The organism is Streptomyces sp. LX-29 (assembly GCF_029541745.1).
Taxonomy (GTDB): Bacteria; Actinomycetota; Actinomycetes; order Streptomycetales; family Streptomycetaceae; genus Streptomyces.
Map to the genome: position 1 here is coordinate 3,448,418 of NZ_CP089746.1, position 115,343 is coordinate 3,563,760.

At 71.4% G+C, this 115,343-nt stretch carries 88 protein-coding genes, 2 tRNA genes and 1 pseudogene (2 of these 91 running past the window's edge); 35 read left to right on the top strand and 56 right to left on the bottom strand.

The genetic code is table 11. The features are described 5' to 3' along the window. The 3 genes in view from LRS74_RS14760 to rpmG are tightly spaced (at most 8 nt apart) and all read right to left on the bottom strand, a layout consistent with a single transcriptional unit that may run on beyond the window. Positions 1-165: the beginning of a GTP-binding protein gene (locus LRS74_RS14760; protein WP_277741431.1), read on the bottom strand. 1,005 nt of this gene lie to the left of the window's left edge; only the first 165 of its 1,170 coding nucleotides appear in the window; the start codon lies at positions 163-165; the stop codon falls past the left edge of the window. Continuing rightward, complete coding sequence (locus LRS74_RS14765; protein ID WP_277741432.1) at positions 162-428, bottom strand: type B 50S ribosomal protein L31; 267 nt, start codon at positions 426-428, stop codon at positions 162-164. Before LRS74_RS14765 ends, LRS74_RS14760 begins: the two co-directional genes overlap by 4 nt. 8 nt (positions 429-436) lie before the next feature. Then, positions 437-601, bottom strand: coding sequence for a 50S ribosomal protein L33 (gene rpmG / locus LRS74_RS14770; RefSeq protein WP_087926956.1), 165 nt, complete (start codon positions 599-601; stop codon positions 437-439). Positions 602-667: 66 nt separating this feature from the next. On the opposite strand from rpmG, the gene rpmB reads away from it, so the two are divergent. From rpmB to LRS74_RS14785, 3 genes are all read left to right on the top strand, one after another. After that, entirely contained in the window at positions 668-904 is a 237-nt protein-coding gene (gene rpmB, locus LRS74_RS14775) for a 50S ribosomal protein L28 (RefSeq protein WP_144382935.1), read from the top strand. After that, a complete protein-coding gene (rpsN, locus tag LRS74_RS14780; protein WP_277741434.1) occupies positions 904-1,209 on the top strand; it encodes a 30S ribosomal protein S14 in 306 nt (101 codons plus the stop codon). The genes rpmB and rpsN overlap by 1 nt, the downstream gene beginning before the upstream one ends. 582 nt (positions 1,210-1,791) lie before the next feature. Next, positions 1,792-2,211: a hypothetical protein gene (locus tag LRS74_RS14785; protein ID WP_277741435.1), complete on the top strand. Its 420-nt coding sequence runs from the start codon at positions 1,792-1,794 to the stop codon at positions 2,209-2,211. 8 nt (positions 2,212-2,219) lie between these two features. Here the strand turns inward: LRS74_RS14785 and LRS74_RS14790 are convergent, their stop codons facing one another. Next, entirely contained in the window at positions 2,220-3,506 is a 1,287-nt protein-coding gene (locus LRS74_RS14790) for a GTP-binding protein (RefSeq protein ID WP_277741436.1), read from the bottom strand. Positions 3,507-3,514: 8 nt separating this feature from the next. Beyond that, the gene (gene rpmF, locus LRS74_RS14795) at positions 3,515-3,685 is read right to left on the bottom strand and encodes a 50S ribosomal protein L32 (RefSeq protein WP_144382939.1); all 171 of its coding nucleotides are present in this window, start codon (positions 3,683-3,685) and stop codon (positions 3,515-3,517) included. Between the two features lie 178 nt (positions 3,686-3,863). On the opposite strand from rpmF, the gene LRS74_RS14800 reads away from it, so the two are divergent. The 5 genes from LRS74_RS14800 (at position 3,864) to LRS74_RS14820 (ending at position 9,071) form a co-directional block, all read left to right on the top strand. Next, positions 3,864-5,588, top strand: coding sequence for a bifunctional 3'-5' exonuclease/DNA polymerase (locus tag LRS74_RS14800; RefSeq protein ID WP_277741437.1), 1,725 nt, complete (start codon positions 3,864-3,866; stop codon positions 5,586-5,588). Between the two features lie 173 nt (positions 5,589-5,761). Next, positions 5,762-6,535, top strand: a complete 774-nt coding sequence (locus LRS74_RS14805; protein ID WP_277741438.1) for a YafY family protein — start codon at positions 5,762-5,764, stop codon at positions 6,533-6,535. 344 nt (positions 6,536-6,879) lie between these two features. After that, positions 6,880-7,311, top strand: coding sequence for a hypothetical protein (locus LRS74_RS14810; RefSeq protein WP_277741439.1), 432 nt, complete (start codon positions 6,880-6,882; stop codon positions 7,309-7,311). A 157-nt stretch (positions 7,312-7,468) separates the two neighbouring features. After that, on the top strand, positions 7,469-8,497 hold the full coding sequence (locus tag LRS74_RS14815) for a rod shape-determining protein (RefSeq protein ID WP_277741440.1): 1,029 nt from the start codon (positions 7,469-7,471) through the stop codon (positions 8,495-8,497). Between the two features lie 118 nt (positions 8,498-8,615). Continuing rightward, positions 8,616-9,071 carry a TerB family tellurite resistance protein gene (locus LRS74_RS14820; RefSeq protein WP_277741441.1) on the top strand — a complete coding sequence of 152 codons (456 nt, stop codon included), beginning with the start codon at positions 8,616-8,618 and terminating at the stop codon, positions 9,069-9,071. A gap of 383 nt (positions 9,072-9,454) precedes the next feature. Here the strand turns inward: LRS74_RS14820 and LRS74_RS14825 are convergent, their stop codons facing one another. The 8 genes from LRS74_RS14825 to LRS74_RS14860 all read right to left on the bottom strand — a co-directional run bounded on the left by LRS74_RS14825 (position 9,455) and on the right by LRS74_RS14860 (position 20,061). Beyond that, positions 9,455-12,310 carry a hypothetical protein gene (locus tag LRS74_RS14825; protein WP_277741442.1) on the bottom strand — a complete coding sequence of 952 codons (2,856 nt, stop codon included), beginning with the start codon at positions 12,308-12,310 and terminating at the stop codon, positions 9,455-9,457. Positions 12,311-12,382: 72 nt separating this feature from the next. Continuing rightward, positions 12,383-14,005: a hypothetical protein gene (locus LRS74_RS14830; RefSeq protein WP_277741443.1), complete on the bottom strand. Its 1,623-nt coding sequence runs from the start codon at positions 14,003-14,005 to the stop codon at positions 12,383-12,385. A gap of 6 nt (positions 14,006-14,011) precedes the next feature. Next, positions 14,012-15,496 (bottom strand): 5'-methylthioadenosine/S-adenosylhomocysteine nucleosidase, encoded by a 1,485-nt coding sequence (locus LRS74_RS14835; RefSeq protein ID WP_277741444.1) that lies wholly within the window; start codon positions 15,494-15,496, stop codon positions 14,012-14,014. Positions 15,497-15,577: 81 nt separating this feature from the next. Continuing rightward, positions 15,578-16,255 carry an alpha-ketoglutarate-dependent dioxygenase AlkB gene (locus LRS74_RS14840; protein ID WP_277741445.1) on the bottom strand — a complete coding sequence of 226 codons (678 nt, stop codon included), beginning with the start codon at positions 16,253-16,255 and terminating at the stop codon, positions 15,578-15,580. Beyond that, positions 16,252-16,779: a methylated-DNA--[protein]-cysteine S-methyltransferase gene (locus tag LRS74_RS14845; protein ID WP_277741446.1), complete on the bottom strand. Its 528-nt coding sequence runs from the start codon at positions 16,777-16,779 to the stop codon at positions 16,252-16,254. The genes LRS74_RS14840 and LRS74_RS14845 overlap by 4 nt, the downstream gene beginning before the upstream one ends. After that, the gene (locus LRS74_RS14850) at positions 16,742-17,944 is read right to left on the bottom strand and encodes a lysophospholipid acyltransferase family protein (RefSeq protein ID WP_277741447.1); all 1,203 of its coding nucleotides are present in this window, start codon (positions 17,942-17,944) and stop codon (positions 16,742-16,744) included. Before LRS74_RS14850 ends, LRS74_RS14845 begins: the two co-directional genes overlap by 38 nt. A gap of 68 nt (positions 17,945-18,012) precedes the next feature. Next, positions 18,013-18,837 (bottom strand): GNAT family N-acyltransferase, encoded by an 825-nt coding sequence (locus LRS74_RS14855; protein ID WP_277741448.1) that lies wholly within the window; start codon positions 18,835-18,837, stop codon positions 18,013-18,015. Positions 18,838-19,308: 471 nt separating this feature from the next. After that, complete coding sequence (locus LRS74_RS14860) at positions 19,309-20,061, bottom strand: hypothetical protein (protein ID WP_277741449.1); 753 nt, start codon at positions 20,059-20,061, stop codon at positions 19,309-19,311. 592 nt (positions 20,062-20,653) lie between these two features. On the opposite strand from LRS74_RS14860, the gene LRS74_RS14865 reads away from it, so the two are divergent. The 3 genes from LRS74_RS14865 to LRS74_RS14875 all read left to right on the top strand — a co-directional run bounded on the left by LRS74_RS14865 (position 20,654) and on the right by LRS74_RS14875 (position 24,694). Then, positions 20,654-22,684 (top strand): hypothetical protein, encoded by a 2,031-nt coding sequence (locus LRS74_RS14865; protein ID WP_277741450.1) that lies wholly within the window; start codon positions 20,654-20,656, stop codon positions 22,682-22,684. Positions 22,685-22,890: 206 nt separating this feature from the next. Beyond that, complete coding sequence (locus LRS74_RS14870; RefSeq protein ID WP_277741451.1) at positions 22,891-23,043, top strand: hypothetical protein; 153 nt, start codon at positions 22,891-22,893, stop codon at positions 23,041-23,043. Positions 23,044-23,275: 232 nt separating this feature from the next. Beyond that, positions 23,276-24,694 (top strand): hypothetical protein, encoded by a 1,419-nt coding sequence (locus LRS74_RS14875; protein ID WP_277741452.1) that lies wholly within the window; start codon positions 23,276-23,278, stop codon positions 24,692-24,694. Between the two features lie 95 nt (positions 24,695-24,789). Here LRS74_RS14875 and LRS74_RS14880 read toward each other — a convergent pair whose 3' ends face one another. Genes LRS74_RS14880 through LRS74_RS14890 form a run of 3 tightly spaced genes read right to left on the bottom strand, consistent with a single transcriptional unit; the run spans position 24,790 to position 31,354 of the window. After that, positions 24,790-26,367, bottom strand: a complete 1,578-nt coding sequence (locus LRS74_RS14880) for a class I SAM-dependent DNA methyltransferase (protein ID WP_277741453.1) — start codon at positions 26,365-26,367, stop codon at positions 24,790-24,792. Next, complete coding sequence (locus tag LRS74_RS14885) at positions 26,367-27,788, bottom strand: restriction endonuclease subunit S (RefSeq protein WP_277741454.1); 1,422 nt, start codon at positions 27,786-27,788, stop codon at positions 26,367-26,369. Before LRS74_RS14885 ends, LRS74_RS14880 begins: the two co-directional genes overlap by 1 nt. 5 nt (positions 27,789-27,793) lie before the next feature. After that, entirely contained in the window at positions 27,794-31,354 is a 3,561-nt protein-coding gene (locus LRS74_RS14890; protein ID WP_277741455.1) for a DEAD/DEAH box helicase family protein, read from the bottom strand. Positions 31,355-31,846: 492 nt separating this feature from the next. Between LRS74_RS14890 and aspS the strand changes: the two genes are divergently transcribed. Then, positions 31,847-33,169: an aspartate--tRNA(Asn) ligase gene (aspS, locus tag LRS74_RS14895; protein ID WP_277741456.1), complete on the top strand. Its 1,323-nt coding sequence runs from the start codon at positions 31,847-31,849 to the stop codon at positions 33,167-33,169. Between the two features lie 76 nt (positions 33,170-33,245). On the opposite strand, the gene LRS74_RS14900 is transcribed toward aspS, so the two are convergent. From LRS74_RS14900 to LRS74_RS14915, 4 genes are read right to left on the bottom strand one after another with little or no spacing between them, the layout of a single operon-like run. After that, positions 33,246-34,037, bottom strand: a complete 792-nt coding sequence (locus LRS74_RS14900; protein ID WP_277741457.1) for a hypothetical protein — start codon at positions 34,035-34,037, stop codon at positions 33,246-33,248. Positions 34,038-34,054: 17 nt separating this feature from the next. After that, a complete protein-coding gene (locus LRS74_RS14905) occupies positions 34,055-34,951 on the bottom strand; it encodes a radical SAM protein (protein ID WP_277741458.1) in 897 nt (298 codons plus the stop codon). Continuing rightward, the gene (locus LRS74_RS14910; protein WP_277741459.1) at positions 34,948-36,249 is read right to left on the bottom strand and encodes a radical SAM protein; all 1,302 of its coding nucleotides are present in this window, start codon (positions 36,247-36,249) and stop codon (positions 34,948-34,950) included. Before LRS74_RS14910 ends, LRS74_RS14905 begins: the two co-directional genes overlap by 4 nt. Positions 36,250-36,254: 5 nt before the next feature. After that, positions 36,255-36,611 carry a hypothetical protein gene (locus tag LRS74_RS14915; protein WP_277741460.1) on the bottom strand — a complete coding sequence of 119 codons (357 nt, stop codon included), beginning with the start codon at positions 36,609-36,611 and terminating at the stop codon, positions 36,255-36,257. A 264-nt stretch (positions 36,612-36,875) separates the two neighbouring features. Between LRS74_RS14915 and LRS74_RS14920 the strand changes: the two genes are divergently transcribed. The 3 genes from LRS74_RS14920 (at position 36,876) to LRS74_RS14930 (ending at position 43,806) form a co-directional block, all read left to right on the top strand. After that, positions 36,876-40,403: an NB-ARC domain-containing protein gene (locus tag LRS74_RS14920; RefSeq protein WP_277741461.1), complete on the top strand. Its 3,528-nt coding sequence runs from the start codon at positions 36,876-36,878 to the stop codon at positions 40,401-40,403. 25 nt (positions 40,404-40,428) lie between these two features. Next, positions 40,429-41,655 (top strand): damage-control phosphatase ARMT1 family protein, encoded by a 1,227-nt coding sequence (locus LRS74_RS14925; protein ID WP_277741462.1) that lies wholly within the window; start codon positions 40,429-40,431, stop codon positions 41,653-41,655. Between the two features lie 81 nt (positions 41,656-41,736). Next, positions 41,737-43,806 (top strand): PrsW family glutamic-type intramembrane protease, encoded by a 2,070-nt coding sequence (locus tag LRS74_RS14930; RefSeq protein WP_277741463.1) that lies wholly within the window; start codon positions 41,737-41,739, stop codon positions 43,804-43,806. Between the two features lie 756 nt (positions 43,807-44,562). Here the strand turns inward: LRS74_RS14930 and LRS74_RS14935 are convergent. The 3 genes from LRS74_RS14935 to LRS74_RS14945 form a co-directional block, all read right to left on the bottom strand. Continuing rightward, positions 44,563-46,299 carry a mobilization protein gene (locus tag LRS74_RS14935; RefSeq protein ID WP_277741464.1) on the bottom strand — a complete coding sequence of 579 codons (1,737 nt, stop codon included), beginning with the start codon at positions 46,297-46,299 and terminating at the stop codon, positions 44,563-44,565. Further along, complete coding sequence (locus tag LRS74_RS14940) at positions 46,296-46,856, bottom strand: MobC family plasmid mobilization relaxosome protein (RefSeq protein ID WP_277741465.1); 561 nt, start codon at positions 46,854-46,856, stop codon at positions 46,296-46,298. The genes LRS74_RS14935 and LRS74_RS14940 overlap by 4 nt, the downstream gene beginning before the upstream one ends. A gap of 337 nt (positions 46,857-47,193) precedes the next feature. Next, positions 47,194-48,003 carry a DUF2637 domain-containing protein gene (locus tag LRS74_RS14945; RefSeq protein ID WP_277744764.1) on the bottom strand — a complete coding sequence of 270 codons (810 nt, stop codon included), beginning with the start codon at positions 48,001-48,003 and terminating at the stop codon, positions 47,194-47,196. A gap of 503 nt (positions 48,004-48,506) precedes the next feature. Here LRS74_RS14945 and istA point away from each other — a divergent pair. Both istA and istB read left to right on the top strand, forming a co-directional pair. Continuing rightward, positions 48,507-49,757, top strand: coding sequence for an IS21 family transposase (gene istA / locus LRS74_RS14950; RefSeq protein ID WP_277738977.1), 1,251 nt, complete (start codon positions 48,507-48,509; stop codon positions 49,755-49,757). Next, positions 49,757-50,563: an IS21-like element helper ATPase IstB gene (istB, locus tag LRS74_RS14955; protein ID WP_277738976.1), complete on the top strand. Its 807-nt coding sequence runs from the start codon at positions 49,757-49,759 to the stop codon at positions 50,561-50,563. Before istA ends, istB begins: the two co-directional genes overlap by 1 nt. A 153-nt stretch (positions 50,564-50,716) precedes the next feature. On the opposite strand, the gene LRS74_RS14960 is transcribed toward istB, so the two are convergent. Further along, positions 50,717-52,063: a DUF3631 domain-containing protein gene (locus tag LRS74_RS14960; RefSeq protein WP_277741466.1), complete on the bottom strand. Its 1,347-nt coding sequence runs from the start codon at positions 52,061-52,063 to the stop codon at positions 50,717-50,719. 232 nt (positions 52,064-52,295) lie between these two features. Further along, positions 52,296-52,526, bottom strand: a complete 231-nt coding sequence (locus tag LRS74_RS14965) for a hypothetical protein (protein ID WP_277741467.1) — start codon at positions 52,524-52,526, stop codon at positions 52,296-52,298. 95 nt (positions 52,527-52,621) lie between these two features. Between LRS74_RS14965 and LRS74_RS14970 the strand changes: the two genes are divergently transcribed. After that, positions 52,622-53,311 carry a helix-turn-helix transcriptional regulator gene (locus tag LRS74_RS14970; protein WP_277741468.1) on the top strand — a complete coding sequence of 230 codons (690 nt, stop codon included), beginning with the start codon at positions 52,622-52,624 and terminating at the stop codon, positions 53,309-53,311. Further along, positions 53,308-54,909, top strand: coding sequence for a site-specific integrase (locus tag LRS74_RS14975; protein ID WP_277741469.1), 1,602 nt, complete (start codon positions 53,308-53,310; stop codon positions 54,907-54,909). Before LRS74_RS14970 ends, LRS74_RS14975 begins: the two co-directional genes overlap by 4 nt. Positions 54,910-55,037: 128 nt before the next feature. Here the strand turns inward: LRS74_RS14975 and LRS74_RS14980 are convergent. The 11 genes from LRS74_RS14980 to bldG form a co-directional block, all read right to left on the bottom strand. Continuing rightward, a tRNA-Thr gene (locus LRS74_RS14980) sits at positions 55,038-55,111 on the bottom strand. Between the two features lie 117 nt (positions 55,112-55,228). Continuing rightward, positions 55,229-56,791 (bottom strand): alpha/beta hydrolase, encoded by a 1,563-nt coding sequence (locus tag LRS74_RS14985; RefSeq protein ID WP_277741470.1) that lies wholly within the window; start codon positions 56,789-56,791, stop codon positions 55,229-55,231. A 407-nt stretch (positions 56,792-57,198) separates the two neighbouring features. After that, on the bottom strand, positions 57,199-58,479 hold the full coding sequence (locus tag LRS74_RS14990) for a DNA polymerase III subunit delta' (RefSeq protein WP_277744765.1): 1,281 nt from the start codon (positions 58,477-58,479) through the stop codon (positions 57,199-57,201). A 104-nt stretch (positions 58,480-58,583) separates the two neighbouring features. Continuing rightward, the gene (tmk, locus tag LRS74_RS14995; protein WP_277741471.1) at positions 58,584-62,471 is read right to left on the bottom strand and encodes a dTMP kinase; all 3,888 of its coding nucleotides are present in this window, start codon (positions 62,469-62,471) and stop codon (positions 58,584-58,586) included. 706 nt (positions 62,472-63,177) lie between these two features. After that, on the bottom strand, positions 63,178-66,054 hold the full coding sequence (topA, locus tag LRS74_RS15000; RefSeq protein WP_277741472.1) for a type I DNA topoisomerase: 2,877 nt from the start codon (positions 66,052-66,054) through the stop codon (positions 63,178-63,180). A 197-nt stretch (positions 66,055-66,251) separates the two neighbouring features. After that, positions 66,252-66,449 (bottom strand): hypothetical protein, encoded by a 198-nt coding sequence (locus tag LRS74_RS15005; RefSeq protein ID WP_277741473.1) that lies wholly within the window; start codon positions 66,447-66,449, stop codon positions 66,252-66,254. Between the two features lie 715 nt (positions 66,450-67,164). Continuing rightward, positions 67,165-68,709: a class I SAM-dependent methyltransferase gene (locus tag LRS74_RS15010; RefSeq protein ID WP_277741474.1), complete on the bottom strand. Its 1,545-nt coding sequence runs from the start codon at positions 68,707-68,709 to the stop codon at positions 67,165-67,167. A gap of 674 nt (positions 68,710-69,383) precedes the next feature. Further along, positions 69,384-69,956: a small secreted protein gene (locus LRS74_RS15015; RefSeq protein WP_277741475.1), complete on the bottom strand. Its 573-nt coding sequence runs from the start codon at positions 69,954-69,956 to the stop codon at positions 69,384-69,386. 199 nt (positions 69,957-70,155) lie between these two features. Beyond that, on the bottom strand, positions 70,156-72,552 hold the full coding sequence (locus LRS74_RS15020) for a sodium-translocating pyrophosphatase (protein WP_277741476.1): 2,397 nt from the start codon (positions 72,550-72,552) through the stop codon (positions 70,156-70,158). 905 nt (positions 72,553-73,457) lie between these two features. Continuing rightward, the gene (locus LRS74_RS15025) at positions 73,458-73,910 is read right to left on the bottom strand and encodes an ATP-binding protein (protein ID WP_277741477.1); all 453 of its coding nucleotides are present in this window, start codon (positions 73,908-73,910) and stop codon (positions 73,458-73,460) included. 118 nt (positions 73,911-74,028) lie between these two features. Continuing rightward, positions 74,029-74,370: an anti-sigma factor antagonist BldG gene (gene bldG / locus LRS74_RS15030; RefSeq protein WP_014178436.1), complete on the bottom strand. Its 342-nt coding sequence runs from the start codon at positions 74,368-74,370 to the stop codon at positions 74,029-74,031. 134 nt (positions 74,371-74,504) lie between these two features. Between bldG and LRS74_RS15035 the strand changes: the two genes are divergently transcribed. Next, entirely contained in the window at positions 74,505-76,970 is a 2,466-nt protein-coding gene (locus LRS74_RS15035) for a DEAD/DEAH box helicase (protein ID WP_277741478.1), read from the top strand. A 110-nt stretch (positions 76,971-77,080) separates the two neighbouring features. On the opposite strand, the gene LRS74_RS15040 is transcribed toward LRS74_RS15035, so the two are convergent. From LRS74_RS15040 to ssd, 7 genes are all read right to left on the bottom strand, one after another. After that, complete coding sequence (locus LRS74_RS15040; RefSeq protein ID WP_277741480.1) at positions 77,081-77,434, bottom strand: Rv3654c family TadE-like protein; 354 nt, start codon at positions 77,432-77,434, stop codon at positions 77,081-77,083. Beyond that, on the bottom strand, positions 77,431-77,862 hold the full coding sequence (locus tag LRS74_RS15045) for a TadE family type IV pilus minor pilin (protein ID WP_277741481.1): 432 nt from the start codon (positions 77,860-77,862) through the stop codon (positions 77,431-77,433). The genes LRS74_RS15040 and LRS74_RS15045 overlap by 4 nt, the downstream gene beginning before the upstream one ends. Next, complete coding sequence (locus LRS74_RS15050; RefSeq protein ID WP_277741482.1) at positions 77,849-78,058, bottom strand: DUF4244 domain-containing protein; 210 nt, start codon at positions 78,056-78,058, stop codon at positions 77,849-77,851. The genes LRS74_RS15045 and LRS74_RS15050 overlap by 14 nt, the downstream gene beginning before the upstream one ends. Before the next feature lie 221 nt (positions 78,059-78,279). Further along, positions 78,280-79,092, bottom strand: coding sequence for a type II secretion system F family protein (locus LRS74_RS15055; RefSeq protein WP_277741483.1), 813 nt, complete (start codon positions 79,090-79,092; stop codon positions 78,280-78,282). After that, positions 79,089-80,027: a hypothetical protein gene (locus LRS74_RS15060; RefSeq protein ID WP_277741484.1), complete on the bottom strand. Its 939-nt coding sequence runs from the start codon at positions 80,025-80,027 to the stop codon at positions 79,089-79,091. The genes LRS74_RS15055 and LRS74_RS15060 overlap by 4 nt, the downstream gene beginning before the upstream one ends. Next, complete coding sequence (locus LRS74_RS15065; protein ID WP_277741485.1) at positions 80,024-81,208, bottom strand: TadA family conjugal transfer-associated ATPase; 1,185 nt, start codon at positions 81,206-81,208, stop codon at positions 80,024-80,026. The genes LRS74_RS15060 and LRS74_RS15065 overlap by 4 nt, the downstream gene beginning before the upstream one ends. Beyond that, the gene (gene ssd / locus LRS74_RS15070) at positions 81,205-82,314 is read right to left on the bottom strand and encodes a septum site-determining protein Ssd (RefSeq protein ID WP_277741486.1); all 1,110 of its coding nucleotides are present in this window, start codon (positions 82,312-82,314) and stop codon (positions 81,205-81,207) included. Before ssd ends, LRS74_RS15065 begins: the two co-directional genes overlap by 4 nt. A gap of 455 nt (positions 82,315-82,769) precedes the next feature. Here ssd and LRS74_RS15075 point away from each other — a divergent pair, with 455 nt between their 5' ends. Further along, positions 82,770-83,603, top strand: coding sequence for an HAD family hydrolase (locus LRS74_RS15075; protein WP_277741487.1), 834 nt, complete (start codon positions 82,770-82,772; stop codon positions 83,601-83,603). Positions 83,604-84,397: 794 nt separating this feature from the next. Here the strand turns inward: LRS74_RS15075 and LRS74_RS15080 are convergent. Beyond that, positions 84,398-85,222, bottom strand: coding sequence for a Fic family protein (locus tag LRS74_RS15080; protein WP_277741488.1), 825 nt, complete (start codon positions 85,220-85,222; stop codon positions 84,398-84,400). A gap of 101 nt (positions 85,223-85,323) precedes the next feature. Between LRS74_RS15080 and LRS74_RS15085 the strand changes: the two genes are divergently transcribed. Further along, a complete protein-coding gene (locus LRS74_RS15085; RefSeq protein ID WP_277741489.1) occupies positions 85,324-86,313 on the top strand; it encodes an ATP-binding protein in 990 nt (329 codons plus the stop codon). Positions 86,314-87,027: 714 nt separating this feature from the next. On the opposite strand, the pseudogene LRS74_RS15090 reads toward LRS74_RS15085, so the two are convergent. Beyond that, positions 87,028-88,326: pseudogene (locus LRS74_RS15090) on the bottom strand (hypothetical protein); the annotation flags it as partial. 318 nt (positions 88,327-88,644) lie between these two features. Here LRS74_RS15090 and LRS74_RS15095 point away from each other — a divergent pair. Then, on the top strand, positions 88,645-90,897 hold the full coding sequence (locus LRS74_RS15095) for a SulP family inorganic anion transporter (protein WP_277741490.1): 2,253 nt from the start codon (positions 88,645-88,647) through the stop codon (positions 90,895-90,897). A 440-nt stretch (positions 90,898-91,337) separates the two neighbouring features. Here LRS74_RS15095 and LRS74_RS15100 read toward each other — a convergent pair whose 3' ends face one another. Together LRS74_RS15100 and LRS74_RS15105 are read right to left on the bottom strand one after the other, a co-directional pair. Further along, entirely contained in the window at positions 91,338-91,982 is a 645-nt protein-coding gene (locus LRS74_RS15100; RefSeq protein ID WP_277741491.1) for a hypothetical protein, read from the bottom strand. Continuing rightward, positions 91,979-92,605: an RNA polymerase sigma factor gene (locus LRS74_RS15105; protein ID WP_277741492.1), complete on the bottom strand. Its 627-nt coding sequence runs from the start codon at positions 92,603-92,605 to the stop codon at positions 91,979-91,981. The genes LRS74_RS15100 and LRS74_RS15105 overlap by 4 nt, the downstream gene beginning before the upstream one ends. Before the next feature lie 309 nt (positions 92,606-92,914). Here LRS74_RS15105 and acs point away from each other — a divergent pair, with 309 nt between their 5' ends. From acs to LRS74_RS15130, 5 genes are all read left to right on the top strand, one after another. Further along, positions 92,915-94,912, top strand: a complete 1,998-nt coding sequence (acs, locus tag LRS74_RS15110) for an acetate--CoA ligase (RefSeq protein ID WP_277741493.1) — start codon at positions 92,915-92,917, stop codon at positions 94,910-94,912. A 492-nt stretch (positions 94,913-95,404) separates the two neighbouring features. Beyond that, positions 95,405-96,796: a Na+/H+ antiporter NhaA gene (gene nhaA / locus LRS74_RS15115; protein WP_277741494.1), complete on the top strand. Its 1,392-nt coding sequence runs from the start codon at positions 95,405-95,407 to the stop codon at positions 96,794-96,796. Positions 96,797-96,863: 67 nt separating this feature from the next. Then, positions 96,864-97,325, top strand: coding sequence for a phage holin family protein (locus LRS74_RS15120; protein WP_277741495.1), 462 nt, complete (start codon positions 96,864-96,866; stop codon positions 97,323-97,325). Then, on the top strand, positions 97,322-98,248 hold the full coding sequence (locus LRS74_RS15125; protein WP_277741496.1) for an alpha/beta hydrolase: 927 nt from the start codon (positions 97,322-97,324) through the stop codon (positions 98,246-98,248). The genes LRS74_RS15120 and LRS74_RS15125 overlap by 4 nt, the downstream gene beginning before the upstream one ends. A gap of 123 nt (positions 98,249-98,371) precedes the next feature. After that, the gene (locus LRS74_RS15130) at positions 98,372-98,605 is read left to right on the top strand and encodes a hypothetical protein (RefSeq protein ID WP_277741497.1); all 234 of its coding nucleotides are present in this window, start codon (positions 98,372-98,374) and stop codon (positions 98,603-98,605) included. 251 nt (positions 98,606-98,856) lie between these two features. Here the strand turns inward: LRS74_RS15130 and LRS74_RS15135 are convergent, their stop codons facing one another. The 3 genes from LRS74_RS15135 to nth all read right to left on the bottom strand — a co-directional run bounded on the left by LRS74_RS15135 (position 98,857) and on the right by nth (position 101,954). Next, positions 98,857-100,056, bottom strand: coding sequence for a MarP family serine protease (locus tag LRS74_RS15135; RefSeq protein ID WP_277741498.1), 1,200 nt, complete (start codon positions 100,054-100,056; stop codon positions 98,857-98,859). A 171-nt stretch (positions 100,057-100,227) separates the two neighbouring features. Continuing rightward, positions 100,228-100,911 (bottom strand): CoA pyrophosphatase, encoded by a 684-nt coding sequence (locus tag LRS74_RS15140; RefSeq protein WP_277741499.1) that lies wholly within the window; start codon positions 100,909-100,911, stop codon positions 100,228-100,230. Further along, positions 100,908-101,954 carry an endonuclease III gene (gene nth / locus LRS74_RS15145; RefSeq protein WP_277741500.1) on the bottom strand — a complete coding sequence of 349 codons (1,047 nt, stop codon included), beginning with the start codon at positions 101,952-101,954 and terminating at the stop codon, positions 100,908-100,910. Before nth ends, LRS74_RS15140 begins: the two co-directional genes overlap by 4 nt. Before the next feature lie 286 nt (positions 101,955-102,240). Between nth and LRS74_RS15150 the strand changes: the two genes are divergently transcribed. After that, positions 102,241-102,915 (top strand): Crp/Fnr family transcriptional regulator, encoded by a 675-nt coding sequence (locus tag LRS74_RS15150; RefSeq protein ID WP_014061749.1) that lies wholly within the window; start codon positions 102,241-102,243, stop codon positions 102,913-102,915. Positions 102,916-103,194: 279 nt separating this feature from the next. Here the strand turns inward: LRS74_RS15150 and LRS74_RS15155 are convergent, their stop codons facing one another. From LRS74_RS15155 to LRS74_RS15170, 4 genes are all read right to left on the bottom strand, one after another. Further along, positions 103,195-104,025: an MBL fold metallo-hydrolase gene (locus LRS74_RS15155; protein ID WP_277741502.1), complete on the bottom strand. Its 831-nt coding sequence runs from the start codon at positions 104,023-104,025 to the stop codon at positions 103,195-103,197. After that, a complete protein-coding gene (locus tag LRS74_RS15160) occupies positions 104,022-104,978 on the bottom strand; it encodes an NUDIX hydrolase (protein ID WP_277741503.1) in 957 nt (318 codons plus the stop codon). Before LRS74_RS15160 ends, LRS74_RS15155 begins: the two co-directional genes overlap by 4 nt. Before the next feature lie 638 nt (positions 104,979-105,616). Next, complete coding sequence (locus LRS74_RS15165) at positions 105,617-106,081, bottom strand: RidA family protein (protein WP_277741504.1); 465 nt, start codon at positions 106,079-106,081, stop codon at positions 105,617-105,619. Beyond that, a complete protein-coding gene (locus tag LRS74_RS15170; RefSeq protein ID WP_003975360.1) occupies positions 106,078-106,239 on the bottom strand; it encodes a DUF4177 domain-containing protein in 162 nt (53 codons plus the stop codon). The genes LRS74_RS15165 and LRS74_RS15170 overlap by 4 nt, the downstream gene beginning before the upstream one ends. Positions 106,240-106,311: 72 nt before the next feature. Between LRS74_RS15170 and LRS74_RS15175 the strand changes: the two genes are divergently transcribed. Next, the gene (locus LRS74_RS15175; protein ID WP_144382978.1) at positions 106,312-107,289 is read left to right on the top strand and encodes an ArsA-related P-loop ATPase; all 978 of its coding nucleotides are present in this window, start codon (positions 106,312-106,314) and stop codon (positions 107,287-107,289) included. Positions 107,290-107,329: 40 nt separating this feature from the next. Then, the gene (locus LRS74_RS15180; RefSeq protein ID WP_277741505.1) at positions 107,330-108,661 is read left to right on the top strand and encodes an ArsA family ATPase; all 1,332 of its coding nucleotides are present in this window, start codon (positions 107,330-107,332) and stop codon (positions 108,659-108,661) included. A gap of 377 nt (positions 108,662-109,038) precedes the next feature. Here LRS74_RS15180 and LRS74_RS15185 read toward each other — a convergent pair whose 3' ends face one another. After that, positions 109,039-109,377, bottom strand: a complete 339-nt coding sequence (locus LRS74_RS15185; RefSeq protein WP_277741506.1) for a WhiB family transcriptional regulator — start codon at positions 109,375-109,377, stop codon at positions 109,039-109,041. A 386-nt stretch (positions 109,378-109,763) separates the two neighbouring features. Between LRS74_RS15185 and LRS74_RS15190 the strand changes: the two genes are divergently transcribed. Then, complete coding sequence (locus LRS74_RS15190; protein ID WP_277741507.1) at positions 109,764-112,022, top strand: transglycosylase domain-containing protein; 2,259 nt, start codon at positions 109,764-109,766, stop codon at positions 112,020-112,022. 418 nt (positions 112,023-112,440) lie between these two features. On the opposite strand, the gene LRS74_RS15195 is transcribed toward LRS74_RS15190, so the two are convergent. Continuing rightward, positions 112,441-112,908: a GatB/YqeY domain-containing protein gene (locus LRS74_RS15195; protein WP_277741508.1), complete on the bottom strand. Its 468-nt coding sequence runs from the start codon at positions 112,906-112,908 to the stop codon at positions 112,441-112,443. A 76-nt stretch (positions 112,909-112,984) separates the two neighbouring features. Between LRS74_RS15195 and LRS74_RS15200 the strand changes: the two genes are divergently transcribed. The 3 genes from LRS74_RS15200 to LRS74_RS15210 form a co-directional block, all read left to right on the top strand. Beyond that, the gene (locus tag LRS74_RS15200; protein WP_277741509.1) at positions 112,985-113,914 is read left to right on the top strand and encodes a metallophosphoesterase; all 930 of its coding nucleotides are present in this window, start codon (positions 112,985-112,987) and stop codon (positions 113,912-113,914) included. A 173-nt stretch (positions 113,915-114,087) separates the two neighbouring features. Beyond that, a tRNA-Pro gene (locus LRS74_RS15205) sits at positions 114,088-114,161 on the top strand. Positions 114,162-114,409: 248 nt separating this feature from the next. Beyond that, positions 114,410-115,343, top strand: partial view of a cytochrome P450 gene (locus LRS74_RS15210; protein ID WP_277741510.1) — the 5' portion only. Its footprint extends 347 nt past the window's final position; only the first 934 of its 1,281 coding nucleotides appear in the window; it begins with the start codon at positions 114,410-114,412; the stop codon falls past the right edge of the window.

Consider the following 115,343-nt stretch of genomic DNA (forward strand, 5'->3'; position numbering starts at 1 on the left):
CCGGCGCACCGTGCCGTCCGCCGCCGAGGCCAGGTCGTGGTGGAGCGCGACGGCGCCGGGCACGGCGCCCAGCAGTCGGTCGACGACCGCCTGTCGCGCGTCGGCGTGCAGTCCGGCCACCAACACCACGGGCAGGGCGTCGGGCAGCCGTCCCGGGCCGCTCATCGGGCGGCTCCGCGGCTCCCGCGGCTCCCGTACCGGCGCTCGAACCGCTCGACGCGGCCGGCGGTGTCCAGCACCCGGGCGGTGCCGGTGTAGAAGGGGTGGCTCGCCGAGGAGATCTCGACGTCGATGACCGGGTAGGTGTTGCCGTCCTCCCACTCGATCGTCTTGTCGCTGGTGGCGGTCGAGCGGGTGAGGAAGGCGAAGTCGGCGGCCCGGTCACGGAAGACGACGGGCCCGTACGGGGGGTGGATGCCGGGCTTCATCGGGCTGCTCAGCGCTCCTCTCGGAAGGTCACGTGGCGGCCGGCCACCGGGTCGTACTTGCGCAGCTCCATCCGGTCCGGGTCGTTCCGGCGGTTCTTGCGGGTGACGTACGTGTAGCCGGTGCCGGCGGTGGATCGGAGCTTGATCACGGGGCGTAGTTCGTTGCGGGCCATACGAGCTACTATACAGAAATGGTTTCCATTTTCATTAAGCCCTCGAGCCCCGGGAGGCACTGACCCATGTCCGCCCACTGCCAGCTCACCGGGCGCAAGCCCGGCTTCGGCAACTCCATCTCGCACTCCCACCGGCGCACCTCGCGCCGCTTCGACCCCAACATCCAGCGCAAGCGCTACTGGCTGCCGAGCGAGGGTCGACATGTGCGGCTCACCCTCAGCGCCAAGGGCATCAAGACCGTCGACACCATCGGCATCGAGGCCGCCGTGGCCCGGATCCGGGCCCGTGGGGAGCGCGTCTGATGGCGAAGAAGAGCAAGATCGCGAAGAACGAGCAGCGGCGGCTCGTCGTCGCCCGCTACGCCGCGCGCCGCGCGGCCCTCAAGGTCGTCATCCGCGACCCGCGCACCCCGGACGCCGAACGCGACGCCGCGCGACGTGAGTTGAGCCGCCAGCCGCGCGACGCCAGCGCCACCCGCGTCCGCAACCGCGACAGCGTCGACGGCCGCCCGCGCGGCTACCTCCGCGCCTTCGGCCTCTCCCGTGTCAACCTCCGCGCACAGGCGCATGCCGGGTACCTGCCGGGAGTGCGCAAGTCCAGCTGGTGAGCGCGCGGTGATCCGGTGACCGGGTGAGCCGCGCGGGCCGGTACCGAACGCCGGACGCCGCGCCCCGGCCTCGCGGCGGCGAGGCCGGGGCGCGGCGACCGCACCGCGCTCCACCGCGCGGTGTGGACCCGGGGGTTCACACCGCGCGGTGTGGACCGGGCCCGGGGGCGGTCACGCGCCGCCCCCGCCCGCGCGGACGCGTCACGTCACCGTCAGGGCCGCCGTCGGGTGGAGCCGGAAGGCCCGGATCGCCGGGTAGAGGCCGGCTCCGGGCGGCACCATCGAGGTCGCCGACCGGCCGGGCGGCGGCGCGCTGTTCACGCTGCGGCTGCCGCGCCGGCGCTCGGCGGACGTACGGGACCCGGAGGAGGACGCATGGGGCGTGGCGGACGTACGGAGTCCGAAGGACGTACGGGGCGCGGAGAGCGTGCGGGCACGGGGAGCGCACGGGACGCGGGGAGCGTACGGGGCGTGGGGGAGGGCTCATGAGGCGCCGCCGGGGCCTGCGGGCCGGGGTGCTGGCTGACGGGGTGGTTGCTGACCGGGTGCGCCCTCGCCGGGTGCGGGGTCCAGCCGACAGGCGTGGTGGACGCCGGTGAGCCGGCGGGCGGCCTCGGCCGGGGCCTGCGGCTGTACTTCGCCTCGGATGACGGGCTGCGGAGCGTCTCCCGCCCGGAGCGGCGCGTCGACTCGCTGAACGGCGCGCTCAAGCTGCTGGCCGCCGGGCCCACCGCGGACGAGCGCGCCGCCGGGCTGACCATGCTCGTCGAGCCCCTGGGGACGTTCGACGCGACCGGCGACGCCGGGAACCGGCTGACCATGCGGCTGTCCGAAGAGGTGGTGCCCCAGCCCGACCTGGCCACCGGGCAGCTGGTCTGCACGCCGGCCCGCGCCCAGTCGCCGCTGCACGGCAGCCGGCCCGACCGGGTGCAGGTCACGCTGGTCAACGGCGCGGGCCGGCGGGCGGGGCCGTACCGCTGCTCGCAGTTCCTGACGCGCTGAGCGGCACGTCACGCGCCGAGCATCACGTTCACGTCCTCATGGCCGTGCTGGTTGCCGCCCTCGCGGCCGTGTTCGTGGCCGTGCTCGTGGTCGCAGGCGTCGTCCACCCCGTAGGTGTCCCAGGCGGGGAAGGGGTCGGGCCCCGGGGCGTCGCCGCCATGGGTCAGCAGGCAGGCGTCGAGCGCCGCGTGCAGGGCGTCGGGGCGCAGGTCGGTGCCGATGAAGACCAGTTCCTGGCCACGGGCGTCCCCGGAGGCGCGGACCCCGGAGGGCTCGAAGCGGGCGACGGCCCCCGCCTGCGACCACAGGCCCGTCACGCGCGGGCGCGAGGCGAGCCAGAAGAAGCCCTTGGAGCGCAGGACGCGGCCGTACCGGCCGCTGTCCAGGCCGTTGGTGACGAAGTCCCACAGGCGTACCGGGTGGAACGGGCGCTCCGCGCGGTAGACGGTGGAGGAGACTCCGTACTCCTCGGTCTCCGGGACATGGTCGCCGTTGAGCTCCCGCACCCAGCCCGGTGCCTCCTGGGCGCGTTCCAGGTCGAACAGGCCGGTGCCGAGGATGTCGGACGGGGCGATCCGGCCGTGCCGCGCGGGCACGATCCGGGCCGCCGGGTTGAGCCGGCTCAGCACGGCCTGGAGTCGCTCGCCCTCGGCCGCGTCGACCAGGTCGAGCTTGTTGAGGACGATGACGTCGGCGAACTCGACCTGGTCCATGAGCAGGTCGCTGACGGTGCGCTGGTCGTCCTCGTACTGGTCCAGGCCGCGCTCGACCAGCTCGTCGCCACCGGCCAGCTCGCGCCCGAAGCCGGCCGCGTCCACGACGGTGACCATGGTGTCCAGCCGGGCCACGTCGCCCAGGGTCGCTCCGTCGTCGCGCGGGAAGGCGAAGGTCGCGGCGACGGGCATCGGCTCGGAGATGCCGCTGGACTCGATGAGGAGGTAGTCGAAGCGGCCCGCGCGGGCCAGCCGGTCGACCTCCTCCAGCAGGTCGTCGCGGAGGGTGCAGCAGATGCACCCGTTGGTCAGCTCCACCAGCCGCTCCTCGGTGCGGGACAGGGCCGCGGAGCCGCCGCGGACGAGCGCGGCGTCGATGTTGACCTCGCTCATGTCGTTGACGATCACCGCCACCCGCAGTCCTTCGCGGTTGCCGAGGACGTGGTTGAGGAGCGTGGTCTTACCGGCGCCGAGGAACCCGGAGAGCACGGTGACCGGGAGGCGGCGCGGGGCACCGTCACGGGGCTGGCCCGGAAGTTGGTCCGGGTGCTGCGCCGGGTGCCGGTCCAGGAGCTCGTCCATGGGGTGCGTCAGTCCTCGGGGCGGAGCAGGCCGCGCTCGTAGGCGCGCACCAGGTGCTGCGGGACCCGGACCGCGCGGCCGTCGACGGTGATGGTCACCAGGGCGGGCGGGGCGGCCTTCCACTGGGCGCGGCGGTGGCGGGTGTTGCTGCGCGACATCTTGCGCTTGGGGACTGCCATGGGCTGGCCTCTCCGGTCGGGGCGGGCGCTGGGTCGTCCCGGAGGACGGGTGTCCTGGGGGACGTGCCGCCGTGAGGACGAGGTGTCTTGGGGGACGGGTGGCACGCTATATGAAAATGGTTCCCATTTCTACTCGGCTGGTGAGCCGTTGTCAGACCCCCCTGCCAGACTGTGATCCGTGAGGTGGGCGGTGGTGGAGACGGACGACGGGGGTGTTCGTCTCTGCCCGCTCGACGGGGCCGGGCGGCCCGCGGGGCCGGTGGTCGCGACGACCGACGGCATCGTGCGGGCCGTCCGCTCCCGGCCTGAGGTCGACCGGTGGGTGTGGCGGTCGACGGCCGCCGTGTATCCCCGGCTGCTGGCCGCGGGGATCCGGGTGGATCGCTGCTACGACGTCGAGATGGCCGAAACCTTGCTGCTGGGCCACGAGGGACGGTCGGGGCGCCCGCGCTCGCTGGCCGCCGCCTGGGCCCGGCTGCGCGGGCTGCCGGTCCCCGAGGACCCGCCGGTGCGCGCGGCGGACACCCAGCCCTCGCTCTTCGAGCCGGGCCCGGCGCCGCTGCCGCCGGGCGCCGACCCGTTGGAGACGCTGCTGGAGGTGTACGCGGACCAGCTGACCCGCGCGGAGGCGGCGGCCCACCCCGAGCGGATGCGGCTGCTGATCGCCGCCGAGTCGGCCGGCACTCTGATCGCGGCCGAGCTGGGCCGGGCGGGGGTGCCCTGGCGGGCCGATGTGCACCGGGCGCTGCTGGACGAGCTGCTCGGCGAGCGCTATCCGGGTGGCCTGGAGCCGCAGCGGCTGGCCGAGCTGGCGGAGGAGGTGTCGCGCGCCTTCGGCGACGGGGTGCGGGTCCGCCCCGATCTGCCGGCCGAGGTGATCAGGGCGTTCGCGCGGGACGGCATCGCGCTGTCCTCCACCCGCGCCTGGGAGCTCCAGGAGATCGACCACCCGGCGGTCGAGCCGCTCCTTGCGTACAAGAAGCTGTACCGGCTGCACACGGCGCACGGCTGGTCCTGGCTCCAGTCCTGGGTGCGCGAGGGCCGCTTCCGGCCCACCTATCTGCCGGGCGGCACCGTCTCCGGCCGCTGGACCACCCACGGCGGCGGGGCGTTGCAGATCCCCCGGGTGGTGCGGCGGGCGGTGGTCGCGGACCCCGGCTGGCGGCTGGTGGTCGCCGACGCCGACCAGTTGGAGCCCCGGGTGCTGGCCGCGATCTCGCGCGACCCGGGCCTGATGAACGTCGCGGGCAGCGAGCGCGATCTGTACGCGCGGCTGTCCGAGTCCGCCTTCTCCGGCGACCGCGACCAGGCGAAGCTGGCGCTGCTGGGCGCCATCTACGGGCAGACCTCGGGCGACGGGCTCAAGCACCTGGCCGCGCTGCGGCGCCGCTTCCCGGCCGCGGTCGCCTATGTGGACGACGCGGCGCGGGCGGGCGAGGAGGGCCGGCTGGTGCGCACCTGGCTGGGCCGCACCTGCCCGCCCGCCGCCGCGGCCTCCGACGACCCGCCCGAGGAGGCCGGGCTGCCGCCGAGCGAGGACGCGTCGGAGTCGCCGGAGGACGGGGGCTCCGGCGGGTACGGCTGGCCACGCCGCGGCGCGGGGGCACGGGCCCGTGGACGGTTCACCCGGAACTTCGTCGTCCAGGGCAGCGCCGCGGACTGGGCGCTGCTGATGCTGGCCGCCCTCCGCCAGTCGCTCACCGCCGCCGGTCTCCGCGCGGAGCTCGTCTTCTTCCAGCACGACGAGGTGATCGTGCACTGCCCGGCGGAGGAGGTACCGCGGGTCGAGGAGGCGATCCGGGCGGCCGGCGACCGCGCGGGGAGCATCGCCTTCGGCGCGACACCGGTGCGATTCCCGTTCACGATCGCGGCGGTGGAGAGCTACGCGGACGCGAAGGGCTGACGGCGAGATCGGGTAAGGCGGGGTCCGGCGAGACGGAGGTCGAGCGGACGAGATCGGCCGAGGCGAGGCCCGGCGGGGCAAGGTCGGGCGGGGCCCGGCGGGGCAAAGGTCAGGCGAGGTCCGGCGGGGCAAGGTCAGGCGAGGTCAGGGAAGGCGAGGGCCGGAAGAGCACGGTGAACCGCACGGAACGGCTGTACGCGATCGTCGAGGAGCTGCGCGCCGCCTCGCCCCGCCCGCTGAGCGCCCGCCGGCTCGCGGACCGCTTCGAGGTGAGCGTCCGCACCGTCGAGCGGGATCTGGCCGCGCTGCGGCAGGCCGGAGTGCCGCTGTACGCCGAGCCCGGCCGGACCGGCGGCCACGCCCTGGACCGGACGCACACCCTGCCCCCGCTCACCATCACCCCGGTCGAGGCGACCGCGCTGGCGGCGGGGCTCCACGCGCTGGAGGGCACGCCCTTCGCGGAGGCCGCGCGCACGGCCCTGCGCAAGGTGGTGGCCGTGCTGCCCGCCCGCGAGCGCGAGGCCGTCGCCGCCTGCGCCGCCCGGGTCCAGCTCGTCGCGCCCGCGACCGGGCTCGCCCCCGTCGCCGTACCCCGGCTGCTCCAGGAGGCGCTGACGCACCGCCGGGTGCTGCACCTGACCTACGCCGACCGGCACGGCCGGCCCACCGACCGCGACGTGGAGCCGCTCGGCTATCTGCGCGGGGCTCCCGACGGCCGCGAAGCGGAGCCGGGGCGGGCCGCGCACTGGTATCTGATCGCCTGGTGCCGGTTGCGCGGCGCGGTGCGGGGCTTCCGGCTCGACCGGATACGCGAGGTGACGGCGGTGGACGAGGTGGCGCCCGAGCGCGGGATCGATCTGGCCGGCATCGACGCGCTGGGTCACCGGCTGACCGGGCTGCCCGAGCTCACGCCTTCGGCCCACCCCGTGGGGCCCACCGCCTCGTAGGCCCCCCGCCGCGCCGGGCCGCCGCCCACCGCGGCCGCCTACCGCGCCGCCCACCGCCGCCCCGGGCCGCCACCACGCCGCCCAATACCGCGCTCCGCGCCGCCCACCGCCTCGTAGGACCACCGCCGCGCCGGGCCGCCGCCCACACCGCCCTCCGCGTGGCCGACGCCTCCGTGACACCCGGGGGGAGCTGCCGCCTCCGTGACCCGCGCGGAGCCCACCGGCCGACCCTGACGCGCCGCGTACGCGCCGGGAACACCGACAGGAAACACCGACAGGACGGTGTCGCCGACGCCCACAACACTGGCGCTCGCACGCGTCACCAGCGAGAAAGGCACGAGTACATGAACGTGGGACACCGGCTGTTCGAGGACTGGACCGCGATGTGGAACGGCGAACTGTCCCTCGCCGACCGCATCCTCGCCCCCGGCTTCCGCGTCTGGTTCGGCAACACCCTCGGTGGCGCCGACACCGACGCCTGCCGGGGCCCGGGGTTCGTCCGGTTCGTCGCCGCGCACCGCGAGGCGCGCCCGGGCATCCGGTACGTGCTGGAGGGGGACCCGATCGGCGGCGTGGAGGCGGGCCCGGCGGGCGGGACGGACAGCGGCGGCACCGGTCGGGTCGCCTGCCGCTGGTACGCGACGCGTCCCGGCGCCACGACGGTCAGCGGGATCGACATCCTCGCCTTCTCCGACGGCCGGATCGAGCAGGCGTGGTCGCTCTCCGGAGACCGCGCGTTCGCGACCGTGGAGCTCCGGGAGTCCGTGACACCCTGACCGCGCCCGGACCGCGCCCACCTCCCCCTCTGATGGCGCATCGACTGACGAACCCTCACCCGGGCAGCGCACCAGCACGCGCCGCCGGCCGACGGGGCCCGCACGATGGCCACTAGGGAGCAAGAACCGCAGGAGGAGACAAAGGGGAGCACGGACCATGACCCTCAGCCTTGAGCAGCTACGCCGATGCGCCGTCGCCGTGGACCTCGGCGCGGCACGCACCCGCATCTACCTCAAGCGCGTGGGGCTCATCGTCGACGAACCGACGGTCGCCGCCGTGAACACCCGCACCGGCGGGCTGATCGCGGTCGGCTCGTTCGCGGAGCGGATGACCGGCCGTACGCCCGGCCACATCATGGTCGTACGACCGGTCTCCGGCGGCGCCGTGGTCGACATCGCCATGGCGCAGCGGATGCTGCGGCAGTTCGTGGGCGACAAGGTACGCCGGGCCTGGCGGCGCAAACCGCTGCTCCGCGCGGCCGTGTGCACCCCGCACGACGCCAACCCGCTGGCCCAGCGCGCCGCCGTCGAGACACTCACCGGGCTGGGCGCCAAGCGGGTGGAGCTGGTGGACACGCTGGTGGCCGCCGCGGTCGGCTGCGGGCTGCCGGTGGAGCGCCCCGAGGCGACGATGATCATGGTGTGCGGGGCCACCACCACCCAGGTCGCGGTGTTGTCGCTGGGCGCGATCGTGGCCGCGGAGAAGGTGCCGGTGGGCGGCGACACCGTCGACCACGCCGTCGTCCAGCACCTGCGCAACGAGCACGAGCTGATGCTCGCCAGCCAGGCGGTGCGCCCGTTGCACCTGGTCATGAGCGGCGGCGCGGGGACGGTCGAAGCGCCCGAGGTGCACGGCCGGGACGTGGCCACCGGCCTCGCCCGCTCGGTGCGCGTCAACCCCGACGGCGTGCGCGCCGCCATGCACACCCCGCTGACCGCGATCACCGACTCCATCGGAGCCGTGCTGCGCCGCTGCCCGCCCGACCTGGTGGCCGACCTCGCCGACCGCGGCATCATGCTGGCGGGCGGCAGCGCCCTGCTGCCGGGGCTCGACTCGATACTGCGACGAGCGACGGGGATGCCGGTGCAGGTCGCCGAGCAGCCCGACGTCTGTGCCGTGATGGGTTTGGGCGCGATGCTGGACGGAAACGTGCAGCCGTTCGACCTGGGACCTTTGGCCACCTGACCGGTATTCACCCACCGCTCGTCGAAGCTCCACCGCGCATCCCAGCGGACGCTTGGGGAACTTCCCCCACCGCGGTAACAGTTGTCTGTGTGCACCCTGACTCAAGAGGAGGCAGCACATGGCGCTGTGGGACCGGCTGAGGGATTCGGCCCAGACGATGCAGACCCAGCTGCAGGCGAAGAAGAACGAGCTGAAGAGCGGTGCCTTCCGGGACGCCAGCATGGCGATGTGCGCCCTGGTCGCGGCCGCCGACGGCCAGGTCGACCCGTCCGAGCGGCAGCGGGTGGCCTCACTGATCGCCACCAACGACGTGCTGCGGAACTTCGACTCCGATGACCTCCAGCGGCGCTTCAACGACTACCTGTCGAAGCTGACCACCGATTTCTCCTTCGGCAAGGTCAGTCTCATGCAGACGGTCGGCAAGGTGCACAAGAAGCCCACCGAGGCCCGGGCCGTGATCCAGATCGGCATCGTCATCGGCGGTGCCGACGGCGACTTCGACAAGACCGAACAGGCCCTTGTCCGCGAGGTGTGCTTCGCCGTCGGCATCGACCCCGCGGAGTTCGACCTCTGACGACCTCTGACGGCGTGCGTGGCCGGCGCACGACACGGCCGCGCGGGTCCGTGCTCACGACGTGCTGAGCCGTGGTCGGCGTGGTCCGGCTCAGGCACGGCCCGCGCGGGTCCGCGCCCATGCCGCACCCCTCCCCAACCGGCGAAGCCCGACTCGGGACCGGCCCGCGCGCGGCCGGCCCATGCCGCACCCCTCCACAACCGACGAAGCCCGACTCGGGCACCCCGCCCGCGCGGGGCCGCGCCCACCACACGCGCACCCCTTGACCCGCGAGCCCGGCCCGGACACCCGCTCACACCGGGCCGCGCCCACGGCGCCCCCCTCCACAACCGACGAAGCCCGCCCCGGGCGCCCGCCCGCGCGGGGCCGCGCCCACCGCACGCTCACCCTCCTGGTCGGTCCGGCACGAGCTCGCGCAGGGCCGCCAGCGCGGCGTCGTCCGGGCGCGCGTCGGCCAGCGCCGCGTGGAGCGCGCGGAGGGCGGCGACCGGGTCGCGGTCGGCGTGGATCCGTCGCGCGACCTCCCTCAGATGGTCACCCGCGACATCCCGCTCCCCCACCGGATACGAGCGCCCGGGCCCCAGACCCAGTGCCTGCCCCAGGTCCGCGAGGACGCCCTGCCGGAACTCCAGCCGCGCCATGTCGGGGAACGCCTCCAGCGCCGCCGCGAGCACCTCGGTGGCGGGCATGCCCGGCAGCGGCGGGATGTCCGCCCCCGCCTCGGCGCCGGCCAGCAGGGCGACGACCTCGGGAAGCTCGACCGGCGTCCAGGTCGCCTCCGCGCACTGCGCCCGGGCGGCGACGAGCGCGGCCTGCACCTGAAGCCGGCGCGGGTGGCGGGCGACGAGCTCCTTGAGGCGCCGTACCGCCTCGGGGGTGCCGCGCTGGCCGAGCACCCTGGGCAGGGACTCGCGCCACTCGCCCACCCGCTTCGCGGGGTCCACGACATGGGCGCCGATCGGGCGGACGATGTCGTCCTCGGGCCGGAGGGCGTTCAGCCAGTGGTAGAGCCGGACGAGGCCCGCCTCGTCCATGAGCCCCTCGATGCCCGACCGGGTGCCCTCGGCGCGGGCACACCACTCGGCGAGTTCGCGGCTGAACGCCGGGGCGAGCGCGACGAGCGGCGCCAGCCGCACCCAGGCCGTCGGCGCGTCCGCCACCAACAGCGCCTCGGCCGCCCGTACGGCCAGCACCCGCGCCTCCGGGTCAGCGGACGCCGCGTGGCGCTCCACCCTGCGCCACGCCAGCGACCGCGCCGCCTCGCTGTCCGCCGCCAGCAGCCGTGTCAGGAGCTCGCCCCAGAGACGGAGCGCCTCATGGCGCGCGTCGGGGACGGCGGCGGGCTCCGGGATCACCAACGGATCGCAGCAGAGCCCCACGGCGTCGTCAGCCTCGGGGGTCTCGCGGGGCTCGGCGGTCCCGCGGACGCCGGCAGTCTCGCAAGCTCCACGAGTCTCCCCGGCCCCGGCAGTCTCGCAAGCTCCACGAGTCTCCCCGGCCCCGGCAGACTCGCAACCTCCGTGAGGCTCGCCGGCCCCGGCAGACTCGCAACCTCCATGAGTCTCGCCAGCCCCGCCAGTCGCGCGCGCTGCGCGCGTCTCGCGTGCCGTTGCAGTCTCGCCGGCCCCGGCGGTCTCGCGAGCCTCAACAGGCCCGCCGGCCTCGGGGAGCTCGTCGGCCCCAGGAGGCTCGTCGGCCGCGGGAGCGAGTGCCATGGCCAGCCCGCGGGCCAGCCGTTCCAACGCCTCCCTGAGGGCCTCCGACCAGCCCGCGTCGACCTGCCGCAGGCCCCAGGGGAACGACCCGGCGGCGAGGTCCGCGCGCACCATGCGGTCCACCGTGCGGGCGAAATCCTCGGGCGCGCGCCGGGCGGCGGCCGCCAGCAGGGCCGACCGCACGCCGCTCCCCGGGCCGCCCTCGAAGGAGGCGCCCACCTCCAGGATCGCCGCGTCCCACGCGGCCCACACTGCGGCGGGCAGCTCCTCGATCCGGCCTTGCCGGTGCAGCAGGGCGAGCGCGAGATAACCGGCCAGGGCGCGCCGGTTCTCCAGTGACCTCCCCAGCCACTCCTCACGGTGGTCGTGGTGCCCGGTGACGTACGCGAGGGCGGCCGCGCCCAACTCCGCGGCGGCGCCCGGGCCGAGCACCGACGTACCGGGCCAGCGGGCGATGTCGTCCGAGCAGCGCGACAGCCCCTCTCCCGTCGTCGGGTCCACCTGTAGCCACCAGACCAGCTGCCAGAAGTCGTCCGCGCTTCCCGCCCGTGCTCGGCGCAGCCGGTCCCGCTGCTCGGCCGCGAACGCCTCCGCCTCGACCCACGGCTCCATCTCGTCCCGCTCGGCCTCGTGGGGCTCGCCCCGGCCGTACCCGTACCCGTCCCCGCCCGCGCTCCGGCCCGCGTCGGCGTCGTCGGTGGAGAGGGCGTCCGCGAGCCACCCGTACGCGGCGGCGACGTCGGACTCGCCCTCCCGCGCGGCCCGCTCACCCCGCTCCTCGGCCCAGGCGTGGTCGGCGTGGTCCAGCAGGCTGTAGCGGCCCGCGCGGGAGTCGGTGTCCTCGGCCATCCCCGCCATCGCGGGCAGATCGCGCCGCCATCCCTGGAGGCACATCATCAGCGGGTAGCGGAAGTCCGCCGTGGCGCGGACCGCCTCGCGCACCAGCGCGTCGGCGAAGGCGAGCCGCAGCGTCCGGGACCGTTCCAGCTCCCTCCCCGTCGGGTCGAGCCGGTCCAGCGCGGCGGGAAACCGCACCTTCTTGTACGCGCTGAAGCGACCGACCACGACGGCGGCGAGCGCCGGCAGACGGGCGGCGGCGTCCCGACCGTCCAGCGCCCGATCGACAACGGCGTCGACCAGGGATGTGAGCTGCGCGGTCGTGAACGAGCGCCCGGCCTCCGCGCGCAGCCACTCCAGCACCCGGCCGAGCCACGCGTCGGGGCAGTCGCGCACCATGGTCGACAGAAACCGCTCGCACCAACCGAACCGCATCTGGACCGGGGAAGGCCGCAGCGCGCCCAGCATCGCCTCCACGTCGAGATGGTGCGGCCACAGCATGCTCAGGGCCACGCCCCGCAGTTCGTCGTCCGGGTCGAGCCGCGCGGCGGCGGCCGGTTCGGCGAGGCCGTCCAGCATGCGGCGCAGCACGGGGGCGGCGGCGCCCGGGTCGCAGCCGAAGGCCGCGCGGACGGCGAGACGACGTTCCGCGGCGGGCCAGCGGTCGTCGGCCACCACCGCGAGCACCGGCGCCGCGAGCTCCGCCGAGGGGAAGTCCCGGGCCAGGCGCAGCGCCAGGCGGGCACGCGCCCGCGCGGGCTAGTCGTCCGCCAGGAGCGTCGGGTCGGAGAGGAGTGCCTCCGCCACCTGCCGGGCCAGCCCCGGGTGGTCGAGCGCCCAGCGCGTCCTGAAGAAGCGGCGGTCGCTCAGCTCCAGCTCCGCCGCGCGCTCCAGCATCTTCCGCACCACCAGCTCTTTGATGGCGTCGGAGCGGACGAGGGCGCTGTGCGCGATCAGGCTCTCGGGGTCGGCGGCGGCCAGCCAGTCGGTGTGCTCGGGGTCGAGGGCGACCAGCCAGGCCGCCGTCTCGCGCAGCGGGGCGGGGATGGAGGCGGTGTCCCGGTCGGGAGCGGGCACGAGGAAGAGGCGGGTGAGGGCCGCCGCGCCCACGCGGTGGTGGAGGAGGTGGCGGGCGGCGAGGTAGGCCGCGAAGGAGGAGTGGCGGAAGGAGAGCCGGTCACCGTCGTGGGCGGTGAAGACGGCGGTGGCCAGCACCTCGTCGACGACCCGCGGGGTGATCTCGAAGGACTGCGTGGGCACGGTCTCCTCCGCGCCGCCCACCACGTCGTCGGTGTCGAGGTCGAAGCGGTGCGGGGCGCCGGTGCGGTGATTGCCGCGCCACAGGGTGCGGCGGCCGGAGAGGACCATACGGGCGGCGATACGCCCGGCCGCCACCAGCCGCTGCTGCCAACCGGTGACCCGCGCGGTCACGTCCATGCGGTTCGGGTCGTGCTCGTTGAGCGACAGCCGGATGCCGTCCGCGAAGAGCCGCTCGGCGCCGCCCGTCAGGTCGCCGCTGTCGCGGTAGCTGCGGACGAGGAGTTCCAGGGTGAGCGGCACGCTCGCCAGTGCCCCCGCCCGCACCTCCACCGCCTTGACGATCAGCTCCTCGCCGGGTACGCCGGCGCTCTCCGCCAGCGCGACGGCGTCCGCGCGGGAGAGCGGTGCCAGGTCGACCAGTGCGCACCCGCCCCCGAAGCGGTCGCGGAGCACCTCCGTCAGCGCCTGTGGGTAGTCGCCCGTGCGACAGGCCAGCAGCAGCCGCGGCCGACCTGGGCCCCCGCGCCCGAGCGAGCGCTTCAGCCGCCCCGGCAGCAGCCGCAGCATCTCGCTCTCGTCAGCCTGGTCGATCACCACGGTGAGCCCGGCGGGGCGCGCCGCGAGGTGGCGGCCCAGGAGTTCCTCGTACGTCGCCTCGGTGAGCTCGGGCCCGTCGACCCAGACGTACGCCCCGGCCCCGGCCGCCGGGCCCACACCGGCGGCCTGGACCACCCCGGCCGCCATGCCCACGCCGCCCTCCGGGCCCACACCGGCGGCCTGGACCGCCCTGGTGAACTCGCCGTCGGCCCCGAACTCCTCGCCGTCCTCCACCGGGCGCAGTCCCGCCACCAGGCCGCGCAGGACGGTCGTCTTCCCCGCGCCCGGCTCTCCCAGCAGCACCATCGCGCCCCGCGCGGCGGCGACCCTCGGGGCGATCAGGGCGCCGCGCGTCAGCTCGGGGCCGTCGCCGGCCCGGTCGTCCTGCTCGGTCCACCGCAGACGGCGCCAGTCGCTGCCGAGGAATCCGTCGCCGTCCAGCGGGAACAGGTCCTCGGCGGGGTCACAGTCCTCCCGTACCCGGCACCAGCGCTCGGCCCGCCGGGTGAACACCTCGCCCGCCACGGCCGCTCATCCCAGCAGGCGGCGGAGCCGGTCCAGGGCCGCGTCGTCCGGGCGGGCGTCGGCCAGTGCCGCGTAGAGCGCCTGGAGGGCCGCGTCCGGGTCGCGGTAGGCGCGGACGCGGCGGGCGATCTCCCGCTGGTGGTCGTGGGCCACGGCCCGCTCGGCGGCCAGGAAAGGCCGGCCCAGCCCCAGGATCTCCCCCATGTCGGCGAGGATGCCCTGCCGGAACTCCAGGCTCGCCATGTCGGGGAACGCGCCCAGGGTCGTGGCCAGTTCGCCTGCGGTGCCGTCGGCCGGGCCTGCCTGGGGCACGCGGACGACGGGTGGAGGCGGGGGCGGCACGGCAGCGGGCTCGGCCGCGGGGACGGCGGCCGCGAACGGGGCCTGGGCGGCCGCGGACGGGGCGCCGGAGACCGCGGGTGGCCCGGCCGCGGCTGGGTGCGGAGCAGGCGCGGCACGACGCGGAGCCGGCGCGTGAACGCGCGGAGCAGGCGCGGCATCGCGCAGAGCAGGCCCGTCAACGCGCGGAGCCGACACGTCAACGCGCGAAGCAGGCCCGTCAACGCGCGGAGCAGGGCCGCCAACGCGCGGAGCAGAGCCGTCAACGCGCGGAGCAGGCGCGGGAATGCGGGGAGCGGCAGCGGCTTCACGCGGAGCGGCCGCGCCGGCTGGAGGCGCGGCGTCCGCCGCCGGGGGCGGGTACGCGGCGGGATCGGAAGGGCGGGCCGTCGGGACGAGGACGGCCAGGATCTCGGCCAGCGCGGCGGCGGCATGGGCGGCGGCGCGCGGCTGTGAACCCGTGGCGTCCGCCGCAGCCTTGGCGCCGTCGGCGTGGTCACTGATGCCGCGGACGGTCAGGATGTGCAGGCCGTCGGTGAGACCGGCCGCCTTGGCGATCCCGGCGCTCTCCATCTCGACGGCCGCCGCGTCCTCGTAGTGCTCGGCGATGATCTGCGTGTACAGCGGCGTGGTACGGGAGTTGAGGACCACCTCGCCGGCGGCGACGGGCTTGTGGTGCACCTCGGGCGCGAGGGAGGTGCGCAGCGCGGGCGGGATGCGGAGCCGCCAACGGTCGTCGACCAGGGCGGCGTACGCGGCCTGTCCGAGGCGGTGCGAGACGGCGCCGGGGACGGGACGGAGCCGGTGGCCGGCGGAGGTCTCCTTGCCGCCGTGCAGGTGGTAGACGCGGGTGGCGACGACGACGTCACCGAGCCGGATGTCGTCCTTGAGGCCGCCCGCGACGCCGACGAAGAACAGCGCCTCGGGCCGCAGCCATGCGCGGGCCCGCTCGGCGATCACGGCGGAGCCCAGGTTCCCCGCGTCGATGCAGGCGACGGCGACCTGCCAGGGGGTGCCCGGCAGCGTGCCCTGCTCGAAGACGGTGCCCGACGGGTGCGTCCGTAACGACCTCTCGGTCAGCAGTGCGCGCACCGCGCGGTGTTCCAGTGGCAGCGCCGTCAACACCACCGCCAGGCCGGTCGCTTCCGCCATGCCCCCGTGCACCCCCGTCGGCGCCGAATCCGCTCTCTCTACGGCTGCCGCAGCTTAGAGCATTCGACCGGGCACCGTCGGTCACAGTCCGGTTTCCCGCAAGGTGATGTTGAGACGGCCGGCGGTCAGGCCGGTGGCGGGGTCGCCGGTGCCGGGGTGGACCTTGGGTACGCCGTGGTAGGCGAAGCGGGAGGGCCCGCCGAAGACGAAGAGGTCGCCGGAGGCCAGGGCGATGTCGGTGTACGGCCTGGCGCGGGTCTCGGGGTTGCCGAAGCGGAAGACGCAGCTGTCGCCGATGCTCAACGAGACCACGGGGGCGCCGGACCGCTCGTCCTTGTCCTGGTGCATGCCCATCCTGGCCTGGCCGTCGTAGAAGTTGACCAGGGCGGTGTCGGGCGCGTAGGCGGCCGCGACCGCCGGGTCCCCGTACGCGTCCGCGACCGCGCGGCGGCCCAACTCGACGAGCCACTCGGGGAAGTCCGCGACCCGCGCGCCGTTCACGTCGTCGGCGGTGCGCGTGTAGCGGTACGGCTGCCAGTGCCAGCCGACGCACACGGTGCGCACGGACATCACGCCCCCGCGCGGGAGTCGGGTGTGTCGGATCGGCACGGGCCCGGTGGCCCAGTCGCGGCAGGCGACGACCAGGCGTCGCTGCTGGTCGAGGTCGAGCCAGCCGGGCAGGTGGACGGCGCCGGGCGCCGGACTGCTGGGCGTCCGGCCCGCCCCGCCCACCACGCCGAACAGGGCCGGGTCGCTCACCTCGGGCCCCGTCCGCCCCCGGTCGGCGCCCCGGCGCCCTCGAGGTCCAGCAGTCGCCGCTTGGCCTCCAGCCCACCCGCGTAGCCCGTCAGCGAGCCGTTCGCGCCGATCACGCGGTGGCAGGGGCGGATGAGGAGCAGCGGGTTGGCGCCGATCGCGGTGCCCAGGGCGCGCACCGCCGCGCGGGGCACGCCGAGTTGCTCGGCCAGGCGCCCGTAGCTGGTGGTGACGCCGTACGGGATGGTCTCCAGGCCCTCCCAGACCTTGCGCTGGAAGTCGGTGCCGCGGGCGGTGTGTGCCACGTCGAAGCGGGTCAGCGTGCCGTCGAAGTACGCACGGAGCTGCCGCACGATCTCGACGAACGCCTCCGGGTCGTGCCGCCAGTCCTCTTTGGCCGTGGCGCCGCCCCGCTGGCCCGGCAGCGACAGGGAGTCCAGCGCGGTGCCACCCCGCGCGGTCGCCGACTCCTCGCCGACCAGCAGCAACTCACCCAGCGGGCTGTCCATCGTCGCGTAGACCGTCATGGTGCGCGTTCCTTTCTGCGCTCGTTCCGGGTACGAGTCTGCGGTCCGGCGCGCGGTCGTGCTGGCGGAAATCGGACGTCGCTCTAGGAGCCAGGCGCTCTTGGCCAGGGGGCCGGGCGGCGGTCCTGTGGCGCGTCTCCCCTCCACCGTACGCGGAGTCCTCCGCGCCGTACGGGCGCCCACGGCCGGCCCCCGCCCCGCGCGGCCCCTCGGGCTCCCCGCCGTACCCGGCCTCCGGCACCGTCCCACGGATCACCGCCTGCGCCCGCGCGGCGAGCGCCCGGCGGTCGTCGACGCCCCGCGCGGGCCGCAGCGGCCGGTGGACGCGCACCCGCACCGCGAGCCCGCCGCCGGCGGCGATCCGGCGCAGCGAGGAGGCGAAGTCGTCCTCGCCCACGAAGGCGGCGACGGTCGTGGGCGCCCCGTGCTGGACGTAGGAGAGCGTGACGGGCCGTATGGGCGCGCCCACGTCGAGCGCCGCCTGGAAGGTCGCGCGACGGAACCGGCCACCGGCCCCCGAGCACCAGGTGGCGCCCTGCGGGAAGACCATCACCGAGCGCCCTGACCGCAGCCGCTCGGCCAGCCCGGCGACGGCGTCCGGCAGCCCGCGCAGGCTGTCACGGTCGATGAACAGCGTCCCCGCGCGACGCACCAGCCCGCCCACCACGGGCCACCCCGCGACCTCCCGCTTGGCCAGCATCGTCACGGGCTCGACGGCCAGCAGGGCGAGGACGTCGAGCCAGGAGATGTGGTTGGCGACGACAAGGGTGCCGGGCGCGAGGACGCGGGGCGCAGGGACGCCAGGCCCAAGGCCGCCGGACACAGGGCCGCCAGGCGCGGGGACGCCGGGCGCAAGGTGGGCGGCCTCAAACGCGCCAGGCATTCGGGCGCCTGGCACCCGGGCGCCAGGCGCAAGCGTGCCGGGCGCGGGGGCGCCGGGGTCCGACACGCTGAGCACCCCACCCCCCACGCCCCCGTACGCGGCCCCCTCGGCCCCTTCACGGTCGTCCTCGTGGACCTCCAGCCGTACGCCCAGGGCGTCCAGCACGGCCCGGGCGCGGGAGCGCAGCACGGCGGGCTCGGCGATCCGCTCGCCGCTCAGCAGCGCCCCGGCCAGCACGCGGGCGAGGGCGACACCGCGCCCCGCGGCGACCGGGGCGGGCACGCGCGGGGCCGCGTGCGCGACGCAGCGCGTGGTGCAGGGAGACCACGGGGCCCAGGGGCCGGTCCGGGTCACTTCCCGTCGCCGAGGAAGTAGCGCCGGTAGCGGTCGTTCATCCGCTCGGTGTCCAGCATGACGAAGAAGTCGGCGTCGCCGAAGTCCCGTTCGTGCTGCGGCGGTCCGCACATCCAGGCGCCCACCCGGAGGTAGCCGCGCAGCAGCGGCGGCAGCGTGCCGTAGCCCGCCTCGGCCTCCAGCGGCCGCCCGGGTATCCAGGGATCAAGCGGCTGCACCCGCAGCTCGGGCGGGGCGGCGTGCTTGGTGGTGCCGAGCAGCCAAGCGTTGGCAGCGGCCTGTCCGCCGTCGGCCAGCGGCACCGAGGCGCAGCCCGCCAGGTAGCGGTGGCCGGAGAGCAGGACGTAGCGGGCGAGTCCGGCCCACATCAGGTTGATCACGGCCCCCGACCGGTGGTCGGGGTGCACACAGGCGCGCCCCGCCTCGACCATGGACGAGCGGACGTCCGTCGGGAGCCCGCGCAGGTCGAACTCCGTCTCCGAGTAAAGCCTCGCGCTGCGCCCCGGCGGCAGCAGCCGGTAGGTGCCGACCACCTCGCCGGTCGTCGTCTCCGTGACGATGAGGTGGTCCATGTCGGCGTCGAAGGCGTCCACGTCCCGCCCGTCGGCGGTCGGCTCCAGCCGCGCCCCCTTCTCCAGCCCGAAGACCTGGTAGCGCAGCCGCTGGGCGGCGTGGATCTGTGCGTCGGTGTGGGCGATGGACGTGACGTACGAACTCCCGCCGCGCGGCGCGGAGTCGGTGGCGTTCGCCGCGCGGGAGGCGGGCACGGAGGCCGCACGAGGATCGGTGGAGACTGCCGGAACTGTGGACGTCGAGAACATGGGCATTCCTGTTCGCCGTCGGGCAAGCACTGCGGTGCCGTGACGCCGTCGGCGTGAGGACGCCACGGTCTTCGGAGGATGACCAGCGAGGCGAACATCGCGGTGTCCGCGCGGTGGTGCCCTCAATGCCAGACGATGACGGAAGCGTGCCCACCCTCGTGGCCCGGGCCGACGCCCCGCAGCCCCCGGCACCCTCGGCGATCCCCTCCGGCAGCCCTGGGCCATGAAAAAGTCCAGGTCACGGAGTGCGTGACCTGGACTTTCACAAAGAGCCGCCTAAGGGAATCGAACCCTTGACCTACGCATTACGAGGGCCCTCAAGATCGTGACGGGTACTGCTGGGCGATCACACCAAGTCCTATTTTACCTGGTCAGAGCCTTGCGGGCCTCGTGGACGTGACGATGGATCCAACCCGTGCCGCCCCGTCCGCTCACGCATCGCTCACGCACACAGCGGTCTGCTCGCTGCCGTCAGCCACCCTGCTTCAGCTGCTTCTCGATCTCCTCGACGCGGCGCTGTGTGGCGGCCGCGTTCTTCCGCTGACGCTGGAGCTTGGACTTCGCCGCCGCGAGCTCCTCAGCGAGGCGGTCTCGGTCAGCCGCGTCGCGCTCGACCCGGATGGCCTCGTCGCTGTACGCGGGTCCGATGCGCTCGCTGTGCACAACGCCACGGCGGGCAGAGCACTCGGGGCAGTCAACCACGGAGGACCCGAAGTAGCTGTGCTCACGATGCTGGGTGCGTTCGACGACGTGGTGGCACGTGAGCGTCAGCTTCCAGGCGTCAAGATCCTTCTTCCGCTCCTCGGCTGAAGGCCAGGACGCGACGAGTTCTCTGAGCTTCTTGATCTGATTGGGCCCCATCGGAGGAGGTGGACAGCAGAAGGAGCAATGCGTCACGCGAGAACCGCTGATGCTCCACCGGCCCCCCTTGCAGTCCGCATGCCGCGCCCGGAATCCTTCCTCCGCCGCGTCGTACTCCCGCTTCTCCTGTTCGGAGAGATACATCAGGCCCGGCCAGTCACCTAGCCCGTCCTGCATGGGCTCCCCACATCCTCGGCACGGCTCCCCCGAGCGGTACTCCTCCCAGCTGAGATACATCCCTTCGCACCGCCACATCTCTCGGCGCTCGGCATCCCGTCGGTCTCGCTCCTCAGCCGCGAGCGCTTCCCGCTGAGCCCGCGCAGCGGCGCGCTGCTGGCGCTGCTCCTCAGTCAGTTTGGCCACGATCGCCCTCCAGATGAGCGACTCCGTCGTACAGGTCCCCGGTCATGCTGCTCCAGCGCGCTGTCAGCCTGACTGATGCGCACGTTTTAGGTACGAATCTGACCACGTCGGTCCGGAACCGGTCGCTGCTGGCAGATATCCGACTGCACGACGCTCAAGCCGCCGCGGGTTCAAACCGGGGCGGTCGAACGTCAGTTGTGCAAGCAACATGGCACATTGCACGCTTCCACGCGTCGTCGCCACGCCGAACTTAGCTATTTGCGCTGAGTGTTGACCGGCACCTGCTACTGTCTCGGTTGCCTGCGACGCGTGGAGCGGAGCATGGTCACTTCGGGGGCTGACCCCGAGGTAGGCAACGTGGAGGCATGCTTCCTCACGCCGCAGACCCTGCCGAGCGCTGCGTTGCCGCCGAAGACCACGTCGGGGCTTGCTCCGTCAAGTCGGAGGGGATGCGCCTGACGGCTGAGGCTGTCCGACCTCCCGGGCACGGACCACATTCGTGTGGCACTCCGGGAGCAAACAGGGCGGTCGTGGTTTTCATCGTTCCTTGTCCTCTTGGTGTGCCCGATTACGCCCAGGAGGGCCGCGAAGCATGACCGCAATCATTGAAGAGACGACGACCATCCACGACCACGTGCCGCCGCGGCCCGTCAGCAAGCTCCCTGAGCTTGCTCCGATCGCCGCTCGTCGTAAGGCGGCCGACAAACTGGTCGACGCCTTCAACCTCAGCCCTGATGCAGCCGCCTGCATCGCCAACGCGGTCGTCGACCCGGCCGAGCTGCGCCGCTCGATCGAGACCCCAACCGAGCTCGCCATCACCGGCGGTATCCTCCTCGCCGTGCGTGCGCGGGTGTGGACGCGCCGCACCCTGCCCGATATCCGTAACCCCCGCATCGGCGATGCCCGCCGCCACCCCGTCGCGGTCGAACCCGGCACGGATGAAGAGTCTCGGTTCGCACCGGTCGATGATCCGACCAGCCCCGGCGTCACGCCCCACCTCGAAGTCCAGGTTGAATCGGTCGAGCACATGACATGGGCATCTGCCCTAGCTGCCCGTGCGGTGCTTGATGCGAACGACTGGCGGTACTCCATCCGCAACCAGGGTGTGCTCACCGAGGTGTGGCTGGTCGCCAACCGCTACGTACACACCGTCGATGGAAGCCCCGATTTGTGGGCCGTCACCACCGCCGAGGGTTCGTCGCGTACGACAGCTGCTCACGACATCCTTGGGGATGGCAATAGCGTCGACATTGCTGTGAAGGCTGAGACCGACACGTTCATGCGAGGCCGGATCAAGGAGCTGAACACGGCACTTGAGCAGGGCCCCACGGTCAAGCAGTCTGAAGCGCTGCGCTGTGAAACCATGCCGGCGCTCATCCTCGTCGGGTACCAGCCTTTGCCTGGAGGGCCCGACAGGTTCTCTTCGGCGGTCAAGTCCCTCGTCGCTCTCCGCCACGTCGATGCCCCGAAGGAGTGGGGCGAGGGGCCAGAACTTGAGTCGCTGGCCGACGAGGCACTGAGCGTGATGGAGGACCGGCGCATTCTCACACGGCAGCGTCGCAGGTGGCTTGCTGGTGCCATCAGCCGCGCCCAGGCAAAGATTGCCCACCTACCCACGGACCCGGCGATCCGAGCGGCCGAAATCATCGCGCTGTTCAGCAGCGATGACCAGGCCGTGCGCGACGCGATCCGCGACGCCGTGACCCGCCAGTCGACCCGCAAGCGCATCACGAAGAACTTCCGGGTAAAGCTCGCAGTCGCCCTGATCGTAAGGTCCGTGGCTGGCGAGGGAACTAGCCCTGACCGGGTGCGCCGCTACATGCAGCACGGGTTCGTCTCGGTGCGAGACAACCACTTCACTCCAACCCACCGCGATTCCGGCGCCGTCCTGGCTGCCGCCCTCGACGAGTTCGAGGACGATCCGGTCGGCACCCTCGGAACCGCCCGCCTTGATCTGGCCGCCCGGGCTGCCTACCCCCTCATCGCCACGCTGTCGTTGTGGGCCGACCGCGGGACCAACAACAACCCGAATGCCGATGATCGTCGTCGCCCGGGCGAGGTCATCGACACAATGCTCTCGTCACGCCTCGGCATCCATCAGCTCCACCGAGCCATCGTCGACCACAACGACGGCCGGTCCGCCCTCCGGGCTGTGAACGAGGACGGCAGCATCCGGCTCACCGAGGACCGCGCCCAGGAACAGACCCTCAGCGACGTCTACCTGCGCTCGACGTTCCCCAAGGCAGGATCACCGACCCGTCCCGCCTCCACAGACACACCCGACGACGCACTGCGCGACGCTGCCGCCGGCCTCGGTGCCGCCGTACGTCGGCTCGAAGAAGCCATGGCTGCCCTGCGTGCCGTCAAGGCGGCGGACGGCACGGATCACGTCGAGTCTGTTGGCATCGATTTCAACCACGTCATCGAGTGGAAGAGCTCCCTCGACGCTGCGACCTCCGACCTTGACTTCTGGGGTCGTATCTGGGAGCGCCGCAATCGCAAGGGTGGCCTGAGCGCCACACGGCGTGACGATAGCTGGGTTGCCGAGTATCTCGACGATCCCGATGGGGCTGTCGAGGCGTGGGAGGACGAGGACGCAGAAGAAGTCGAGGTCGCTCCGTGACCCCACAGCGGCTAGCCTCCCTTGCCTCCTACGCCGGCGAGTGGCTCCACCCCGATGGCCCGTCTGGTCCGCATCCGTTTGGCACCAATATCGCTGTCCGCGCACGCAACGCGGTCTATGTCGTGTGTGGTTGGTCGGGGCGGGTACTCTACGTCGGCTCCACCACAGTCGGGGTTCCCCGACGCTTCTCTGGGCACCTGAGGGACGTGAGCAGGACGCTCGACTGGACGTCCGTGTACGTCATTCCCCTCAACGATGACACTCCCGTCAGGGCCGTCCGGCGGATCGAGGGTCGCATCGGCATCGCCGCCGGCCCGGAGCGGAACAAGTCGCTGCCTCGTATCACGGTCGCTCGCTGAGGTGATCAGCCGCTGGCCCCGGTCTCGAACCGGGGCCAGCACGGCAGCAGCAGGCGTCATAGAGCCCAGAGTCTCGTCTGCCGAGCCTCGCGTGATCCCACCTCCACGCCACACCCCGAGGCCCCACAAGATCATCCCGGCTGGCCGCCAACCCGCAGGTTCCCGGTGCTTCCAGGAGCGACCACCCGTACGAGTCATTGCACCTGGCTTGGCCCCACGGTGAGCTGTTTCCATGCATCGCTGGTCTCCCCTAAACGAACGACAGCTCGCCCTGCTCGGCCGGCTCGCGAGCGGCAAGGAGTCCCCGGAGCCATGGGACCCTGGTGAGTTCCGCACAGCCTACGCGCTGCGCGATCGAGGGCTGCTGACGATCAAGCGCAGCGGGGGTGAGGTGGATGCCCAGGTCACCGAGGCAGGCACCTTCTACATCCGGCACGGCCACCACCCGGACGACCCCGCGCACGCCGGAGGAAAGAAGACCGCCGAGAGGAAGAAGGCAGGCAGCACGCGCTCGGCGTCCTACGCCGACAGGCCAGTCGCACTCGCCCGTCGGACCAAGGCGAAGGAACTCATAGAGCGACTCGTTACGGACAGGCGGGTCACCTTCACCGAGCCCGACGACGCCACGGTGACGGAGTGGCGACGCCTGATCGACTACGCGAAGCGCCACAGCCTCGTCCCTGAGGGCAAACGCATCGAAAGTCTCCGCATGTGGAATCGCGACCTGCAGATCTCTCTGGTCGAGGGGCCACACCCCAACTCACTGCGTCAGAGGCCGGATGAGGCGCCGCCCGTCCACGTACCCACTCAGTTGCGCTCTCCGCATCCGGTCGTGACCGCGCTGAGAGACGACGAGGGCCGACTCGTCATGCCCGCCCCGCTGCGCCGCCGATCGTTGCTACTGCTCCAGGGCCTCGCTGCCGAGGCAGTACATCGAGGGCACAAGGTAAAGGAGCATGAAGTCCCCTCCCGCCGGCGTAGCCGTGCCTACACGTACAACGGGCGGCACTACCCCTCCAGCTACTCCCTCCGTGAGGGCGAACTGAACCTGGTCGTGAACGGCTTCACCTACACCGTCACGATCCAGCAGGAGTCTCCCCAGTCCACCGACCCAGAACGCTCGAAGAGCCTCGTGATCGAACTCGGCTACAGCCGATCCAGCCGGCAGTCGCGCTGGGCCGATCGCAAGCGCTGGGTGCTGGAGGACATCCTGGGAGCCGTTCTCCGGGAGATCGAGACCCGCGCGGTAGAAGACGCCCAGCGGAAGGCGGACGAGGAGCGGGCGAAGGCCGAGCGCGAGGTTCGCTGGCGGGCGGCCATGGAGAAGGCGAAGGACCTGGCCGCGCAGGAACAGTATGCCGAGGTGATCCGTGCGCAGGCCGGCCAGTGGCAGGAAGCGGCAAGCCTGAGCGCGTACTGCAACGCCCTGGAGCGTCGGCTGGAAGAGGCAGCCGGGGAAGACGAGGCGGCGGTGGCCTCGGCACGCGGGTGGTTGGCCTGGGCACGCCGATACGTTCAGAGCCTCGACCCGTTGACCCGCCTACCCGCCATGCCCACCCCTCGCGAACCGAAGCCCGAGGAGCTGGCGCCCTACCTGAACGGCTGGAGCCCACACGGCCCCGAAGCACACCGCGGCTGGGGAGCCCACTGAGGAGAAACGGGAACTTCACACGAGGCGCTCCCACACCGAGCTAGTGCTGGCCTCGCACCTTGGGCTAGACCGGCACGGGCGAAAGATCCCCGGACCTACGCTTCCGCGATGACTTCCTCGGCTGCGACGTCCGGCTTGACCTCGCCGCCCAGTGCCTCGGCGATAGCCTCAAACTCGGCGAGGGCGGCCTGGAGGTCCTCCACGATCTCCTGGGCGATGACCTCGGGAGGAAGCAGGCTGTCAGCGTCATCGAGCGCCGGGTCCTTCAGCCAGGTGATGTCGAGGTTGACCTTGTCGCGGGCAATGAGCTCCTCGTACGTGAACCGCTTGAAGCGGCCGTCCTCGGTCTCCTTACGCGCCGAGCGGTCGTCCGCCTTGTACGCCTCAATAAAGTCGGCCAGGTCGGCGAGGTGCAGGGGACGCTTCTTGAGGGTGAAGTGCATCCCGGTCCGGAAGTCGTACACCCAGACCTCGGACGTGTTGGGTACGTCGTCGGCCCGCGGGGCCTTCTTCTCGAAGAACAGGACGTTCGCCTTGACGCCGCCGGCGTAGAAGATGCCCGTGGGCAGGCGCAGGATCGTGTGGAGGTTGAACTCCTGGAGCAGCCGCCGTCGGATCTTCTCGCCAGCCCCACCTTCAAACAGCACGTTGTCGGGAAGGACGACCGCCGCGCGGCCGTCCATCTCCAGCAGCGACATGATGTGCTGCAGGAAGTTCAGCTGCTTGTTGGTGGTCGTCGCGCGAAAATCAGACCGGTCGTAGGTGATGTCTTCTCGGTCGGTCTTGCCGTCTGTGCCGACCACGGTGATCGCCGATTTCTTGCCGAACGGCGGATTGGCGAGAACAAGCGAAGCACGCCGGGAGGGCGCGTCGGCGAGCGCATCACCCGTGGTAATGAGGGACTCACCGCCAGCCTCTCCGATGCCGTGCAGCAGCATGTTCATCGCGGCAAGACGGGCCGTGCCAGGTACGAGCTCATTGCCCCAAATCGTCCCCTGCCCAAGCGCCAGTCGCTGGTCTCGGGAAAGCCCCTTGAGGTGGTGCTCGCGGATGTAACTGTGCGCCGCGATCAGGAAGCCAGCGGTCCCGCAGGCCGGGTCGGTGATGGTGTCCTTGGGGCCGGGCTGCATCACCTGCACCATGGCGTCGATCAGGGGGCGCGGCGTGAAGTATTGGCCAGCACCCGTCTTCGTGTCCTCGGCCCCCTTGGCGAGCAGTCCCTCGTAGGCGTCTCCCTTGAGGTCGGTACCCTCCAAGACCCAGTCGGTCTTGCCAATCAGCTCGACAACCAGTTTCTCAAGCAGGGCGGGCTCGGTGATCCGGTTCTGTGCTTTGGCGAAGACCGTTCCCAGAGTGGTGCCGGGATGCTTGCCGAGCTCGGTGAGCAACAGGCGATAGTGCGCCTCCAGCTCCTCGCCACGCTTCGAGACAAGCGACTGCCAGTCCAGTCCGGACGGAACGACGGGAGCCGTGGCCTCCTGAGCAAACGGGTCAGCAGCTAGCTCATCCGCCATCTTGAGAAAGAGGAGATAAGAGAGCTGCTCAACGTACTCGATGGTCGACAGACCGTTGTCGCGCAAGACGTTGCAGTAATTCCACAGCTTGGCGACGAGTGAGTTCGTTTGTGCGACAGCCTTGGCAGGGACGGTCGAGGTGGTCTCAGTAATGCTCATCAGAGCTCGAACTCCTGCTGAATCGCGGTGTGGAGGGTAGAGACATTCGAGGGTGCCGGGGCTGGTTTAAGCTCTGCGCCTGCCGTCTTGCGCGGCCGACGAGCGCGAATAGCCCTCGTCGGCTTGCCCGACGAGGCACGTTCAGCCCGAATCCGATCGAGAAGGGCGCTGGCGGGTTCGTCCGTAGCATCCTGCGGCACGAGAGCGCCGGTGAAAGCGCGGCTGAGTAGCGCCTTGCGAAGGCTCTGGGCGCGACAGAGGCCCTGCTCCAACCCCCGCTCCAACGCGTCTGCATCTGTGAGTAGTTCTTCGCAGCGTTGAACAAGCCGCTTCTGCTCTTCCAGCGGCGGAATCGGGAACTCGACAGCCTTCAAGCGCTTAGACGAAAGATGGGCGATGTTCGTTGTGATTCGAACCTCACGCATAAACCGACGAGCGTGCAGATGCCGCCGGAAGACCATCAGCGCCCATTCCGGCAACACGTCTGGACGGGCCCGAAAACGCAGCAAACTATTCGTAAAGGCCACGTTGGCTGGCTGACCTCGATATAGCGCAGGGCGGCCGACCAAATGCGGACTCTGCCCTTCATTGAGCAAGACGTCCCCTGGTTCGAGTTTGTACCGCTCGAACACGCCAGTAAAGTCCATCTCCATAACATCGGTCGTATCGATCCGATCTTCGAAGACGTTAGCGACCCGCAGGTAGGGGTGCATCTCCGGACCGTGATGCCAATCCGGGTGTCGCTGTCGGCCAAGGTCGATGGAGCCGGCCTCGCCAACCGTCGTAACCTCCCAAGACTTGGGACTACGCTCAGGCACCAGGGAAAGGAGAACGGCCCTGCGGAACGCGGAGACCTTTCGATGAGCAGCCTTTAGCTCTCTCACGGCCGCGTCGATGCGAGAAAGATGATCGTCGAGAGCCTCAACAATTCGGTGCTGCTCAGGAAGCGAAGGGAGCGCAATTCGAACGCGCTTAACCTTGGCCGTACTGAGAGTGTAGAGCCCGCTAGTGGTTTGAGCGACTTCTCGCAATTGGCTGGAGACAAACGGAGAGTTCCAGGCAAGTTCGAGAAAATTGGGATCAACCGCAGGGCCCGGCCGCACTCGAATCAAGTGATTCTGGTGAACCGCATCATCGATTCCACCACGCCACATAGCCGCCCTGCCGATCTGACTAGGGCTGCCATTCCCTTCGACCACGAGCAAGTCGCCAACTTGGAGGCGGAATCGATCGATCTCGCCATCGAAAAGCTCGATCAGATGCACGTCTTCAAGGTCAAGCCAGCCCCGCCCGACGTTGGCAACACGAAGGAATGGGTAGACGTTATCCACTGGGCGGCGCTTTTGCTGCTTCTGAATCCCGCCAGCAATTTCAGCGACTTCCTCAAGCTGGGCCAAAACCCAACCCGATGGAAGTTCCACGTTACTCAAGCCAGTTCTCGATTCAACTCATTCAGGAAGTCGTGGGGGTTGCGCCCCGGAAAGGCCAACGCCAGACCCCTGCCGCCGCCGCGGCTGACGAACGGTTCGGCTCGGAAGTCCGGCGGGGCGATGCCCACGTCGCTGGCGACGACGTCGCGGATGGCTTCAAGCCACCACATCTGGTCCTCCGTGAACTCCACACCGGCCTGCCGCTGCCGAAGCAGCCAGCCTTCGAAGCGCTCCTCTACCGTCTCACGGTACGGCTTCAGCTCCGAATCTACGCCGAGCTCGTACCGGATGAGCGAGATGAGGTCGGGCACGCCGGCCTCTTTACCCGGCTGCTCGCTGGCGCGGCCCAGGTCCTCGTAGTACGTCCACAGGACCTGCGGGGTCCAGGCGAAATCAGGGCGTCGGATCTTGTCGGCCAGCTCCTTGAGCGCCGCATACGCCTCTGTCGGAGCGACCGAGCGGGGGCTGGAGAGCGCAATGGAGATCGCGGCGATCTTGTCGCGTTCGTCCTTGAGCAAGCGACTCCAACGGTTGACCTGCTCGCGTGCCCGCTCCTCGCGGGGAATCGCGTGAACGTTGGTGACGGCGACCGCAGTGGTCTCATCCATCACGTAGTCCTTATCCCGGCGGATCTCGATGATCAGCCGGCGCAGGTCGGGGCTGGCGGTGAGCGGGGCGACGGCAGAAACGATCAGTGCGTGAGCTGCCTTCTCGCCGCCCTCTGCCATGGCCCGGTCCTGCCTGTCGGGGTCGGCGGCCTGGACGATCTTGCTCGCGATATTCGAGAGGGTGAGGCCACCTGCCGCCTTGGTGATCTGATCGCGCTCGCCATCGTTGAGCTGCTGGTTCAGGCGGGCGAGGCGCCCGGCAAGGATCTCCGCCTCCGCGGCGGTGATCGACTTGGTGCCAGCCTTGTCGAGGAGCTTGGCCAAGGAGACCTGGCGCTCCCCGGCCGGAACGAGCGGTCGTGCATCCACAAGCGGGGAGTCGGTAACGCCGACTGCGTCCACGAGGACGAAGCGTTCCTTGCGCACCCGCGCGTCTCCGCCCGGAGTCACCTCAAGCAGCTCGGTGGCGTCGATGGTGCGGGCGCCACGTCCCTTCATCTGCTCGAAGAGGACCGCGCTGCGCACTTCCCGCAGGAAGATCACGCACTCCAGCGCCTTGACGTCCGTGCCAGTCGCGATCATGTCGACGGTCACGGCAATCCGCAGGCGGGGGGACGTCCGCAGGGCACGAATCAGCTCGTCAGGGTCCTCGCCGGCCTTGCGGCTCTTGTACGTGATCTTTTTGGCGAACTCGTCCCCCCGCCCGAAGACCTCCTTGGCCTGAGCAAGAACGTCCTCGGCGTGGTCCTCACCAACCGCGAAGATCAGCGTCTTAGGGACTTCCTTGCGGCCGGGGAACCACCGCTGCCAGTTGTCCCGATAGGCGGTGAGAACGGCTCGGATCTCGTCGACGGCCACCACCGAGCGTCCGATCTGACGGGTGGTGTAGGTGAAGTCGTCCGCGAGCTGCTCATAGCGCTGGTAGCGGGTCTTCCGGTCACGGATCTTGACCGTCGTGCCCTCTTCTATGGTCGCGCCGCCGTTCTCCCGCAAATCTGTGTGGATGCGGATGACGTCGAAGTCGACGTTGACGCCATCGGCTACAGCCTGGGGATAGGTGTACTCGGAGACCAGGTTCCGGCCGAAGAAGCCGAGGGTCTGCAGAGTCGGAGTGGCTGTCAGCCCGACGAGGTGGGCGTCGAAGTACTCCAGCACCGCGCGCCACAAGCCATAGATGGAGCGGTGGCACTCGTCCACGATGATCAGGTCGAAGGACTCGATCGGCACGGCGGGGTTGTAGCCCACCTCGATGGGCTTATCTGCGGCGTAGGACTCTTCGTACGCCGTGTCGTCGTTCGCCTCGTCGACCGGGTCGTCGTCGACGAGCTGCTCGCCAGTCAGCAGGCGGTACATCTTCTGGATCGTGCAGATCACCACCGAGCTGCTGTCCTGCAGTCCTGCGGCGCCCAGGCGCTCGACGTTGTAGATGTCGGAGAACTTGCGGCCGTCGTCCGGGGTCGTGAACTTCCGGAACTCGTCCAGCGCCTGCTTACCGAGGTTGTTTCGGTCCACCAGAAACAGCACGCGACGGGCTCGGGCGTGCTTGAGCAGCCGGTACGTCTGGGAAACGGCGGTGTAGGTCTTGCCCGCGCCGGTCGCCATCTGAATCAGAGCACGTGGCTTGCCCAGGGCGAGCGAGCTCTCCAGGCCCTTGATCGCCTCGATCTGTGCCGGACGCAAGCCGTTGCGGTGCAGCTCCGGAATGCTGCGCAGGGCATCGCGGAAGGTCGGCGTCGCCGGGTGCTCCTCGGCACGCCGCATCCAGTCGGCGATGGTCTCCGGCTTGTGGAAGGCGAACACCTCACGGGAGCGCGCCTCGGGGTCCAAGCGGTTGATGAAGTACGTCTCGGTACCCGTGGTCGCGTATCGGAAGGCGAACGGCTCGTCCTCGCGCCACACGGCGGGCCGGTGCTCCTTGAGCACTCCGCCCGCGTAGCGGTCGTTCTGCGCGACCGCGCTGGCCAGATGCGTGCCCTCACGCTTGGCCTCGATAACGCCGGCAATCTGTCCGTCCACGTACAGGACGTAATCGGCCCGTCCCGTGGCGAGCGTGAACTCACGCACGGCCACACCACGACCGGCCATCGGATTGACCTCGCTGCGGTCCTGCACCACCCAGCCGGCGGCGCGCAGGAGCTTGTCGATCTCCTTGCGGGCTTCGATCTCGTTCAGCGGAGCCCGCCGCTGTGCACGATGGATGATCGCGTCGCGGGCCGCCGGATCGACCTTGCGCGGGGCCTGACGGGCCTCTTCATATGCGGCCGTCTGAGCAACGCGCATCTCGGCGACCTGCGCTGCCAACTGCTCAATCTGGGCCAGGAGCTCCGTGTTGTTCGCGCTGGCACTGGCGATGAGGCGTTCCGCCTCAGCCCGTGCCTTCCGCTCGGCCTCCAGCTCGCTCGCGGACTCGGTGAGGCGCGTGCGCGCCTCGGTCAGTGCCTGACGGTGGCCGTCCAGGGCCTCGTTCAGCTCCGCGACCTCGCCCGGATCCGAGATGCGGTCGATCGCTTGCGGGTCCGTCGGTGGCACGAACTCCGCCACCGTGCGGCGCCCGGAGATCGCGTCGTGGAACCACAGGCCGAGCTTGTAGCAGACCCGTACGGCATCCAGCGCTCGTGCCGTGTCGAACAGATGAGCATGAGCGGCTTTGTTGCGATCCACCCGCAGCTGATCGAAATCCCGGCGCGTCTCGGGGACCAGGACGCCGGCCCGAGTCAGGGCGGTCAGCCGGTCGATCTGTCGGTTGCCCTCAACCCGCATGCCGATCCGGGTGATCAGCTCCTCTGCGAGGACCTCACCGAACTGGCCCGCCTGGACGAGCGAGGAGTTCGGATTCGTGAAGACCGTTGCCTCGGCCTGGGCACCGTAGAGCGACAGCAGGGGCTTCAGCGGGTAGAGGATGCCGAAGTTCGGGGACGACTTCGCCAGTTTCTGCAGTCGCGCGTCCATGTCCCCCACCGGCTACTCCGTCCTCGTGGCGCCTGGTCATGATGCTGCTCTGCTGTGTCGTACTGGCGCACAGTGTAGAAGGACGTACTAGGCGGGAGGGGAGGGTCGGCCCAGCGGACTTGGCCACTTCGCGAGGAGTGCGTTGGGCAGAACTGGCAAGAGACCATGTCGCAGTGAGGTCGCGTTTTCCGTTGCCGGGCCGACAGGCGCCGCCCTATCCTCATGACAACGCGTTGACGGAGACGAGTAGCCGAAGGATCACGCGAGCCAAGAGAGCTGCCGGTAGCTGGGAAGGCAGTCTCGCATCCTGGGTGAAGACCCTCCCGAGCGCGGGGAGGAACGGCTTTAGCCCAATGCCCCGCCGGCTGGCCCCCGTGACCGGGCCTGAATGAGGTCGCCCCTGACCGGCGGCGGCAAAGGCGTGGTGGCACCGCGAGTACCCTTCTCGCCCACGCTCCCAAGGGATCATGACGACGCCCTTGGAGGGCTGCGATGATCCACCCGACTACCCGCGTACTGGTCGCTGACCTGCGAGAACATATCGGCCAGACCGTTTCGATCTCAGGCTGGGTGAACACTCTCCGCCTGCAGCGCAAGATGCAGTTCGTCCTCGTGCGGGACCACACCGGCATGGCCCAGGTGACGCACAAGCGCGGCGGAGAAGGCGGCGAGCTGGAGGAACAGCTTGAGCACCTCACCGCCGAGTCCGCCGTACGGATTGTCGGCCGGGTAGTCGACAACCCGGTGGTCAAGCTCGGCGGTCTGGAGATCGTCCCGGAGTCGGTCGAGGTCCTGAACCGGGCCGAGACCCCGCTGCCGATCGACGAGCAGACAGGGCTGGAGCAGCGCCTCGACTGGCGCTTCCTGGATGTGCGCAGGCGGCCCACCGCCCAGCTGCTGTTCGCGGTGCAGACCACGCTGGAGCAGGGGATGCGCGAGTACGCGTATGCCGAGGGCTGCACCGAGATGCACACGCCGAAGCTCATGGGCACTGCTTCGGAGTCCGGTGCCGAGGTCTTCAAGCTCGGATACTTCGACCGCTCCGCCTACCTGGCCCAGTCGCCGCAGTTCTACAAGCAGATGGCGATCGCCGCCGGCATCGACCGGGTCTTCGAGATCGGGCCGGTCTTTCGTGCCGAACCCTCGTTTACCTCGCGGCACGCCACCGAGTTCACCGGTGTCGACGTGGAGCTGGCATGGATCTCCGACGTCGAAGACGTAATGGTCTTCGAGGAGCAGATGCTCACGCACGCCATCGCGAAGGTCGCCGAGGCACACGGGAAGGCGATCCAGGAGCACTTCGGGGTGGAGGTGGTGGTGCCGCGGACGCCGTTCCCGCGCGTCACCATGGCTGAGGCGCAGGAGGTCCTGCGGGCCAAGGGCTGGGACCCGGAAGGTGTCAAGGAGGACCTCGACCCGGAGGGTGAGCGGGGCATCGCCGCGCACATGAAGGAGCAGACCGGGCACGAGTTCGTGTTCGTGACCCACTACCCGACGAGCATTCGGCCCTTCTACCACATGCGGCCCGCGGACCAGCCGGACGTGACCCTCAGCTTCGACCTGCTGTGGCGGGGGCTGGAGATCACTACCGGCGCCCAGCGCGAGCACCGGTACGACGTGCTGCTCAAGCAGGCCGCGGAGAAGGGCATGAGTACCGAGCCGATGCGGGACTATCTGAACGCGTTCCGCTACGGGTGTCCGCCGCACGGTGGGCTGGGCATGGGGCTCGGGCGTGTGCTGATGGTGATGCTTGGCCTGGAGTCGATCCGTGAGGCCACGTTCCTGTTCCGCGGCCCGAACCGGCTCACACCGTAGGGCCCGGCCGCGCGGGCGGCAACGTGCTGGGCTGTGCCAACGGGTTCGTCGTTGGCACAGCCCAGGTCTGACGGGATCAGTAGCGAGTGGTGCGGAGGTCCCGCAGCCACGCCTCATCGGGGTGGTCGTCCCAGTAGCGGCGCAGGGCGAGCTCCCGTTCCGCGTAGCCGCCCTGGTGGCAGAGGCCGCCGTGGGAGATGGTGACGCTCATGGCCAGGGATGATTCGGCCGCGACCCAGTGCGGCGTAAGGGCGTGGCTCCACAGCAGATCGCCCGGTTCCATACGTACGGACAGGCGGTCAGCGGGGTCGTGTGGCGGCGGCTCCTCGGCGGTCGTCTCTCCGATGACCGCCGCCTCGGCCGGCAGGACGCGGTCCGGGTCCCGGTAGCCGTGGAAGGTCTTGGTGCCTTCCACCTGCCACACCAGGCCGTGTGAGTTGTCGTTGTGGTACGTGGAGGAGCGGCCGGCGGTTGAGATGAAGAGGATGGGCGCGCACCGGTGCCACGTGAATCCCAGGGACGAGAGGAACGTCCGCCAGGGGATCATGACCTGTTCCTGGAAGCCGTGCAGCAGCCCGTCGTAGAAACGGCTGAGGTTGAAGTGCACGAGACGGAAGGGCCATCTGGCGATCTCGCTGGCCGGGGTGTCGCGGAAGGCAGCCGTGCGGTCCATACGGATGGCCCAGTCGTCGTCCCCCAGGATCGTGAATCGGACTTCGTCGTCCTGCCGGATGGCGTCGAGGACGTCGATGGCCTCGGGGAACTCGAATCCGATCGGGGCGATGTCGCTGGCGAGCCGGAAGTTCGGCGGCGTTCGCCATCTCTCAGTGAATTCGGCGGGCGTGGTGACGCTGACGGCGGTGGACATCGGGGCCTCGCAGAAGGTCAGGTGTCGGCACGGCAGATGGCTGCGCAGTCCGGCGTGGTCCAGTCCTGCGTGCCGCGGGCGAGGAAGCTGGCGACGTCGGAGCGGGGTGCGTGAACGGGGACTCCGGACCGGCTGTACGGGCACCGTCGTAGCTCGCCGCCGGATGAGACGTAGAGGGCGGCGGAGCGGCATGGGTGCTGCCGTTCCGGGTAAAGCTGCATGGCACGCAGAGCGACGAGGTGCTCTTGGAACCGCGGGCTGAGCCGGATGTAGCGGCCGAGGAGGTCGGCATCGGCCCTGTGCTGCCGGACGTAGGCGTCGAGCGACAGTGCTTCGCGGGTGCGGGCCTTCTCGTCGAAGGTCACGGGGCTGAGCTGGATGTTGATGTCCTTATCGCTCAGCAGCTGGTGGATCTCACGGCACTCTTCGGCCATGACCTGCCAGTACGTGAGGTGAAGCACCCTAACCGGGGTCTCGATCTCCGCCAGGACCGAGACCCCGGATGCCACCGACCGCGTCGTGCGCCCCAGTCGCATCGCCCCAGCAGAGTCTGCGGAGACAGTGACGTTTGTCAGCAGGTGCGAGACCTCCGCCAGGCGGGTGACCTCGGCCGAGGTGCGGGCCGAGGTCACCACCGACACGGGCATGCCGAACTGGTGGGCGAGCCGGACGAGCTGGCGCAGCTCGGGGTGGTGCGTGGGCTCGCCGCCGGTCAGGCATACGCCCTCGACGCCGATCTCCTTGAGCCGGGAGAGTGCCCGAGTAAAGGTCGCGATGTCGAGGAACCCGTGGGCGCGGTCGGTGCGAAAGCAGAAGCCGCACGCGACCGCGCAGTGCCCGGCCGTACTGATAAGCGCCGTGCGGAAGGGAGGGTGCGTCGGTGTAGCACGCTCGGGCACGGTTTCAGTACTCACTGCACCCCCGTGCTGTCCCAAGCGGCAATCTCGACTGTGCTGGTGTAGAAGGCGCACATCTCCGGATCGGGTGCCTCCGCGCCGACCAGGGCCTGCTCGTTCCGGGACGGGCCACCGCAGATGGCGATCGCGGGGCAGTCCGCACATGCGGCGTACGGCGCGACCTTCTTCGCAATCGTGCTCAGCAGTTCGGGGTGGTAGCGCAGTTCGTTGAGCGTGTGGATGAAGCTGGGTTCGGTGAAGTTGATGTCGCAAAGGCTGACCCGATGACCTGGCAGGAGGGCCGCGTTGAGGCTGCGGTCGCCCTGCATGTGGTCGAAGAGCATGGGGCGGCGCGTGTCCAGGGCCTGGAAGGCGCGGTCGAGTACGGAGAAGAGCATGCCGCCCTTGCTCAGGGCGACGAGCCGGGCTTCGTAGAGCTCTCGGGCCAGGTCCCTTCCCTTCACCAGCCAGCGTCCGCGCGAGGGGATGGGCGTGTTGGCGTAGATGAACTTGAGCCCCAGCTCGTCGATGATCCACGACACGGTTTCGCCGAGACGCCCGATGTTGGCGGCGGTAGGCGTGAGGTTGCACCCGACGTAGAGGCCATCGGCCTCCAGCAGACGGCGCACATTGGTCCGGATGCGGTCGTCGGCCGGCTGACCGCCGAGGAGCTTGCGGTTGGCGGAGTTGACCGCTGGAGGGCCGTCGATGGAGATGCCGATCCCGTACTGATAGCGCAGGAAATGGTCCAGCATCTCGTCTGTCAGACGGGCGCCGTTGGTGACGACGGTGCGTCGGATGCGCTTCACTCGGTGCCGGGAGGCCAGGTGGTCGGCGAGTTCGTCGCCGTAGCGCATGAGGTCGAAGCGGATGGTCGGCTCGCCGCCGAACCACTGGATGGAGACTTCCTCCTGGCCGGCGTTCTGCTCGAAGAGGTAGGCCAGCCCCTCGGCGAGCTCCTCCTGCGTCATGTCCGGCTTGCCCGTGTTGGTGTCGACGAAGCAGTACGAGCAGGCCATGTTGCACCGGTCGGTAAGCACCACACGGAGGCCGCTGATCCGGCGCGGTGTCGGGTCGAGGTCGAGGTCTCGGAGTCGGTGGCGGAGTGCTTCACGCCGGTCAACGATCGGGCCGTCCGGCGTGAAGCCAAGCTCGGAGAGAGCGTCGTGGGTCGCGGTCGGGGGAACCGCGGAGAGGTCGGCGACCTCTCCGCGGTTGAGGTACACGCTGTCCAGCTCGACCGGGTCGAGGAGTACGGACTCCCCTTCCCGGTCGTACTGAACGTACTTCCCCCACAGAAGGCGGGAGGCGGCCATGATGATCAGGCCGCTCCCTCTGCGGCGATACCGAGGTCCGCCATGGACGTGCGAACGACTTCCTCGTAGCGGGCCTGCAGGTCGGCTGTGGCAGCAGGGGAGCCGCCGTCCGCCAGAACGATGACGCCGGGCAGGCTCGGGTTCGGGGCGATGACGGCGATCCCCGCGGGCTCGGTGCTGATCGCCATGATCGCTCCCTCGACCGGAACCCAGTCCAGTCCGTCCTTCACGGCCTCCATGATCTGGCGCTGCCGGTCCTGGAAGGAGGCACGCTCGCCCATCCAGACGCCGGCCTTGCTCTTGGAGTCCACGACATCCGCGTAGATGAGGTGATCATTCTTGCTGCGACGTGGTGTCGGCATGTCCTACCTCTCCGTCGGTTCCGGAGCCTTCGTGCTCCGCGGTCAGCAGACTGCCGGGGCGCGCTGGTCAGCGGGCTGTCGTAGCGCCGCACCCATGTAGAACCACCGCCGACATGGGGACACGGTCGCGCCTGTGCCGGCTCACGCCGGTCTGGAGGCCGGACTGTCGAACTGGTGCTGAACTCCCGTCGCAGGAAGGCCGTACGTCGCTGGTCAGCGCGTCCTACGCTGTTACCGTCGTTGAGGTCGGTCGAAGGAGCTTCGGTGGGCACGGTGCAGCGCTGGACAGGCGAAGAGGCGCGAGCACTACGGCAGGCGACGCGTCAGAGCGTGCGCCGCTTCGCCGCCTACCTCGGCGTCAGCGATCGGACGGTGTCCAATTGGGAGGCCCGGGGCAAGGAGATCGTTCTGGCACCGGACTCTCAGGCGTTATTGGACACGGCCCTGGAGCGGAGTGACGCGGATGTCCAGCAGCGTTTCTGGGGATCCGTTGGTGCTCCGATACCCGCTCCCGCGGCCGCACCGGACAACCACCTCCCGATACCCGTTCCGGAGCCCGGCTTGGTGCACAGGTCAGACGATTTCGAGGGTCTCGTCGCCGTTCTGCGAGAGGCGTCGGCGGCTGACGGCATCGCCACCGTGGCAGTCTGCGGCCCCGGAGGCTTCGGGAAGACGACGCTGGCGACCCAGGTCTGCCACGATCCCCGGATTCGGGAATCCTTCTCCGAGATCTTGTGGGTGGAAACCGGCGAAGGGTGCACGGCGGCCAGAGTCGTCGAGCTGATCTCCGACCTCTGTGTCCACCTGGACGGCAGTCGCCCAGCGCTGACGGATCCGGAACAGGCCGGCTTCCACCTGGCACGCCTGCTCCAAGGGCGCCAAGCCCTCCTGGTGATCGACAATGTCTGGTCCGCCGCCGATCTCGGGCCGTTCCTGCTGGGCGGGGAAGACTGCGTGCGGCTCGTCACCACGCGGAACGTCCGCGTGTGCCCCACCGCTGCTCGTGTCGTACGGCTGGGCCCCATGACGTCGAGCGAGATCAGCGAACTGCTCACCCGTAATGTCGGAGCCCTGAAGTATCCCGAAGCCGCTCGACTCGCCGATGTCTGTGGCGGCTGGCCGCTGTTGGCGGCGATCGTGGGGGCGAATGTCTCGCAGGATGTGGTCGCCGGCGCGTCGGCTGCACGCGTAGCCACGGAGGCCAGCGAGGTGATCCGCACGTACGGTCCCCAGGCTTTCGATGTATGGGACTCGGACCAGCGGAAGAACGCGATCGGGCAGGCCCTCGCATCCAGCCTGCGTAGCCTCGACGAGAACGTCTCGATCGGCGGGATTTCGGGCCTACGGGACAGATACCTCTCCCTGGCGATCTTTCCACCAGCGGCGCCCATCCCTGTGTCGGTACTTGCCCACTGGTGGCACACCACGCACGGCTGGTCTCCCCACGTCGTACGGCAGTTCTGTCGGGTCCTGTCGGACCGCTCCCTCGTCAGCGCCTATCTCGCTGATCGGGATGCCATCGTGCTTCACGACGTGTTCCGCTCCTACTTGCGCCACCTGGTCGGGGACCACTGGGCCGCGCTCCACCGGTCCTTGGTCGAGGCGTACCGGCAGATCACGGACGGCGGGTGGGAGACGCTAGGTGACGCCCACACCTATCTGTGGCGGCATCTCCCCTATCACCTGCGTGAAGCTGATCTCGACGCTGAGCTGGTCAGTCTCCTGGCGTCCCCCTCGTACGTCTTGCGCAAGGTCAGCCGAGTCGGTCACCAAGCACTGACAGCGGACGCGGCCGTACTGGACGCCCTGCCCCGGAGGCATGAGGACACCCATCCACAGCACCAGGTCTGGAACACGGCACGCATGATGGCCGGCGCCGGGTATCTCCTGAGCGGTCTGGAGAAGCCAGCGGACCTCGCTTCAACGCTCTCCATCGTGCTCCGCCGGTCGCCGCTACCTGCTTCGGCCCAGGCTCTTGATCACGTCACCGGATCCGGGCCCGTGCTTGAGGCGAAGTGGCTGCTGCCGCCTGAAGACGCCGCGCCGGAGTCCGTGGCCCCCGGGCACGTAGGCGCCGTCGTAAGCGTCTCCGTGGTGCGCAACCTCGTGGTCTCGGGCGGGGAAGACGGAGTGGTCAGGCTGTGGGACCTCGACACCGGTCGGTTCCTACGAGCTCATCAGGCCCACACCGGCTGGGTATTCGCCACCGCGCTGTCCCCGGACGGTCTCACCATCGCGTCGGCAGGAGACGATGCGGTGATCCGGCTCTGGCGGACCGACACCGGTGACCCTCTCGGTGTGCTGACGGGTCACACCCGTCGCATCCGCGGCCTCGCCTTCTCCTCCTCTGGCTCCGTCCTCGTCTCGGGAGCTGAGGACGGAGCCGTATGCGCATGGGACACGGACCGACTCGTACTTATGCGCAAGATGCATACGGCCGGGACTCCGATGTGGTCCGTGGCGATCGGCGGAGAGTCCGACTCGGCGGTGGCCGCGGTTGGCGAAGACGAGTTCGTCCGCCTCTTCGACCTCACCACCGGCCGTCTCCTGGATGAACGCGCGGCGCACCGCGACTGGGTGCGTACCGTGGCGTTCGCCCCGGGCTCTTCTCTGCTGGCATCCGGCTCCGGTGATCGCTCCGTACTCGTATGGAACACGGCCGACGGACAACTGGCGCCCATACGCCGGATCGCCGACCTGAAGGCTCGTGTGCGCTCCGTCACCCTGTCCCCGCGTGCCGAGGTCGCCATCGCCGCCACCGAAGAACCGAGGATCCAGGCGTTCTCGGCAGAGGGCCCAGTCGGCGAGACCCAACTGCCACCTGGTGTCGACTGGGTGCGCTCGGTCGCCCGTACGGACGATGGCAGGGTGATCGCAGGCTGCGAGGACGGCGGTGTCCGCGTCTGGAACGCAGGGAGGGGTCAGCTCGAAACGCTGGGCCGCGGGTCGAACACGGTGTGGTCCACGCAGTTCGCGGCCGATGGGCGTATCGCCGTTGTCGGTGATGGCGCGGGCAACGTAGGGCTCTTCGACGCTTCGACCTCGGCGTTCCGCCGCAGGCTCCCCGCGGGTCACGGACGTGTGTGGTCTCTGGCGGGCGGTACCCATCACGTGGCGGCGGCGTGCGGCGATGGAACGGTCAGAGTCTGGTCACTGGTCGACACGGGGTGGGACCTCACGCTGAACCAGGACGCCACGCGGACGTGGGCTGTAGCAATGGCCCGATCCGTGCCCCGCCTCGCGGCGAGCACCGGCGACGGGCACATCCGCTGCTGGGATCTCCCCAGTGGATCACTGCTGTGGAGCCAGGACGTGCATGCCGGCCGTCTGCGGTCGATCGCGTTCGACGACAGCGGAGACCTTCTGGCGGCCTGCGGTGGCGACGGCTCCGTACGCGTGTGGCATGCCTCGACGGGAGAATTCAGGGGCCGGTTCACCTGTCCCAGCGGGTGGGCTCGTGCGGTCACCGTGGACGGACTGGGCAACCGGGTCGCGGTTGGGGCAGGCACTGGCGACATCTCCGTACGCGATCTCCGTACCGACCGGTTCACCGCGCACCTCTCCGGCCATACGGGGCGCATCCTCATGCTCGGCTTCACCAGCGATGAAAGCCGTCTGATCTCTGCCGCGGCAGACGGGACCGTACGCCTGTGGGCGCTCGACGATCAGCGGCAGATCGCCGAGGTCAGGGTGGACGCCTCGCTGCACTGCGCAGCCTTCGACAGCCGGACCGGTGCAGTGCTGGTCGGCAGCGCGGCAGGCGTAGTGGCGCTGGATATCAAGGACACATGACCGACACGCGAAGGGCTCAGACACCATGACAGCGAAGACCTCCGGCACGTCAGGGGACCGGGCGAGGCGAAGCACCGGACGGCTGCCCGAGCTCAGCGCCCCGGTGATCCTGAGCAATGGGCCGGGCACCTTCGCCCGGGACGTCCTGGAACGTCGCCATCCCGCTCTGATCCGGCAAGTCCGCGACGCCTTCCCGTACGGACCGCAACAGCACCAGGCACTCGACGATCTGCTGGACGAGGTCACCAAGGGGGTCGTCGAACCACTCGACGCCACGGCCCCGGGCCACGAGGTATGGGCGGCGTGGGGGCGCGAACACTTCGGACGATCGTGGCTCGACGCCCCATTCCTCTGGGCCGAGAGCTACTTCTACCGCAAGCTCCTCGCGGCCATCGGCTACTTCGACGAGGGGCCATGGCGAGGAGTGGATCCCTTCGCGCCCTTCAAGCAAGCCGAGCTGCGCAGCTCGGCAGTGGACGAGGAGTTCCAGGCCCTCGATGAACTCGTCGACCTGCGTGAGGAGGAACGGGCTTCGGCCCTGCTGCACGCTTCGCTCTGGGGCAATCGGGCCGATCTCGGTTTCCGCGTGACGGCGGGGGATCCTGAGCACGCCGATACCGGTGCGAGTCTGGTCGCCGACGACAGCACCTCGTTGTGGTCGCTGCTCCCCGTGGGGGCGCCAACCACCGTCGCAGTGGTGGCGGACAACGCAGGGAGGGAATTGATCCCCGACCTGATCCTCATCGACCACCTCTTGGAACGCGGCCGTGCGAACCGCGTCGTACTCCACGTGAAGCCCTACCCGTACTACGTCTCCGACGCGACGTCCACGGACGTCATCGACTGTCTCCGCCGGCTCGTCCAGGGGCCCGGCCAGGCAGGCGAGATCGGCAAGCGCCTCTGGGAGGCAATGGCAACCGGGCAACTGGAGGTGCGCACCCACCCGTTCTTCTGTGCGCCGCTGCCGTACGAGGCAATGCCCGAGGATCTACGGAAGGAGTTCGCGGCTGCCACGTTGACGATCCTGAAGGGCGACCTCAACTACCGCCGTCTGGTGGGTGATCGGCTATGGGATGCGGCGACGCCGTTCACGGACCTCACGGCCTACTTCCCTGGACCCGTCGCGGCACTCCGCACCCTGAAGTCCGACGTCATCGTCGGGCTGGACGAGCAGATGCTGAGCGGCCTTGATCAGAGCAGTCAGGCATGGCGCACCAGCGGGACCCACGCTCTGATTCAAGCTCGGTCGTAATGGTTTCTGAGCCAGAATCGGCCGGCCATGGGGACACGGCGGCATAGCGCATTGAGTCGGCGGCCGTAGGGAGATGGGCTCATGGCGTTATTCATGGTGGCCGCGACCGTGTACGGCGTGGCGCAGTTGCTGGTGTTGTCTTCGCCGACACGGTCGGTGCGGATCAGCACCGTGCTGCTGGCGATCGCAGTGGGCGTCTACGGCTGTGGAATCGCGACCGCGCTGCTGGAGTACGCGTACACGCGGGCGGTCGCCGATCAGCCCAGGGGTGGGGCGCTGCTCAAGGCCGTGAATACGGCCAGCTACACGGTCGACCCGGTGATCGAGGAACTGGTCAAGGTCACACCGCTGCTGCTGGCGGCATGGAACGTCAAGATCCGCCGCCAGTGGGGCCTTACCGACTACGTGGTGATCGGTGCCGCGCTGGGTGCCGGTTTCGGCCTGCTGGAGGCGGTGGTCCGCTTCGGCCTGGACGCGGACCGGGCACTTGACCATCCGGCCGGTGGCTGGATCATCCCGGACAGACTTTTCCCGCCCTACATCCCAGGCCCCGATCAGATCTTCTCGTCCTGGTTCCCCGCCCCTTCCAGCTCCCTGGACCTGGGCGAGGTGCACCCGGCCGCCGACACCAGCCCCCACCTGGTCTACACCGCCGCGGCGGCTCTGGGAGTCGGCGTCCTCATACGTGCTCGCGGGTGGCTACGAGGCGTGGGCCTGGTCCCTGTTGCGGCCGCCTGCGCCCACCACATCCTCGCCAACTACTCTGCCCAGCATCCCGCCGACCGGGACACGAAATCGCTGGTCGACGACCTCGACGGCATCCTGTGGGCCGTTCCGCTGGCGTGCCTGGCCATCGCGGTGTCCGTCGACATGTGGCAGATACGCCGAGCCAAGCGCACGATCCCCGGGGTGCTGCTCCAGGCGGAGCGGGCCGGCCGCACGGGCCTGGAGGCGCTGGTCGCGTATGGGCTGTGGCGGGTGCCCTGGTCGACGCTGATCGCGCTGCGCTTCGCCCGCATGCGCCGCGCCCTCCTCTACGCGGCCGGCCGCGCCCCCTACCCCGGCTCCGAATCCCTGCATCGCACCGTCGCCTGGACCGCCGGACAGATCGACGCCACCAACCACCAACACGCCTGGCACGGCATCGGGCTGCGTACGGTGCGCCAAGCTGCCCGAGCCATACGGGACCGGCGCCGGATCTGGGGCATCCTGATCTCCCTGGTCCTGATGCTCCCGGCTCTGGTCCTCCTCGGCGCGGGCTCCCTCCCGGCCGCCGCCGAACTCCAGGACCAGCTCAGCACCGGCAACGGCCCACACATCCTCATGGGATTCGGCATCGCCGGACTGCTCTGGATCACCTGGCAGCTCACCCAACTGCTGCGCACCTGGCAGGCGACCAGCATGATCGCGCTCGCCGAAGCACAGGCCATGGTCCGCTTCCGAATCTGGACCGCACTCGGCGGCCTCACCACCGGCACCGTGCTCCTGCTGCGCATGCAGCAGAAGGGGTTGGGGCCGGACGACGCACTGCTCCGCAAGTTCCACCTGCTGGAGGCGCTCAACAACTTTCTCGCCTACCTCGGCTTCGCGCTCATCCTGCTGTCTTTGCTCGCGCTGTTCCCACCCGGCGGCGGACTCGCCCTCGCAGGCACCGGCGCCGTAGCCGGCACCATCACCATCGAAGCGGCCATCCACGCCGCCGCACTCGGCACCCTCGGCGTCGTCCTCATGACCGCGGGGTCCGGTAGCGGCGAAGGCAGTCCGGAGTCTCAGGGCGAGACAACGCCAGCGCAATCATCCGGAAGGGACCGGGTGAAGCGGGGTAAGGAGTACGAGGACCACCTGCAGGAGACACTGGGCGGCCGCGGGTCGTTCAGAGACGGGGGACGCGAGTTCGACGGAGCTTTCACGGGCGATGATGGTGTCGAAGTGTGGTACGAGGCGAAGTCCGGGAGGTATTGGGAGCTGGCGAACGAGAACCCGAAGGTCATGGAGAAGTTCAAGTCGAATCTCGGCGATGCGCGCCGAATAGCCGAGGAGGGCGGAAGGAAGTTCTCCCTGATCTCAGAGAAGCCAATACCCGAAAATATCGTCAAGTGGCTCGACAAGAAGAACTACACGTGGCGAGTGATCCCCAAGGGGGCGGGATAGTGTCCCGGACAGCAGACATTGACTTTACATTCCAGGCGCCGGTTTCCGTGTCCCGCGTAGTCCAAGTCTTGTCCGAATCCGGCTGGTCGCCAGTAGAGCTCCGCGGGATCTCTTACGCTGTCCCTGACGAAGACGGCGACCTGGACTGGTACAGCACACCCCCCGACGCGTTCGCGCACGTCGTCGCAACTCTGGACTCCCCCGAGCGCCATCGGCAAACCATTGGCATCTCCATTTACCATCCAGGGGCGAAGACCGGTGGACTGCTCCTTTTCTTCTCCGGCAGGACGGATATCTCCTTCTCTCCTTCAATTAATAGGCGGTCCCACTCCGCGGCAGAGGAGCTGACCGATCTACCTTGGTACCTTGAGAAGATGCTCCCTCCACTATTCAAGATCGGCCTATTGGGGTACAAGGCCCAAGACATGGCTGACTGAGTAAAATCCGTGCCTCGGGTTCGCGCGCATGCGAGGATCGGCGAGCTCCAGCGCCGGGAGCCAGGACGCCGTACCGCGCGGCCGAGCGGCGAACCCACGGCGCCCTTTGCCACGGCGAGGCCCGCCGGAGTCACGGCGATATCCGCGGACTCAAGCGCGGGCAGGGTGACGACGTTGGCGACCTTGCGCGGCCCGGCGCGGAGCGTTGACGTATGACTTGGTGGAGGACCGTGCCGGGAACGTGGCCGACGGTCTCGGCTCCCCGCACGGGCCGGCCGTTCGTATTGCACATGGACGGCCCCTGCGGGTTCTCACAGGTCTATCGGCGCTGCCGGTGCTGTTGCTCAGCGGGTGTCGTGACTACCGCTGCGGGCTGTGGGTTTCGGGCCCGCTGGGTGGGGGTCGATGCCGTCATGGTCGAGCGTCGGCGGGCAGCTTCGGCGCGGCGGTTGGGTGCGGGGTTGCGGCTGGTGTGCTGGATACGGGTGATCAGGACGCGGGCGGGTTGGCGCGCGGTGGACAGTTCACGTTGGGCGGCGGCTTCCTTGAGTAGCTGGTGCGGTTGGTGGCCATGGGCTTCGGCGTCGGCAAGGACGGTGGCGAGGGCGGGCCAGCCGGAATCGGCGAGGATCCGGTCGGCGTGATCGGGGACGGCGGCACGAACATCGCTGGCGAGGGTGAGGCGGGTGGTCTCCCTGGGCTGACGCTGTTCGAGTTCGGTGAGCACGGGTGTGAGGGCGTGGTCGGCGGCTGCCTGGAGGCGCTGGAGGGCTTGGCGGGCGGCGTCAGCCTGGTGGGCATGGCCTTTCGCCTCGTGCCAGCGCCGGGCGACGATGGCTGCCCAGACCAGGGCTGCGACCAGAGCGGCGAGGACGCTGCCGTCCGGTCCCGTGGCGGTATGCACGATGTCACGCGCTGCGATGCGCACGGTGTCGGCGGCCCGGTCCTCTGACTGGATCTGTGAGCGCTGGGCGCGTGCGAATGCCTTGCTGGCGGCCTGTAGTTCGGCATGCAGGTGGGCTGGGGCCTTCTGGGAGGTGGCTTCGATCAGTTCGCCAAGGGCGGCGATGTGTGCCTGGGCCCGCGCGTCACCGCCGCCCTCACTACCTGTGCCGGTGATCTCGGTGTGGAGTGCGTCGAGGGCGCCGGTGGCCTGCTCCCAAGGGTTGGCAGGCCGGTTGCGGCGAGCGGTGGGATGCTCCTCGGGCGCACCGGTCTCCAGGCGTGCCTTGAGTTTGGGCAGGCTCAGGTCGGGGGCGATCCCCCCGCCGGGGCGGAAGATCTGCTCGCCGTTCTCGTTAACGTCGCCGGGGCGGCCGACGGCGTAGCCGAGGAGATCGCCGGATGGAGCGCGCCGGGGCTTGACGGCGATGCCGTCGGCTTCGAGATAAGCGAGGAGTTCCTCAGCAGTGGCGGCGTGGGGGATGGCGGCGCGGATGCGGTCTTCGAGCCACCCTTGGCTGGTCTGCTCCCAGCCGAGGCGTTCGGCCTTGTGCATCTCGGCTTGGGTGGGGCGGCGGGTGGCGGTGCGGTCGCCTTTCTTCAGTCGGCGCAGGCCGTAGTCCTTCTCGATCTCTCGGCAGGCGTCGCCGACGCGGATGCCGCTGTCGTGGAGTTTGGGGCGGCGGCCGTCTTCTCGAACGGTGGTGGCGAGGATGTGGATGTGGTCGTCGGCGTGGCGTACGGCGATCCAGCGGCAGGCCAGGTCGTCACCGACCGGGACGATGCCGGCCGCTTCGACGATGCGGTGGGCGATCTCGGCCCATTCGGTGTCGGAGAGGTAGCGGTCCCCGGGGGCTGCCCGGACGGGACAGTGCCAGACGTGGTCAGTGATCTTCTTGCCGAACTCGTTGTTGCGTAGCCGTACGGGCTCGTCGAGGTAGCGGCCGAGTTCGGTAAGGGTCGCGTTCTCGTCGCGGCCGGGGTCGGGCATGCCGAGCATCGCGAAGCCGGCGACGATGTGCGGGTCGATGTGTTCGTCGTGGCGGCCAGGTCCGTAGAGGTAGGCGAGCAGACCGCGGGTGTTGGACCCGGCCGGTTTGATGGCGGCGATCACGCGGACACCCCTTGTTCCGGGTTGGCGGGCTGACGCAGGGCCTCGGCGATCAGCTCCAGCAGGCGGTGGAGTTCGTCGAGATGGCGACGGACTTCCGGCGGGGTGAGGTCACTGTTGAGGGCGCGGGCGATCTGGTTGACGTTGACGCCGATGCGGTTGAGCTCGCGCAGGACCTGGGCACGGAACATGTGCGTGCGGCGGCGGTCCTCGGACAGAGGCAGGTTGGCAGTGAACCGGCCGGTGATGAAGGCCAGGACGACGTCGGCGGCGAAGCCGGACTTGCCCTTGTAACCGTGCTCAACGGCTGTCTCTTGGAGGCGGGTGTCCTCGTCATCGGTGAAGAGCATGGGGCCGACACGGACGGTGCGTTTGATACCGGTGAAGCGGCGGATCGTGGGCTGTGCACTCTTCACGGTGGGCTCGCCGGCGGCAGTCTCGGCGGCGCGGGCGGGGCGCAGGATCTCGCGCTGGGCGGCGTGGAGGGTTTCCCGGTCGGGGCTACCCTCGGCCACGACCTCTTCGCCCGGCGCCCCCTGGCGCTGCACCGTCTCCGCCACCCCCGGGGCGGAGTTCCCCGAAGCCCGGCCTTGAGTCGGACTCGGGGTACTACTGGCTCCGCCAGGGGCAGCCCGTCCGAACGCGCGCCGTAGACGGCCCATCAGCGTAGGGGACTTCGTCAGCGGCAACGGCTCGTCCGGGGAGTCCTCAGGGTGGTGCGGGTCGTGCGTCATGGGCGATGCTCCGGAGAAGGCTGGATGGGCAGACGGGTGGGCGGGGCCGGTGGGCTGGGCGATGCGGGCATCGCTCTGTCCACACGTGTGGACAGGCGGGTGTCGAGCGGGGTGGTGGCCGGGCGGGTGACCGGAAGGGGTTCCGGTCACCCGGTGCGGGCGGTCAGCCGCTGGTGGAGACGGCGATCCCAGCGGCTTCGAGTTCCGGCCGCAGGATCTTCATCACCTTCGTCAACCGTTCGCTGCCGATCGTCAGCCCCTTGTCCTCCACGGCCTCGCGCAGAAGATCCCGGGTGAGCTTGCGGTGCTCGAAGGCGGCGATCCGGCCGATCTCCGCAAGCTCCTCGATGGTGGCTTTGGGCGGCCGACCGCCGCGCGGCTTGGCCTGCGGAACCTGGGCCGTTGATTCCGTCGGCTGGGCAATTGCGACGGGCAGTGGATCGCTCAGGCCGATGGAAGTAGCTGCGCGTTCCAGCTCCTGGCTGGGAACGTCCAGTTTCTGAACGGCACCCTCCGTCCGCTGGCCGGTGAGGCGTTCCGGCCGGTTGGTGGAGCGGTCGACGAGCTGATGGATCTGCCGCATCAGGACAGCGAAGGCCAACATCGCGGCGGTCGGGGGAACCGCGGCGACCACGTAGTCGAGGAAGGGCACGCTGCTGGCGTTGCCTGTGCTGTTGACGCCGGCCACGTTGAGGACGATGGAGCCGATCGACCCGGCGGCGGTCAGTCCGATCGCCCACCGGTCGGTGACCTGGCGCAGGCCCGCGCGGAGCATCAACAGTTCGCCCGCGACGATGAACGCGTCCAAGGTGGCGGGCCAGGCCCAGCGGCGCATCGGTGAACTACCCAGCCCATGCTGGCCTGCGACCTCGGCCAGGTGCGCGTAGGAGAGCCAGAACGCGCCCGCGGTCAGGACCACGATGACGGCCCCGGCAGTGAGGAGCGCCCACCACTCGGCATCGTGCTCGCGCATCAGAGGCTTACCCTCGCCGGACTTGCCGCCCGATTTCTGGCCGTGTGGTGGATGGGGGGTGGATTGGGTGGTCAAGCGGGATACTCCTGAGGGCTCGGTGTGGTGCGTCTTGGCCGTCTTAGCCGTTGAAATCGCAGGTCAGAGCGAGTACGGCAGTGGCCGTGGCCTTCCGTCTTGGCGGGCGGCGCCGGCGTCTTCGTACCTGCAACGAGGCGGCTCGCAGCGCTTCTCGTGACTGAGTGGCCGCCGGGGCCAGGACGTGGCGGTTGCGTCTTCCGTCTCGTCTGGCAAGGCCGTGATCTGCAGGAATACGGCACGGACGTCAGGGACGGCACAAGACGGATCCGGGTCGGCGTTTTAGCTGACAGCGCGCGATTCATGATCGTGTTGCCGTCTTGGCCCCGGCTGCCGTGTCGGCGACGGCTGAAAAGTGGACCAGTAGCGACGCTTGAAAGTTGACCCCCTCCAGGGGTCTGGCTCGTTGAGCCAGGCCGGGAGGAGTGGTGATCAGCGTGGAGGACTGGGCGGAGATCCGTCGGCTTCACCGGGCCGAGCAGATGCCGGTGCGGGCGATCGCAAGGAAGCTGGGGATCTCGAGGAACACCGTCCGCAGGGCGATCGCGGACGACGCGCCGCCGAAGTACCAGCGGGCGCCGAAGGGCTCCATCGTGGACGCGGTCGAGCCGCAGATCCGCGAACTGCTCGAGCAGTGGCCGGAGATGCCCGCGACGGTGATCGCCGAGCGGATCGGCTGGGACCGCGGGCTGACGGTGCTCAAGGACCGGGTCCGAGACCTGCGGCCGGCCTATCGGCCCGCGGATCCAGCCTCGCGGACGGTCTATGAGCCGGGCGAGATCGGCCAGTGCGACCTGTGGTTCCCGCCCGCCGACATCCCGCTCGGCTTCGGGCAGGTCGGGCGGCCGCCGGTGCTGGTCATGGTCGCGGGCTACTCGCGGTGGATCACCGCCCGGATGCTGCCCTCCAGGTCGGCGGCCGACTTGATCGCCGGGCACTGGCGGCTGCTGACCGAGCTGGGCGCCGTCCCACGGGTGCTGGTCTGGGACAACGAGGGTGCTGTGGGCTCCTGGCGGTCCGGGGGACCTCAACTGACCGACGAGTTTGCCGCGTTCGCCGGGCTGCTGGGCATCAAGTTCCTGCTCTGCAAGCCCCGGGATCCGGAGGCCAAGGGGCTGGTCGAACGGGCCAACGGCTATCTGGAGACGTCGTTCCTGCCCGGGCGGGTGTTCACCTCGCCGGCCGATTTCAACATTCAGCTCGCCGACTGGCTGACCAAGGCCAACCGGCGCATTCACCGCAGCCTGCAGGCTCGTCCGGCGGACCGGCTGGAAGCGGACCGCTCCCGGATGCTGGCCCTGCCGCCGGTCGCCCCGCCGGGCTGGTGGAAGGCATCGCTGCGGCTGCCCCGGGACCACTACGTCCGCCTGGACACCTGCGACTACTCGGTGCATCCACTGGCCGTCGGCCGCCGCATCGAAGTCACCGCGGACCTGGACCAGGTCCTGGTGACCTGCGACGGCGTCGAGGTCGCCCGGCATGCCCGCAGCTGGGCTCGCCACCAGACCATCACCGACCCGGACCACGCGGCCGCTGCCGCAGCCGCACGGAAGAAGGCTGCCAGCACGAAGGCGGCGCCAGTGGACGTGACGGAGGTCGAGGAACGGTCGCTGGAGACCTACGACCGGATCTTCGGTGTCATCGACGGCGGGCTGAGCACGGGCGAAGGGGCAGCGTGATGAGCACGAAGAACGGCACGAACCAGGCCCGGACCAGCCGCGACGTCGGCTCCGAACTGATTTATCTGACCAAGGCGTTGAAAGCCCCGGCCCTGCGGGATGCGGCAGCACGGCTCGCCGAACGGGCCCGCGACGAGAGCTGGAGCCACGAGGAGTATCTGGCCGCATGCCTGCAGCGGGAGGTCGCCGCCCGCGACTCCCACGGCGCCGAGGGACGCATCCGCGCGGCCCGTTTCCCCTCTCGCAAGTCGCTGGAGGACTTCGACTTCGACCATCAGCGGTCGGTGAAACGCGAGGTCATCGCCCATCTGGGGACGCTGGACTTTGTCGTCGGGAAGGAGAACGTGATCTTCCTGGGGCCGCCTGGCACCGGCAAGACCCACCTCGCCACCGGCCTCGGCATCCGGGCCTGCCAGGCCGGCCACCGGGTCGCCTTCGCCACCGCCGCCCAGTGGGTCACCCGCCTCGCCGAAGCCCACCAAGCAGGCCGGCTCAGCGACGAGCTGACCCGCCTGGGCCGGATCCCGCTGATCGTGGTCGACGAAGTGGGCTACATCCCCTTCGAACCCGAGGCAGCGAACTTGTTCTTCCAGTTCATCTCGGGCCGCTACGAACGCGCCTCGGTGATCGTGACCAGCAACAAGCCCTTCGGACGCTGGGGCGAGGTCTTCGGTGACGACACCGTCGCCGCCGCGATGATCGACCGCCTCGTCCACCACGCTGAAGTGATCTCGCTGAAGGGCGACAGCTACCGCATGCGCGGCCGAGACCTCGGACGGGTTCCCGCGGCCAACAGCGGGGAATGACCAACATCAACTGAGCAGTGGGGGGTCACTTTTCACCCGTCGGATGTGGGTCACGATTCACGCGTCGCCGACACTGCCGGTCTTGTCTGCACCCCGCCTGACCTGCGAGATCACGGCAGGGACGGCAAGGACGGCAGCCGGGAGTGGCGGGGCTCAGCCCTCGCCGAGGCTGGCAGGTTGAGTGTTCCCTGAGGGAACAGGTTGGGTGCCCACTGAGTGGACGGTGGGGCAGTAGCGCCGCCAGGCGTCGAGGAACTTGTTGCGCATGTACCCCTTGCGCTGCGTTCCGTCAGCCATACGGACGTTGCCCGACCTGATGCCGTACTCGCGCAGCATCGCGCCGAGATCACGGGCGGTCAGCCCGCTGCGTCCCCACTCCGCCCACGGGCTCTCCACGTCCTGGCGCAGGAGGTAAAGGAGTTCCTCGGTGGAGAGACTCTCGGGCTCGCCCCGGCCCGCGAAGATCCGGCGGATGTCGGCGAGGATGCGCGCCCCGCTGGGATGGTCCTCCTCGGCCGCCGCTTCGGCGGCGACCATCCGCGCGCACGCGACCCGCGCCAGACGGGGCCACGCGCCGCCGGCGAGGTCGGCGACGATCACCAAGGGCTCCCAGGTGTCGGCAGCGCGGTCCTCTACCGGCATATCCGGCTCCAAGTTCGCCGCCTTGTCCATCAGCGGCCTGGCCCACGCGGCGATCCGGTCACGCAGGTCGTGCAGGGCCGGGGTGTCCCGGCGGGAGCGGAAAGGCTTGACGCTCTCGCCCTCAGCTCGGCGGCGCATGCGGATCACGATCGCCCGGTCCATGATCGTGTCGGGCAGATCGCCGATCCCCGCGATCGCCGCCATGGCGAAGGTGGCGAACTTGTGCGGAGTGTGGTCGTTGCCGACGACCCGGGTCACATACCGGTTGCGCTGGTGGCCGGCGTTCAGCAGGCCGCGCATCTCCTCGTTCTTCTCCGCCACCTTCGGGCTGCCGAAGATCGTGTCCGCCTCGTCCACCAGTAGTGTCGGCGGGTTCTCCTCGGTGATGGAGCGGAAGATCGCCGCAGGCGTTGTGTTGATGGTCAGCATCGGCTCGTGCACCGTCTCGACCAGCACGTCCAGCAGCCGCGACTTGCCGCACCGCTTCGCGGGCCCGACCACCGCCAGGCGCGGGGCATGCTGCCAGGCGGACTGCAGATGCGTCGCCACCACCCACGCGGTGACCGCGTCCAGCGCCTGCTCGGACGGGAAGATCACGAACCGGGCGAGCTGCGCACGCAGTTCGCCCAGCAGACCCGCGCCTTCGGTCGGCTCGGTGTCGGGTATCTGCATCTCCTCCGGTCCGCTCGGCGTAGCCGCTTGCTCGGGACCATGGGTACCCGCATCGTGGCCATCGTCCCCGTTGGCGTCTTCGGCCGACGGGGAGCGCAGGTGAGCGCCAGGCTGACCGGGAATCGCGCTGGCCGGCCAGATCGCCTTGGCGGGTGCGGAATGTGCATCGGGTGTCGTAGGTTGCACAGGGCAGCTCCTCATCTGGCGGTTACGGGCCCGCCCTTGCCGCCGGGTTGGTTCATGTGAAGTCGTGCAGGGGTGTTGCTCGGGCCTCCGGCGTTGCCCCGCCGGAGGCTCACCCACGTCTCGCGGCTACTCGACCGAGGCGAGGGACCACGGACAGTACGTCCACGCCCCGCCACAGTCCAGCGTTTCTGTGTCAGCTCAGCGCAGAAGCGTCTGCTACACGCACGCGCGGTCATGCGGCCAGGCCGAGCAGGCTCAGCAGGTCGGCCGTCACGACCCGGTACGCCTTGCCCAGCCGCAGGACCCTGCACGGGTACTGGCCCTGCTTCGCCAGCGCATAGCCCTTGCTGCGTCCCAGGCCCAGCGCCCGATTGCCGGTGTCCAGGTCAATGGCAGCGGGCAGGGCCAGCAGCTCCTCCCGGGTCATCCCGTGCGACTTACCGGCGATCTCGTTCTCGCGCATGCGGCGCTCCATCCATGACTGAGCCCTCGGCGAACGCGACGACCGCGCCCGTCTCCAGGCCACTAAATCCAGGATGACCGAGCTACTGTGTCCCCATGACACAACACCGTTTCGATGATGGAACTGACCCGGACAACGTGCCCGAGTGGGCGGACCAGCTCATGGCCACCGTGGCCGCCGAGGTCCGCAGACGGCGGAAGGAGCTGGGTTGGAGCGCACAGGACTTGGCCGACAAGTGCGACGAGACCGGCTATCCGATCCCCCGCAACGTGATCGCCAATATGGAATCCGGCCGCCGTGCCGGCCTCCCCCTGGTCGACGTCATGGTCCTGGCCAAGGCCCTGAACACGCCCCCCATCTGCCTCATCTATCCCGTCGGCTACGTAGAAGACGTGCAGCAGCTCCCTCTCGAACACCCCACCTCCACCCTGAACGCCCTGAACTGGTTCACCGGCGAGGAGACCGAGCTCGGCGCCGAGGACGACATGCTGCGCTACTTCCGCGCCCACCACGCCGCCGAGAGGACGTTCAAGGCCGCACGGCAAGAGGAGGAGTACGCGCGCTACCACGCCGAGACCGCCCCGAACGCCGACCGGAAGGCCGAGGCCCTCCGCACCCAGGCCCATGCCGCCCAGGAGGCCGAGGCGGCCAAAGTCCGTCTGCGCAGGGTCCGCGCCTTCATTCGGGAGGGGGGCGTCACGCCTCCCTTCCTGTGGCCCAACGTCGCCGCCGAAGTCGAGCCGTCCGAAACCGACACCAACCCCACCGAGGAGAACGACCTTTGAAGGGCTCCACCTACCGCCGCTGTTCCTGCCGCGACCCCAAGACCGGCAAGGAGCTCGGCACGTCCTGCCCCAAGCGCAACAGCAGGAACCACTGCACCTACTCCATACGCCAGGAGCTGCCGCCGCGTGAGGACGGCAGCCGAAGGTCGTTTGCGCGAGGCGGGTACGGCAGCCTCAAGGCGGCTCAGGCCGGCCTCGACCACGTACGCGCCCTCTTGGGGCTGGCCGAAGCCGATGACCCCGAAGGCATAGAGCTGATAGGCGAGATGCTGGCGGAAGTCAGCCGCGAGAAGACGCCTCTGCCTGATGTGGAGGAGACTCGGCGGCGGCTCAAGGCTGGCCAGGACCTCATCGGCAGCCTGACCGTGAGCGAGTGGCTCGACCGGTGGCTGGCGGGCAAGCGGATCCGGAAGTCCGGCCTGAACCGCTACGAGACCGATATCCGCGTGCACCTCAAGCCGCGCATCGGGCACCGGCGGCTCGACCGGCTGCGCGTGAGCCACCTCAGTGAGATGTTCACGGCCATCGCCGACGCCAACGCCGAGATCCTGGAGCAGAACGCCCAGCGGCGGGCCGCAGTCGAGGAGCTGGCAACTGTCCCGTGGAAGGGGGCCGAGAACCGCGCCCGCCGCAAGGCGATGAAGGCTGCGATCGACGCGATGCCGCCCTTTCGGCGTGTGACCGGTCCGGCTACCCGGCTGCACGTCAAGGCCACGCTGCGGGCCGCGTTGAACGACGCGATCGGGCAGCAGATCATCACGTTCAATCCGGCGGCCCACGTCGAGATCGACCCGGTGCGCAAGCCGAAGGCCCTGGTGTGGACGGATGAGCGGGTCGCCAAGTGGCGGAAGACCGGCGAGAAGCCTTCGCCCGTGATGGTCTGGACGCCCGAGCAGACCGGCGCCTTCCTCGACTTCGCCGCCGAGGACCGGCTGTACGCGATGTGGCACCTGATCGCCTTCCGCGGCCTGCGGCGTGGCGAGGCGTGCGGGCAGCCGTGGTCGGAGACGAACCTCGACACCCACTCCCTCACCGTCTCCTCCCAACTCGTGCAGGACGGCTGGGAGGTCGAGGCGTCCGAGCCGAAGACGGACAGCGGCTTCCGTGTGGTCGCCCTCGATGACTACACCGTCGAGGTGTTGAAGCGGCACCGCGAACGCCAGGACGCGGACCGCGAGGAGTGGGCTTCGGCTTGGGTGGAGACCGGTTTGGTCTTCACTCAGGAGGACGGCTCCTGGCTGCACCCCGGCAAGGTGACCGACTTCTTCGAACGGCTCGTCGCCACCTCCGGCCTCCCACCGATCCGGCTGCACGACCTGCGCCACGGCGCGGCCACGCTCATGCTCGCCGCGGGGGTCGACGTGAAGGTCGTGTCCGACACGCTCGGGCACAGCGACACCCGGATCACGCGGGACATCTACCAGAGCGTCCTCCCCCACGTCGGGAAGAGCGCCGCCGAGGCCACCGCCAAACTGGTCCCCCTCCAGCGCAAGGCCGAGGCGGAGAAGGCCCGTAAGGCCGCCAAGAAGGCGAAGCAGGCCGCGAAAGCGCAGGCCAAGGGCAAGAAGAAGGACGAGCAGAAGAAGCCCAAGAAGTAGGCCCCTGCGCGGCTCCGCTCACGCATCGCTCACGCAAGCCATCCCACGGCACCCCGGCCGTGTGACGCGCCATGCCCCGAGCACAGCAAAAGGCCAGGTCACGGGCTATGTGACCTGGCCTTTTTCGGAGCCGCCTAAGGGAATCGAACCCTTGACCTACGCATTACGAGTGCGTCGCTCTGGCCGACTGAGCTAAGGCGGCATGCTGCCGAGCCAGAGTGGCATCAGCAGCGTCGCTAAGTCTACACAGTTTCCAGGGGTGCTCCGCACGGGGGCCGGGCGGTCGGGGTCGGGGCCGGGCCGGGGGTGTTCGGGCTGGTCAGGTGCAGCGTTTGGCGTCGGCGGGCGGAGTGCCGTCGAGGAGGTAGGCGTTGATGGCGTTGTCGATGCAGTCGCTGCCCCGGCCGTAGGCGGTGTGGCCGTCACCGTCGTAGGTGAGGAGGGTCGCCGAGGAGAGCTGGGTGGCGAGGGACTGGGCCCAGACGTATGGCGTGGCGGGGTCGCGGGTGGTGCCGACCACGAGGATGGGTGCGGCGCCGCGGGCCTCGATGCGGTGGGGCTTTCCGGTGGCGGGGACCGGCCAGTAGGCGCAGTTCAGGGAGGCCCAGGCGAGGCCCTCACCGAAGGCGGGGGAGGTCTTCCGGAAGGCGGGCAGGGCCGCCTTGACGTCCTCGGGGGTGCGGAAGGCCGGAGGCAGGTCGAGGCAGTTGACGGCCGGGTTGGCGTACATGAGGTTGGCGTACTTTCCGTCCTCACGCTCATAGTAGAGGTCGGCCAGTTGCAGCAGTGGGCCACCGTCGCCCGCCGTGGCGGAGCGCAGCGCCGCGCGCAGCTGCTGCCAGGAGCCCTCGTCGTACATGGCCGCGATCACCCCGGTGGTGGCGAGCGCCTCGCCGAGCTCGCGCCGGCCGTCGTCGGTGGGGACGGGGTCACGGTCCAGCCGGGCGAACAGGGCGCCGAGGCGCTTCCCGGCGTCGTCCGGGCTGCGGGTGCCCAGCGGACAGTCGTCGCGGTCCACGCAGTCCTCGGCGAAGGCGGTGAAGGCGGTCTGGAAGCCGCCGGTCTGGTCGCGGTTGGTGCGCTCCGCGGAGAGCGTCGGGTCCATCGCGCCGTCGAGGACGAGCCGGCCGACGCGGTCGGGGTACAGCTCGGCGTAGGTGGCCCCGAGAAAGGTGCCGTACGAGGCGCCCACGTAGGTGAGCCGCTTGTCGCCCAGCGCCGCGCGCAGCAGGTCCATGTCGCGCGCCGCCTCGACCGTCGAGACATGGCCCAGGACCTCGCCGGAGCGCTTCTCGCAGCCGGCGGCGAACTTCTTGTACGCGGCCGTCAGTCCGGCGACCTCGGAGGCGTCGTCCGGGGTCTGGTCGGTCTGCGTGTAGGCGTCCATCTCCTTGTCGGTCAGGCACCGCACGGGTTCGCTGCGCGCCACGCCGCGCGGGTCCATCGCCACCATGTCGTACCGCGCGCGCACCGGCGCCGGGTAGCCGATGCCCGCGTACCCCTGCAGATAGCCGATGGCCGAGCCGCCCGGACCGCCCGGGTTGACCAGGAGCGAGCCGATCCGCTCGCCCGGGCCGGTGGCCTTCTTGCGGGCCACCGCGAGCCGCAGGTCCTCGGCGAGGTCGGGGCGGTCGTAGTCCAGCGGCGCCCGGAGCGTGGCGCACTGAAAGCCCGGCACGCCGCACTCGCGCCAGCTCAGCTTCTGCTCGTAGTAGCGCTTCAGCGCGGCCGGTCGGCCGCTGTCGGCCGACGGCGGCCGACCGGATCGGGAGTCGGACTCGTCACCCGAACAGCCGGTGAGGCCGGACGCCACCACGGTGGTCAGCAGGGCCACGGCCGCCAGCACCGTGCCGTTACTGCGGAGCTTGCGACTGATCTCCATCGATTGGCGCCCTTCGTCCTCAGATCGCGCAGTTCGCGGCATCGTGTCTGTCGGAGCGTATCCACACCGTTACGGTCCATGCGCAGGCGCGCGAAGCGAACTCGTAAGGGTGAGGGGGGTGCGTGGAAGGCCGGGGTGGTGAAGGACGGGGCGGGTGGCGCGTCGAGCCGGACGGCCTGGGCAGGCTGGCAGCCTGGCGGCCCGTTCGGCGCGGCCGGCGGCGAGATGCCGACGGCTTACCTGGCACGAGATGACGGCTCCGCCGGCCGGCGGGGGCTGCCCCGGCGGCGTGAACCGATGCCGGAGTCCCCCGGTGCTCGGTGCCCGTGCCCGTGTGCCCGTGCCCCGCGCCCCAGACCGGATAGCTTCCCGAGGGGGAGCTGCCCCGCCCGGGAGCCCTGCCCGGCTCAGCCCGCGCGCAGCGCCATGGTCATCGCCTCGACCGCCAGCAGCGGCGCCACATTGCTGTCCAGGGCCCGGCGGCACGCCGTCACCGCGTCGATCCGGCGCAGGGTCCGCTCCGGCTTCGAGCTCGCGGCGACCCGCTCCAGCGCATCCCGTACGTCGACGTTGGCCAGGGCTGTCTCCGTACCGAGCTGGAGCGCCAGCACGTCGCGGTAGAAGCCGGTCAGGTCGGTGAGGGCCAGGTCGAGGCTGTCGCGCTGGGTCCGGGTGGCGCGGCGCTTCTGGCGGTCCTGGAGCTCCTTCATGGCGCCCGCCGTACCGCGCGGCAGGCGACCGCCGGTGCCGGACGCGGCTCCCAGGGCGGCGCGCAGCTCCTCGGTCTCCTTCGCGTCGACCTCCTCGGCGAGCTGCTTGGCGTCCTCGTTCGCCGCGTCGACCAGCTCCTGCGCGGCCTTCAGGCAGCCGCCCACGTCGTCGACGCGCAGCGGCAGCTTGAGGACGGCCGCGCGGCGGGTCCGCGCCCGCTCGTCCGTGGCCAGCCGCCGGGCCCGGCCGATGTGGCCCTGGGTGGCGCGGGCGAGGGAGGCGGCCAGCTCGGGGGCGATGCCGTCGCGGCGCACCAGGACGTCCGCCACCGCGTCGACCGGCGGCGTGCGCAGCACCAGGTGACGGCAGCGGGAGCGGATCGTCGGCAGCACGTCCTCCAGCGAGGGCGCGCACAGCAGCCACACCGTGCGCGGAGCGGGCTCCTCGACGGCCTTGAGGAGGACGTTGGCCGCGCCCTCGGTCAGCCGGTCGGCGTCCTCCAGGACGATCACCTGCCAGCGGCCGCCCGCAGGGGAAAGCTGGGCGCGGCGCACCAGCTCGCGGGTCTCCTTCACACCGATGGTGAGCAGATCGGTGCGGACGATCTCCACATCGGCGTGCGTGCCGATCAGAGTGGTGTGGCAGCCGTCGCAGAACCCGCAGCCCGGCGCGCCGCCCAGGGCCCGGTCCGGACTGACGCACTGGAGCGCGGCGGCGAACGCGCGGGCCGCGGTGGCCCGGCCGGAGCCGGGTGGACCGGTGAACAGCCAGGCGTGGGTCATCCGGGACGAGGCGAGCGAGAGCGGCGCGCGCCCCTCCTCGTCCGGCCCACCGGTCCCGGACTGCGGAACGGCGGCCCTCGGCGCGGCCGCGGCGCCCGCCGCCCCGGCGGTCACCAACGCGTCCGCGTCCCGCGCGGCAGCGGTGAGCTGGACCGTCACCCGGTCCTGCCCGACCACGTCGTCCCACACCGCCATCGTCGCCTCCAGCACCTGCGGCTTCGCCTGCCGCGGGGCCCGTTCCGGTCGTCCCGCGGCTCCCCATTGTGGAGCACGGCACCGACAACGGGCGCCGTGCGAGATCAGCTCCGGCCGCGGCTCCGGCCGCCGCCGGCCTCGCCCCCGTCGTCCTCGCCCGCGCCGTCCTCGTTCCCGTACGGGCCCAGCAGCTCGTCGGCGAGCGTCGGGAGGTCGTCCAGCGGCGTCTCCTCCGCCCAGGTCGGGCGGCGCCGCTGCCCGGCGTCCGGGGCCTCGTCCTGTGCCGGGTCGACCTGGGGCAGCTCCCGAGTGCGGTCGTCGGCGGGGCCCGCGTCCGCCGCCTGCCGCGGCTGCGCCCCGTTCTCCTCCGGGCGGAACAGCCACGGGGGCACCCGGTCGGTGGGGTCCTCAGGCCGCTCGGGGTGGACCGACGGCAGCACCGCGGTCTCCGCGGTCGGGTCGGAGGCCGGCCGCTCCGCCGGGTGCGCGTCACCCGCGTCCGGCTGCGCCGGGTACTGCGGCAGCACGGCCGTCTTCTCGGCGTCCGGGCCGTCCGTGGGACCCACGGACGGCAGCACGGCGGTCTCGTCCACGTCGCGCGCGTCGCGCTCCGTCGTGCCGCCGTCGTCCGCCCGAGGCGTACATGGCGTCTCGACGGCGTCTGCGGGCACCTCGGGCCGCGCGGGAGGCATCGGCGGCATGGGGGGCACGGGCGGCAGCACGGCCGTCTCATCCGCGGCACCCGCCTCCGCGCGGGCGTCCACCCGCGGCGTACGCACCGTCTCGGCCGCCTCCGAAGGGGCGCCCTCGACGTGCGCCCCCTGCGCCTCGGAGCCCGTGGGCTCCACCGGCGGCAGCACGGCCGTCTCGTCCGGCGCGGACTGTTCCTGGACCGCGGGGGTGATCTCGGGGCCGAGGCGCGGATCGCGGCGTTCGGGGGCGGGCCGCGCGGCGGCGGACGGGCTCTTGGTGAGCCGGGTCTTCGCGGGCCGCGACGCGACCGCCTCGGGGGCGCTCGTCCCGCCGTGGTCGGTCACCGTCGGGGCCCCGGCCACCGGGGTCTCGACGGTGGACGCCTCGCCGACCGTCCTCGGCGGCTCCTGAGCGCCACGCCCGTCCTGCGGGGCGGGCGTCGCGTTCTGTGCGGCGGGCTGGGTGCCCTGTCCGGGGGACGTGGTGCCCTGCGCCGCCGGCGTCGCGTCCCGTCCGGCGGGCGCGGTCTCCCGAGCTGCCGACGCGTCCTGGTAGCCGGCCGCCAGCGGGGTCTGGAGCGTGGGGGCGTCGCCCCCCGCACGCCGCGCGGAGCCGGCCTGCGGCGTGACGCCGGCCTCGGGCGAGGTGCCCGCGCCCGGCGTGCCCGTGCCCGGTCCGGCGGCCGCGGCGCCGCCGGCGTCCGGGCCCGCGTCAGCCGCCTGCCGGCGCGCGTCCTCCGCGCGGAGCAGCGCCTCCTCGGCCTGCCGCTGCCGCTCCAAGCGGCGGGCTTCCGCCTCCGCGCGGAGCCGCGCCTGCTCCTCGGCCTCGTGACGGCGGCGCTCCTCCTCGGCGGCACGGGCGCGGTCCTCGGCCTCGATACGCCGACGCTCCGCCTCGGCCCTCTGACGGGCGTCCTCGGCCCGCTGCCGGGCCTCCTCCGCCTGCCGCTCGGCCTCGCGCTGCCGTGCCTCCTCCAGCTCGCGGCGCTCGCGCTCCTCCTGCTCGGCGCGCGCCTTGGCGGCGGCCTCCTGTCGCTCGCGCTCCAGCCGCTCCTCCTCCGCCCTGCGGGCGGCCTCCTCCTCGGCCTTGCGCCGCGCCTCCGCCTCAGCGGCCTTGCGGGCCTCGTCACGGGCCTTCAGCTCGGCTTCCGAGAGGGGCAGCATCCGGTCGAGGCGGTGGCGCACCACCGCGGTGACGGCTTCCGGCTGCTGACCGGCGTCGACGACGAGGTAGCGGCCCGGGTCGGCGGCGGCCAGGGTGAGGAACCCGGACCGTACGCGCCGGTGGAACTCGGCCGGTTCCGACTCCAGCCGGTCGGGTGCCTCGGTGAAGCGCTCGCGCGCGGTCTCCGGGGAGACGTCCAGCAGCACGGTCAGGTGCGGGATCAGGCCGTTCGTCGCCCAGCGTGAGATGCGGGCGATCTCGGTCGGGGCGAGGTCGCGCCCAGCGCCCTGGTAGGCGACGGAGGAGTCGATGTAACGGTCGGAGATGACGACGGCACCCCGCGCCAGGGCGGGACGGATGACGCTGTCGACGTGCTCCGCACGGTCCGCCGCGTACAGCAGCGCCTCCGCGCGGTGCGAGATTCCGGCGCTGGACACGTCCAGCAGGATCGAGCGAAGCCGCTTGCCGATGGCCGTGGCGCCCGGCTCGCGGGTCACCACCACCTCGTGGCCCTTGGCCCTGATCCACTCGGCCAGTGCCCGCACCTGCGTGGACTTGCCCGCTCCGTCGCCGCCCTCCAGGGCGATGAAGAAGCCTCCCGAGGCAGGGCCCTCCGCCGGGTCCCCGCCGAAGAGCGCCTCGCGCAGATCGCGCCGCAGCGGCACGCCCTGCCGGTCGTCGGTCTTGCCGAGCACGAGGGCCGCGACCGGCAGCAGCAGCGCGCCGACCAGCATCAGGGTGAAGGCGGCGCCGCCGTGGGCGAAGACGAAGTCGCCGTTGACCAGCCGGTGCGGGCTGATGGCGGCGGCGAGCAGCGGCGCGGCGACCGCGCCGAGGCCCACGAAGACGCGTACGACGGCCTGGAGGTGCTCGGTCATCCGGGCCCTGCGCGGCTCCTCGACCTCCTGGTCCAGCAGCGCGTGGCCGATCTGCGCCGCGACACCGGCCGACAGCCCGGCCAGCGCGGTGATCAGCAGCACGGTCGCGCCGTCGTGCACCAGGCCCGCCGCCAGCAGCGCCAGACCGGTCAGCGCGAGGGACAGCGAGAGCAGCCGCCGCCGCGACAGGCCGGGCAGCACCTTGGGGGCCGTGCGGATGCCGACCACCGGGCCGCCGCTGAGGGCGAGCACCAGCAGCGAGAAGGCGACGGGGCCGCCGCCGATGTCGACGGCCTGGAGCGCGGAGACGCCCACGGCCGCCGCGATCGCCCCGGCGATGGCGCCACAGGCCAGCACCAGGTGCGGCACGGCTCCCGTGCGGCCCTTCTCCGGGCCGAGCCGGCCGTCGGGACCGGGCATGGCGGCCCGTGGGCGACGCAGCCCCTCCAGCGGGGAGCGCGGGCGGGGCGTCTGGGCGCTGGGCAGCTCCAGGAAGCAGACAGCCGTGATCGCGGCCGCGAACAGCCCGGCCGCCCCGTAGGAGGCGATGGCCGCCTGGTGGATGTGGAACCACGCGATGCCGGAGCCCAGCAGGTTCCCGAAGAGCGTGGCGGCCATCAGGCCGATGGCCGCCAACGGCAGCGAGACGAAGGTCGTACGGAGCCAGAGCCGGCGCAGCGCGTCGAGGTGGTCCGGCAGCGGGCGCACGGCCGCACCCTCGGCGGGCGGCGCGGGCAGCAGCCCGGGCGCCGCGCCGTCCTTGGCCACCGTCCAGCAGCGCTCGGCGGCTCCGCTGACGAACGCGGTGACCAGCAGCCAGACCAGGGCGTTGCCCGGGGTCCAGTCGATCCACAGCGGTGCGATGACGAACAGCACCAGCCGCAGCCCGTCCGCGCCGATCATGGTCCAGCGGCGGTCGAGCGGACCGGACGGACCGATGAGCGAGGAGAGCGGGCCGAGCAGCACCGCCCCGAAGAGCACGGTCGAGAAGAGCCGTACGGCCAGCAGCGCGGCGACGGCGAAGGCCGCGCCCCGGTAGCCGCCTCCGAAGGAACCCGAGGCGACCGCGGCCTGGAGCGAGAGCAACAGGAGCACGAGCACCGCGAGCGCGTCCGCGGTACCGCTGACGAGCTGCGCGCTCCACAACCGCCGCAGCGGGGGGTAGCGCAACAGGGCACGCACCGCGCGTTCGCGCGAGTCCGCGGCTAGGGCGCCGGAGGTGGGAGTCACGTCCGTTGGCTGCTCGGCTCGTGTCATCTCGCCAGCCTATCCGGATCGCGTGAACGCACGCGCCGCCCACCCGAACAGACGCCCGATCCGGCATCCGCCCTCCGGGCACCGCTGCTTCGCCCCTGCTCAGCCCCCGTCCCGGCGGTGCCGCGACAGGGCCGGGCACCCCCTTGCGAGCGCCCGCCACCGGCTCCTGGAGAGCCCGCACGGCCGGCCATCGGAGCCGCAGCGCGCCGAGCCGGCGGTCCGAAGCCGCAGCGCGCCGAGCCGGGTACCGGACCGCGCGCACGGGGGAAACCGCGCTCCGCGCGGACGCGATCTCCGCCACACTCGCCGCGCGAGCGGCGAACGCGATGACCGGACGAGCGCCCCCATGCCGACGGCCGCCCCCGAGCCGATGCGTGGCACACCACGACGGAGGTGCCCACGCCGACCCACTCCGCCTCCCCCGCGGCCACGCCATCCCTCCGTGAGCGTGACGGAAGACGTAGCGGGAGACGCGCGGGGACGCGGAAGACGCGGGGACGCGGAAGACGCGGGGACGCGGAAGACGCGGGGACGCGGGAGACGCGGGAGACGCGGGGGACGCGACAGGCGGGCCGCGCGGGACCGCCGCGAACCCCACCGGGCCCGGGCGGCCGACCGCGCGGGCCCGCCTGCCGTGCTTGCTCCTGCTCCGCGCTCCTGCGTACCTCGGTTACCTCAGTACGTGAGCGCCTGAGCTGCTGACCGCCTACTCCGCGTCGCTCGCGGTGGACGCCTTCGCCGCGGCGGCCTTCTTCGCCGTCGTGGTCTTCTTCGCCGTCGTGGTCTTCTTCGCCGCCGTCTTCTTGGCCGTGGTGGTCTTCTTCGCGGCGGTCTTCTTGGCCGCCGTCTTCTTCGCCGGGGCCTTCTTCGCGACCGCCTTCTTGGTGGTCGCCTTCTTCGCCGTCTTCTTGGCCGGGCCCTTGGCGCGCTTCTCCGCCAGGAGCTCATAACCGCGCTCGGGCGTGATCGTCTCGACGTCGTCGTCGCGGCGCAGCGTCGCGTTGGTCTCGCCGTCCGTGACGTACGGGCCGAAGCGGCCGTCCTTGACCACCACCGGGCGCTCGCTGACCGGGTCGGTGCCCAGCTCCTTCAGCGGCGGCTTGGCGGCGGCACGCCCACGCTGCTTGGGCTGGGCGTAGATGGCCAGCGCCTCGTCGAGCGTGATCGTGAAGAGCTGCTCCTCGCGCTCCAGGGAGCGCGAGTCGGTGCCCTTCTTCAGGTACGGGCCGTAGCGGCCGTTCTGCGCGGTGATCTCGACGCCCTCGGCGTCCTGGCCGACGACGCGCGGAAGCGACATCAGACGCAGGGCGTCCTCAAGGGTGACGGTGTCCAGGGACATCGACTTGAAGAGCGAGGCGGTGCGCGGCTTGACCGCGTTCTTGCCCGTCTTCGGCGTGCCCTCGGGCAGCACCTCGGTGACGTACGGCCCGTAACGGCCGTCCTTCGCCACGATCGGGTGGTGCGGCGCCTCGGGGTCGGTGCCCAGCACCCGCTCGCCGCTGGGCTTGGCCAGCAGCTCGTGGGCCAGCTCCACGGTCAGCTCGTCCGGCGGCAGGTCGTCTGGCACGTCGGCGCGCTGGCCCGCCTCGCCCTCGACCTCGGACGGCTTCTCCACGTACGGGCCGTAGCGGCCGACCCGCAGCACGATGCCGTCGCCGACCGGGAAGGAGGACACCTCGCGGGCGTCGATCGCGCCCAGGTCGGTGACGAGCTCCTTGAGGCCGCCCAGGTGGTCGCCGTCGCCGTTCCCGGCCTCGGCGGCGCCGCCGGCGGCCTGGGCGCCCTGCGCGCTGTCACCGAAGTAGAAACGCTTCAGCCACGGCACGGCCTCGGCCTCGCCCCGCGCGATGCGGTCGAGGTCGTCCTCCATCTTGGCGGTGAAGTCGTAGTCCACGAGCCGCCCGAAGTGCTTCTCCAGGAGGTTGACCACGGCGAAGCTCAGGAAGGACGGGACGAGCGCGGTGCCCTTCTTGAAGACGTAGCCGCGGTCGAGGATGGTGCCGATGATCGACGCGTACGTCGACGGGCGGCCGATCTCGCGCTCTTCGAGCTCCTTGACCAGCGACGCCTCGGTGTAGCGGGCCGGCGGCTTGGTGGCGTGACCGTCGGCGGTGATCCGCTCGGCGGACAGCGCGGCGCCCTCGGCGACCTGCGGCAGCCGCCGCTCGCGGTCGTCGAGCTCGGCGTTCGGGTCGTCGGCGCCCTCGACGTACGCCTTCATGAACCCGTGGAAGGTGATCGTCTTGCCGGAGGCGGAGAACTCCGCGTCCCGCCCGTCGGACGCCGTGCCGGCGATCTTGACGGTGACCGAGTTGCCGACCGCGTCCTTCATCTGAGAGGCGACGGTCCGCTTCCAGATCAGCTCGTAGAGGCGGAACTGGTCGCCGGTGAGCCCGGTCTCCGCCGGGGTGCGGAAGCGGTCGCCCGAGGGACGGATCGCCTCGTGCGCCTCCTGCGCGTTCTTGACCTTGCCCGCGTAGGAGCGGGGCTTCTCCGGCAGGTAGTCCGCCCCGTAGAGCTGCGTGACCTGCGCCCGCGCCGCCGCCACCGCGGTGTCGGAGAGCGTGGTGGAGTCGGTACGCATATAGGTGATGAAGCCGTTCTCGTACAGCTTCTGCGCCACCTGCATGGTGGCCTTCGCACCGAAGCCGAGCTTGCGGCTCGCCTCCTGCTGGAGGGTGGTCGTACGGAACGGGGCGTAGGGCGACCGGCGGTACGGCTTGGACTCGACCGACCGCACCGCGAACGGGCTCTCGGCGAGCGCCGCGGCCAGCGCGCGGGCACCGGCCTCGTCCAGGTGCAGGACATCGGTCTTGAGCTTGCCGTTCGGACCGAAGTCGCGGCCCTGGGCGACACGGCGGCCGTCGACGGCCGCGAGGCGGGCGGTGAGGGTGCCCGGGTCGCTGGGGTCGCCGCCCCGGCCGGTGGCGAAGGTGCCGGTCAGGTCCCAGTACTCGGCGGAGCTGAAGGCGATGCGCTCGCGCTCCCGCTCGACGACGAGCCGGGTCGCCACCGACTGGACGCGGCCCGCCGACAGCCGCGGCATGACCTTCTTCCACAGCACCGGAGAGACCTCGTAGCCGTAGAGGCGGTCGAGGATCCGGCGGGTCTCCTGGGCGTCGACCAGGCGCTGGTTCAGCTCGCGCGGGTTGGCGACGGCCTCGCGGATCGCGTCCTTGGTGATCTCGTGGAAGACCATCCGGCGGACCGGGACCTTGGGCTTGAGCACCTCCTGGAGGTGCCAGGCGATGGCCTCGCCCTCGCGGTCCTCATCGGTGGCGAGGAAGAGCTCGTCGGAGTCGGCCAGCAGCTCCTTGAGCTTCTTGACCTGGCTGCGCTTGTCGGCGTTGACGACGTAGATCGGCTGGAAGTCGTGCTCGACGTCCACGCCGAGCCGACGCACCTCACCGGTGTACTTCTCCGGCACCTCGGCGGCACCGTTCGGCAGGTCGCGGATGTGCCCGACGCTGGCCTCGACGACATAGCCAGGGCCGAGGTAGCCCTTGATCGTCTTCGCCTTGGCAGGCGACTCGACGATGACGAGTCGGCGGCCGCCCTGTGCGGTCTCGCTGGTCGGGGACAACTTCGCTCTTCTCTCCGGTCGACGCTCGGTGAACGGGCCCAGTACGGCACCGTGTCATTGCGGTGACGCTGCGGAGTGTGACGGTACATCCCGCCCCCGTGTCAAACGGAAAAAGCCCACAACGCCACTCGAACGGTAACCCGACAAGCGTCCTGTCTGCCGCCCGGACCGACACACCGCCCCCGCGGTGCCCGGTGTCAGGCGCAACCGAGATACCAGATTCCGCCGCCCAGCGCGGCGACCCCGGCGAGAAGGGAGACGATGGCTCCGGTGACGGGACGCACGCCCTCCGCGACCGGTACCCGGCCGTGCACGCGCACCCCCGTCCACAGCAGCAACGCGGCGCCGAACAGCACGAACGCCGTCCCGGCGAAGACCGCGGGTCCACTCTCCATGGCCGAAAGCGTTCCACTCACAGAAGGCCGCGACACGAACCGCGGGTGAACGGCGCGTCACCTCATGTCACATCTTGGCCAAGCCTGAGCCCTCCCTCGGCCGCCCCGTCCCGGCGACTGCGCCATTGGTGACCAATGAGGATTTCTTCGGATTTTTATCTGGTGACGTAAGCCTCGAATCGATTTCGGTCACCTGTGCGTGACCCTCCGTGGCCGATTCGGTCGGGCAGCGAGGGCGCACGGGGGCACCCGGCGGTACGCGGTGTGCGCTGGGCTGCACACGGGGGAGCACCGCGTACGCCGTAGAAGCAGCGGTCTGAGGAGCCGTCGACGTGCCGATCGTCGTCGCGCCCCGGGGAGGCGGCGGAACGCCACGGGCAGGGGACGGCGCACCGGCGGGGGCATCGGGCGCACGGGCCCCGGGGGCGTGGAGCTCCCGGGGCCTGCGGGCGTGGGGCGCACGGGGCGCCGGGCTCACGGGGCGCCGGGCGCCGGGGCCGCGCCTCCCGTGGCCGCAGGCCGGGCGACGACTGCCCGAGCGCGCCCTGTGCGCCGCCCCGCGCTCCGCACCGTCGCGTGCCGGGTCCGCGCTTCGAGCGCCAGCCGCTGCCCGGCCCGGTGTCGCCGAATGACGACGGGCGGTGAAGGGCGGTGAAGGGTGGCGAAGGGCGGTGAAGGGTGGCGAAGGGCGGTGAAGGGCGGTGAAGGGCGCGGCTTAGGCGGCGTCCACCGGGACCAGGAAGCCCTGCTCGACCAGGAGCCGTATCGACGCCGGCGTGCGATCCCGCAGCATCACCGCGTCCTCGCCGATGAGCTGGGAGATGGCGTCCAGAATGCGACCCGCGCTCAGCGTCCCGTCGCACACCCCGGCGAAGCCCGCGCCCACCGTGTCGACCTTCGTCGCCCGCCGCATGCCGCGGTTCTGCCGCAGCACCACGTGCTCCGGGTCCTCCGCGCCGGGCAGCCCGACCTGCTCCTGCACGACCTCGTCGGCCAGCCGGAAGCGCGCGGCGAGCAGCGCCGCGTCGTCGTGCGTCCGCAGGAAGTCCTGCCGGTCGAAGTGGGCGGCGACAACTCCGCCGAGCGGCTGCTCGACGGGGTGCGGCCACTCCTCCACCGTCACCGAGGGGTGCTCCGCGCCCGACTTGCGCAGCGTGATCCAGCCAAATCCGACCGCCTTGGTCTTGCGGGCCTCGAACTCCTCCAGCCAGGCGTCGTAGCGGGCCGCGTACCGCGCGGGGTCGCCGAGGTGGTCGCCGGCGTCGCGCAGCCACAGCTCGGCGTACTGCGTGACGTCCTGCACCTCGCGCTGCACGATCCAGGCGTCGCAGCCGCTGGGCACCCAGGACCGCAGTCGATCGTGCCAGTCCTCGCCTTCGACGTGCTGCCAGTTGGCCAGCAACTGGCACCAGCCGCCGTCGTTGAGGTGGGCGGCGGACTGCCGCACCAGCGACTCGCACAGCGCGTCCCCACCCAGCCCGCCGTCCCGGTAGACGAGCCGGGCGCCGGGGGAGATGACGAAGGGCGGGTTGGACACGATGAGGTCGTACGTCTCCTCACCGACCGGCTCGAAGAGCGAGCCCTCCCGGAAGTCGGCCTCGGGCGCGCCCGACAGAGCCAGCGTCAGCCGCGCGATGTGCAGCGCGCGGGGGTTGAGGTCGGTGGCGGTGACCCGCGTGGCGTGCTGGGCGGCGTGCAGCGCCTGGATGCCGGAGCCGGTGCCGAGATCGAGCGCCTTCGCCACAGGGGTGCGGACGGTGATGCCGGCGAGGGTGGTGGAGGCGCCGCCGACGCCGAGGACGAGCTGCGAGCGGTCCACCTCCGCGCGGTGCCCGCCGATGCCCCCGGCGCCGCCGACCGCGCAGCCCAGGTCGGAGGCGATCCACCAGTCCTGGCCCTCCGGCCCTCCGTACGGACGGACGTCGACGACCGCCCGTACGCCCTCCCCCGACGGGACCGGCGCGGGCGCCAGCCAACCGTCGGCGAGGCAGTCCGCGACGGGCAGCACGGCGCCCGCGCGCTCCCGCGGAACCGCCTCCTGGAGCAGGAAGAGCCGCACCAGCGTCTCCAACGGGCCGTCGCCACGCGTGGCGCGCTCGGCCGGAACGGTCTCGGCGCGCGCGAGGGCGGCGTAGGCGGGCGCGCCCAACAGGTCGAGCAGGCCGTCGGCGGTGAAGTCGGCCGCCAGCAGCGCGTCCCGGAGACGGGCGGTGCGCGCGGGGTCAGGTGTCGGCAGGCGGCTGGAGAGGTGCGTACTCACGGACCCATTGTCAGGGCAACCGCCGACAAACAGCGACGACGCGGTCGGCACGGGCGAGTACGGGCGAGCACGGGCTTACGCGGCGAGCCCCTTTGAACTCGAACGGCGACCACAGGCGCACCGCGGCCGACCACGGGCGCTCTGACGAAGCGGAGGCAAGCACCGGCGCGCGGCGCTCGGTGGCCGCCATGGCGGCCGTCGGCCGTCGGCCGGAGCACCGAACCGTACGCGATGACGCGCAAGGCCGCCGTCCACAGACCCCGATCCCGACGCGCCTCCCCAGACCCCCAGACGCCGCCCCGAACGGCGTCGACCCGAACGGCGTCGGTCCAGATGCGCCATCCGGGCCATACCGCGATACCGCGCGGGGCGCGATGCCGGACGCGGGACACCGCGCGGTACGAGAGCGGTATGCGACAGCGGTACTGCGAGAACGTACGCCCCACGCCCACGCCCGCGCGGGAGCGCCACGCCACGCGGATACGCCGCACCCCTCGGTGTGCGGCGCCGCCACACCGGTCGCCACGCCCGCCGGCATGACCAAGGGCATGGCCGCGACGGCGTGCGGCCATGCCGTGGCAGCGTGCACGCGGCCGTGGTACCGCGGCGCCGCGGGCTCCGTGGCGCCACGGAGCCCGCGGTGCTGTGGAACCCGCGGGGCCGCGACCCCGGCGTCAGGAGCCGGCGGGAGCCGGAGTGGGCGTGCTGCGCTGGCAGCCGGTCTGCTTGGTCATCGCCTGGCCGATCTCGCCCTCCTGCAGCTTCTGCAGCGCCTCGTCACCCGACTGGCTGATCGTCTTGAGCTCCTTGGCGATGCCGTTGAGCCCCTCGGCGAACTTCGCCTTGTCCGCGGCGTCCAGCTTGTCGACGGTCGTCTTGAGGTTCTGGTAGGCCTTGGCCGTTTCGTTGAGCTCCTTGACGGCCGCCTCCTTGGTCTTCTCGCCGTCGTCGACCGGCGGGGCGCCGGCCTTGTTCACGGCCTTGCCGAGCGCGGTGTAGGCGTCGGCGATCTTCTGGAAGGCCATCGAGTCCGTCTGCTGAAGCTTCTTGGCGTCCGGCTCGTCCTCGGCGTCCTGAATGGCGGCGTTGGCGCTCTGAATGCTCTTCAGGTGCGGCTGCGCCGCGTCGCAGAACGTCTTGGCCCAGTCGTTGACCTTGTCGCTCTTCTCACTCTCGTCGTTGCAGCCGGTCAGCGCCAGTACGAGTGCCGCACCGCCGGACAGTGCCGCCGCAAGCTTCTTGTTCACCGGATTGGTCCCTTCCATGGCTCTCGGCCCCGGAACATACACGTCTGAAGCGCGGCGGCCGTCAGTCGGGCATCTGGTACGACCACTTTTGAAGCCATTTGCACCAAGCCAGGTGTGTGATGGAACTCGTCATACGGACGGGCGGAAACAAACGGGCGGGCAGCGCGCCAATGCGCACTGCCCGCCCGCCGGTTGGAACCTAGGACACCACCGCCGGGTCGGCCTGCTGGGCCACCCGCTCGGCGTTGCCTTCGTCACCCACCGCGATGCCACGCCGCTTGGAGACGTACACCGCACCGATGATGATCACGATGGCCAGGACGGCGATCCCCGCCCGCAGCCCCGGATTCGCGTCATCGCCGTAACTGAACTTCACCACCGCCGGCGCGATCAGCAGCGCCACCAGGTTCATCACCTTCAGCAGCGGGTTGATCGCGGGGCCCGCGGTGTCCTTGAACGGGTCGCCGACGGTGTCGCCGATCACCGTGGCCGCATGCGCCTCGCTGCCCTTGCCGCCATGATGGCCGTCCTCCACCAGCTTCTTCGCGTTGTCCCACGCGCCGCCGGAGTTCGCCAGGAAGACCGCCATCAGCGTTCCGGTGCCGATCGCGCCGGCCAGGAACGAGCCGAGCGCGCCGACGCCGAGCGCGAAGCCGACGGTGATGGGGGCCATGACCGCCAGCAGGCCCGGGGTGGCCAGTTCGCGCAGCGCGTCCTTGGTGCAGATGTCCACCACCCGCCCGTACTCGGGCTTCTCGCTGTAGTCCATGATCCCGGGCTTCTCCCGGAACTGCCGCCGGACCTCGAAGACCACCGCGCCGGCCGACCGCGACACCGCGTTGATCGCCAGTCCGGAGAAGAGGAAGACGACGGCCGCGCCGAGCACGAGACCGACCAGGTTGTTCGGCTGCGAGATGTCCAGGCTCAGGTTCATCTCTCCGGCCACCTGCACGCCCACCTCGTCGATCGCCTCGGCGATGGCGTCGCGGTACGAGCCGAAGAGCGCGGCCGCTGCCAGCACCGCGGTGGCGATGGCGATGCCCTTGGTGATGGCCTTGGTGGTGTTGCCGACGGCGTCCAGGTCGGTGAGCACCTGTGCGCCGGAGCCCGTCACATCACCGGACATCTCGGCGATGCCCTGCGCGTTGTCGGAGACCGGACCGAAGGTGTCCATGGCGACGATGACGCCGACCGTGGTCAACAGGCCGGTGCCGGCGAGCGCGACCGCGAACAGCGCCAGCATGATGCTGGAGCCGCCGAGCAGGAACGCGCCGTAGACGCCGAGTCCGATCAGCGCCGCCGAGTAGACCGCCGACTCCAGACCGATGGAGATGCCGGAGAGCACCACCGTGGCCGGCCCGGTCAGCGAGGTCTTGCCGATGTCGCGCACCGGCCGCCGGTTGGTCTCGGTGAAGTAACCGGTCAGCTGCTGGATGAGCGCGGCCAGCACGATGCCGATGCCGACCGAGACCAGCGCCAGGACTCGCGGGTCCCCGGAGTGCGTGAGGATCTCGTCGTCCGTGACCCCGTCCAAGTCGGCGTAGGAGGAGGGCAGATAGGCGAAGACGGCACCCGCCACCAACACCAGGGAGATCACGGCGGAGATGAAGAAGCCACGGTTGATCGCGGTCATACCGCTGCGATCGGACCGCCGGGGCGCCACCGCGAAGATGCCGATCATGGCCGTGACCACGCCGATCGCCGGAACGAGCAGCGGGAAGGCGAGCCCGGAGTCGCCGAAGGCGACCTTGCCGAGGATCAGCGCGGCGACCAGGGTCACGGCGTACGACTCGAAGAGGTCGGCCGCCATGCCCGCGCAGTCACCGACGTTGTCGCCCACGTTGTCCGCGATGGTCGCGGCGTTGCGCGGATCGTCTTCCGGAATGCCCTTCTCCACCTTGCCCACCAGGTCGGCGCCGACATCGGCCGCCTTGGTGAAGATGCCGCCGCCGACCCTCATGAACATCGCGATGAGCGCGGCGCCCAGACCGAAGCCCTCCAGCACCTTGGGCGCGTCCGCCGCGTACACCAGCACCACGGACGAGGCGCCCAGCAGGCCGAGGCCCACGGTGAACATGCCGACCACGCCGCCCGTACGGAATGCGATCTTCATAGCCCGGTGCGAGACGTCCGTCAGATCCTTGGCCGGTTCGCCCTTCGCGGGTGTCGCCTCACGGGCGGCGGCCGCCACCCGCACATTGCTGCGCACCGCGAGCCACATCCCGATATAGCCGGTGGCCGCCGAGAATCCTGCGCCGATCAGAAAGAACGCAGAACGCCCGATGCGCTGCGACCAGTTGTCCGCCGGCAGCAGCATGAGCAGGAAGAACACGACGACGGCGAAACCGCCGAGGGTCCGCAACTGCCGTGCCAGATAGGCATTGGCGCCTTCTTGCACGGCTGCGGCGATCTTCTTCATGTTGTCCGTGCCCTCGCCGGCCGCGAGCACTTGTCGAACCAGCACCAGCGCGACCGCGAGCGCCGCCACCGCGACGGCGGCGATCACCAGCACGATCACACGATTGCCGTCGGTCAGCTCCGCGGCGGCCAGGGTTGGGGGAAGGTCCAGCTGATGAGGGGTGAGAGGCCCCGCCATTCGTCCTCCTTGACGTTTGGCACATGGGCGCGCAGCAGTTCCGCGACCGCAGAACAGCCGCCACGCTCAGGCGTCCTGAGCTCGAGATGTGGACGGATTGTAGGGAGCCGCACTAGATCAAAACAGGGCGCCGCAAAGGGAATTCGCCTGCACCAGCGAAGATCAATAGGTTTGCGCTTCGGGAATTCGCCCGGACGAAGGAAGCGTCGCAATTCGCTGACGATCAACCCGGGTGGCTCTTAAAATGATCAATTAATGATCTCAACACCCGATGATCACCAGGTGCGAAACACCGCTCCGACACGCCAGGAAGCCCCGAAAACCACCCGTCGGAGTGGATCGCCGGAGCGGACCGAAGCGATGTCGACGCGCTCCGGGACGGGAGGTGCGCGGGATGCGACGTGAGGCCGCGACTACAGTCGCCGAGGGGGATCGGCTACGTGGCGTAACGGCTCATTGCGGACCACCCGCGACCGCCCGCACCGCTATGGGACGGGTCGTGCCGTCGATCGATCGTTGCGAGGGAACGCGGTCGTCCCCACCGGTCCGCCGCCCTCGGGACACCCGGCGGGTGCTGGTACGGCTCGCAGAGCCCCGTGGGGCGACGAGGGGCCGCTGTGGCGGCATTGCCCGGCCCGGAAGGCGGGGCGGCGGCGGAGTGGCACCCCAGGGCCGGAGGAGGCCGGTGAGCGGCCCTACAGGGCGCGGGGGTGTGGTGGCGTGTGGCGTGTGGCGTGTGGCGTGTGGCGTGTGAGCCAACCGGGTCAACGAACGCAGGACCGGTTCAGCGACGCCGCGCGTGACAGCGCGAGAACGCGCGACTACGGGCGGCGTGGGGCGTGGGTGCGGACTAGGCGACCAACGGCCGCGGGGGCGGGATACCGCCGCCGGCCGCGGTGGGCGGATTACGGCAGCACGGGCGCGGGTGTGGTGGGCCAACTCATCCGGATCACGCCGCCGGCTTCGGTGGCCGAGACCTCGACGTCGTCGACGAGCCCGCTGATGACTGCGAGGCCCATCTCATCCTCAGTCTCGGCAGCGGCCTCGCCCGGCCCCGTAGGCGGGCCGCCCTGGCCACCAGGCGCACCGGCCCCGGCGGCGGGGCCGTGCGGCACCTCGTCGCCCACCTCGATCGAGAACCTCTTCTCGTCCTCGATCAGCACGACCCGGACCGGGGCGGACAGCCGGTTGCTGCGATGCAGCCCCACGGCGCGGCTGCACGCCTCACCGACGGCGAGCCGCACCTCGTCGAGCACGGCCTCGTCCACCCCGGCCCTGCGCGCCACCGCCGCCGCGACGAGGCGTGCGGTCCTGACATGCTCCGGCAGGGCGCTGAAGCGGAGTTCGACGGTGGCCATGCCATCCCCCTCGGACGTACGGGCGTGCATCTCAGGGGGCCGGGCGACTGCACCCGGTACCCCCTGTTGTCTTCCCGCGGCTGCCGACTAAAGGCACTTACTAATCTAGTCAAACGCCTCAGTCAGTGGCCGCAACGGCGTCATCGACCGAGGTGTGGATCGGAAACACCTTGGTCAGGCCGGTGATGCGGAAGATCTTGAGAATGCGCTCCTGGTTGCAGACCAGGCGCAGAGAGCCCTCGTGGGCCCGGACTCGCTTGAGCCCGCCGACGAGGACGCCCAGCCCGGTGGAGTCGAGGAAGTCGACGCCCTCCATGTCGACGACCAGGTGGTAGTTGCCGTCGTTGACAAGCTCGACCAGCTGCTCGCGCAGCTTGGGCGCGGTGTATACATCAATCTCGCCACCGACCTCGACGACCGTGCGGTCGCCAACGGTCCGGGTCGACAGGGACAGGTCCACGGATCCTCCAGCACCTTGCATCGAGCGGTCGCCCCCCATGGATCGGCAGCCGCGATGGCATTCAATCACTTACGGCAGGCGTGCACGACGCCTTGAGCCCATTGTCCGTCACTCCGGTGACACACTCGGTGTCAATGGCGCACAACCAACTCCCGCGGCACGCGGGCATACGCCCCTCCCCCCGGTCCATCCTGGAGCAGCTGACCGGCGGGAGCGATCGGGCTACGCGCATCACTCATACGGAGCACTTGCCCCCGCGATCCGGAACCCATGCCCCCTGGCCTCAGGAGATCCGACCGGAAGTGGTCGACGCCTTCCGGGCCTGCGGAATCGAACACCCGTGGGTGCACCAGGCGCGTACCGCCGAGTACGCGCTGCGTGGCGAGTCCGTCGTCGTCGCCACCGGCACCGCCTCCGGGAAGTCGCTCGCCTACCTCGCCCCCGTCCTCAGCGCCCTGCTGGACGGCGCGGAGGCCCCGGGGCGGCGGGGGGCGACCGCGCTCTACCTGTCGCCCACCAAGGCCCTCGCCGCCGACCAGCGGCGCGCCGTGAGCGAACTGGCCGCGCCGCTCGGCCATGCCGTGCGTCCCGCGGTCTACGACGGCGACACCCCGGTCGAGGAACGCGAGTGGGTCCGGAACCACGCGAACTACGTGCTCACCAACCCGGACATGCTGCACCGCGCGATCCTGCCCGGCCACGCCCGCTGGTCCTCCTTCCTGCGCACGCTGCGCTACGTGGTGATCGACGAGTGCCACACCTACCGCGGCGTCTTCGGCTCGCACGTCGCCCAGGTGCTGCGCAGGCTGCGCCGCGTCTGCGCCCGCTATGGCTCCTCCCCCGTCTTCCTGCTCGCCTCCGCCACCGCCGCCGACCCGGCCCGCGCGGCGACCCGGCTGACCGGACTGCCGGTCGCGGAGATCACCGAGGACGCCTCGCCCCGCGGCGAGCTGGTCTTCGCCCTGTGGGAGCCGCCCCTCACCGAGCTGCACGGCGAGCGCGGCGCCCCGGTGCGCCGCACCGCCACCGCCGAGTCGGCCGACCTGCTCACCGACCTCGCCGTCCAGGGGGTCCGGACCGTCACCTTCGTACGCTCCCGACGCGGCGCCGAGCTCATCGCGCTGATCGCCCAGGAGCGCCTCGCCGCCGTCGACCACTCACTCCCCTCCCGCGTCGCCGCCTACCGGGGCGGCTACCTCCCCGAGGAGCGGCGTGCCCTGGAGCGGGCCCTGCACTCCGGCAGGCTGCTCGGGCTCGCCGCGACCACCGCGCTCGAACTCGGCATGGACATCGCCGGTCTCGACGCCGTGGTCCTCGCGGGCTACCCGGGCACCCGCGCGTCCCTGTGGCAGCAGGCCGGCCGGGCCGGGCGCACCGGCCAGGGAGCGCTGGCGGTCCTGGTGGCCCGGGACGACCCGCTGGACACCTATCTCGTCCACCACCCGGACGCCCTGTTCCGGCAGCCGGTGGAGTCCACCGTCCTCGACCCGGACAACCCGTACGTGCTCGCGCCCCACCTGTGCGCGGCCGCGGCCGAACTGCCCCTCACCGAGGCCGACCTGGAGCTCTTCGGTCCCGCGGCAGCCGAGCTGATGCCGCAACTGGAGCAGCGCAGGCTCCTGCGACGCCGGGCGACCGCCTGGCACTGGACCCGCCGCGAGCGCGCCGCCGACCTCACCGATATCCGGGGCGCGGGCGGCAAGCCGATCCAGGTCGTGGAGGCCGAGACCGGGCGGCTGTTGGGCACCGTGGACGCCGCGGCGGCCCACACCACCGTGCACGACGGCGCCGTCCACCTGCACCAGGGCCGCTCCTACCTGGTCCGGCGGCTCGACCTCGACGACGCCGTCGCTCTGGTCGAGGAGGCCGACCCGCCGTACACGACGACGGCCCGCGACACCACCTCCGTCTCCATCCTGGAGACCACCACCGAAGTGCCGTGGGGCGACGCACGGCTCTGCTTCGGCTCGGTCGAGGTCACCAACCAGGTCGTCTCCTATCTGCGTCGAAAGCTGATCACCGGTGAGGTCCTCGGCGAGTCCAAACTGGACCTGCCGCCCCGGACGCTCCGCACCCGCGCCGTGTGGTGGACGGTCACCGAGGGCCAGCTGGACGACGCGCTCGTGCCACCGGAGGCGCTCGGCGGTGCGCTCCACGCCGCCGAGCACGCCTCCATCGGCATGCTGCCCCTCTTCGCCACCTGCGACCGCTGGGACATCGGCGGCGTCTCGATCCCGCTCCACCCGGACACGCTGCTGCCGACCGTCTTCGTCTACGACGGCCACCCCGGCGGTGCGGGCTTCGCCGAACGCGCCTTCCACACCGCCGCCCGATGGCTCACCGCGACCCGCGAAGCCATCGCCTCCTGCGAGTGCGACTCCGGCTGCCCGTCGTGCATCCAGTCCCCCAAATGCGGCAACGGCAACGACCCGCTCGACAAGAAGGCCGCCATTCGGCTGCTCACCACCCTCCTCGCCGGCGCTCCCACCGCCGCCTCTGAGTCCGACCCCGATTCCGACTTCGACTCCGGCTCCGGTTCCGACTTCGACTCCGGCTCCGGTTCCGACTTCGGCTCCGGCTCCGGCTCCGGCTCCGGCTGAAGCCTCCCGCTGGGGCATCGCCTCGCCCCAGGCGGGAGGCGGCACCGTCGCGGCCCGCGGCCAGCCCCGACGGCCACCGCCGTGGAGGAGATCGCCGAAGCGGGGCGAGGTCAGGGCTCGGGCGGGATCGCGCTCGGCGGACCGGCCCGGGAGCGCACCCGTGGCGCGAACGGCCCGGCGCGGGCCTCGACCGTGAGGTCCGCGATCTCGCCACGCACCTCGCACCGCACCACGCGCGTCCCCTGCGCGGCGGCCACCCGCCGGGCCAGGCCACACGCCGCGCGCGGGCCCTCCAGCGCGTGGTCGGCCGCCGCGAGGGCCGCCAGGTCGGCCGCACCGCCCGCGCGGTGCCGAGCCACCAGGACCTGGCCGAACATCATCAGCCCCGCGAAGAGGGCGCACAGCGCCGTGGCGGCCACCGCGACCCAGACCGTGGCCGAGCCGCGGTCGTCGGTACGGCTCATGCCCCCGCCTCCCCCACCGTGTCCTCGGCCAGCGCCACCGCCTCTCCCTGCAGCCGCACCGCCAGCGGGCCCGGCCCGGCCGCGCGGGCCACCACCCGCACCCGCACCAGGTCGCCCTCGCGACGCACCACGACCTGCGCGCCCCGCGGAGCGGCCGAACGGGCGGCGGCCACGGCGGCCGCCGTCGGCTCGGACCGCGCGGCGGCACGTGCCCCGGCACGTGCCGCGTCCACGCACTGCATCTGCGCCGAGGCGGCCATCAGGCCCCAGATCAGGGCCACCGCGAAGAGCACCAGCACCGGGGTGGCGACTGCCGCCTCCGCCGTGATGAACCCGCTGTCGGAGGTCGGACTCTCCGGGTCGGGGCCGGCCGCACCGAGTGGCGCGTCGGTGCGGCCGGAGGCGCCGGAGGCGTCAGAACGGGGCATCGAGCGCCCTTTCGATCAGAGATTGCAGCGCGCCACTGACCGTCCCGCCGGTCACCACGCGGTAGAGCACGGCGGCGAAGGCACATGCCGCCAGCGTGCCGACCGCGTACTCCGAGGTGGCCATCCCGGCGTCCGCACGCGCCCTCAGGCCGGTCGCGATCTCCGCATACCGCCGGACGCACCATCGATTGACCATCACATCCCCCTTCGATGCGCGACTCTGATGTCGCGTCAGTTGCTTTCGTCGGATCGCGCGTGGACCCACGCGCGCCGTCTCACGTATGCCGGCTGTTCACCCCTGTCGGCACGGGCACTGCCGCGCGAACGCCGCCCCGCGCACGCCATCTCGCACGTTCTCCATCGCCGGCCGTCTCATGTGTCGCTCCACCGGCCGTCTCATGTGTCACTCCACCGGTCTCAGATGCCTCGGGACAGACCGTCGGTCAGCCCGATCACCACCGGCACGACCGCGATCAGCAGAAAGGCGGGCAGGAAGCACAGCCCCAGCGGGATCACCGCCCGCGCCCGCGCCTTTCCGGCTCGTTCTGTCGCCTCCCTCCCCTGTTCGGCCCGGCAGTCGGCGGCCAGCCGGGAGACCGTCTCGACTACGGGGGAGCCGGTGGCTCCGGCCCGCTCGAGGCACCGGGCCAGCGGGCCGGCGCCGGGCAGCGCGGCCAGGCGCCCCCAGGCGTGGGCCGGGTCACCCCCCAGCCGCAGTTCGGCGGCGGCCTGCGCGAGCCGCTCGCCGACCGGACCGCGCAGCGACCGGCCGACGGCCTCCGCCGCCTCCCGTGGGCCGGCGCCGGCGGCCAGGCAGGCGGCCAGCAGATCGGCGGCCAGGGGCAGCTGGGGCGCGACGCGCCCCGCGTGGCGTGCGGGCCCGTCCTGGACCGCTCGGTCGCGCCGCTGCCACCGGGTGACGCCGTACGCCGCGGCCAGCCCCAGCGCGCCACCCCAGATGCCGCCGACGAGGGCGACACAGCTCAAGGCGATGGCCACCGCCGGCAACCAGCGTCGGAGGGCGGTCGCGCGGGCGCCGTGGAGCCATCGGCCGCGGGGCGCCGCTCGGGCCCGCCGACGTCCACGTTCCGCTTCGGCGCCGAGGGCGCGGGTCGCCCGCCGCCGCGCGGCGCGCTCCCGCCGGGCTTCCGCCACGGCCATCGCCGTGCACAGCAGAGCAGCCGCGGCCGACACCGCCATCCCCAGCCTGTGGACAAACTCGCCGCTCATCGGCTCGCCTCCGTCGTCTCCGGGACGGCCGCGGCCCGCAACACCCGCGCGGTGAGGGCGACACCCGCCCACTCCAGGAGTCCACCCGTCAGCAGACACGCCAGCCCGGCGGGGGTGTGCAGCAACACACGCAGCGGGTCGGCGCCCATCCCGCTGCCCAGCAGCAGCGCGACCACGGGGAGCAGGGCGAGGATGGCGCTCGTCGTGCGCTGCGACGCCAACTGCGCCCGCAGGTGCTCGCGCCGGTCCCGCTCGGCCCGCAGCGCCACGCCCACCCGGTCCAGTCCGGCCGCCAGTCCCGCGCCGCCGTCGACCGCGACCTGCCAGCACGCCGCGATCCCGATGAGCCCCTCCGCGCCGGGCGCTCGTGCGGCCCGGCGCAGCTCCCGTGGCACGTCCCCACCGAAGCGGGCGGCCGCCCGCACCAGGGGCCAGTGCCGTCCGAGGCCGTCCGCCGACACGGCCAGCAGCGCCTCCCCCGGCTGCCGTCCGGCTCTCAGCTCCCCGGTGACCGCCCCGCACAACTCGATCACCTCGGCGGCCCGGCGCTCGCGCTCTCGGCGCCGCTCCCGCGCCCGCCGCCAGCGCCCCACGGCCGGTACGGCGGCGGTGGCGCCGAGCAACGGGAGCAGCGAGGCGCCCCACAGGGCGAGCAGGCAGCCGGCCGGCAGACAGAGCACCTCGGGGCCCAGCCGCCCGCTGGAGCGGGCACGCCAACGTTCGCGTGCCGCGGCGGTCAGGCCGGCCAGCCGGACCGCGGGCTGTCGGGTGTCGGTCCGCGCGCCCTCCACGGGCGCAGCACCGCCTCCGGTGAACATCAGCCGGGCCCGGCGCAGTTCGTGCTCCCGCCCGCCCGTGAGCCAGGCCGCGGCGCCCGCGCAGAGGACCGCCGTGTACAGCGGCAGCGTGTCCGCCATCGCCTCCACGCCCGTCATGCGGCGCTCCCGCCCCGCTCGCACAGCCGCTGGAGGCGCTGCCAGCCGGGCGCCCGCTCCAGCCCGTCCGGGCCCCACACGGCCGCCGGCACCGTCGTCACCAGCCCCGCCCGATCGCGCTTCAGCACGTGCAGCTCGGCGATCCGTCGCCGGCCGCCCCGGTCCCGCACGAGGTGGACCAGGACCGACAGCGCCGCCGCGAGCTGGCTGTGCAACGCCGCGCGGTCGAGTCCGGCGGTGGAGCCGAGCGCCTCCAGCCGGGCGGGGACATCGGCCGCGGCGTTGGCGTGCACGGTCCCGCTGCCCCCTTCGTGGCCGGTGTTCAGGGCCGCCAGCAGCTCCAGGACCTCGGCACCGCGCACCTCACCGACCACGAGCCGGTCCGGCCGCATGCGGAGGGCCTGCCGCACCAGGTCCCGGAGCGTCACCTGGCCGCGGCCCTCCTGGTTGGCCGGGCGCGTCTCCAGTCTCACCACGTGGGGGTGGTCGGGCCGCAGCTCCGCCGAGTCCTCCGCCAGGACGATCCGCTCGCTCGGCCCGACCAGGCCCAGCAGGGTGCTCAGCAGCGTGGTCTTCCCGGAGCCGGTGCCGCCGCTGATCAGGTAGGAGAGCCGGGCCTCCAACATCGCGCGGAGCAGACGCTCGCCCTCCGGCGGCACGGTCCCCGCCGCCACCAGCTCTGCGAGTGAGAAGGCGCGCGGCCGCACCACCCGCAGCGACAGGCAGGTCGAGCCGACGGCCACCGGCGGCAGGACGGCGTGCAGTCGGGTGCCGTCGGGAAGCCGGGCGTCCACCCACGGCCGGGCGTCGTCCAGCCGCCGTCCAGCCACCGCGGCGAGCCGCTGGGCCAGCCGGCGGATCGCGGCCGCGTCGGGGAAGCGGACGTCCGTCCGCTCCAGCCCGGTCCCGCGGTCCACCCACACCTCGCGGGGCGCGGTGACCAGGACGTCGGTGACATCGGGCGCGGCGAGAAGCGGCTCCAACGGCCCGGCTCCGACCAGTTCGGAGCGCAGCGCGGCGACGACGCCGAGCACCTCCGTGTCGCCGAGCAGCCGGCCCTCCTCGCGGAGGGCGGCGGCCACCCGCGCGGGCGTCGCCTCCGCCCCACTCTCGGCCAGCCGCAGCCGCACGGCGTCCAACAGCTCCATCCGCTCCGGTCCCGGTCGCGTGCTGACGCTCATACCGCGCCCCCTCCCGCGCCGGGCAGCGCACGGGCCCAGAACTCCGCGCAGAACCGGGCGAGCGGCCCGCGCGCGCCGGCGCCCGGCGGCTGCCCGCCGTCCAGGGCCTCCGGCAGCCCGGGCTCCTGGGGCACCTCACCGGCCAGGGGCAGGCCGAGCAACCGCGCGATCTCCTCGTCGTCCAGACCCGATGCGTACGGCCCACGGACGACGGCCCGCAGATCTCGCAGCCCCGGGCTCAGGGCCGCCGCCACCCGGTGGGCTGCCGCGATGGCGCGCAGCTCCGCGGGCACCACCAGCAGTCCCAGATCCAGTTGGGCGAGGGCCTCGGCGGCCGCCTCGTCGATCCGCCGGGGCAGGTCCACCACCACGACCCCACCGCGCCGCCGGGCGGCGGCCAACACCGATCGCATGGCGGCGGGTGGGATGGCCACCGAGTCGCCGCGGTCCCAACTGAGCACCCGCAGGGCGTGCAGCTCCGGCAGCGACTCCTCCAGCGCGCTCCCGGCGACACGCCCGCGCGACGCCGCGAAGGCCGGCCACCGCAGCCCCTCCGCGCCCTCTCCGCCGAGCAGCACGTCCAGGCCCCCGCCGAGCGGGTCGGCGTCGATGAGCATGGTGCGCCGCCCCGCGCGGGCGGCCGTCACGGCCAGAGCGCAGGCGAGGGTGCTCGCCCCCGCACCGCCACGGCCCCCGATGACGCCGAGGGTGAGGGCCTGGAGACCCGTGCCCTCCGCGGCGTCGGCGATCCGGTCCACCAGCCATGCCTCGTCGTCCGGCAGGAACAGCACATGGTCGGCCCCGAGATCCACCGCGCGCCGCCAGATGCCCTGGTCGTCGAGGTCCCGTCCGATGAGGAGCAGGCCGGTCCGGCGCGGGAACCCGCGGAGCCCGGCGGCACAGTCGTCGCCGACCAGAATCAGCGGCGCGCCTTCCCAACTTCCGCGTTGCGCGGATGAGCCGAGGGCCACTTCGGGCCCGGCTCCGGCCGCCGCACACAAACGCAAAAGGTCGTCGAGAAGCTCGTCGTCCTCCGTGACGATCAGCGGTCTGGCCTGCCGCCCATCTGTAGGCACAACCCGTTCGGGCGTGTTGGATCCCGCCACGGTCCCCTCCCCATCTCGTTACGCGCTTTCACGTCCGCGAACAGCACGCGCGAACGCCGACGAGAATCACGGTGCGGCGATCCGGGAAATCTTGGGGATCTTGGTCCAAATCTGTGGACAACTCATCAGTTGTGAATATCTCAATCACCTATACCGGTGACTTCCGGAGAGCACTCTAGCGATTACCCACAGTTACCGCGCAGGATCAAGGGGCCGGTACGCCACTTGGGGCCGAATGGGAGGCGGAAGATCCGATGAGAATGGTGAAAACGCACCCGGACATGCGACGACCCCCGCCGGGGGGGAGAGCGGGGGTCGTCCCCACGGCCGACTCGGGGGGGGAGGAGTCGGACCGGGTTAGCACGGTCGCGAACGATCCGTGACTTCCATGGTGTACCCGAAGGCCTTCTCAGGCAAACCCACGCGCCCCAGCTTACGCCGAATGGAGGGCCCCTATGCTCTGGCTCGTGGAAAACCACTCCTTGCCGCGCACAGCCGCCTTCTTTGACCTGGACAAGACGGTCATTGCGAAGTCGAGCACTCTCACGTTCAGCAAGTCCTTCTACCAAGGCGGACTGATCAACCGCCGCGCCGTACTTCGGACCGCGTTCGCGCAGTTCGTCTTCCTTGCGGGAGGTGCGGACCACGAGCAGATGGAGCGGTTGCGCGAGTACCTCTCGGCGCTCTGCCGCGGCTGGAACGTGCAGCAGGTGCGCGAGCTCGTCGCGGAAACTCTGCACGACCTGATCGACCCGATCATCTACGACGAGGCCGCCTCGCTGATCGAGGAACACCATGCCGCCGGCCGCGACGTCGTGATCGTCAGCACCTCCGGCGCCGAGGTCGTGGAGCCGATCGGCGAGCTGCTCGGCGCCGACCGGGTGATCGCCACCCGCATGGTCGTCGAGGACGGGGTCTTCACCGGCGAGGTGGAGTACTACGCCTACGGCCCCACCAAGGCGGAGGCCATCGCCGAGCTCGCCGAGACCGAGGGGTACGACCTGGCGCGCTGCTACGCCTACAGCGACTCGGTGACCGACATCCCGATGCTGGAATCCGTCGGCCACCCGCACGCCGTGAATCCGGACCGGGCCCTGCGCCGTGAGGCGATCGCCCGCGACTGGCCGGTTCTCTCCTTCAGCCGCCCGGTCCGCCTCAAGCAGCGCCTCCCCTCGTTGTCGATGCCGCCGCGGCCGGTCCTGGTGGCCGCCGCCGTGGGCGCGGCCGCGGCCACCGCGGGCCTGGTCTGGTACGCCAGTCGGCGCCGCGTACCGTATGTACGTGTTTGACCGGAATAGCAAAGATCTGCGCCGAGGGGTTCCGCTTCGCCCCGGGCAGGAGTAGAAAGGACTTGACGGCCCGCGAGACCCAGGGGTATCCGGGAGGATCTCCCCGAACGCACCAAGGCCCCACGGACCGAGCATGAACGTTGGGCACCCACGCGACGTCGACCCGTCGATTACGGGCCAGCCGCACCAGGTGACGGGCAAAGCACCCGGCCTGATGGGCATATATCGAGGACGCTTGGTAACCCGGCGGACGTGCCAGCGGCGGTACCGGTGGTTTCGGTACCGCCGCAACCCTGTCCGGGACGCATGACCCCTCCTGCCCGAGACGCATGGCCCTTGTGCGAGACGTACGACTTCTGTCCGGGTTCCGTCCGAGGTGAAGGGTTCCCTCCGAGGCGTACGACCTCAACCCGGGGGCGGTTCGCCCCAGAAGACCGAAAGGCCGCCCGGAATCAGCGGCAATCGGAGCGACCGTTCCCGGCGCGAGCGAGTGGGCCCGGGCCGGAAGTCCCCGGACGGGGACGAACCGCCGGACGCCGCCTCGCCGGTTCGGGCGACGCGGCCGCGCCCGGACATCCGGTCCCAACACCCCGTCGGACAACACCCCGTCGGACGACGGCACATCGAGGACGGCCGACCACGGCCAGGGCCACGAACCCGCGCCGCCCCTGAGCCTGACGGCCCCGCGACCCGCGACCCACCCCTTCGAACTGACAGGTCCCGGAGGAGGGGCCGCCGCCACGCCATGGTCGGAAGTGAACGCCGGATCGCGGCGGCAGGATCCCGTGCCGTGGTCAGGCCGCTCCGCGCTGGAGGGCCTCGCACACCGCCGTGCTCTCCCGCACGCCCAGCTCAACGGCGCGCCCACAGTGCGCGATCCAGGCCGCCATACCCTCCGGAGTGCCGGACGCGTAACCCTCCAGCGCGGCGACGTACGCCTCACGCCCCAGCTCCGCGTGGCCGACCTCAGCCGGGCAGATCGACTTGGGGTCCAACCCACTGTCGATCAGCACGATGCGCTCGGCGGCCCGGGCGACCAGTCCGTTGTGCGAGGCGAAGGGTCGCAGGGCGAGCAGTTCGCCGTGCACCACGGCGGCCTTGACCAGCGCCGGCGCCGAGCTGCCCGCCAGCAGCAGCCGCGCCAGCCCGTCGAGCCGTCCCGCCATCTCCTGCGCGTCCGGCAGCGCCAGCGTCACCAGCGGCTCGTTCACCGGTTCGGCGGCCTGTCGGGGCCGGCCCACGGTGTCGTCGGGGCTCGCCCCACCGGCCGCCACCAGGTGCAGCCTGGCCAGCACCCGCAGCGGGGACTGGCGCCAGACGCTGAGCAGCTGCCCCGCCTCCGCGGTCAGCCGGAGCGCCGCGCCCACGGTGCGCGGCTCGCCCTCCGCGCCGAAGTCGGTGCGGCGACGCACCTCTTCGAGCGCCCAGTCGGCGCCCGCCAGCGCCGCCGAGGCACGCGCGGCGCGCAGTGCCGCCTCGGAGGTCACCTCATTGCTGCGGCGGCGCATCACGCGGTGGCCGTAGACCCGGTCCACCGCCGTGCGCACGGCCTCCACCGAGTCGGCCACGCCGGGCAGGGCGCCGAGGGCGGCGAGCGGATCAGCTGTCCTACTACTCATGGGTACGACACTACGCAACCGCGGCCTACACCCCCCATTGGAGTGGTCTTCTTCACGCATTCGCACCATGCGACACAGGGCGCCCACTAGTGTCGATGAACATGAAGATCGCTTTCGTCGGCAAGGGCGGCAGTGGCAAGACGACGCTGTCGTCCCTGTTCATCCGCCACCTCGCAGCCGCCCGCCTGCCGGTCATCGCTGTGGACGCCGACATCAACCAGCACCTCGGCGTCGCGCTGGGTCTGGACGAGGCGGAGGCCGCCACGCTGCCCGCTCTGGGCGCCCAGCTGCCGCTGATCAAGGACTATCTGCGCGGAACGAACCCCCGCATCGCCTCCGCCGACGCCATGATCAAGACAACCCCGCCCGGCGAGGGGTCGCGCCTGCTCCGCGTCGACGAGGACAACCCGGTCTACGACGCCTGCGCGCGCACCGTCGCGCTCGACGACGGCCAGGTACGGCTGCTGGCCACCGGTGCCTTCACCGAGTCCGATCTCGGCGTCGCCTGCTACCACTCCAAGGTGGGCGCGGTGGAGCTGTGCCTGAACCATCTCATCGACACCCGAGGGGAGTTCATGGTCGTCGACATGACCGCGGGCAGCGACTCCTTCGCCTCCGGCCTGTTCACCCGCTTCGACATGACCTTCCTGGTGGCTGAGCCCACCCGCCGGGGCGTCGCCGTCTACCGCCAGTACAAGGACTACGCGCGCGAATTCGGCATCGCTCTGCGCGTGGTGGGCAACAAGGTGCAGGGCCCCGAGGACGTCGACTTCCTCCACGACGAGGTGGGCGACGACCTGCTGGTGACCTTCGGCCACTCCGACTGGGTGCGGGCGACGGAGAAGGGTCGGCCGCGTCGCTTCGAGCTGCTGGAGGAGGCCAACCAACGCGCCCTGCGCACGCTGCACGAGACGGCGGACGCCGCGTACGAGCGCCGGGACTGGCGGCGCTACACCCGACAGATGGTGCACTTCCATCTGAAGAACGCGGCGAGTTGGGGCAATGAGCGCACGGGCGCCGACCTGGCGACCCAGGTCGACCCCGGCTTCGTCCTCGACGAGCGGCTGGCCGCGAGCCCTCAGCCCGTCTGACCGGCTGACCGTTCAGCCGTCGGACCGGCTCGCCGTCTGACCGGCTGGCCGTTCAGCCCTGGGGCCGGCTGGCCGTCTGACCGGCTGCCCGTTCAGCCCTGGGGCCGGCTGGCCGTCTGGCTGTTCGGGACGAGGGCCTGGCCGCCGGCCGGCCGCCGCCCCGGCAGCTCTCGGCCTCCGCCCCGGCTAACCCTGACCGTCGTCCCTGCCGCCCTCTGGCCGCCGGCCCGGCTGGACCGCCTTCCGGTCCCGCTGCGTGCCGCGCTTCTCCGTCCGCTCCCTGCCGCCGGGCCGCCTCTCGGCGTGCCCCTTCACGGCCTTGTGCGGCCGCCCCTGGCGTGCGTGCACCGCGTGCCCGCCCGCGTCAGACCCGCCCGCCTCAGAGCCGCGGGCCTCGCGGCCATGGGCCTGGTACCCGCGGGCGTCGCGCCCATAAGTCCTGTGGCCGTCAGGCTGCCCATATGCCTTGTGTCCGTCGGCTTTGAGTGAAGGGTTCTTGTGCGCCTCCGCCGTCGGGCGCTCCCGCTTCACCGCTCCCCCTGTGCGTCCGTGGACGTCGCCACCCTGCTCGCCCTTGCGCGCCTGGCTCTCAGGGCCGTGGGTCTTATGCCCCTTCCCCTTATGCCCCTTGGCCTTATCCCTCTCGTTCTTGTGCGCCTTGGACGCCGGCCCGTGATGCTTCTTGGGAGGCTTGGAGTCCGTTTCGAAGGGAGCGGCCAGATAGGACGCCCAGCCGCCCGGCGGCCGCTCGCCGACCGCCAGAGCGCGCAGTCGGGCGAGGACTTCGGGATCCTGCGCGTCCATCCAGTCGGCCAGTTGCTTGAAGGAGACGCAGCGCACCCCTTCACGCGGGCAGAGCGTCTCGATGGTCTCCTCGACGGCGCGCATATACGTGCCGCCGTTCCATGATTCGAAGTGGTTGCCGATGAAGAGCGGAGCGCGATTGCCGTCGTAGGCCCGGTCGAAGGCGGCGAACATGCCGTCGCGCATCTGGCGGCCCCAGCCCGCGTGCATCGCCGGGTTTCCGCGGGCGGTGCCCGACTGGTTGGCGAGGAAGTTGTAGTCCATCGACAGCGTTTCGAAGGCGCGGCCCGGAACCGGGATCTGTTGCAGGGGGAAATCCCAGAGCCCGCCCAACTTGCCCGGCCACACCTGGTGTCCTCCGCTGGAACTGGCGTCGTAGCGGAAGCCCAGCGACCGGGCGGCCGGAATCAGATTCCGCTGCCCTTCCAGACAGGGCGCGCGGCCACCGACGAGTTCCTTGCGGTAGTCGAACGGCAGCGGCTTGGCGTCCTTGATGCCGGAGGTGGTCTTCCAGTGGGCCACGAACCACTCGGCCTGGCGGATCTCGCTCCGCCACTCCTGCGGCGTCCAGGTGCCGACTCCGTCGCCCGGTCCGCAGAAGTGCCCGTTGAAGTGGGTGCCGATCTCGTTGCCCTCCAGCCAGGCGCCACGGAGCTGCTCCACGGTGTTGCGGACGCCCCGGACGTCGGTGAAGCCGATGGCGGAGGCGCCACGGGAGTGCCGGGGCGGGTCGTAGAGGTCGCGCCGGTGCTCCGGCAGCAGATAGACGCCGCTGAGGAAGTAGGTCATCGTCGCGCCGCTGCGCTTGGCGACCTTGCGGAAGCGGGAGAAGAGGCGCTGGCCGTCCTCGCCCGCGCCGTCCCAGGAGAAGACCACGAACTGCGGCGGCGCCTCGCCCGGTCTCAGGCGGTGGGGGGTGGGCTGCCGCGGCTGCGGCCCGGTGTACGCGGTCGAGCCGTCACCGATGAGCGTGACCGACGGCGCGCCCGGCTTCGGCGCCGCGTGCCCCTGCTGTCCTTTGCCTCCCTTGCCTCCCCTGGGGACCCGGTGGCCCTTGCGGCCGTCCTGGCCGCCGTGCGGAGCCGCGCCTTCCGCCGCCTGGTTCGCGGGGGCCCGCTCCGATCGCGGCCCCGTCGAGCAGCCCGCCGCCGCAGCGGCCAGCACGGCCGTCGTGGCGAGCACCACCGTGAACTTCCTCCCGGCCGCCATCAGCCACCTCCTCTCCTCTGCTCCGGCCGTCACTCCGGGGCCGCATGCCGGTCCGTGCGTGTGCGTCTCACACGCCCTCAGAACGCCGGGCAAACCTCGCATAGCGCATTAAGCGGACAAATAGCGACAAGCCACTTGAAACGAATATTCACTCGAACGGCGGAACCTGGCCGCCACTCTGATCAAAAAGACTTCTCGGGACCTTTACTCGGCATTACGATTCGTTTACTAGCGCTTGGGAGTAATCAGACCATCACCCACCGTGACCCACGACCGCGGACTCCGTTCACGGCCGCGCAGCCCCGGGAGGAGACGGCAATGTCTCAGCAGCTCTTGAACCGGATCGACAGGACCGGCTGGCGCCGCGACGTCTCCGCCTCGATCGTGGTCTTCCTGATCGCCATCCCGCTCTCTCTCGGCGTCGCCCTGGCCACCGGGGCGCCGCCGGAGGCCGGGCTCGTGGCGGCCGCGGTCGGCGGGCTGGTCGCCGGCCTGCTCGGCGGCGCGCCGCTCCAGGTCAGCGGCGCCGCGACCGGCTTGGTCGTCGTCACCACCGACCTCGTCCAGCGGTACGGATGGCGCACGACCTGCGCGATCACCGTGTGCGCGGGCCTGGCGCAGCTCGCCCTGGGCGCCCTGCGGGTGGCCCGCGCGGCGCTCGCCATCAGCCCGGCGATCGTGCACGGCATGCTGGCGGGCATCGGCGTCGTCATCGCGATCGGTCAGCTCCATGTGCTGCTGGGCGAGCGGCCCGACGCGTCGGCGCTCCGCAACCTCGCCGCCCTGCCGGCCGAGCTCCGCCACCCGCATCCGGCCGCCCTGGCGATCGGGGCGGTCACCGTCGCCGTGCTGGTCCTGTGGCCACGGCTGCCCGGATCCGCGGGGCGGGCGCTGCGCACGGTCCCGGCGCCGCTGGCCGCCGTGGCCATCGCCACCGCGGCCAGCGTCTCCACCACGCTGCCCCGGGTCGATCTGCCGTCCTGGCGGCTGCACGCCCTCCCGGGAGTGCCGGACGGACCGGCGCTCGGCCTGATCGCCGCGGTGCTCACGGTCACGCTCGTGGCCAGCATGGAGTCGCTGCTGTCCGCCGTCGCCGTGGAGCGGCTGCACGCCGAGCGGCCGGGCGTGGGCAGGGTCCCCGCACCCCGTCTGGACCGCGAGCTGGCCGGCCAGGGCGCGGCCAACGTCGTCTCGGGGCTGCTGGGCGGCATGGCGATCGCCGGCGGGGCGATCCGCGGCTCGGCCAACGTCAAGGCCGGCGCCGTCTCCCGGCGCTCCGCCGGGCTGCACGCCCTCTGGGTGGTGCTGTGCGCGGGGCTGCTGGCCGGGGCCCTGGAGCTGATCCCCCTCGCCGCGCTGGCCGCGCTGGTCATGGTCGTCGGCGTGCAGATGGTGAGCTTCGCCCACATCAGGCATGTGCAGCGGCACCGCGAGTTCCCCGTCTACGCGGCCACGCTGGGCGGCGTCGTGCTCCTCGGCGTGCTCCAGGGGGTGGCCGTCGGCATCACGGTCGCCGTCTTCACCTCGCTGCGCCGGCTCACCCGTACGCGGATCACCGTCATCGAGGAGGCCGACCGGCACCGGGTGCGCGTCGACGGCCAGCTGACCTTCCTCGCGGTGCCCCGGCTCTCCCGGGCACTCTCCCAGGTGCCCGCCGAGGCGAACGCCGTGATCGAGCTCGGCGGCTCGTTCATGGACCACGCCGCCTACGACGCCCTGCAGTCCTGGTCGAACGGGCATCGCGCGCAGGGGGGTTGGGTCGCGCTCAGCGGTCGCCACGGACGGCCGATCGCCGAGCCCGCCAGCGCGCACATCTGCCGCCCGTGGACACCCTGGCGCAACCACCACTGCACCCGGCCCACACCGACCAGCCGCCCCGGCGGGCCCGGTGAAGGCCAGCTGCTGGGCGGGGTGAGCGCCTTCCAGCGCAACACGGCGCCGCTGGTCCGGGAGGAGCTGGCCCGACTGGCGCGCGAGGGGCAGCGGCCGACCCAGCTCTTCCTCACCTGCGCCGACTCCCGGCTGGTGACCAGCATGATCACTTCCAGTGGCCCGGGTGACCTGTTCACCGTGCGCAACGTGGGGAACCTGGTCCCGCCCCCCGGTGCCCCCGTCGCCTGCGACTCGGTCGGCGCGGCGATCGAGTACGCGGTGGAGGTGCTGAAGGTCAGCAGCATCACGGTGTGCGGGCACTCCGGCTGCGGCGCGATGCAGGCCCTGCTCGGCTCCTCCCAGGAGCCCGGCGCCCAGACGCCGCTGGCCCGTTGGCTGCGCCACGGGCGCCCCAGTCTGGCCCGGATGGGCCGCATCGGACGGCTGGGGCGCGGCGAGGTCGCCCTCGCCGACCGGCCGGTCGCCGACGACGTGGAGCGGCTGGCCCTGGTCAATGTGGTGCAGCAGTTGGAGCACCTGATGGCGCACCCGTGCGTGGCCCGCAGCGTGGCCGAGGGCCGGCTCGCGCTGCACGGGATGTACTTCCACGTCGCCGAGGCGCAGGCGTATGTGCTGGACCGCAGGACGGCGACGTTCTGCGCGGTGCGACCGGAGGTGCTGGACGTCGTGCACCCCTGACCTGGCCGTCCCCCGAGACGGCCGTCCCCCGACACGGCCGTCCCTCAGAGGCGGCCGTCCCGACACCACCGGCCCCGAGACAGCCGCCGCCGACACCACCCGCCCCTGACCGCACCCGTTGCCCCGAGGCCCACCCCTGGCCGTTCCTTCGAAGCCCCCATCCGCCCGAAGCCTCCGTCCCCTCCGAGTCCCCCGTCCCCTCCGAATCCCCCGTCCCCCCGAAGCGTCCGTTCCCCGACGGCTCCGTCCTCCGGGCAGCTCCGCCTTCCTCACACCGCCGCCCCCGGCTCGCCCGTCGCGGTGGCGTGGCGCCGACTGCACACCACCGCGACGGCCTTCCCCCGGTAGGCCCGTCCGGTCGCGTCACCGGCCGCGTGTGCCGGGTCGCGTCACCGGCCGCGTGAGCCGGTCGTGTTCACCTGACGGGCCTTCTCGGCGGGTCAGTCGGAGAGCTCGTCGCCGAGCCGCTCCGGTACACACGGGCCGACCTCGCCGCGGTAGACGCCGAGCACCACCGACCGCCTGTCGTCGTCCCCCGCGGACCACGTGAGGCGCCGGTTCTCGATGGTGAGGGTGTCACCGGGCTTCAGCTCGTGTCCGAGGTCCCAGCCCTCGTTGGGTGCCGCGTCGCCTGCGGTGGGTTCGGGTGCCGGCGTCTTCCCGGCCGCCTCCGTCGGATCCTCGTCGGTCGGAGCGCCGTCGGTGAAGCCGATCCGGCCCTCCTGCCGGCCGCGGGTGGGCGCACACCCCATGCCGGCGGGCGGGTTGTCGATCACCGCCTTCACGCCGGCCTTTCGCAGCTCTCGCGCCAGTCCACGCTGCTGCTCCGGGCTGAACGAGGCGTCCTCGACGCTGACGGTGACCGTCCCGTCGGAGTGCTTCTCGACCGCGTACGCGGACGTCGTCGCGGGCCCCGGCAGGGCGACGGCGCCGGCCGCCGCCGCGCCGCAGGCCGCCAGCCCCAGCGCGGCCCGGCGCACGGTGACCAGACGGCGTCGTGCCACCGGCTCGGTCCGGATCGCGGAGTCCAGCCGCATCTCGCTTGTGAGCTCAGCCAGCAGCCGGTCCTCGAAGGTCGTCTTCATGCTTCTCCCCTTGCGTATTCCCTGGAGTGGGCAAGCCGGGCGCCGCCCGGGCGGGTCGAGGTCGGAGTCGGGTGGGGCGCGGCGCCGGACTCCGGCGCCGCCGCGGGCCGTTGGGTCACCGCGCGCAGCGCCTTGCGGGCCCGGTGCAGCCGCACCCGCGCGGTGACCTGCCGTATGCCGAGCGCCGCGGCGGCCTCGGCAACCGTCAACTGGTCGACGACGACCAGCTCCAGGAGCGCGCGCTCCCCTTCGGGGAGACCCTCCAGCGCGGCCAGCGCGCGGCGCCCGACGCTCTCCGCGTCGAGCTTGTCCTCCAGCCGCGCGACGTCGTCGGAGTCGAGCAGCCGGTGTCCGGCGATCCGCGCGCCCAGCGCGGACTCCCGTGCGCTGCGGCGCCGTTCGGCCGAGACGACGTTACGGGCGATGCCGTACAGCCAGGCCGTCTCGCTCCCCCGGCCCGGTCGGTAGGTGTGCCCGGAGTCGATCACCGCGAGGAACACCTCGGCGGTGAGGTCGGCGACGGTGTACGGATCGGCCACCCGGCGCGCCACGAAGCGGGTGACGCCGTCGATATGGCGCCGGTAGAACTCCTCGAACGCGACCGGATCTCTCGCTGGGTGCACTGCTTCGTCCTCTCGCCTGCCTGCCTTCACCTCTACTTGGCAGGAGGGCCGCAGAGCGTTACACGACGCCTGCCGCCTGAGCGAGGCGCGAGGCAGCCGGACCGGCGCCCGAAGAAGCCGGGCCCCCGCGCAGGCCGGCCTGGCACCCGCGGAGGCCGGTGCGGCGCGAAAGCAGACGATCTACGGAGCCGAACGGGCCATCGCGTACAGGTCTAAACCAATAATTGCCGGGAACCCTTGTCAGGGCGTGCACCGGCCTGGTGAGCTAAGGCTTCGAGACAACGCGCACCGCCGGGAAAGGACGATGACGTGAGCAACGAAAGCCTGGCCAACCTCTTGAAGGAGGAGCGCCGCTTCGCGCCGCCGGCCGAGCTGGCCGCGCGGGCCAACGTCACCGCGGAGGCGTACGAGCAGGCCAAGGCTGACCGGCTGGGCTTCTGGGCCACCCAGGCCCGACGGCTGAGCTGGGCGTCCGCGCCGACCGAGACGCTGGACTGGTCGAACCCGCCGTTCGCGAAGTGGTTCGCCGACGGAAAGCTCAACGTGGCGTACAACTGCGTCGACCGCCATGTGGAGAACGGCCTCGGCGACCGCGTGGCCCTCCACTTCGAGGGCGAGCCCGGCGACACCCGCTCGATCACCTACGCCGAGCTGCTGGGCGAGGTCTCCCGCGCCGCCAACGCCCTGACCGAGCTGGGCGTCCAGGCCGGCGACCGGGTCGCCATCTACATGCCGATGATCCCCGAGACGGTCGTCGCCATGCTCGCCTGCGCCCGGATCGGCGCCCCGCACTCCGTGGTCTTCGGCGGCTTCTCGGCCGACGCCCTGGCCACGCGCATCCAGGACGCCGACGCCCGCGTCGTCATCACCGCCGACGGCGGCTACCGGCGCGGCAAGCCCTCCGCGCTCAAGCCCGCCGTCGACGAGGCGCTGACCCGCCCCGGCACCGAGAGCGTCCGCAGCGTGCTGGTGGTCCGCCGCACCGGTCAGGAGACGGCCTGGACCGAGGGCCGCGACGTGTGGTGGCACGACCTGGTGCGGCGCCAGTCGGACCAGCACACCCCGCAGGCGTTCGACGCCGAGCACCCGCTGTTCATCCTCTACACCTCGGGGACGACGGGGAAGCCGAAGGGCATCCTGCACACCACCGGCGGCTATCTGACCCAGGTGTCGTACACCCACCACGCCGTCTTCGATCTCAAGCCCGAGTCGGACGTCTACTGGTGCACCGCCGACGTCGGCTGGGTCACCGGCCACTCGTACATCGTCTACGGCCCGCTGAGCAACGGCGCGACCGAGGTGCTCTACGAGGGCACCCCGGACACCCCGCACCAGGGCCGCTGGTGGGAGATCGTCCAGAAGTACGGCGTCACGATCCTCTACACCGCGCCCACCGCCATCCGCGCGTGCATGAAGTGGGGCGACGACATCCCCGCCAAGTTCGACCTGAGCAGCCTGCGCGTGCTGGGCTCGGTCGGCGAGCCGATCAACCCCGAGGCGTGGGTCTGGTACCGCAAGCACATCGGCGCGGACACCACCCCCGTCGTCGACACCTGGTGGCAGACCGAGACCGGCGCCATCATGATCAGCCCGTTGCCGGGGGTGACCGACACCAAGCCCGGCTCGGCCCAGGTCCCGTTGCCCGGCATCGCCGCCACCGTCGTCGACGACGACGCGAACGAGGTGCCCAACGGCGCCGGCGGCTACCTCGTGCTCACCGAGCCGTGGCCGTCGATGCTCCGCACGATCTGGGGCGACGACCAGCGCTACCTGGACACCTACTGGTCCCGCTTCGAGAACCGGTACTTCGCGGGCGACGGCGCCAAGAAGGACGACGACGGCGACATCTGGCTGCTGGGCCGGGTCGACGACGTGATGCTGGTCTCCGGCCACAACATCTCCACCACCGAGGTCGAGTCGGCCCTGGTCTCGCACCCGAAGGTCGCCGAAGCCGCGGTCGTGGGTGCGACGGACCCGCAGACCACGCAGGCCATCTGCGCCTTCGTCATCCTGCGCCAGGAGGCCGCGGCGGCCGAGGCCAAGGCGGAGGCGGCTTCCGCCGACGCCGAGGGGGACCTGGTGGAGGAGCTGCGCGCGCACGTCGCCAAGCAGCTCGGCCCGATCGCCAAGCCCAAGCGGATCCTGCCGGTGGCCGAGCTGCCCAAGACCCGCTCCGGCAAGATCATGCGCCGGTTGCTGCGCGACGTCGCGGAGAACCGCGCGCTGGGCGACGTCACCACGCTCACCGACGCCTCGGTTATGCAGCTCATCCAGAGCCGGCTGCCCGCCGCGCCCAGCGAGGACTGAGCCGACCGCCGCAGCCGGCGAGCGTGGAACGGCCGGCTGCGGCGATCTCCGTACGACGTCCGTACGCGCCGGTGTCGGCCGCGGCGATCGCCGTACGCGTCGGTGTCCGGTCGCGGCGACTCCGCCTGTGCGGTGTCGGCCGCGGGAATCGCCGTACGCGTCGGTGTCCGGTCGCGGCGACTCCGCCCGTGCGGTGTCGGCCGCGGCGATCTCCCGCCCGCGCCGGGATCCGGCCACGGCGATCTCCGTTCGGGCCGGTCTCCGGTCACGGTGATCTCCGTCCGCCGACCGCGCCCGCGCCGACAAAACAGCAGGTCAAGGCCACGCAGCAAGGAAGGGCGCCCCACGCCACAGGGGCGCCCTTCACCCTTTCAAGCTAAAGTAGGACCCTGACGCGTAAAGATCGCGACAAGAATCAGAGGCGCGCCGGGAAGTCTGGTCGGCACACAGCACACGTGTACCCGCCCGTCCGACTTCAGGAGGTCCACCCTCGTGGCCGCCCCCATCCGTCGTAAGTTCCTCGGTCGCCAGTCGCTGCCCGAGCGCACGTTCGTCGCAGACGCGCTGCGCACCGAGACGCTCGGCGGCGTGCTGCTGCTGGTCGCGGCCATCGTGGCGCTGCTCCTCGCCAACACCCCGCTCAGCGGCTTCTACCACGACGTCAAGGACTTCTCCTTCGGACCGGAGTCGCTCCATCTGCACCTGTCCGTGGCGGCCTGGGCCCAGGACGGCCTGCTGACGGTCTTCTTCTTCGTCGCCGGCATCGAGCTCAAGCGCGAGCTGATCGCGGGCGAGCTGCGCGACCCCAAGGCGGCGGCGCTGCCGGTCGTCGCCGCGATCTGCGGCATGGCCGTGCCCGCCCTGGTCTACACCGTGGTCAACACGGCCGGCGGCGGCAGCCTGCGGGGCTGGGCGGTGCCCACCGCCACCGACATCGCCTTCGCGCTCGCCGTCCTCGCGGTCATCGGCACGGCGCTGCCCGCCGCGCTGCGCGCCTTCCTGCTCACCCTCGCCGTCGTCGACGACCTCTTCGCGATCCTGATCATCGCGGTCTTCTTCACCCAGAAGATCGACTTCCTCGCCCTGGGCCTCTCGGTCCTCGGCCTCGTCGTCTTCTGGCTGCTACACCGCAAGGGCGTGCGCGGCTGGTACGTCTACGTCCCGCTCGCCGTCGTCATCTGGGCGCTGATGCACGCCAGCGGCGTCCACGCCACGGTCGCCGGCGTCGCCATGGGCCTGATGCTGCGCTGCACCGTGCGCGACGGCGAGGAGCGCTCCCCCGCCGAGCACGTCGAGCATCAGGTGCGCCCGTTCTCCGCGGGGCTCGCCGTACCGCTCTTCGCGCTCTTCGCGGCCGGCGTCTCGGTCTCCGGCGGCGCGGTCGCCGACGTCTTCACCCGGCCGGAGACGCTCGGCGTCGTCCTCGGGCTGGTGGTGGGCAAGACCATCGGCGTCTTCGGCGGCTCCTGGCTCGCCGCGCGCTTCACCAAGGCGGAGCTGAACGAGGAGCTGGCCTGGGCGGACGTCTTCGCCGTGGCCTCGCTCGCCGGGATCGGCTTCACCGTCTCGCTCCTCATCGGCGAGCTGGCCTTCCCCGCGGACCCGGTGCTGGCCGACGAGGTGAAGGCCGCGGTGCTGATCGGCTCGCTGCTGGCCGCGGTCCTGGCCTGCGTGCTGCTCAAGCTGCGCAACAACCGGTACAAGCGGCTGTGCGAGGAGGAGGATCGGGACGAGGACCAGGACGGCATCCCGGACGTCTACGAGTTGGACAAGCCCGACTACCACCTGCGGATGGCCGCCATCTACGAGGCCAGGGCGGCCGAGCACCGGCGGCTGGCCGAAGTAGCCGCCGCCCAGGACACCGGCGAGGATGGTCCGGCATGATCTGAGAGGCTTGAGGACCGTAGCTCCGCAGGTGCAGAGCTCCGCAGAAGAGCAGAGGGAGATGGCGATGAGCGCAGCCGACGACAGCGGCAACCGCAGCCTCGGCCAGTTGGTGGCCACGGCGACCACCGAGCTGTCCGCGCTGGTCCACGACGAGATCGCACTGGCCAAGGCCGAGATCCGACAGGACGTCAAGCGGGGCGCGATCGGAAGTGGCGCCTTCATCGCGGCGGGTGTCCTGCTGCTCTTCTCGCTGCCGGTGCTCAGCTTCGCCCTGGCGTACGGTTTCCGCGCCTGGACCGGACTCGGTCTGGTCTGGTGCTTCCTCATCGTCGGCGGCCTGTACTGGCTGCTGGCGGCGGTGCTCGGGCTGCTGGCGCTGGCGAAGTTCAAGAAGGTCAAGCCGCCGCAGAAGTCCATCGATTCCGCGAAGCAGACCGCGGCGGTGCTCTCGAACGTCAAGCCGCATCCGCGTGCCGCCGTCGATGGCCACCGGCTGGACGTCGATGTGACACGCTCGACTGCATGACGGCTCCCGATTCCGCTGCCGCGCTCGTACGGTTGGACGGCCCCTGGACCCACCGGGACGTCGCGGCCAACGGTGCGCGCTTCCACATCGCCGAGCTGGGCGACGGTCCGCTGGTACTGCTGCTCCACGGTTTCCCCCAGTTCTGGTGGACCTGGCGGCACCAGCTGACCGCCCTCGCCGACGCCGGCTTCCGGGCGGTGGCGATGGACCTGCGCGGCGTGGGCGGCAGCGACCGTACGCCCCGCGGCTACGACCCGGCCAACCTCGCCCTCGACATCACCGGCGTCATCCGCTCGCTCGGCGAACCCGACGCCGCGCTCGTCGGCCACGACCTGGGCGGCTATCTGGCCTGGACGGCCGCGGTGATGCGGCCCAAGCTGGTGCGACGGCTCGTCGTCGCCTCCTCGCCGCACCCTCGGCGCTGGCGCTCGGCCATGGTCGCGGACGTCAAGCAGTCGGCGGCGAGCAGCCACATCTGGGGGTTCCAGCGGCCCTGGATCCCGGAGCGTCAGATGGTCGCCGACGACGCGGCCCTGGTGGGGCGGCTGATCCGGGACTGGTCGGGGCCGCTGCTGCCCGACGACGAGACGGTGGACGTCTACCGCCGCGCCATGAGCATCCCCTCGACGGCGCACTGTTCGATCGAGCCGTACCGCTGGATGGTGCGGTCGCTGGCCCGCCCGGACGGCTTCCAGTTCAACCGGCGTATGAAGCGGCCGGTGCGGGTGCCGACGCTGCATCTCCACGGTTCACTCGACCCGGTGATGCGCACCCGCAGCGCCGCTGGTTCGGGGGAGTATGTGGAGGCGCCCTACCGCTGGCGGCTCTTCGACGGCCTCGGCCACTTCCCCCATGAGGAGGATCCGGTGGCGTTCTCGACCGAGCTGATCGACTGGTTGCGGGACCCGGAACCCGACCGTTAGGCGACGTCCCGTCAACCACGGGGGGAAACGCCCATACGGCGAACTGCCACTTGCCCGTCGCATAGGCCAATTGACGCCTCCCCAGGCGATTACGGACCTTGGGGCACGGGCAGAGTCCCGGGTATGGGCTGGACGCACGACTACCGTGACGCACCGAGCGAGCGCGGCTCCGACGCCAATGCCAACACGACGCTGAGCGTGTCCGAGCGACGCGCTCCCGGACATCCGCAGGGCTCCCTGGCGCCGCAGGGCCCGGGTCCGCGGGGCCATGCCTCTCGCATCGGCATCCCACGGATCATCCGCCGCCGGGCCCGCTGGGTCTCGGCGCGGCTGCGCCACCACCCGCGCAGCCGCTGACAGCGCTCGCGCTGCCACCGGCACCCTCCGCGAGACCGCTGACACCCTCCGCGCGGCCGTTGACACCTTCCGCACGACCGCTGAAGCCTCCGTGCGGCCGTTGAAGGCGCCCGGCGCCGCCTGACTCCGCCCGGCGCCTTCACGAAGAGCCCCGCGAAAGACCTCCGTGGAGAGCCTCCGCGAGGAGCCCTCCATCAGGGAGGACTCTCGGGAGGCTCTCGGGGGCCGCGGGGCCGGGGTCCGCCCGTCCGCTACAGGGCGCAGCCCTGGCTGTCGGCCTGACCGGTGGCGGTGCGCCCCTGCTCGACGTCCTCCCGGACCTCGTCGGCGGTCAGCGCGTACCCCGTGTCCGGGTCGTCGAGCGACTTGGCGAAGACGACGCCGTACACCCGTCCCTCGGGGGTCAGCAGCGGGCCGCCGGAGTTCCCCTGCCGCACCGTGGCGTAGAGCGAGTAGACATCGCGGCGGACACTGCCCCGGTGGTAGATGTCCGGACCGGTGGGCTGCATACGGCCGCGCACGCGCGCGGCGCGGACGTCGAAGGAGCCGTTCTCCGGGAAGCCGGCGACGATGGCGTCGTTGCCGCTGCGCGCGTCGCCCTCGGTGAACTTCAGCGCGGGAGCGCGCAGCGAGGGGACGTCGAGGACGGCGATGTCACGCTCCCAGTCGTAGAGCACCACCCGGGCGTCGTACGTCCGGCCCTCGCCACCGATCTGCACGGTCGGCTCGTCGACGCCGCCGACGACATGCGCGTTGGTCATCACGCGGTGCGGCGCGAAGACGAAGCCGGTGCCCTCGAGGACCTTGCCGCAGCTCGGGGCGGAGCCGACGACCTTGACGATGCTCTGCTTGGCGGCCGTGGCGACGGGGCTCTCGGCCAGCGCCGGGTCGGGCGGCGGGACGGAGGTGATGGGCTCGTTGGCGAACGGGGAGAAGACCTGGGGGAATCCGTTCTGCGCGAGCGTGGCGGAGAAGTCGGCGAACCAGGTGTTGGCCTCCTCCGGGATCACCCGGGAGACGCCGAGCAGCACCCGCGAGTTGCGCACCTCCTTGCCGAGTGTCGGCAGCGAAGTGCCGGCCAGCGCGGAGCCGATCAGCCAGGCGACCAGCAGCATGGCGACGACGTTGACCAGCGCGCCGCCGGTGGCGTCCAGGGCGCGCGCCGGTGACCAGGTGATGTGCCGGCGCAGCTTGTTGCCCAGGTGTGTGGTGGCGGCCTGTCCGACCGAGGCGCAGACGATCACCAGCACCACCGCGGTGACCGCGGCGAAGGTGCCCGGCGTCGCCTCGTCGGTGGCGGCGTCCCAGATCACCGGCAGCAGATAGACGGCGATCAGGCCGCCGCCGAGGAAGCCGATGACGGACAGCACACCGACGACGAAGCCCTGGCGGTAGCCGACGATGGCGAACCACACGGCGGCGAGCAGCAGCAGGATGTCCAGCACGTTCACCGAAATTTGCCTCGCAATGATGTCGCCGGGACCGTGGTCCGGCCGGGGCTTCCGGGGCGGCCCTCCCACCGGCCCACGCGGCGCCCCGGAGCGTCGGCGACGAGGTCGCCGGGCCGGTGGCGGCCGCTCATGTCAGGGTCCCCGGGAGAAGACGGCACGGGGACAAACCTCTCATGCCTGCCAGTCGAGCGAGACCTGTCGGTCCCGGTCCCAGGGGAGCTCCCAGCCCGCGTAGTGCAGCAGGCGGTCGATCACCCCGGCGGTGAAACCCCAGACCAAGCCCGCTCCCAAGGTGAAGGCGGGGCCCTGGTGCCCACTGGGGTGAAGCGCCATGGCCCGATTGTCCGGATTGGTGAGGTCCGCCACCGGCACGGCGAAGACCCGCGCCGTCTCGGCCGGGTCCACCGGCGCGACCGGGCTGGGCTCGCGCCACCAGCCGAGCACGGGGGTCACGACGAAGCGGCTGACCGGGATGTACAGCCGGGGCAGCACTCCGAAGATCTGGACGCCGGTGGGGTCGAGGCCGGTCTCCTCCTCGGCCTCGCGCAGCGCCGCGCGCAGCGGGCCGACCCCGTCCGGGTCTCCGTCCTCCGGGTCGAGTGCGCCGCCGGGGAACGAGGCCTGCCCCGGGTGCGAGCGCAGCGACCCCGCGCGCTCCATGAGCAACAGCTCCGGCCCGCGCGGTCCCTCGCCGAAGAGCACGAGCACCGCGGACGGGCGGCCGCCGCCCTGGGCGGGCGGCAGGAAGCGGCTGAGCTGGAGCGGCTCGATCGTCTCGGCGACCCGCGCGACGGGCTCCAGCCACTCGGGCAACCCCTGGGTGCTGACGGCGACGCCGCCGTAGGTGCTCGTCATCCGGCGGCTCCCAGCGGCGCGGCGGCCTTCCCGGGGTAGTTGGCCGGGGGACTGAGTCGCTGGCCGGGCTGGCCGCCCAGCTCGTACTTCAGCAGCTTCCTGGCCTTCTCGGGGTCGGTCTCGCCCTCTCCGTACGCCGGGCACAGCGGGGCGATGGGGCAGGCGCCGCAGGCGGGCTTGCGGGAGTGGCAGACGCGCCGGCCGTGAAAGATGATCCGGTGCGAGAGCATCGTCCACTCGCTCTTGGGGAAGAGCGCGCAGACCTCGGCCTCGACCTTGTCCGGGTCCTCCTGTGTGGTCCACTTCCAGCGCCGGACAAGTCGCCCGAAATGGGTATCAACGGTCACGCCGGGCACTCCGAACGCGTTGCCCAACACGACATTGGCCGTCTTGCGTCCGACGCCGGGCAGCGTGACGAGGTCCTCCAGTCGCCCCGGCACCTCGCCGCCGAACCGGTCCCGGAGGGCGGCGGAGAGCCCCAGCAACGACCTCGCCTTGGCCCGGAAGAACCCGGTCGGCCGAATCAGCTGCTCCAGCGCCTCGGGGTCCGCGGCCGCCATCTCCTCGGGGGTGGGATAGGCGGCGAAGAGGGCCGGAGTGGTCTGGTTGACGCGCAGGTCGGTGGTCTGGGCGGAGAGGACGGTGGCGACCAGCAACTGGAAGGGGTTCTGGAAGTCCAGCTCGGGGTGGGCGTACGGATACAGCTCGGCGAGCTCGCGGTTGATCCGGCGGGCGCGACGGACGAGCGCGACGCGAGACTCGACCTTGGCCGGCTTGGCGACCTTGGCGGACTTGGCGGGCTTCGTGGCCGTGGCGGACTTGGCGGCCGCGGGGGCCTTGGTGGCCGTGGCGGCGTTGGCGGCCGCGGGGACCTTCGCGCTCTTCGCCGCCCCCCGGGCCTTCGCGGGCCTCGCGGTCCTCGACGCTCCGGCCGGCGCGACGCCCTGGGCGGCCGGCGCGACATCCTGGGCGGCCGGGGCGGCATCCTGGGCGGCCGGCGCGGCCCCCGAGGCGGCGGCACTGGCCCTTTTGCTCGACTTCACGGCTTTCGAGGCGGCACGGGGCGGGTGTTCGCCCACAGCGGAATTTCGAGGTGCGCTCACCCGTCCAGCCCCCTTGCCCTGTGCTCTCACCGGCCTATTGGACACCCGGCCAGCCTAAGCCCAGGCACTGACATCCGCCCCGGTCGCACGAAATCGGCCGCCCAATCGGACCCCTGCCGTACGGTCCCATGGACCGGTGCGTCAAACTTGTGATTGATCGCACTGTTTTACCGTCCGGCATCATGGGGACCAAGGTCCCCTGTGCGTGTCGACAAGGAGAGATCTCGTGGACGACGTTCTGCGGCGCGCCCCGCTTTTCGCGGCGCTCGATGACGAGCAGGCCGCTGAGCTGCGCGCCTCCATGGGAGAGGTCACCCTCGCCCGAGGCGACGCACTCTTCCACGAAGGGGACCCGGGCGACCGCCTGTATGTGGTCACCGAGGGCAAGGTGAAGCTCCACCGCACCTCTCCCGACGGCCGCGAGAACATGCTGGCCGTGCTCGGTCCCGGCGAGCTGATCGGCGAGCTGTCGCTCTTCGACCCCGGCCCGCGCACCGCCACCGCGACCGCCCTCACCGAGGTGAAGCTCCTCGGCCTCGGCCACGGCGACCTCCAGCCGTGGCTCAACGCGCGCCCCGAGGTGGCCAGCGCCCTGCTGCGCGCCGTCGCCCGGCGCCTGCGCAAGACCAACGACCAGATGTCCGACCTGGTCTTCTCCGACGTCCCGGGCCGTGTCGCGCGGGCGCTCCTGGACCTGTCGCGCCGCTTCGGCGTGCAGTCCGAGGAGGGCATCCACGTCGTCCACGACCTGACCCAGGAAGAGCTCGCCCAGCTCGTCGGCGCCTCGCGCGAGACCGTGAACAAGGCCCTCGCCGACTTCGCGGGCCGCGGCTGGCTGCGCCTGGAGGCGCGCGCCGTGATCCTGCTGGACGTGGAGCGCCTGGCCAAGCGGTCCCGCTGACGCGGGTCGCCACGGGCGCACCGGTGCGGGGCCGTTCCCGCACCCGCACCCCATAGGCACGAAGGGCCCCCGCCGGATATCCGGCGGGGGCCCTTCGCCGTTGCCGTCGCCTCCCGGCCCGACCCGCCGTACGGCGGCCTGGCGGACCGACCCGCCGTACGGCAGGAGGGTCCCGTAGCGCGTCGCCGCGTGCGCCGGGCACCCGGTGAGCGCGACCAGCGCGGGCGGCGACCACCGGCGCGCTCCGGCCCGGCCGGCCGCGGCCGAGCGCCGTACGCCTCAGATCAGCCCGTGGTCCCGCAGATACTCCAGCTGCGCCCGGACCGACAGCTCCGCCGCGGGCCACAGGGAGCGGTCCACGTCCGCGTAGACGTGGGCGACGACCTCCTCCGACGTGCGGTAGCCGTCCTCGACGGCCGTCTCGACCTGCGCGAGGCGGTTGGCGCGGTGGGCGAGGTAGTACTCGACCGCGCCCTTGGCGTCGTTGAGGACGGGGCCGTGGCCCGGGAGCACCGTGCTCACACCGTCGTCGACGGTCAGGGAGCGGAGGCGACGCAGGGAGTCGAGGTAGTCGCCGAGGCGGCCGTCGGGGTGCGCCACCATGGTGGTGCCGCGGCCGAGGACCGTGTCGCCGGTCAGCACGGCGGCGTCGGCGGGGAGGTGGAAGGAGAGCGAGTCGGCGGTGTGGCCGGGGGTGGGGACCACGCGCAGTTCGAGGCCGCCGGTGGTGATGACGTCCCCCGCCGCGAGGCCCTCGTCGCCGAGCCGCAGGGCGGGGTCGAGGGCGCGCACCCGGGTCCCGGTGAGCTCCGCGAAGCGCGCGGCGCCCTCCGCGTGGTCGGCGTGTCCATGGGTGAGCAGGGTGAGCCCGACGCGCTTGCCGGCCCGCTCGGCGGTGTCGACGACCGCCTGGAGGTGGCCCTCGTCCAGCGGTCCCGGGTCGATGACGACGGCGAGGTCGGAGTCCGGCTCGGCGATGATCCAGGTGTTGGTGCCGTCCAGGGTCATCGCGGACGGGTTGGGCGCCAACACGCACACCGCGCGGGCGGTCGCCGGACCGCTGATCGCGCCGCCGCGCGGCTGTCCCGGCAGGGAGGCTGCGTAGGTCATGAGGTGGCTCCGCCCGTGGGTCCCGTGGGGACGTGCTTGGTGAACTCGTCGTGGCCCGGCCAGCTCAGCACGATCTCCTCGCCGACCAGGCTCGCCCGCGCGAGCACCGGTGTCAGGTCGATCCGATCGGCGGCCGCCAGCGCCTCGGCCGCCGTGCCGTACGGCGCCACCTGGCGCAGCGTCGCGATGGTGGGCGGCATCATCAGCAGCTCGCCCTTGTCGTAACCGTCGGCGGCGTCCTGGGGGCGGATCCAGACCGTACGGTCCGCCTCGGTCGAGGCGTTGCGCGTGCGCTGGCCCTCGGGCAGCACCGCCACGAAGAACCAGGTGTCGTAGCGGCGCGCCTCGAACTCCGGGGTGATCCATCGGGCCCAGCCGCGCAGCAGGTCCGAACGCAGTACCAGGCCGCGGCGGCTGAGGAAGTCGGTGAAGGACAGCTCGCGGTCGACCAGCGCCGCGCGGTCCGCCTCCCAGTCGTCCCCCGAGGTGTCCGCGACGACCGTGTCCGCCGTGGGCCCGGCGAGCAGCACGCCGGCCTCCTCGAAGGTCTCCCGCACCGCGGCGCACACGATCGCCTGCGCCGCCGCCTCGTCTCCCGCCAGCCCCAACCGCTCGGCCCAGGCGTCGCGCCCGGGCCCGGCCCAGGCCACCGGCCGGTCGTCGCGCGGGTCCACCGCGCCGCCCGGATACGCGTACGCGCCTCCGGCGAAGGCCATGGAGGCGCGTCTGCGCAGCATGTGGACGGCGGGGCCGTCGGCACCGTCCCGCAGCAGCAGGACGGTGGCGGCACGGCGCGGGGCGACCGGGGTCAGTTCGCCGGCGGCGAGCGCCCGGATCCGATCCGGCCACTCGGCCGGATACCACTGGCCGTTGACGGCGGGCGGCGTGGGAGGCGTGGGCGACGCCGATGACACGGACGACGACGCGGACGGGCCAGGCGACATGGACGGCATGGCCGGATGGTATGCGCTCGCGGGCGGATGTTCGAGAGGCGCCGCCCTGACCTGCCGGTTCCTCTCCCCCTGTGGCCCGCCGGGTGTCCGCGTACGTGCCGTCGCGGTCGCTGGCCCCGAACAGGCCGGACAAGGGCGGGTGCCGCCAGGAGAGCGCCCGGGGGCCAACCCCGGGCCGACTCCTGGCGGCACCCTCACTCTGACGGTCGAAACGGTGAGCGCCCTCGCGCGGTGAGCCACGTACGGCGAGGGCCCGCATCGCCCCGCGCGGCAAGCTTCACGGCCTACGCGGCGAACACGCGCGGACCGCAGTCCGCGGTCCGCAGTCCGCGGTCCGCAGTCCGCAGTCCGCAGTCCGCAGTCCGCAGTCCGCAGTCCGCAGTCCGCAGTCCGCATGGTGAACGCGCCCCGCGCGGTGCGCGGTTTCGCCCGCGGTGACCAGAACCGGCCCGCGCGGCGGCTGCTGCCCGCGCCGTGAACCCGCGCCGGGCGGTCGGACCGAGCCCTTCAGTCGGCTCGGTCCACCCGTCTCCTACGACCGTTTCCGGCCGCCCGGCCCGTTCAGAGGGCTCGCCCGTCCAGACAGCCCGCCCGTTCGGATCGCTCGCCCGTTCGGGCAGCTCGCCCTTTCAGGCCGTTCAGTCCGCGATCTCGACCTGGATCTCGACCTCGACCGGCGCGTCCAGCGGCAGCGCCGTCGCGCCCACGGCGCTGCGCGCGTGCACGCCCTTGGCGCCCAGGACCTCGCCCAGCAGCTCGCTGGCGCCGTTGATGACGCCCGGCTGGCCGGTGAAGTCCGGAGCCGAGGCGACGAAGCCCACGACCTTGACCACGCGGACGATCTTGTCCAGGTCGCCGATCACCGACTTCACGGCGGCCAGGGCGTTCAGCGCGCAGATCCGCGCCAGGTCCTTGGCCTCCTCCGGCGTCACCTCCGCGCCGACCTTGCCGGTCACACCCAGCTTGCCCTCGACCATCGGGAGCTGGCCCGAGGTGTAGACGTACGAGCCGGTACGGACCGCCGGGACGTACGAGGCGATGGGCGCCGCGACCCCCGGCAGCCGCAGGCCGAGCTCCGCGAGCTTCTCCTCGACCGCGCTCACGCCTGCTTCTCCCGCTTCAGGTAGGCCACCAGCTGCTCGGGGTTGTTCGGGCCCGGCACGACCTGGACGAGCTCCCAGCCGTCCTCGCCCCAGGTGTCCAGAATCTGCTTGGTCGCATGCACGAGCAGCGGCACGGTCGCGTATTCCCACTTGGTCATGGTGCTGACTGTAATGCCTCTCTCGCGGGGGCTCGTGCGTACTCCGTACGGCGACTGGTTAGGCTCCCGAATGTGAGCAGGCTCCATGTCGTCAGTGGCAAGGGCGGAACCGGCAAGACCACGGTCGCCGCCGCACTCGCGTTGGCCCTCGCGGCCGAGGGCAAGCGGACACTGTTGGTCGAGGTAGAAGGCCGGCAGGGCATCGCGCAGCTCTTCGAGACGGAGGCGTTGCCTTATGAGGAGCGCAAGATCGCGGTTGCGCAGGGCGGCGGCGAGGTGCACGCCCTGGCCATCGACCCCGAGTACGCGCTGCTCGACTACCTCCACATGTTCTACAAGCTCGGCAGCGCCGGGCGGGCGCTGAAGAAGCTCGGCGCCATCGACTTCGCGACGACCGTCGCGCCCGGGCTGCGCGATGTGCTGCTGACCGGCAAGGCCTGCGAGGCGGTGCGCCGCAAGGGCAAGGACGGCCGGTTCGTCTACGACCACATCGTCATGGACGCGCCGCCGACGGGCCGGATCACGCGCTTCCTGAACGTCAACGACGAGATGGCGGGGCTGGCGCGCACCGGCCCGATATACAACCAGGCGCAGGCGGTCATGCGGGTGCTCAAGTCCCCCGAGACCGCGGTGCACTTCGTGACGCTGCTGGAGGAGATGCCGGTCCAGGAGACCGCGGACGGCGTCGCCGAGCTCCGCGCGGAGGGCCTGCCGACAGGTGGGGTCATCATCAACATGGTCCGTCCGGCGATCCTGGACCAGGCGGCCGTGCAGGCCGCCGCCAACGGCCAGCGCACGGCCGTGGCCAAGGCGTTGTCGGAGGCCGGGTTGGGCGGCGCGCGCCGCGGCGGGCTGGCGGAGCGGCTGGTCGACCCGCTGCTGGAGCAGGCGCGCGAGCATGCGGAGCGGGTGGCGCTGGAGCACGCGCAACGCGCCGAGTTGGGCCGACTGGGGCTGCCGACGCACGAGTTGGAGCTGCTGAGCGACGGGATCGACCTGGCCGGGCTCTACCGGCTGGCGGCGGACCTCCGCAAGCAATGGACGGCATGAGCGGCGGGCACCGGACCGGGCCGCGCGAGGGAAGGTGGGCATGACCATGGACGCGGCACCGCGGCTCGACACCGACGCGCTGCTGGACGACCCGCGGACCCGCATCGTGGTGTGCTGCGGCTCGGGCGGCGTCGGCAAGACCACGACCGCGGCGGCACTGGGCGTACGGGCCGCCGAGCGCGGCCGCAGGGTGGTCGTCCTCACCATCGACCCGGCCCGCCGGCTGGCCCAGTCGATGGGCATCGGCTCGCTCGACAACATCCCGCGTCGGGTGGAGGGCATCGACACCTCGGCCGGCGGCGAACTGCACGCGATGATGCTCGACATGAAGCGGACGTTCGACGAGTTCGTCGAGGCGCACGCCGACGTCGAGCGTGCCGCCGCGATCCTCGCGAACCCCTTCTACCAGTCGCTGTCGGCCGGCTTCGCGGGCACGCAGGAGTACATGGCCATGGAGAAGCTGGGCCAGCTGCGGGCGCGTGACGAGTGGGACCTGATCATCGTCGACACACCGCCCAGCCGCTCGGCGCTGGACTTCCTGGACGCGCCGAAGCGTCTCGGCTCGTTCCTGGACGGCAAGCTGATCAAGGTGCTCCTGGCCCCGGCCAAGGTGGGCGGCCGGGCCGGGCTGAAGGTGCTCAACGTCGGCATGTCGATGATGACGGGGGCGCTGAGCAAGCTGTTGGGCGGGCAACTGCTCAAGGACGTGCAGACCTTCGCCTCCGCCATGGACACCATGTTCGGCGGCTTCCGCACCCGCGCGGACGCCACCTACCGGCTGCTCCAGGCACCCGGCACGGCGTTTCTGGTGGTGGCCGCCCCGGAGCGGGACGCGCTGCGCGAGGCCGCGTACTTCGTCGAGCGACTGGCGGCGGACCGGATGCCACTGGCGGGCCTGGTGCTCAACCGGGTGCACGGCAGCGGCGCAGCGGAGCTGTCGGCCGAACGCGCGTTGGCCGCCGCCGAGATGCTGGCGGACCGGACATCCTTGGCCAACGTTCTGACGGCCAGTGATGATTCTGTAGAAAATCTTGCCGACGCCCGCATTGTCGATCGCGCTTCCGGGAAGGTTGACGAGCGAAGCGCACTGGATACGGACTCCAGCGCGGACCCGGTCGCCACTGCCGTCGCCGACGACCACTCCCCCACGTCGGCGGAGCAGCTTGCCGCGGGGCTGCTGAGGCTGCACGCGGAGCGCATGCAGGTGCTCGCGCGTGAGCAGCGCACGCGTGATCGTTTCGCCGCGCTGCACTCCGAGGTCCCGGTGGCCGAGGTCGCCGCGCTCCCCGGCGATGTGCACGACCTGGCGGGGCTGCGTGCGGTGGGCGAGCGTCTGGCGGTCCAGACGGGAGAGAGCCGAGCCGCCGGTTAGGGCACGCGGCCGGCGGCTCCGACCATGGGCGTCCGTCGCGCCGATCGTCGCAGCCGCCGCTGAGCGCGGCAACCACCTGGTGGGGCGCGCGTACAAGCGGCGGTCACGGCCACGTACATCCCGCGCCACCGCACGCCGCGCGTCGCCGCGCATCCCGCACGGCCGCATGTCGCGCCGTGGCGCACGCACCGTGCCACCTGTCCACGCGCCAGGACCCGACGGCCCTAGACGGCGTGCCTCAAGCGATCGCCTCGCGGGGACCCCTCCGAGGCCGACCAGCCCACAGCGGTCTCAACAAGGGCGGATCACGCCGCGGCGAATCCGGCCCAGCGGATCAGACCGAGGTGCATCACGCCGAGCGGAGTCAAGCAGACGGCTCATCCCGCCGCGGCGTAGCTGCCGTACTCCTCTTCGTCGCCGACGGGCAGCAGGCCCGCTCCGCGCTCGTACTCCGTGCGGGCGGTCTCCAGGAGCCGCCGCCACGAGGTGACGGTCGGCCGGCGGCGCAGCAGCGCCCGCCGCTCGCGCTCGGTCATCCCGCCCCAGACGCCGAACTCCACGCGGTTGTCCAAGGCGTCGGCCAGGCACTCGGTGCGCACCGGGCATCCCGTGCAGACCGCCTTCGCCCTGTTCTGTGCCGCGCCCTGGACGAATAGTTCATCCGGATCGGTAGTGCGGCAGGCTGCCTGCGCACTCCAGTCGGTTACCCAGCCCATGCTGGCGCCGTCCTCTCCCGAATCGAGGCTCCCCCACGGCGACAAACGGCATATTCACCGTCGCCAGTTGAGGACGTTACGGAAGGCAAGCAGGGTGCAACACCCCCTGCGGGCCCAATCTTGAATGGCCCGAACGGACTATGCGTACGCGGCAGATCACCCAACGGAGTGAGCTGACGACATAACAGACCAATCCCGCACAACGGGGCAGATCACCCAGGACATACGGCGCGGGGAGCGACACACCTCGACAACTCGGGCATGTCTCATCACTCACACGAGTGATTGATGGAAGAGCGCTGAACCGCACATCTGTGGCTGGCGTGAAACAGCGTAGGCGAACCGGTAGGCCCCTGTCCGGCGATTCGCCACGTAGGCTGCCCCCCATGGGTAAGAAGCGCTCGGGCGGGGGCCTCTCCACCACTCAGCAGGCGGCCAAGTTCCTCGGGGTCAGCATGCTCGCCGGCACGGTGATGGCCGGCCTCGCACTGCCCGCGGTCGGGGCGCTCGGACTGGCCGCCAAGGGGACGGTCGAGGAGTTCGACGAGATTCCGGCCAACCTCAAGACACCACCGCTCAGTCAGCGGACCACCATCCTCGACGCCGACGGCGGCGAGATCGCGAAGGTCTACTCCCGCGATCGCACCGTCGTGGAGCTCAAGGACATCTCCCCCTACATGCGCAAGGCGATCGTGGCGATCGAGGATGCCCGGTTCTACGAACACGGGGCGATCGACCTCAAGGGCGTGCTCCGCGCGCTCAACAAGAACGCCCAGGACGGAGGCGTCTCCGAGGGCGCCTCCACCCTCACCCAGCAGTATGTGAAGAACGTCTTCGTGGAGGAGGCCGGCGACGACCCCGAGAAGGTCGCGGAGGCCACCCAGCAGACGGTCGGACGCAAGATCAGGGAGCTGAAGTACGCCATCCAGGTCGAGAAGGAGCTCGGCAAGAAGCGGATCCTCCAGAACTACCTGAACATCACCTTCTTCGGGCAGCAGGCCTACGGCGTCGAAGCCGCCTCGCAGCGCTACTTCAGCAAGCACGCCAAGGACCTCACCCTGGAGGAGTCGGCGCTGCTGGCGGGGCTCGTGCAGTCGCCGAGCCGCTTCGACCCGGTGAACGACCCGCGCGAGGCCACCCTCCGCCGCAACACCGTGCTGCAGCGCATGGCCGAAGTGAGGGACATCACCCAGGCGAAGGCGGACGCCTCCAAGAAGAAGCCGCTCGGCCTCAACGTGAGCCGGCCCAAGAACGGCTGCATCACCGCCGTCGACGGCGCGGGCTTCTTCTGCGACTACGTCCGCAAGGTCTTCCTCACCGACCCGGCCTTCGGCAAGACGCCGGAGGAGCGGGCCCAGCGCTGGCACCGCGGCGGTCTGACGATCCGCACCACCCTCGACCCGCAGGCCCAGAAGTCGGTGCAGAAGGCCGTGAAGAACGGCGTCCACGCGAGCGACGAGGTGGCCACCGCCGTCACCCTGGTGGAGCCCGGCACCGGCAAGATCGTGGGCATGGGCCAGTCCCGGCCGTACGGCTTCGGCGAGCACCAGACGCAGATCAACCTCTCGGTCGACCAGCGGATGGGCGGCGGCGCGGGCTACCAGCCGGGCTCGACGTTCAAGCCCATCGTGGCGGCGGCCGCGCTGGAGCGGGGCACCAAGCCGAGCCAGTCCTACCCGTCGCCGTACAAGATGCCGTATCCGAGCCCGGTGCAGACCTGCGACGGAAGCTGGAGCGACACCGCCTCCGTCGAGAACGAAAACCCCTCGGAGGTCGGCCCGTACGGGATGAGGGAGGCGACCGCGAAGTCGGTCAACACCTACTTCGTCCAGTTGATCAGCGACATCGGCGTCTGCCCGGTGACCACCCTCGCCGACAAGATGGGCGTCGAGCGGGCCGACGGCAAGAAGATGGACCAGGTGCCGTCCATCACGCTCGGCACCCAGGAGATGTCCCCGCTGACCATGGCCAACGCCTACGCGACCTTCGCCAACCGGGGCGTGTACTGCACCCCGGTGGCCATCGAGTCGATCACCACCGCGGACGGCAAGTCGTTCAAGGTCCCGCAGACCTCCTGCAAGCGGGCCATGTCGGAGAAGACCGCCGACACCGTCAACACGCTGCTGCGGGGCGTCGTCGAGGACGGCACGGGCAAGGAGGCCGGGCTCAGCGGGCGCGCCAGCGCCGGCAAGACCGGCACCACGGACTTCCGCTACGCCGCCTGGTTCGTGGGCTACACCCCGAACCTGGCCGGCGCGGTGTGGGTCGGCGACCCCAAGCACCAGCGGAAGATGGTCAACATCACCATCGGCGGCCGCACCTGGGGCAAGGTCTTCGGCGGCCAGGTGCCCGGGCCGATCTGGCGCGAGGCGATGTCCGGCGCCCTGGCGGGCAAGCCCGCGCCGGGTTTCGTCACCGTGCCCGTCGACGACCCGCACAAGGACCGGCCGGACCGGGGTGACGAGGACAACAAGCCAGGCCGCGGGGGCAGCGGCGGCCGGGGCGACAAGCCATGGCCGGACATCACCATTCCGCCGGACCTGATCGGCGGCGAGGACGGCGGCATCGGTGACATCGGGGGTATCGGTGACATCGGGGGCTGGGACGGCGGCTGGAACCCGGGCGTCGGCAGGGGCCGGCGCTGACCACCGGCCGGCCGATCACCAGGGCCGGCACGACGACAGAAGAGGGCGACGGGGCCCGGACAGTGGATGTCCGGGCCCCGTCGCCCGTTGCGTACGGCCTGCCTCCGCCGGCACCCTCTCGCCAGCGCCGGCGCCCCGCGACGGTCGACCGGCGGCCGGCGGCCGGCGGCCGGCGGCCGGCGATCGATGGGAGAACCACCCGTCCGGCGGGTTTGCGGCACGGTGCGGCCTTAATGGCGCCGGCCCAGCGCGGGACGGACGATCGGACGACCGGAACGGCCGACCGGCCAGGACGGAGCGGGCGACCGGAACGGCCGACCGGCCGAAGGACCGAGCGGTCGACCGGCCCGGACGAAGCGGGCCTGATCGCGCGGCCGGAACGCGGTCGAAAGGGGTGGGACGACGACGTTCGAAAGGGTCAGCCGGCGAGGTGCCGCTTCACCGCGGCCGCCACCCGGCCGCCCTCGGCCCGGCCGGCGATCTTGGGGTTCACGATCTTCATCACGGCGCCCATCGCGCGCGGGCCCTCGGCACCGCCCTCGGCCGCCTCCTTGACCGCGGCGGCGACCAGCGCGTCCAGCTCCTCGTCGGTCAGCGGCTTCGGCAGGTACTCCGCGAGCACCTCGCCCTCGGCCCGCTCCCGCTCGGCCTGCTCCGCGCGGCCGCCCTGCTCGAAGGCCTCGGCGGCCTCGCGGCGCTTCTTGGCCTCCCGCGCGACGATCTTCTCCACCTCCGCGTCGGAGAGTTCGCGGGCGGTCGTGCCCGCCACCTCCTCCTTGGTGATCGCGGTGATGGTGAGCCGAAGCGTGGAGGAGCGCAGTTCGTCGCGCGCCTTGATCGCCGCGGTGAGGTCGGCCTGCAGCCTGTCCTTGAGCGTGGTGGTCATGGACTGAGTCTGCCAGCACCGGTCGGGAATCACCCGAAGATTTCGTCGCCGTCGCAGGTCTGGGACCATGGGGACCATGCGCGCTCGTTACGGAGTACCCCTGGGAATCACGGCAGTCGGCGCGGCCGGCCTCGCCTACGCCGTCGGCTTCGAAGTCCGCTCCTTCCGGCTCCGACGGGTGTCCGTGCCCGTGCTGCCGCGTGGGATGCGACCGCTGCGCGTCCTCCAGGTCTCCGACATCCACATGGTCAGCGGACAGCGGAAGAAGCAGCGCTGGCTCCAGTCGCTCGCCGGCCTCCGCCCCGACTTCGTCATCAACACCGGAGACAACCTCTCCGACACCGAGGGTGTCCCCGAGACGCTGGACGCCCTGGGCCCGCTGATGGAGTTCCCCGGGGCGTACGTCTTCGGCTCGAACGACTACTACGGCCCGAAGCTGCGCAACCCCGCCCGCTATCTGCTGGAGAAGGCCAGCGGCCGGCACGGGCTCAACGGCAACCCGCCGGTGGTCGGCGCCATCCACAACCCGTGGGAGGACCTGCGCGACGCCTTCGACGCCGCGGGCTGGGTGGGCCTGACCAACACCCGCGGCCGGCTGAAGCTGGACGGCGGCCTGGAGATCGCTCTGACCGGCCTGGACGACCCGCACATCAAGCGAGACCGCTACAACGCGGTGGCGGGCGGCCCGGAGGCCGACGCGGACCTGTCGCTGGCCGTGGTCCACGCCCCGTACCTGCGTGTGCTGGACGCCTTCACCGCCGACCGCTACCCGCTGATCCTCGCCGGGCACACCCACGGCGGGCAGGTGTGCATCCCCTTCTACGGAGCGCTGGTCACCAACTGCGACATCGACACGGGCCGGGTCAAGGGCCTGTCCACCCACACCGCGGGCGGCCACACCTCCTTCCTCCACGTCTCCGCCGGCTGCGGCACCAACCGCTACACCCCGGTCCGCTTCGCCTGCCCGCCCGAGGCCACCCTGCTCACGCTGACCCCCCGGGACTGAGCTCGGGGTCGGCGCCGGTGCCGACCCCTGCGCCGACCTCGGAAGCGATCCGAGAGCGACCCGGAAGCGGCGGGGAAGCGACCCGGAAGCGGCGGGGAAGCGACCCGCGGGCCCGGCCTCGAAACCGGATTTCGTCTCTGGCGCGACGTGGGCTAAAGTAGAGCTCGTTGCTTCGGGGTGTAGCGCAGCTTGGCAGCGCGCTTCGTTCGGGACGAAGAGGTCGTGGGTTCAAATCCCGCCACCCCGACTGGCACGAGAGGCCCGGTCCATTGGACCGGGCCTCTCGCTTATGTCCGGCATCCCCGCCCTGCCTCCGGGGGAACATGCTCGGATCGTCTCGGCACCCGTTCGACGGCGCCCGCGATCGCGTCACCGTCACGCCCGGAAGGCGATTCGATAAAGCCGTTGCCGGAATCAACTTCTGCCACCTACAGCCGCCGGCGGATTCTCGGGCCGCTTACCGGTCCCTGAGCGGCGGCAGGCAGTATTGCGCGCATGTCGACTCTCCGCTCAAACATCGTCTCCTGGGTCAGCCGCAAGTACTTTTCGAGATTGCAGAGGAACGGCCTCGACCTGTCCAAGATGTCTTTTCTGTCGGAGTCCACGCTCATGCCGCTGCGGCGCGACGGCGTGGATCCGGTGCCGGCGCTGGCCACACGGCGCGCCCAGGAGCCGATCAGCAAGCTTTCGCTGCCGTTCGGGATGAATGGCTGGCTCGTCACGGGTCACGCCGAATGCAAGGCGGTCCTCGGAAAGACGAACGCCTTCAGCACCGATTTCACCAACATTGCGGGGAATGCCGGAATTTCCGCTCAGCAGAATCCCGGCGGGCTGGGTTTCAGTGATCCACCGACGCATACAAGATTGCGGCGTCTCCTGACACCGGAGTTCACGATGCGCCGACTGAACCGATTGACGCCGCGCATTCACTCCCTCGTGGAGGAACGACTCGACGAGATGGCCGCGGCCGACGGGCCGGTGGACCTGGTGGAGGTGTTCGCGTTCCCGATCCCCTCGCTCGTCATATGCGAGCTGCTGGGCGTGCCGTACGAGGACCGTGACGAGTTCCAGAAGCTGAGCACCGCGCGGTTCGACCTATTCGGCGGAGCAAATGCCCCATTCGGCGTCATATCCGACTCTTTGTCGTATCTGCGCGACATCGTGAAGAAGCAGCGCGAGAACCCGGGCGACGGACTGCTGGGCATGATCGTTCGCGAGCACGGCGACGACATCGAGGACGAGGAGCTCACCGGTCTCGCCGACGGAGTGCTGACCGGCGGCCTGGAGACGACCGCGAGCATGCTGGCGCTGGGCACCCTCGTGCTGCTCCAGCACCCGGAGCACTTCGCGGCGCTGCGCGACCGCGACGACGCGGTCGACCCGTTCATCGAGGAGCTGCTGCGCTATCTGACGGTGGTCCAGGTGGCCT

What these genes read in the sequence shown, in the direction of transcription:
- LRS74_RS14910 (WP_277741459.1), bottom strand. Translation starts at nt 36,249, where the DNA reads ATGGCCGCCTCCCGCCTTCTGTGGGGGAAGTACGTTCAGTACGACCGG.
- LRS74_RS15085 (WP_277741489.1), top strand. Translation starts at nt 85,324, where the DNA reads ATGAAGATCGCTTTCGTCGGCAAGGGCGGCAGTGGCAAGACGACGCTG.
- LRS74_RS14810 (WP_277741439.1), top strand. Translation starts at nt 6,880, where the DNA reads ATGAACGTGGGACACCGGCTGTTCGAGGACTGGACCGCGATGTGGAAC.
- LRS74_RS14965 (WP_277741467.1), bottom strand. Translation starts at nt 52,526, where the DNA reads ATGCGCGAGAACGAGATCGCCGGTAAGTCGCACGGGATGACCCGGGAG.
- LRS74_RS15035 (WP_277741478.1), top strand. Translation starts at nt 74,505, where the DNA reads ATGGCGCACAACCAACTCCCGCGGCACGCGGGCATACGCCCCTCCCCC.
- LRS74_RS15005 (WP_277741473.1), bottom strand. Translation starts at nt 66,449, where the DNA reads ATGGAGAGTGGACCCGCGGTCTTCGCCGGGACGGCGTTCGTGCTGTTC.
- rpmF (WP_144382939.1), bottom strand. Translation starts at nt 3,685, where the DNA reads ATGGCAGTCCCCAAGCGCAAGATGTCGCGCAGCAACACCCGCCACCGC.
- LRS74_RS15045 (WP_277741481.1), bottom strand. Translation starts at nt 77,862, where the DNA reads ATGCCCCGTTCTGACGCCTCCGGCGCCTCCGGCCGCACCGACGCGCCA.
- LRS74_RS15095 (WP_277741490.1), top strand. Translation starts at nt 88,645, where the DNA reads ATGTCTCAGCAGCTCTTGAACCGGATCGACAGGACCGGCTGGCGCCGC.
- LRS74_RS14890 (WP_277741455.1), bottom strand. Translation starts at nt 31,354, where the DNA reads ATGGACGCGCGACTGCAGAAACTGGCGAAGTCGTCCCCGAACTTCGGC.
- LRS74_RS14985 (WP_277741470.1), bottom strand. Translation starts at nt 56,791, where the DNA reads ATGGAGATCAGTCGCAAGCTCCGCAGTAACGGCACGGTGCTGGCGGCC.
- tmk (WP_277741471.1), bottom strand. Translation starts at nt 62,471, where the DNA reads ATGACACGAGCCGAGCAGCCAACGGACGTGACTCCCACCTCCGGCGCC.
- istB (WP_277738976.1), top strand. Translation starts at nt 49,757, where the DNA reads ATGAGCACGAAGAACGGCACGAACCAGGCCCGGACCAGCCGCGACGTC.
- LRS74_RS15130 (WP_277741497.1), top strand. Translation starts at nt 98,372, where the DNA reads ATGGGCTGGACGCACGACTACCGTGACGCACCGAGCGAGCGCGGCTCC.
- LRS74_RS15060 (WP_277741484.1), bottom strand. Translation starts at nt 80,027, where the DNA reads ATGACGGGCGTGGAGGCGATGGCGGACACGCTGCCGCTGTACACGGCG.
- rpmG (WP_087926956.1), bottom strand. Translation starts at nt 601, where the DNA reads ATGGCCCGCAACGAACTACGCCCCGTGATCAAGCTCCGATCCACCGCC.
- rpmB (WP_144382935.1), top strand. Translation starts at nt 668, where the DNA reads ATGTCCGCCCACTGCCAGCTCACCGGGCGCAAGCCCGGCTTCGGCAAC.
- LRS74_RS14915 (WP_277741460.1), bottom strand. Translation starts at nt 36,611, where the DNA reads ATGCCGACACCACGTCGCAGCAAGAATGATCACCTCATCTACGCGGAT.
- LRS74_RS15050 (WP_277741482.1), bottom strand. Translation starts at nt 78,058, where the DNA reads ATGGTCAATCGATGGTGCGTCCGGCGGTATGCGGAGATCGCGACCGGC.
- LRS74_RS15055 (WP_277741483.1), bottom strand. Translation starts at nt 79,092, where the DNA reads ATGAGCGGCGAGTTTGTCCACAGGCTGGGGATGGCGGTGTCGGCCGCG.
- LRS74_RS15100 (WP_277741491.1), bottom strand. Translation starts at nt 91,982, where the DNA reads ATGAAGACGACCTTCGAGGACCGGCTGCTGGCTGAGCTCACAAGCGAG.
- LRS74_RS15025 (WP_277741477.1), bottom strand. Translation starts at nt 73,910, where the DNA reads ATGGCCACCGTCGAACTCCGCTTCAGCGCCCTGCCGGAGCATGTCAGG.
- LRS74_RS15120 (WP_277741495.1), top strand. Translation starts at nt 96,864, where the DNA reads ATGAGCGCAGCCGACGACAGCGGCAACCGCAGCCTCGGCCAGTTGGTG.
- LRS74_RS14765 (WP_277741432.1), bottom strand. Translation starts at nt 428, where the DNA reads ATGAAGCCCGGCATCCACCCCCCGTACGGGCCCGTCGTCTTCCGTGAC.
- LRS74_RS15020 (WP_277741476.1), bottom strand. Translation starts at nt 72,552, where the DNA reads ATGGCGGGGCCTCTCACCCCTCATCAGCTGGACCTTCCCCCAACCCTG.
- LRS74_RS15185 (WP_277741506.1), bottom strand. Translation starts at nt 109,377, where the DNA reads ATGGGCTGGGTAACCGACTGGAGTGCGCAGGCAGCCTGCCGCACTACC.
- LRS74_RS15180 (WP_277741505.1), top strand. Translation starts at nt 107,330, where the DNA reads ATGACCATGGACGCGGCACCGCGGCTCGACACCGACGCGCTGCTGGAC.
- LRS74_RS15075 (WP_277741487.1), top strand. Translation starts at nt 82,770, where the DNA reads ATGCTCTGGCTCGTGGAAAACCACTCCTTGCCGCGCACAGCCGCCTTC.
- LRS74_RS14970 (WP_277741468.1), top strand. Translation starts at nt 52,622, where the DNA reads ATGACACAACACCGTTTCGATGATGGAACTGACCCGGACAACGTGCCC.
- LRS74_RS15195 (WP_277741508.1), bottom strand. Translation starts at nt 112,908, where the DNA reads ATGACCACCACGCTCAAGGACAGGCTGCAGGCCGACCTCACCGCGGCG.
- LRS74_RS15040 (WP_277741480.1), bottom strand. Translation starts at nt 77,434, where the DNA reads ATGAGCCGTACCGACGACCGCGGCTCGGCCACGGTCTGGGTCGCGGTG.
- LRS74_RS14925 (WP_277741462.1), top strand. Translation starts at nt 40,429, where the DNA reads ATGACAGCGAAGACCTCCGGCACGTCAGGGGACCGGGCGAGGCGAAGC.
- aspS (WP_277741456.1), top strand. Translation starts at nt 31,847, where the DNA reads ATGATCCACCCGACTACCCGCGTACTGGTCGCTGACCTGCGAGAACAT.
- LRS74_RS14945 (WP_277744764.1), bottom strand. Translation starts at nt 48,003, where the DNA reads ATGCGCGAGCACGATGCCGAGTGGTGGGCGCTCCTCACTGCCGGGGCC.
- LRS74_RS14930 (WP_277741463.1), top strand. Translation starts at nt 41,737, where the DNA reads ATGGCGTTATTCATGGTGGCCGCGACCGTGTACGGCGTGGCGCAGTTG.
- LRS74_RS15170 (WP_003975360.1), bottom strand. Translation starts at nt 106,239, where the DNA reads ATGACCAAGTGGGAATACGCGACCGTGCCGCTGCTCGTGCATGCGACC.
- LRS74_RS14815 (WP_277741440.1), top strand. Translation starts at nt 7,469, where the DNA reads ATGACCCTCAGCCTTGAGCAGCTACGCCGATGCGCCGTCGCCGTGGAC.
- LRS74_RS15065 (WP_277741485.1), bottom strand. Translation starts at nt 81,208, where the DNA reads ATGAGCGTCAGCACGCGACCGGGACCGGAGCGGATGGAGCTGTTGGAC.
- LRS74_RS14990 (WP_277744765.1), bottom strand. Translation starts at nt 58,479, where the DNA reads ATGGCGGTGTGGGACGACGTGGTCGGGCAGGACCGGGTGACGGTCCAG.
- LRS74_RS14790 (WP_277741436.1), bottom strand. Translation starts at nt 3,506, where the DNA reads ATGGACGAGCTCCTGGACCGGCACCCGGCGCAGCACCCGGACCAACTT.
- LRS74_RS14820 (WP_277741441.1), top strand. Translation starts at nt 8,616, where the DNA reads ATGGCGCTGTGGGACCGGCTGAGGGATTCGGCCCAGACGATGCAGACC.
- LRS74_RS14875 (WP_277741452.1), top strand. Translation starts at nt 23,276, where the DNA reads ATGCATCGCTGGTCTCCCCTAAACGAACGACAGCTCGCCCTGCTCGGC.
- LRS74_RS15080 (WP_277741488.1), bottom strand. Translation starts at nt 85,222, where the DNA reads ATGAGTAGTAGGACAGCTGATCCGCTCGCCGCCCTCGGCGCCCTGCCC.
- LRS74_RS14865 (WP_277741450.1), top strand. Translation starts at nt 20,654, where the DNA reads ATGACCGCAATCATTGAAGAGACGACGACCATCCACGACCACGTGCCG.
- LRS74_RS14845 (WP_277741446.1), bottom strand. Translation starts at nt 16,779, where the DNA reads ATGACGGTCTACGCGACGATGGACAGCCCGCTGGGTGAGTTGCTGCTG.
- LRS74_RS14855 (WP_277741448.1), bottom strand. Translation starts at nt 18,837, where the DNA reads ATGTTCTCGACGTCCACAGTTCCGGCAGTCTCCACCGATCCTCGTGCG.
- LRS74_RS14900 (WP_277741457.1), bottom strand. Translation starts at nt 34,037, where the DNA reads ATGTCCACCGCCGTCAGCGTCACCACGCCCGCCGAATTCACTGAGAGA.
- LRS74_RS14835 (WP_277741444.1), bottom strand. Translation starts at nt 15,496, where the DNA reads ATGGCGGAAGCGACCGGCCTGGCGGTGGTGTTGACGGCGCTGCCACTG.
- LRS74_RS15190 (WP_277741507.1), top strand. Translation starts at nt 109,764, where the DNA reads ATGGGTAAGAAGCGCTCGGGCGGGGGCCTCTCCACCACTCAGCAGGCG.
- LRS74_RS15125 (WP_277741496.1), top strand. Translation starts at nt 97,322, where the DNA reads ATGACGGCTCCCGATTCCGCTGCCGCGCTCGTACGGTTGGACGGCCCC.
- LRS74_RS15155 (WP_277741502.1), bottom strand. Translation starts at nt 104,025, where the DNA reads ATGACCTACGCAGCCTCCCTGCCGGGACAGCCGCGCGGCGGCGCGATC.
- LRS74_RS14880 (WP_277741453.1), bottom strand. Translation starts at nt 26,367, where the DNA reads ATGAGCATTACTGAGACCACCTCGACCGTCCCTGCCAAGGCTGTCGCA.
- LRS74_RS15160 (WP_277741503.1), bottom strand. Translation starts at nt 104,978, where the DNA reads ATGCCGTCCATGTCGCCTGGCCCGTCCGCGTCGTCGTCCGTGTCATCG.
- LRS74_RS15140 (WP_277741499.1), bottom strand. Translation starts at nt 100,911, where the DNA reads ATGACGAGCACCTACGGCGGCGTCGCCGTCAGCACCCAGGGGTTGCCC.
- rpsN (WP_277741434.1), top strand. Translation starts at nt 904, where the DNA reads ATGGCGAAGAAGAGCAAGATCGCGAAGAACGAGCAGCGGCGGCTCGTC.
- LRS74_RS15200 (WP_277741509.1), top strand. Translation starts at nt 112,985, where the DNA reads ATGCGCGCTCGTTACGGAGTACCCCTGGGAATCACGGCAGTCGGCGCG.